The organism is Streptomyces sp. NPDC019396, from assembly GCF_040632375.1.
GTDB lineage: Bacteria > Actinomycetota > Actinomycetes > Streptomycetales > Streptomycetaceae > Streptomyces.
Genome location: NZ_JBEYBS010000004.1, coordinates 225,863 through 339,220, shown reverse-complemented (window position 1 = coordinate 339,220; position 113,358 = coordinate 225,863). Strand labels below are relative to the sequence as shown.

Annotated in this window: 99 protein-coding genes and 5 pseudogenes (1 of these 104 running past the window's edge); 60 read left to right on the top strand and 44 right to left on the bottom strand. The window is 70.0% G+C overall.

Features of this window, described 5'->3' with window-relative positions:
• The 3 genes from ABZ532_RS07000 to ABZ532_RS06990 form a co-directional block, all read left to right on the top strand.
• Positions 1 to 439 (top strand): IS630 family transposase (locus ABZ532_RS07000; protein ID WP_361280098.1); only part of this gene is annotated, 439 nt, incomplete at its 5' end.
• A gap of 341 nt (positions 440 to 780) precedes the next feature.
• Positions 781 to 1,368, top strand: a complete 588-nt coding sequence (locus ABZ532_RS06995; RefSeq protein ID WP_361280097.1) for a TetR/AcrR family transcriptional regulator — start codon at positions 781 to 783, stop codon at positions 1,366 to 1,368.
• Positions 1,365 to 1,745: a hypothetical protein gene (locus tag ABZ532_RS06990; RefSeq protein ID WP_361280096.1), complete on the top strand. Its 381-nt coding sequence runs from the start codon at positions 1,365 to 1,367 to the stop codon at positions 1,743 to 1,745. Before ABZ532_RS06995 ends, ABZ532_RS06990 begins: the two co-directional genes overlap by 4 nt.
• Before the next feature lie 566 nt (positions 1,746 to 2,311).
• On the opposite strand, the gene ABZ532_RS06985 is transcribed toward ABZ532_RS06990, so the two are convergent.
• The 3 genes from ABZ532_RS06985 to ABZ532_RS06975 all read right to left on the bottom strand — a co-directional run bounded on the left by ABZ532_RS06985 (position 2,312) and on the right by ABZ532_RS06975 (position 3,903).
• Entirely contained in the window at positions 2,312 to 2,512 is a 201-nt protein-coding gene (locus tag ABZ532_RS06985; protein ID WP_361280095.1) for a dehydrogenase, read from the bottom strand.
• A gap of 167 nt (positions 2,513 to 2,679) precedes the next feature.
• Positions 2,680 to 2,961, bottom strand: a complete 282-nt coding sequence (locus ABZ532_RS06980; protein ID WP_361280094.1) for a hypothetical protein — start codon at positions 2,959 to 2,961, stop codon at positions 2,680 to 2,682.
• Between the two features lie 693 nt (positions 2,962 to 3,654).
• Positions 3,655 to 3,903, bottom strand: a complete 249-nt coding sequence (locus ABZ532_RS06975) for an SCO4226 family nickel-binding protein (RefSeq protein ID WP_361280130.1) — start codon at positions 3,901 to 3,903, stop codon at positions 3,655 to 3,657.
• Between the two features lie 315 nt (positions 3,904 to 4,218).
• Between ABZ532_RS06975 and ABZ532_RS06970 the strand changes: the two genes are divergently transcribed.
• Complete coding sequence (locus ABZ532_RS06970) at positions 4,219 to 4,506, top strand: helix-turn-helix transcriptional regulator (RefSeq protein ID WP_361280093.1); 288 nt, start codon at positions 4,219 to 4,221, stop codon at positions 4,504 to 4,506.
• Here the strand turns inward: ABZ532_RS06970 and ABZ532_RS06965 are convergent.
• Positions 4,418 to 4,681 (bottom strand): annotated as a pseudogene (locus ABZ532_RS06965) (tyrosine-type recombinase/integrase); the annotation flags it as partial. The gene ABZ532_RS06970 and the pseudogene ABZ532_RS06965 overlap by 89 nt on opposite strands.
• A gap of 1,126 nt (positions 4,682 to 5,807) precedes the next feature.
• Complete coding sequence (locus tag ABZ532_RS06960; protein WP_361280092.1) at positions 5,808 to 6,785, bottom strand: WYL domain-containing protein; 978 nt, start codon at positions 6,783 to 6,785, stop codon at positions 5,808 to 5,810.
• 128 nt (positions 6,786 to 6,913) lie between these two features.
• Between ABZ532_RS06960 and ABZ532_RS06955 the strand changes: the two genes are divergently transcribed.
• On the top strand, positions 6,914 to 7,654 hold the full coding sequence (locus ABZ532_RS06955) for an NIPSNAP family protein (protein WP_361280090.1): 741 nt from the start codon (positions 6,914 to 6,916) through the stop codon (positions 7,652 to 7,654).
• A 107-nt stretch (positions 7,655 to 7,761) separates the two neighbouring features.
• Here ABZ532_RS06955 and ABZ532_RS06950 read toward each other — a convergent pair whose 3' ends face one another.
• Entirely contained in the window at positions 7,762 to 10,086 is a 2,325-nt protein-coding gene (locus ABZ532_RS06950; RefSeq protein WP_361280088.1) for an FG-GAP-like repeat-containing protein, read from the bottom strand.
• Positions 10,087 to 10,749: 663 nt separating this feature from the next.
• The gene (locus tag ABZ532_RS06945; protein ID WP_361280087.1) at positions 10,750 to 11,184 is read right to left on the bottom strand and encodes a hypothetical protein; all 435 of its coding nucleotides are present in this window, start codon (positions 11,182 to 11,184) and stop codon (positions 10,750 to 10,752) included.
• A 465-nt stretch (positions 11,185 to 11,649) separates the two neighbouring features.
• Between ABZ532_RS06945 and ABZ532_RS06940 the strand changes: the two genes are divergently transcribed.
• Positions 11,650 to 11,826 (top strand): hypothetical protein, encoded by a 177-nt coding sequence (locus ABZ532_RS06940; protein ID WP_361280086.1) that lies wholly within the window; start codon positions 11,650 to 11,652, stop codon positions 11,824 to 11,826.
• A gap of 1 nt (position 11,827) precedes the next feature.
• On the opposite strand, the gene cutA is transcribed toward ABZ532_RS06940, so the two are convergent.
• From cutA to ABZ532_RS06920, 4 genes are all read right to left on the bottom strand, one after another.
• Positions 11,828 to 12,157 (bottom strand): divalent-cation tolerance protein CutA, encoded by a 330-nt coding sequence (cutA, locus tag ABZ532_RS06935; RefSeq protein WP_361280085.1) that lies wholly within the window; start codon positions 12,155 to 12,157, stop codon positions 11,828 to 11,830.
• A gap of 321 nt (positions 12,158 to 12,478) precedes the next feature.
• Positions 12,479 to 14,224: a lysyl oxidase family protein gene (locus ABZ532_RS06930; protein ID WP_361280083.1), complete on the bottom strand. Its 1,746-nt coding sequence runs from the start codon at positions 14,222 to 14,224 to the stop codon at positions 12,479 to 12,481.
• A 513-nt stretch (positions 14,225 to 14,737) separates the two neighbouring features.
• Positions 14,738 to 17,173, bottom strand: coding sequence for a hypothetical protein (locus ABZ532_RS06925; protein ID WP_361280081.1), 2,436 nt, complete (start codon positions 17,171 to 17,173; stop codon positions 14,738 to 14,740).
• A gap of 175 nt (positions 17,174 to 17,348) precedes the next feature.
• Positions 17,349 to 18,074, bottom strand: coding sequence for a DUF6333 family protein (locus ABZ532_RS06920; RefSeq protein WP_361280080.1), 726 nt, complete (start codon positions 18,072 to 18,074; stop codon positions 17,349 to 17,351).
• Positions 18,075 to 18,303: 229 nt separating this feature from the next.
• Here ABZ532_RS06920 and ABZ532_RS06915 point away from each other — a divergent pair, with 229 nt between their 5' ends.
• From ABZ532_RS06915 to ABZ532_RS06905, 3 genes are all read left to right on the top strand, one after another.
• Positions 18,304 to 18,747: a hypothetical protein gene (locus ABZ532_RS06915; protein ID WP_361280079.1), complete on the top strand. Its 444-nt coding sequence runs from the start codon at positions 18,304 to 18,306 to the stop codon at positions 18,745 to 18,747.
• A gap of 115 nt (positions 18,748 to 18,862) precedes the next feature.
• Positions 18,863 to 19,069: a hypothetical protein gene (locus ABZ532_RS06910; protein ID WP_361280078.1), complete on the top strand. Its 207-nt coding sequence runs from the start codon at positions 18,863 to 18,865 to the stop codon at positions 19,067 to 19,069.
• Positions 19,070 to 19,367: 298 nt separating this feature from the next.
• Positions 19,368 to 20,978 (top strand): serine/threonine-protein kinase, encoded by a 1,611-nt coding sequence (locus ABZ532_RS06905; protein ID WP_361280076.1) that lies wholly within the window; start codon positions 19,368 to 19,370, stop codon positions 20,976 to 20,978.
• 39 nt (positions 20,979 to 21,017) lie between these two features.
• Here ABZ532_RS06905 and ABZ532_RS06900 read toward each other — a convergent pair whose 3' ends face one another.
• The gene (locus ABZ532_RS06900; protein ID WP_361280075.1) at positions 21,018 to 21,356 is read right to left on the bottom strand and encodes a DUF6191 domain-containing protein; all 339 of its coding nucleotides are present in this window, start codon (positions 21,354 to 21,356) and stop codon (positions 21,018 to 21,020) included.
• Positions 21,335 to 21,673 carry a hypothetical protein gene (locus ABZ532_RS06895; protein WP_361280074.1) on the bottom strand — a complete coding sequence of 113 codons (339 nt, stop codon included), beginning with the start codon at positions 21,671 to 21,673 and terminating at the stop codon, positions 21,335 to 21,337. The genes ABZ532_RS06900 and ABZ532_RS06895 overlap by 22 nt, the downstream gene beginning before the upstream one ends.
• A 328-nt stretch (positions 21,674 to 22,001) precedes the next feature.
• Between ABZ532_RS06895 and ABZ532_RS06890 the strand changes: the two genes are divergently transcribed.
• The 3 genes from ABZ532_RS06890 (at position 22,002) to ABZ532_RS06880 (ending at position 25,894) form a co-directional block, all read left to right on the top strand.
• A complete protein-coding gene (locus tag ABZ532_RS06890) occupies positions 22,002 to 22,865 on the top strand; it encodes a GNAT family N-acetyltransferase (RefSeq protein ID WP_361280072.1) in 864 nt (287 codons plus the stop codon).
• Between the two features lie 426 nt (positions 22,866 to 23,291).
• Positions 23,292 to 24,239: a hypothetical protein gene (locus ABZ532_RS06885; RefSeq protein ID WP_361280070.1), complete on the top strand. Its 948-nt coding sequence runs from the start codon at positions 23,292 to 23,294 to the stop codon at positions 24,237 to 24,239.
• A 125-nt stretch (positions 24,240 to 24,364) separates the two neighbouring features.
• Entirely contained in the window at positions 24,365 to 25,894 is a 1,530-nt protein-coding gene (locus ABZ532_RS06880; RefSeq protein ID WP_361280069.1) for an amino acid permease, read from the top strand.
• 78 nt (positions 25,895 to 25,972) lie between these two features.
• Here the strand turns inward: ABZ532_RS06880 and ABZ532_RS06875 are convergent, their stop codons facing one another.
• Positions 25,973 to 26,965: an AraC family transcriptional regulator gene (locus ABZ532_RS06875; RefSeq protein ID WP_361280068.1), complete on the bottom strand. Its 993-nt coding sequence runs from the start codon at positions 26,963 to 26,965 to the stop codon at positions 25,973 to 25,975.
• A gap of 120 nt (positions 26,966 to 27,085) precedes the next feature.
• Between ABZ532_RS06875 and ABZ532_RS06870 the strand changes: the two genes are divergently transcribed.
• The 10 genes from ABZ532_RS06870 to trpC all read left to right on the top strand — a co-directional run bounded on the left by ABZ532_RS06870 (position 27,086) and on the right by trpC (position 39,685).
• Positions 27,086 to 28,357, top strand: a complete 1,272-nt coding sequence (locus tag ABZ532_RS06870; RefSeq protein WP_361280067.1) for an FAD-dependent monooxygenase — start codon at positions 27,086 to 27,088, stop codon at positions 28,355 to 28,357.
• A gap of 97 nt (positions 28,358 to 28,454) precedes the next feature.
• Entirely contained in the window at positions 28,455 to 29,954 is a 1,500-nt protein-coding gene (locus tag ABZ532_RS06865) for a 4-hydroxyphenylacetate 3-hydroxylase N-terminal domain-containing protein (protein ID WP_361280066.1), read from the top strand.
• The gene (locus ABZ532_RS06860; RefSeq protein ID WP_361280065.1) at positions 29,941 to 31,380 is read left to right on the top strand and encodes an MFS transporter; all 1,440 of its coding nucleotides are present in this window, start codon (positions 29,941 to 29,943) and stop codon (positions 31,378 to 31,380) included. Before ABZ532_RS06865 ends, ABZ532_RS06860 begins: the two co-directional genes overlap by 14 nt.
• Before the next feature lie 129 nt (positions 31,381 to 31,509).
• Positions 31,510 to 32,430 (top strand): NmrA family NAD(P)-binding protein, encoded by a 921-nt coding sequence (locus tag ABZ532_RS06855; protein ID WP_361280063.1) that lies wholly within the window; start codon positions 31,510 to 31,512, stop codon positions 32,428 to 32,430.
• 85 nt (positions 32,431 to 32,515) lie between these two features.
• Positions 32,516 to 33,952 (top strand): polyketide synthase, encoded by a 1,437-nt coding sequence (locus ABZ532_RS06850; protein WP_361280062.1) that lies wholly within the window; start codon positions 32,516 to 32,518, stop codon positions 33,950 to 33,952.
• Between the two features lie 211 nt (positions 33,953 to 34,163).
• Positions 34,164 to 35,294, top strand: coding sequence for a monodechloroaminopyrrolnitrin synthase PrnB family protein (locus ABZ532_RS06845; protein WP_361280061.1), 1,131 nt, complete (start codon positions 34,164 to 34,166; stop codon positions 35,292 to 35,294).
• Positions 35,291 to 36,574, top strand: coding sequence for a flavin-dependent oxidoreductase (locus tag ABZ532_RS06840; protein ID WP_361280060.1), 1,284 nt, complete (start codon positions 35,291 to 35,293; stop codon positions 36,572 to 36,574). Before ABZ532_RS06845 ends, ABZ532_RS06840 begins: the two co-directional genes overlap by 4 nt.
• Positions 36,571 to 37,227: a DsbA family oxidoreductase gene (locus ABZ532_RS06835; protein ID WP_361280059.1), complete on the top strand. Its 657-nt coding sequence runs from the start codon at positions 36,571 to 36,573 to the stop codon at positions 37,225 to 37,227. The genes ABZ532_RS06840 and ABZ532_RS06835 overlap by 4 nt, the downstream gene beginning before the upstream one ends.
• Entirely contained in the window at positions 37,224 to 38,852 is a 1,629-nt protein-coding gene (locus ABZ532_RS06830; protein WP_361280058.1) for an FAD-dependent oxidoreductase, read from the top strand. The genes ABZ532_RS06835 and ABZ532_RS06830 overlap by 4 nt, the downstream gene beginning before the upstream one ends.
• On the top strand, positions 38,849 to 39,685 hold the full coding sequence (gene trpC, locus ABZ532_RS06825; protein ID WP_361280057.1) for an indole-3-glycerol phosphate synthase TrpC: 837 nt from the start codon (positions 38,849 to 38,851) through the stop codon (positions 39,683 to 39,685). The genes ABZ532_RS06830 and trpC overlap by 4 nt, the downstream gene beginning before the upstream one ends.
• 95 nt (positions 39,686 to 39,780) lie before the next feature.
• On the opposite strand, the gene trpD is transcribed toward trpC, so the two are convergent.
• Positions 39,781 to 40,836 carry an anthranilate phosphoribosyltransferase gene (gene trpD / locus ABZ532_RS06820; protein ID WP_361280056.1) on the bottom strand — a complete coding sequence of 352 codons (1,056 nt, stop codon included), beginning with the start codon at positions 40,834 to 40,836 and terminating at the stop codon, positions 39,781 to 39,783.
• Between the two features lie 122 nt (positions 40,837 to 40,958).
• Between trpD and ABZ532_RS06815 the strand changes: the two genes are divergently transcribed.
• Positions 40,959 to 42,353: a PLP-dependent aminotransferase family protein gene (locus tag ABZ532_RS06815; protein ID WP_361280055.1), complete on the top strand. Its 1,395-nt coding sequence runs from the start codon at positions 40,959 to 40,961 to the stop codon at positions 42,351 to 42,353.
• Here ABZ532_RS06815 and ABZ532_RS06810 read toward each other — a convergent pair.
• Positions 42,340 to 42,927, bottom strand: a complete 588-nt coding sequence (locus ABZ532_RS06810) for an aminodeoxychorismate/anthranilate synthase component II (protein ID WP_361280129.1) — start codon at positions 42,925 to 42,927, stop codon at positions 42,340 to 42,342. The genes ABZ532_RS06815 and ABZ532_RS06810 overlap by 14 nt on opposite strands.
• Positions 42,924 to 44,471, bottom strand: a complete 1,548-nt coding sequence (locus ABZ532_RS06805) for an anthranilate synthase component I family protein (RefSeq protein ID WP_361280054.1) — start codon at positions 44,469 to 44,471, stop codon at positions 42,924 to 42,926. The genes ABZ532_RS06810 and ABZ532_RS06805 overlap by 4 nt, the downstream gene beginning before the upstream one ends.
• A 226-nt stretch (positions 44,472 to 44,697) precedes the next feature.
• On the opposite strand from ABZ532_RS06805, the gene ABZ532_RS06800 reads away from it, so the two are divergent.
• Entirely contained in the window at positions 44,698 to 46,095 is a 1,398-nt protein-coding gene (locus tag ABZ532_RS06800) for a class II 3-deoxy-7-phosphoheptulonate synthase (protein WP_361280052.1), read from the top strand.
• Positions 46,096 to 46,198: 103 nt separating this feature from the next.
• Here the strand turns inward: ABZ532_RS06800 and ABZ532_RS06795 are convergent, their stop codons facing one another.
• The gene (locus ABZ532_RS06795; RefSeq protein WP_361280051.1) at positions 46,199 to 47,002 is read right to left on the bottom strand and encodes an adhesin; all 804 of its coding nucleotides are present in this window, start codon (positions 47,000 to 47,002) and stop codon (positions 46,199 to 46,201) included.
• Between the two features lie 233 nt (positions 47,003 to 47,235).
• On the opposite strand from ABZ532_RS06795, the gene ABZ532_RS06790 reads away from it, so the two are divergent.
• Positions 47,236 to 48,090, top strand: coding sequence for a MerR family transcriptional regulator (locus ABZ532_RS06790; protein WP_361280050.1), 855 nt, complete (start codon positions 47,236 to 47,238; stop codon positions 48,088 to 48,090).
• Between the two features lies 1 nt (position 48,091).
• Here ABZ532_RS06790 and ABZ532_RS06785 read toward each other — a convergent pair whose 3' ends face one another.
• Both ABZ532_RS06785 and ABZ532_RS06780 read right to left on the bottom strand, forming a co-directional pair.
• Positions 48,092 to 49,801 (bottom strand): MFS transporter, encoded by a 1,710-nt coding sequence (locus ABZ532_RS06785; protein WP_361280128.1) that lies wholly within the window; start codon positions 49,799 to 49,801, stop codon positions 48,092 to 48,094.
• A 180-nt stretch (positions 49,802 to 49,981) separates the two neighbouring features.
• The gene (locus tag ABZ532_RS06780; protein ID WP_361280049.1) at positions 49,982 to 52,414 is read right to left on the bottom strand and encodes a hypothetical protein; all 2,433 of its coding nucleotides are present in this window, start codon (positions 52,412 to 52,414) and stop codon (positions 49,982 to 49,984) included.
• A gap of 194 nt (positions 52,415 to 52,608) precedes the next feature.
• On the opposite strand from ABZ532_RS06780, the gene ABZ532_RS06775 reads away from it, so the two are divergent.
• From ABZ532_RS06775 to ABZ532_RS06765, 3 genes are all read left to right on the top strand, one after another.
• Positions 52,609 to 53,328 (top strand): GPP34 family phosphoprotein, encoded by a 720-nt coding sequence (locus ABZ532_RS06775; RefSeq protein WP_361280048.1) that lies wholly within the window; start codon positions 52,609 to 52,611, stop codon positions 53,326 to 53,328.
• Positions 53,329 to 53,616: 288 nt separating this feature from the next.
• Entirely contained in the window at positions 53,617 to 54,474 is an 858-nt protein-coding gene (locus tag ABZ532_RS06770; protein WP_361280047.1) for a helix-turn-helix transcriptional regulator, read from the top strand.
• A gap of 259 nt (positions 54,475 to 54,733) precedes the next feature.
• Entirely contained in the window at positions 54,734 to 54,934 is a 201-nt protein-coding gene (locus ABZ532_RS06765) for a DUF397 domain-containing protein (RefSeq protein WP_361280046.1), read from the top strand.
• An 82-nt stretch (positions 54,935 to 55,016) separates the two neighbouring features.
• On the opposite strand, the gene ABZ532_RS06760 is transcribed toward ABZ532_RS06765, so the two are convergent.
• Entirely contained in the window at positions 55,017 to 55,871 is an 855-nt protein-coding gene (locus tag ABZ532_RS06760) for a hypothetical protein (protein WP_361280045.1), read from the bottom strand.
• Between the two features lie 94 nt (positions 55,872 to 55,965).
• Here ABZ532_RS06760 and ABZ532_RS06755 point away from each other — a divergent pair, with 94 nt between their 5' ends.
• A complete protein-coding gene (locus ABZ532_RS06755) occupies positions 55,966 to 56,748 on the top strand; it encodes an SDR family oxidoreductase (RefSeq protein ID WP_361280044.1) in 783 nt (260 codons plus the stop codon).
• Positions 56,749 to 56,795: 47 nt separating this feature from the next.
• Here ABZ532_RS06755 and ABZ532_RS06750 read toward each other — a convergent pair whose 3' ends face one another.
• From ABZ532_RS06750 to sbnA, 7 genes are all read right to left on the bottom strand, one after another.
• Positions 56,796 to 57,908: an ADP-ribosylglycohydrolase family protein gene (locus ABZ532_RS06750; RefSeq protein ID WP_361280043.1), complete on the bottom strand. Its 1,113-nt coding sequence runs from the start codon at positions 57,906 to 57,908 to the stop codon at positions 56,796 to 56,798.
• Positions 57,909 to 58,131: 223 nt separating this feature from the next.
• Positions 58,132 to 60,744 carry a bifunctional FO biosynthesis protein CofGH gene (locus ABZ532_RS06745; RefSeq protein ID WP_361280042.1) on the bottom strand — a complete coding sequence of 871 codons (2,613 nt, stop codon included), beginning with the start codon at positions 60,742 to 60,744 and terminating at the stop codon, positions 58,132 to 58,134.
• A gap of 74 nt (positions 60,745 to 60,818) precedes the next feature.
• Positions 60,819 to 62,054: a benzoate/H(+) symporter BenE family transporter gene (locus tag ABZ532_RS06740; protein WP_361280127.1), complete on the bottom strand. Its 1,236-nt coding sequence runs from the start codon at positions 62,052 to 62,054 to the stop codon at positions 60,819 to 60,821.
• Positions 62,055 to 62,152: 98 nt separating this feature from the next.
• A complete protein-coding gene (locus ABZ532_RS06735; protein WP_361280041.1) occupies positions 62,153 to 63,379 on the bottom strand; it encodes a PLP-dependent aspartate aminotransferase family protein in 1,227 nt (408 codons plus the stop codon).
• Positions 63,376 to 65,262, bottom strand: coding sequence for an FAD/NAD(P)-binding protein (locus ABZ532_RS06730; protein ID WP_361280040.1), 1,887 nt, complete (start codon positions 65,260 to 65,262; stop codon positions 63,376 to 63,378). The genes ABZ532_RS06735 and ABZ532_RS06730 overlap by 4 nt, the downstream gene beginning before the upstream one ends.
• Positions 65,256 to 66,257, bottom strand: coding sequence for a 2,3-diaminopropionate biosynthesis protein SbnB (gene sbnB / locus ABZ532_RS06725; RefSeq protein ID WP_361280039.1), 1,002 nt, complete (start codon positions 66,255 to 66,257; stop codon positions 65,256 to 65,258). Before sbnB ends, ABZ532_RS06730 begins: the two co-directional genes overlap by 7 nt.
• Positions 66,258 to 66,308: 51 nt before the next feature.
• Positions 66,309 to 67,280 (bottom strand): 2,3-diaminopropionate biosynthesis protein SbnA, encoded by a 972-nt coding sequence (sbnA, locus tag ABZ532_RS06720; protein WP_361280038.1) that lies wholly within the window; start codon positions 67,278 to 67,280, stop codon positions 66,309 to 66,311.
• Positions 67,281 to 67,725: 445 nt separating this feature from the next.
• On the opposite strand from sbnA, the gene ABZ532_RS06715 reads away from it, so the two are divergent.
• From ABZ532_RS06715 to ABZ532_RS06675, 9 genes and pseudogenes are all read left to right on the top strand, one after another.
• Positions 67,726 to 68,133, top strand: coding sequence for a hypothetical protein (locus ABZ532_RS06715; RefSeq protein ID WP_361280037.1), 408 nt, complete (start codon positions 67,726 to 67,728; stop codon positions 68,131 to 68,133).
• Entirely contained in the window at positions 68,130 to 68,690 is a 561-nt protein-coding gene (locus ABZ532_RS06710) for a hypothetical protein (RefSeq protein ID WP_361280035.1), read from the top strand. Before ABZ532_RS06715 ends, ABZ532_RS06710 begins: the two co-directional genes overlap by 4 nt.
• On the top strand, positions 68,687 to 73,384 hold the full coding sequence (locus ABZ532_RS06705; protein WP_361280034.1) for a putative T7SS-secreted protein: 4,698 nt from the start codon (positions 68,687 to 68,689) through the stop codon (positions 73,382 to 73,384). Before ABZ532_RS06710 ends, ABZ532_RS06705 begins: the two co-directional genes overlap by 4 nt.
• A 38-nt stretch (positions 73,385 to 73,422) precedes the next feature.
• A complete protein-coding gene (locus tag ABZ532_RS06700; RefSeq protein WP_361280033.1) occupies positions 73,423 to 73,833 on the top strand; it encodes a hypothetical protein in 411 nt (136 codons plus the stop codon).
• A 162-nt stretch (positions 73,834 to 73,995) separates the two neighbouring features.
• Positions 73,996 to 74,354: pseudogene (locus tag ABZ532_RS06695) on the top strand (RHS repeat-associated core domain-containing protein); the annotation flags it as partial.
• 372 nt (positions 74,355 to 74,726) lie between these two features.
• Complete coding sequence (locus ABZ532_RS06690; protein ID WP_361280032.1) at positions 74,727 to 75,218, top strand: barstar family protein; 492 nt, start codon at positions 74,727 to 74,729, stop codon at positions 75,216 to 75,218.
• A 116-nt stretch (positions 75,219 to 75,334) separates the two neighbouring features.
• Positions 75,335 to 75,489: pseudogene (locus ABZ532_RS06685) on the top strand (IS5/IS1182 family transposase); the annotation flags it as partial.
• Between the two features lie 186 nt (positions 75,490 to 75,675).
• The gene (locus tag ABZ532_RS06680) at positions 75,676 to 76,107 is read left to right on the top strand and encodes a hypothetical protein (RefSeq protein WP_361280131.1); all 432 of its coding nucleotides are present in this window, start codon (positions 75,676 to 75,678) and stop codon (positions 76,105 to 76,107) included.
• A gap of 73 nt (positions 76,108 to 76,180) precedes the next feature.
• A pseudogene (locus tag ABZ532_RS06675) lies at positions 76,181 to 76,300 on the top strand (IS5/IS1182 family transposase); the annotation flags it as partial.
• Between the two features lie 18 nt (positions 76,301 to 76,318).
• Here ABZ532_RS06675 and ABZ532_RS06670 read toward each other — a convergent pair.
• The gene (locus tag ABZ532_RS06670) at positions 76,319 to 76,546 is read right to left on the bottom strand and encodes a hypothetical protein (RefSeq protein ID WP_361280031.1); all 228 of its coding nucleotides are present in this window, start codon (positions 76,544 to 76,546) and stop codon (positions 76,319 to 76,321) included.
• 174 nt (positions 76,547 to 76,720) lie between these two features.
• Between ABZ532_RS06670 and ABZ532_RS06665 the strand changes: the two genes are divergently transcribed.
• Entirely contained in the window at positions 76,721 to 77,845 is a 1,125-nt protein-coding gene (locus ABZ532_RS06665) for an NADAR family protein (RefSeq protein ID WP_361280030.1), read from the top strand.
• Here the strand turns inward: ABZ532_RS06665 and ABZ532_RS06660 are convergent.
• Positions 77,842 to 78,261 carry an ATP-binding protein gene (locus ABZ532_RS06660; RefSeq protein ID WP_361280029.1) on the bottom strand — a complete coding sequence of 140 codons (420 nt, stop codon included), beginning with the start codon at positions 78,259 to 78,261 and terminating at the stop codon, positions 77,842 to 77,844. The two genes, ABZ532_RS06665 and ABZ532_RS06660, sit on opposite strands and share 4 nt — an antisense overlap.
• Before the next feature lie 135 nt (positions 78,262 to 78,396).
• Here ABZ532_RS06660 and ABZ532_RS06655 point away from each other — a divergent pair, with 135 nt between their 5' ends.
• Together ABZ532_RS06655 and ABZ532_RS06650 are read left to right on the top strand one after the other, a co-directional pair.
• Positions 78,397 to 79,263: a helix-turn-helix transcriptional regulator gene (locus ABZ532_RS06655; RefSeq protein ID WP_361280028.1), complete on the top strand. Its 867-nt coding sequence runs from the start codon at positions 78,397 to 78,399 to the stop codon at positions 79,261 to 79,263.
• Positions 79,260 to 79,511: a DUF397 domain-containing protein gene (locus tag ABZ532_RS06650; RefSeq protein ID WP_361280027.1), complete on the top strand. Its 252-nt coding sequence runs from the start codon at positions 79,260 to 79,262 to the stop codon at positions 79,509 to 79,511. The genes ABZ532_RS06655 and ABZ532_RS06650 overlap by 4 nt, the downstream gene beginning before the upstream one ends.
• Positions 79,512 to 79,539: 28 nt before the next feature.
• Here the strand turns inward: ABZ532_RS06650 and bla are convergent, their stop codons facing one another.
• Entirely contained in the window at positions 79,540 to 80,457 is a 918-nt protein-coding gene (bla, locus tag ABZ532_RS06645) for a class A beta-lactamase (RefSeq protein ID WP_361280026.1), read from the bottom strand.
• Between the two features lie 110 nt (positions 80,458 to 80,567).
• On the opposite strand from bla, the gene ABZ532_RS06640 reads away from it, so the two are divergent.
• Together ABZ532_RS06640 and ABZ532_RS06635 are read left to right on the top strand one after the other, a co-directional pair.
• Positions 80,568 to 81,452: a LysR family transcriptional regulator gene (locus tag ABZ532_RS06640; RefSeq protein ID WP_361280025.1), complete on the top strand. Its 885-nt coding sequence runs from the start codon at positions 80,568 to 80,570 to the stop codon at positions 81,450 to 81,452.
• Positions 81,449 to 82,363: a serine hydrolase gene (locus ABZ532_RS06635; RefSeq protein WP_361280024.1), complete on the top strand. Its 915-nt coding sequence runs from the start codon at positions 81,449 to 81,451 to the stop codon at positions 82,361 to 82,363. The genes ABZ532_RS06640 and ABZ532_RS06635 overlap by 4 nt, the downstream gene beginning before the upstream one ends.
• Positions 82,364 to 82,466: 103 nt before the next feature.
• On the opposite strand, the gene ABZ532_RS06630 is transcribed toward ABZ532_RS06635, so the two are convergent.
• Positions 82,467 to 82,826 (bottom strand): RNHCP domain-containing protein, encoded by a 360-nt coding sequence (locus ABZ532_RS06630; RefSeq protein ID WP_361280126.1) that lies wholly within the window; start codon positions 82,824 to 82,826, stop codon positions 82,467 to 82,469.
• A gap of 738 nt (positions 82,827 to 83,564) precedes the next feature.
• Between ABZ532_RS06630 and ABZ532_RS06625 the strand changes: the two genes are divergently transcribed.
• Positions 83,565 to 83,954 carry a DUF6086 family protein gene (locus ABZ532_RS06625; protein ID WP_361280023.1) on the top strand — a complete coding sequence of 130 codons (390 nt, stop codon included), beginning with the start codon at positions 83,565 to 83,567 and terminating at the stop codon, positions 83,952 to 83,954.
• Positions 83,955 to 84,177: 223 nt separating this feature from the next.
• Positions 84,178 to 84,693 carry an excalibur calcium-binding domain-containing protein gene (locus tag ABZ532_RS06620; protein ID WP_361280022.1) on the top strand — a complete coding sequence of 172 codons (516 nt, stop codon included), beginning with the start codon at positions 84,178 to 84,180 and terminating at the stop codon, positions 84,691 to 84,693.
• A 141-nt stretch (positions 84,694 to 84,834) separates the two neighbouring features.
• On the opposite strand, the gene ABZ532_RS06615 is transcribed toward ABZ532_RS06620, so the two are convergent.
• The gene (locus ABZ532_RS06615) at positions 84,835 to 85,668 is read right to left on the bottom strand and encodes an LLM class F420-dependent oxidoreductase (protein ID WP_361280020.1); all 834 of its coding nucleotides are present in this window, start codon (positions 85,666 to 85,668) and stop codon (positions 84,835 to 84,837) included.
• A 172-nt stretch (positions 85,669 to 85,840) separates the two neighbouring features.
• Here ABZ532_RS06615 and ABZ532_RS06610 point away from each other — a divergent pair, with 172 nt between their 5' ends.
• Positions 85,841 to 87,361: a CehA/McbA family metallohydrolase gene (locus ABZ532_RS06610; RefSeq protein ID WP_361280019.1), complete on the top strand. Its 1,521-nt coding sequence runs from the start codon at positions 85,841 to 85,843 to the stop codon at positions 87,359 to 87,361.
• Between the two features lie 77 nt (positions 87,362 to 87,438).
• Here the strand turns inward: ABZ532_RS06610 and ABZ532_RS06605 are convergent, their stop codons facing one another.
• Both ABZ532_RS06605 and ABZ532_RS06600 read right to left on the bottom strand, forming a co-directional pair.
• On the bottom strand, positions 87,439 to 88,113 hold the full coding sequence (locus ABZ532_RS06605) for a hypothetical protein (RefSeq protein ID WP_361280018.1): 675 nt from the start codon (positions 88,111 to 88,113) through the stop codon (positions 87,439 to 87,441).
• 70 nt (positions 88,114 to 88,183) lie between these two features.
• Entirely contained in the window at positions 88,184 to 89,746 is a 1,563-nt protein-coding gene (locus tag ABZ532_RS06600) for a serine/threonine-protein kinase (protein WP_361280016.1), read from the bottom strand.
• Positions 89,747 to 89,952: 206 nt separating this feature from the next.
• Here ABZ532_RS06600 and ABZ532_RS06595 point away from each other — a divergent pair, with 206 nt between their 5' ends.
• From ABZ532_RS06595 to ABZ532_RS06580, 4 genes and pseudogenes are all read left to right on the top strand, one after another.
• Positions 89,953 to 90,693 (top strand): DUF6215 domain-containing protein, encoded by a 741-nt coding sequence (locus tag ABZ532_RS06595; protein WP_361280015.1) that lies wholly within the window; start codon positions 89,953 to 89,955, stop codon positions 90,691 to 90,693.
• 33 nt (positions 90,694 to 90,726) lie between these two features.
• The gene (locus ABZ532_RS06590) at positions 90,727 to 91,299 is read left to right on the top strand and encodes a Uma2 family endonuclease (protein WP_361280124.1); all 573 of its coding nucleotides are present in this window, start codon (positions 90,727 to 90,729) and stop codon (positions 91,297 to 91,299) included.
• Positions 91,300 to 91,447: 148 nt separating this feature from the next.
• Positions 91,448 to 91,654: pseudogene (locus ABZ532_RS06585) on the top strand (M4 family metallopeptidase); the annotation flags it as partial.
• 75 nt (positions 91,655 to 91,729) lie between these two features.
• The gene (locus tag ABZ532_RS06580; RefSeq protein WP_361280014.1) at positions 91,730 to 92,248 is read left to right on the top strand and encodes a DUF1990 domain-containing protein; all 519 of its coding nucleotides are present in this window, start codon (positions 91,730 to 91,732) and stop codon (positions 92,246 to 92,248) included.
• Positions 92,249 to 92,411: 163 nt separating this feature from the next.
• Here the strand turns inward: ABZ532_RS06580 and ABZ532_RS06575 are convergent, their stop codons facing one another.
• The 5 genes from ABZ532_RS06575 to ABZ532_RS06555 all read right to left on the bottom strand — a co-directional run bounded on the left by ABZ532_RS06575 (position 92,412) and on the right by ABZ532_RS06555 (position 98,722).
• Positions 92,412 to 93,893: an aldehyde dehydrogenase family protein gene (locus tag ABZ532_RS06575; RefSeq protein ID WP_361280013.1), complete on the bottom strand. Its 1,482-nt coding sequence runs from the start codon at positions 93,891 to 93,893 to the stop codon at positions 92,412 to 92,414.
• Positions 93,890 to 95,629 carry a D-aminoacylase gene (locus ABZ532_RS06570; protein WP_361280012.1) on the bottom strand — a complete coding sequence of 580 codons (1,740 nt, stop codon included), beginning with the start codon at positions 95,627 to 95,629 and terminating at the stop codon, positions 93,890 to 93,892. Before ABZ532_RS06570 ends, ABZ532_RS06575 begins: the two co-directional genes overlap by 4 nt.
• Positions 95,630 to 95,787: 158 nt before the next feature.
• The gene (locus ABZ532_RS06565) at positions 95,788 to 96,909 is read right to left on the bottom strand and encodes an LLM class flavin-dependent oxidoreductase (RefSeq protein WP_361280011.1); all 1,122 of its coding nucleotides are present in this window, start codon (positions 96,907 to 96,909) and stop codon (positions 95,788 to 95,790) included.
• A 117-nt stretch (positions 96,910 to 97,026) separates the two neighbouring features.
• On the bottom strand, positions 97,027 to 97,788 hold the full coding sequence (locus ABZ532_RS06560; RefSeq protein WP_361280010.1) for a glucose 1-dehydrogenase: 762 nt from the start codon (positions 97,786 to 97,788) through the stop codon (positions 97,027 to 97,029).
• Between the two features lie 10 nt (positions 97,789 to 97,798).
• A complete protein-coding gene (locus ABZ532_RS06555; RefSeq protein WP_361280123.1) occupies positions 97,799 to 98,722 on the bottom strand; it encodes an LLM class F420-dependent oxidoreductase in 924 nt (307 codons plus the stop codon).
• A 162-nt stretch (positions 98,723 to 98,884) separates the two neighbouring features.
• Here ABZ532_RS06555 and ABZ532_RS06550 point away from each other — a divergent pair, with 162 nt between their 5' ends.
• Positions 98,885 to 99,682: an inositol monophosphatase family protein gene (locus ABZ532_RS06550; RefSeq protein WP_361280009.1), complete on the top strand. Its 798-nt coding sequence runs from the start codon at positions 98,885 to 98,887 to the stop codon at positions 99,680 to 99,682.
• 175 nt (positions 99,683 to 99,857) lie between these two features.
• The gene (locus ABZ532_RS06545) at positions 99,858 to 100,637 is read left to right on the top strand and encodes a flavin reductase family protein (RefSeq protein ID WP_361280008.1); all 780 of its coding nucleotides are present in this window, start codon (positions 99,858 to 99,860) and stop codon (positions 100,635 to 100,637) included.
• Here ABZ532_RS06545 and ABZ532_RS06540 read toward each other — a convergent pair.
• A complete protein-coding gene (locus ABZ532_RS06540; protein ID WP_361280007.1) occupies positions 100,529 to 101,476 on the bottom strand; it encodes a MerR family transcriptional regulator in 948 nt (315 codons plus the stop codon). The two genes, ABZ532_RS06545 and ABZ532_RS06540, sit on opposite strands and share 109 nt — an antisense overlap.
• 99 nt (positions 101,477 to 101,575) lie before the next feature.
• Between ABZ532_RS06540 and ABZ532_RS06535 the strand changes: the two genes are divergently transcribed.
• From ABZ532_RS06535 to ABZ532_RS06515, 5 genes are all read left to right on the top strand, one after another.
• A complete protein-coding gene (locus ABZ532_RS06535) occupies positions 101,576 to 103,111 on the top strand; it encodes a dienelactone hydrolase family protein (protein WP_361280006.1) in 1,536 nt (511 codons plus the stop codon).
• 253 nt (positions 103,112 to 103,364) lie between these two features.
• A complete protein-coding gene (locus ABZ532_RS06530; RefSeq protein ID WP_361280005.1) occupies positions 103,365 to 103,766 on the top strand; it encodes a hypothetical protein in 402 nt (133 codons plus the stop codon).
• Between the two features lie 14 nt (positions 103,767 to 103,780).
• Positions 103,781 to 105,355 carry a peptidoglycan-binding protein gene (locus ABZ532_RS06525; RefSeq protein WP_361280004.1) on the top strand — a complete coding sequence of 525 codons (1,575 nt, stop codon included), beginning with the start codon at positions 103,781 to 103,783 and terminating at the stop codon, positions 105,353 to 105,355.
• 8 nt (positions 105,356 to 105,363) lie between these two features.
• Positions 105,364 to 105,795 (top strand): hypothetical protein, encoded by a 432-nt coding sequence (locus ABZ532_RS06520; RefSeq protein WP_361280002.1) that lies wholly within the window; start codon positions 105,364 to 105,366, stop codon positions 105,793 to 105,795.
• A gap of 23 nt (positions 105,796 to 105,818) precedes the next feature.
• Positions 105,819 to 106,229: a hypothetical protein gene (locus ABZ532_RS06515; protein WP_361280001.1), complete on the top strand. Its 411-nt coding sequence runs from the start codon at positions 105,819 to 105,821 to the stop codon at positions 106,227 to 106,229.
• A 58-nt stretch (positions 106,230 to 106,287) separates the two neighbouring features.
• Here the strand turns inward: ABZ532_RS06515 and ABZ532_RS06510 are convergent, their stop codons facing one another.
• Positions 106,288 to 106,701 carry a PaaI family thioesterase gene (locus ABZ532_RS06510; protein WP_361280000.1) on the bottom strand — a complete coding sequence of 138 codons (414 nt, stop codon included), beginning with the start codon at positions 106,699 to 106,701 and terminating at the stop codon, positions 106,288 to 106,290.
• A gap of 240 nt (positions 106,702 to 106,941) precedes the next feature.
• Between ABZ532_RS06510 and ABZ532_RS06505 the strand changes: the two genes are divergently transcribed.
• Entirely contained in the window at positions 106,942 to 107,586 is a 645-nt protein-coding gene (locus ABZ532_RS06505; RefSeq protein ID WP_361279999.1) for a hypothetical protein, read from the top strand.
• A gap of 155 nt (positions 107,587 to 107,741) precedes the next feature.
• On the opposite strand, the gene ABZ532_RS06500 is transcribed toward ABZ532_RS06505, so the two are convergent.
• A complete protein-coding gene (locus ABZ532_RS06500; protein WP_361279998.1) occupies positions 107,742 to 108,962 on the bottom strand; it encodes an amidohydrolase family protein in 1,221 nt (406 codons plus the stop codon).
• A 179-nt stretch (positions 108,963 to 109,141) separates the two neighbouring features.
• Between ABZ532_RS06500 and ABZ532_RS06495 the strand changes: the two genes are divergently transcribed.
• Together ABZ532_RS06495 and ABZ532_RS06490 are read left to right on the top strand one after the other, a co-directional pair.
• On the top strand, positions 109,142 to 112,183 hold the full coding sequence (locus ABZ532_RS06495) for a BTAD domain-containing putative transcriptional regulator (RefSeq protein ID WP_361279997.1): 3,042 nt from the start codon (positions 109,142 to 109,144) through the stop codon (positions 112,181 to 112,183).
• Between the two features lie 204 nt (positions 112,184 to 112,387).
• The gene (locus tag ABZ532_RS06490; protein ID WP_361279996.1) at positions 112,388 to 112,606 is read left to right on the top strand and encodes a hypothetical protein; all 219 of its coding nucleotides are present in this window, start codon (positions 112,388 to 112,390) and stop codon (positions 112,604 to 112,606) included.
• A gap of 148 nt (positions 112,607 to 112,754) precedes the next feature.
• Here the strand turns inward: ABZ532_RS06490 and ABZ532_RS06485 are convergent, their stop codons facing one another.
• On the bottom strand, positions 112,755 to 113,358 hold the 3' portion of the coding sequence (locus ABZ532_RS06485) for a FadD3 family acyl-CoA ligase (RefSeq protein WP_361279994.1). The gene runs 956 nt beyond the window's last position; only the last 604 of its 1,560 coding nucleotides appear in the window; its start codon lies off the right edge, out of view; its stop codon occupies positions 112,755 to 112,757.

Here is a 113,358-nt window from a genome sequence, read left to right as displayed (position 1 = left end):
GCGCTCGGGCAACCGGTTCTCGGTGAACGCGATGTCCGCGATCAGCACGAAGGGCCGGATGCACTTCATGGTGTTCACCGAGACCTTCGACGCCGACGTGATGTGCCGCTTCCTCGACCGGCTCGCAGGCCACTTCGACCACAAGGTCCACCTCGTCGTGGACGGCCACTCCGCGCACCGCTCCCGCAAGGTCCGTACCTGGCTCGCCGATCACCCGGACCGGATCGAGCTGCACTTCCTGCCGTCGTACTCGCCGGAGCTGAACCCCGACGAGCTGGTCAACGCCGACCTCAAACGGAGCCTGCCGATGCACAGCCGGGCCCGCGACCAAGCCCAACTCGCCGCCGAGACCCGCCGATTCTTCCACCGACGCCAACGCCAGCCACACATCGTCCGCGGCTACTACGGCGGCCCGCACGTCCGCTACATCCTCGAATAGAACCCTTTGAGTTTCGGATCAATACCTCCACGGGCAGGCCGAGACGGAGCCCGAGGCGGAGACGGTGCGCACCAAGCTCCTCCACCGGGTGAACGAGCAGCGTCACCCGAAGCAGCAGGTCACCATGGGGTTCCTCCTCGACCGCTGACTCAACGTGGCGCGTTCCGGGGGTGGTTGTCGTGCACCCCGAGGGCTCGCCTATGCCGTCGTTGACGGCTGCCAGGAGCTCTTCGGCCCGCCCGTCAGCTATCCGGCGGCCTGAAGGGCCGCCGCCGACTCCACTTCTGAAGGGCAGGCCACCCTCTTGATTACCTTACGGGTCGACCCGTAAGGTAAATGCCATGAGCTCCTCTCTGCCCTCCAGGGGGCGTCCCAGAGATCCCCGATCGCAAGAGGCGATCATCGGTGCGACGGCGGAGCTGGTGGTCGAGGTCGGCTACGCCGCGACATCGATCGGGGCGGTGGCCGCCCGGGCCGGTGTCGGCAAGGACACGATCTACCGGCGGTGGCCGGGCAAGCCGGAATTGGTCTTCGAGGCCGTCTTCACGACCACCAATGATGCTCCGCCCCCGGACACCGGAACGCTGGCCGGGGATCTGACCGTGCTGCTACAGGGCCTGGTCGACGAGTTCCGCGCGCCTGCCGCCGCGGCGGCCCTCCCGGGACTGCTCGCCGACTTCGCCGCCGATCCGAAACTGAAGGCGCGCATCCGCAGTGACTTCCTGGCCCCGTCGAAGGAGCGGCTGCTGATTGTCTTCGAACGCGCCGTGCTGCGCGGGGAGATCGCGGCCGAAGCGCCCGTGGAGCTGGTCCTGGACACGCTGGCAGGAGCCGTGTTCTTCCACATAGGGCTGGTCGGGGAGCGCCCCGACCCGCAACTGCCCGCACAGCTGGCCGCTGTCGTGGCCAAAGGAATCGAGGTCCGATGAACGGCTGGCTTCTCGCGGCAGGGACCACCGCACTCGGCGTGGCAGCAGTGCACATCGTCGCCGGGCACCGCGATGTGGTCCGCCCGCTGCTGTCCTGCGGTCTCGCGGAGGAACCCAAGCGGGTCCTGCACGCCGTGTGGCACATGGTGAGCGGAGACCTGTTGCTCTCCGGACTCGCCCTGCTGTACCTCTCCCTGACGGACGGTACGCCGGGTACCGGCCTGGTGGCGTGGTTCGTGGCCGCGCACTTCATCGCGTACGCGGCAGCCTTCTTGGTCGTCACGCTGACCGTCGGCTGGCCCAGACCGCTGCTCCGGCTACCGCAGTGGATTCTGCTCCTGCCGGTCGCAGTGCTGGCAGCGGCGGGCGCCGCGTAGCCACACGCTCGGAGAGTTCCCGCAGCCGCCGCGTCGAGCCGTTCGGACATGCCAATCGAGTCTGCATGCCGGCGCACCGCCATCAACGCTCTCTCCCGTCAGCCTTCGTAGACCAGCGGTTCACACAGCAACTGAATGGGGAGCAAAGAGCGACACCGAGGAAATTTCGAGATCGGCATCACTGCGGGGTTGACTGCTCAACTCCTCAGCGCGGTGAGGCCCAGAACGTTCCGTTACCGCAGCTTCGGTCGTTCGACCGAGGCGGCCTCACTGCCGCCAGCTAATGCCGTCGCATTCGAGCGGCGGCGGGAATCACCGCACCTTTGGCCGCCGCTGGCACCCTTGACCAGGGGAAATGGGTGCACGGGCGAGGCCTTGAGGCCTCCCCGGCAGCCGCTGGCTGACCTGATTCACCGACCTGTCGGGCACGGATCGGGCACAATCTGAGCACCGCTGTAGGAGTTCGATCTCGCCCCGGCCTGGATGAGGCCCATCCCGAGCGCGGGGGCCATACATGGCTGCCGGTTGTCACCGCTGTCCGTACTCGTTGATGTCAGCGTTGGATGTCAGCGGAACAGCCCCGGGACCGGGCAGGGCTCCAAAGGCCCATCCGGCCGGTCTGCCCAGCCCCACCAGACCTGCCGATCGGCGCACCTCCACAGCGTCCGGCAGGTCCGCCAGCCGTCGTCCTCCCGCTTGGAGAGCACAAAGCCTCCGGACTTCATGGGCTGGCTGCACTCGGGGCAGACCAGGGCGTCGTTGGTCACGCGACGCACCCTAGCGGCACGACCGCTTCGTCCCGAAGCAATGGGAGCGACTGAGTGACCTGCGGCAGGACCAGCGGTGACCTGCGCGGACCATCCGCGAGCGTCCGTGGTTGTGCGCCTCTGTGCGGGGTTGTTGTAGCGCAGTTAGACACTCAGCCCGCATCCCTCTACAGGCCGCGTAGCGCCTCATAGAGATCGTCGTAGGCTGTCCAACAGTCGATGCTGCCATCGTCATACAGGCTGCCCATGTACCAGTCGTCATCATCGACAGGCTTCACGATGCACAGGCTGTGGAATCCGAGAACGATCTCCGGGTGCAGGACCTCGTGAGGGTCGGAGGCAACCCACTTCGCTGCCCGGTTGGAGTCCAGGACGATGGCCCCTTGGTCGCCGGATACGTCGCGGATCCGCTGAAGCGTCCAACCTGGGGGTAGCTGTGCGTCTGCCATCCACGGATGATCTCACCCGCCATCGTGGATCACCTCTTTAGGAGTTCGAGCGGACGGCCCTCGGGGGCGTCTGACAGCCCGAGGCATGGCCGCTCACGATCGTTCAACGCCGGGTCTGTCTGCTGTCGTTGATGTCGCCTGGTGATGTCAGGGCTGAGCTGTTTACAGACGGTGACACAACGCAGTGGTGCGCCTGCCCGGCCGCTTCCGATGTGTGCTTACGAAGGCGGCCGGATCGCGGCGGCGATGCGATGTCGGCTCACCTCGCTCCCATGGAGTTGCCCCGCTGCGAGCATGGACGCTCTTCCCGGCGCCCCAGGCCACACAGCGGCGGGCTCGGCTCAGGGGGCAGCCCGCCACCGCTCTGAACCCCACCCCACAGCGCTACGTCAGCTCTCCACCGAGGCACCGGAAAGGGGCCGAAGGTGAAGGAGGGGGAGGGTCCGAGTCAAAGAGAGGGTGGGGGCTGGGGCGGTCGGCTCCGCGGCTCTAGCAGCCACCATGGGGCGATCCTCGAAGATCGGGGCCCACATCGGGCTATTGCGGGCAGGTGAGGAGCCAGCCCGATTCGCGTCCAGCGTACGGGCCCCGATCGCTCACCCCATGGCAGTCCCGCCCAAAGCCGCTACACCGCCTGATGCGGGTAAGCCCGAGCCCCCCGCCTGCGGTTCTCCGTGGGTGGGGTGGCTTTTTTCACACGGTCAGAGGGACCGGATGAATCTCGTCGGGCAGGTGACCAGTGCGTTCGTGGATGCGTTGGACTGCTTCGGCCGAGGGTGCCTCGGAGAGGCAGTAGACCGTTCCGGACTCCGGGTCCGCCCAGGCCTTCTTGAAGTGGACGCCTTCTTCCTTCTCGATGGCGAGGTCGGCCCTATGGGCCTCTTTCAGCTGGTCGGCCGTGATGCCATTCATCCCGTGGTGGACATCCATGAACTGGGGCATTGCGTCGCGCCTCCTTCCGGCTTGCGCGTCCCGGCGTTCAGGAGTGCCGAGTCCGCTTTCCAGCTCCGTCATCTCCATCCTGTGCCCATACGACCGAGATGGCGACCGTTCAGCTCCTGGCCAGTCGCCCCGTGCCCCATCCGTTACGGGCGGTCGGCACTTCACCGCCCCCGCCCGGCTTGCCAGCCGGGGGGGGCGGAGCGCGAGACCACGACTCAGGTGCTGTGATCGGCCGGCGCATCCGTGGTCTTGGGGATCACCTCTATCGGCGAGCGGATCGCGTCCTACCGTGAGCGTCGGGGGTACACACAGCCCATGCTCGCCGGGCACGTCGGGCATGTCGGGCACGTCGGGCACGTCGGGCACGTCGGGCACGTCGGGCACGTCGGGCACAGTACCGACTGGCTGTCGAAGATCGAGCGCGGCGTGCGGAAACCGCCGAGGATCGACAAGCTCGCTGAACTCGCCCGTGTACTGCGCGTCCCCTTGGGTGACTTGATGGGGCAGCCCGTCCTCATGGAGGGCGACGAGCAGCACATGGATGACGTGACGGCCGCTCGCGCTGCGTTTCCCGGACGACGTGGGTGTAGACGTCCATCGTGATGCTGATCTGCGAGTGCCCAAGGATCTCCATAACGACGCGAGGAGCGACCCCGGCCGCGGTGAGCAGCGTCACGCAGCCGTGCCGGGCATCGTGCGGCCGGATCACGCGGAGGCCGGCGAAGTCGGCGACGCGGGTGAAGGAGCGGTACACGCTGCGCGGCTCCACCCGGCGACCAGCGCGGGGGGGGTGAAGACGGTAGGCCTCTGTGTCCGTGGCGGGAGCGGTCATGCGCGAGGACGTCCGGCTGCTGGCTATCCGCCGAGCGGTACTCTGTGCCGTCCTCGGGCCCTACACGATCAACAGGTCCGCAGATCACAGAATGCGAGAACGCCGTGCGGGCACTGAGAAGGCTCTTCAGGACGCTCAAGAGCACCCATCACAGAGCCGACGATGAGACCTTTGCAAGGAACGCGGCCTGCGAGTGCTCACCGGGCTGGCCAGGGCTGGAGACCACGGCCAACGGCTACGTGATCCGTGCCGTGCCGTCGTCGCACTACAGCATCATGACGAACCCAGAGATCGGGACGTTCACCGCGCGATGCGCTGGGTGCCATGCCAGATACCCCGACCCGTGGGTACTGGACACCACTGAGCCGATGCCCTACGCCTGGGCGCGCGAGTCTGACGAGCCGACTTGCCGAGAGCGCCCGGATTCCTGACATCAGCGCCTGGCAGTACGAGTGCGGACAACCCAGGTCCACCATTGACCTGAGCGGCCGAGCTGCCGAGGTACGGCCCCGTTCCGCTCACGTCGGGCGGTCCCCGTGACCGACCTGGCAAGGATGAGGCAGACCGCACCGGATGCGCACCAGAACGGGCGGTCAGCCACGGTCAACAGCGAGCACGGGCAAGGCTTCCGCGGTCGACCCGACGGTGGTCTCGGCGCATGTCGGACTCCTAACTCACCATCACTGAACGGTGATTCCCAAGCTCACGTCATTGCCGTCTGCGGCCGAGACATGTGTCGACGCATGTCCGCAGCCCCACCCGCATGCCCCGAGTGCGCCCAGATGATGCGGGCCGGCGGCCTTGTCCTGTCTGGCCGGGAAGACGACGGCGCGCGCGCCTGCCGCACAGCGTGGCGGTGCCCCGCTCGGCATGTCTGGTGGAAGTGGGCAGACCGGTCGGACGACCCGCTGGAGCTCTGCCCGCACCCTCAGTTGTTCCGGTCCTGACATCTAGGCTGACATCAACGACGGCGCACAGCAGCATCCGTGAGCGACCGGCACGGCAGCCGGATGCCCCGGCGCACGCGTCGCGTAGCGTCCGTGATCGAACTCCTGAAGCGGGTGTTCTGGCGTCAGTGGACTTCGTAGGCCCTGGCGAGGACCCCTATGGTCTCTGCCATGGTCAGCCGCAGTTCCGCCGGTGCGATGACCTCGACGTCGACGCCGAGACGCAGCAGCTCGCCGCAGGCGTGCTCGGTGCTCTCGGTCGGGATGACCGCCTCGACCCATCCCTCGGCGCCGGCGGCGGTCGCCGTGGAGTCGACCGAGCGCACCACCGCCGGTGGGACGTTGTCGGGCAGGCGCCGGCGTCCTCGAGGGGACAGGCGGATGGTGGCTGTACCGGTGTAGCGGCGCGTCTGGAAGGCATCGAGGTAGGAGGTCCAGTACGTGCCCAGGTCGAAGTCGCCCGGCCGGTCGAACACCTCGTCGCTCAGTACCGCGTCGAGGACTTGGGAGACGCGGTAGGTCGCGACGCCCCTCTCCGTGGCGGCCACGACGTACCAGGTACCGGATTTGAGGACCAGACCGTAGGGGCGGAGGCGGCGGTTCACCTCCTGCGGGGCGCGCCAGCGGCGGTAGCGCGCGTCCACCGCACGCCGGGTGAGCACCGCGTCGACGAGGACGGGGAGATGCGGTGTCTGTTCGGGTTCCCGGTACCAGCCGGGAGCATCCAGGTGGAAGACCGCCGCGGTCCGAGCCGCCTCTTCACGTAGTCCTGTGGGCAGCGCGGCCAGCAGCTTCAGCCGGGCCGCAGTCACCTCGCCGGCGAGCCCCAGGTCGGCGGCGGGCCCGGGTAGCCCTGCGAAGAACAGTGCTCGTGCTTCGCCCTCGCTCATCCCGGTCAGCCGGGTGCGGTAGCCGTCGAGGAGTTGGTAGCCGCCCCCGCGGCCCGGCTCCGCGTAGACCGGAACCCCGGCAGCCTGCAGGCGCGTCAGGTCACGGTACGCAGTCCGCACCGACACCCCCAGCTCCCCGGCGATCGTCTGTGCGGACAGGCGGCCACGGGACTGGAGCAACAGCAGCACCGACAGCAGTCGACTGGCAGACATGGACGCATTCTCCTCGGAAACCCTGACAGCCTCTGTCACAAGGCTCCCCTACCGTCGGTCCGCGTCCCGGTTCAGTCCGAACGAGCCGCGATCGCGTACCCGAAGAAGCACTGAAGGGGAGTCCCGCTGTGCCACCGACCGACCTCACCGGCCTGCCTGCCGTGATCGAGCTCCGCCAGTACACCCTGCGTCCGGGGCGGCGCGACGAGCTCATAGTGCTGTTCGACCGGGAGTTCGTCGAGCCCCAGGAAGAGGTGGGGATGCTCGTGCTCGGCCAGTTCCGCGATCTCGACGACCCGGACCGCTTCGTCTGGTTGCGCGGATTCCGGGATATGACGGCCCGCCACCGCGGGCTCACGGACTTCTACGGTGGCCCCGTCTGGGCCAGACACGGTCCCCAGGCGAACGACACGATGATCGACTCCGACGATGTCCTCCTCCTGCGCCCGGTGCCGACCGGGAGCGGATTCGCCTACGCCCCCTCCAGGCGCCCCGCGGTCGGGGCTCCTGTGCCGGACCGGTTCGTGCACGTCACCCTGTGGTCCTTCCCTCCCGGACGACACGATGGCATCGCGCTGATCAGGGACGGACTCCTTCCCGTGGTCCTGGAGACGGGGCCTGCGCCGCTCGCCTTCCTGACCACCGAGCACGCGCACAACACGTTCCCCAGGCTGCCGGTCCGCTCCGGCGAGAACGTCGCCGTGATGCTCACCTCGTACCCCGACGAGAGTGCGCACCGTCGACACCTCACCGCCGTACAAGCCCACCCCCTGACAAGGGACGAGCTCCTGCCGGCCATCGAGCGAGAACAGACAGCGGCACCCCGGAGACTGCGGCTGACGCCCACGGGCCGCTCACTCATCGTCTGACCCGTGAGCTGACAACCCAGGAGAAGCGCACCGACCAAGACCGCTATGGAGCAAGACCGGTGCGGTCAGTTCTCGTGAACAAGCCGAGGGGAGACGCTGGAGCTGTTTCATGGGGCGGCTGCGTGCGGCCTGTGGGGCCGTCCCTTGTGGGGACGCCCGTGGTGAGGGCGGTGGCGTAGTTCGATGGTGACGGTCACCGGCTCGCTCGTGGTGGTGGCGCCGGTCGGATCGGTGGCGACGGCGACGAAGGTATGGATACCGCTGGCCTTGGCGACACGTCCGGAGCAGTTCCAGTTTCCGGATGCGTCCACGAGGGCAGTGCAGATGGTCCGGTCACCTTCCATGACGGTGATGGTCCTGCCCGTCTCGCCTGTGCCGGTGAAGCTCAGCAGGCAACCGCCGCGTCCTCTCCCATCGGTGCTCCGCGGACGGGGGCAGCTCCTGATCGTGTCACCGTCCCGGGGGCTGGTGATCACCAGGGCGGTGTCGATCGTGATGGTGATCGGTGTGCCGTCGGTGCTGCGGCCGAACTGGTCGGTGGCTCGCGGGAGGATGCTGTGCGGTCCGTCGCTCAGGGCAACGGCCGGGGTGCAACTCCAACTACCGTCCACCGCCACAACGGCGGAACACAGAACGGTGTCCCCTTCAAGCAGAGTGACCGTGGTCCCGGGCTCACCGGTCCCGGTGAACGTCGGCATGCTCTCGGTGAGTACAGCCCCGTTGAGCGGATTGGTGATCACCGGGGCGGTGGGCCCGGTGGCGTCGATCGTGATGGTGATCGGTGTGCCGTCGGTGCTGCGGCCGAACTGGTCGGTGGCTCGCGGGAGGATACTGTGCGGTCCGTCGCTCAGGGCGACGGCCGGGGTGCAACTCCAACTACCGTCCACCGCCACAACGGCGGAACACAGAACGGGGTCCCCTTCAAGCAGAGTGACCGTGGTCCCGGGCTCACCGGTCCCGGTGAACGTCGGCGTGCTGTCGGAGAGAACGGCCCCGTCCGCCGGGCTGGTGATCACCGGGGCGGTGGGTGCGGTCGTATCGATGGTGATGGTGATCGGTGTGCCGTCGGTGGCGTTGCCGATGCCGTTGGTGGCTCGGGGGAGGACGGTGTGCGGTCCGTCGCTCAGGGCAACGGCCGGGGTGCAACTCCAACTACCGTCCACCGCCACGACAACGGAACACAGAACGGTGTCCCCTTCAAGCAGAGTGACCGTGGTCCCGGCCTCGCCCGTCCCGGTGAACGTCGGCGTGCTGTCGGAGAGAACGGCCCCGTCCGCCGGGCTGGTGATCACCGGTGTAGCGGGATTGGTGGTGTTCAGCAGCACCGACACCGTGGCTGCGCCGAAGTTGGCAGTGACCAGGTCCTGGTCAGCGTCACCGTCCAGGTCCCCCGCAGCCAACGCGATCGGATCGGCCCCGACAGGGAAGGGGACCGGGGCCGCGAAGACACCGCTCCCGTTGTTCAACAACACCGACACCGTACTGGCTCCGTCGGCGGTAGCCAGGTCCTGGTCGCCGTCACCGTCCAGGTCCGCCGCGACCACCGCAGCCGGCGCGGTCCCGGTGGGGTAGGGGGTCGCTCCCGCGAACGTCCCTCCCCCGGCGTTCAAAAGCACCGAGACCTGATCGTCGCCGGCGTCGGCGGTGATCAGATCCTGTCTGCCGTCACCGTTCAGATCCGCCGCAGCCACCGAGACCGGAAAGGTCCCGACGCCATAGGGGACTGCGGTGGCGAAGGTACCGTCCCCGTTGTTCAACAACACCGACACCGTATTGCCGAGGGTGTCGGCTGTGGCCAGGTCCTGGTCGCCGTCACCGTCCAGATCCGCCGCGACCACGGTGAAGGGTACGAGCCCAACACCGTAGGTGGTACCAGGGCCGAAGGTACCGTCCCCTGCGTTCAACAAGACCGTCACCGTGTTGCCGAGGGCGTCGGCGGTAGCAAGGTCCTGGTCGCCGTCACCGTCGAAATCGGCTACGACGACCGAGTTCGGGTTGGCCCCGACGCCGTAGGTGACCTGGGGCGCGAAGGTACCGTCCCCGGCGTTCAACAGCACCGACACGTTGTTGTCGATGGAGTTGGCGACGGCCAGGTCCTGGTCGCCGTCACCGTCCAGATCCCCCACCGCCACCGAGGCAGGCGAAGCACCAACGCCGTAGGTGACCTGGGGCGCGAAGGTACCGTTCCCGGCGTTCAACAGCACCGACACGTTGTTGTCCGTCGAGTTGGCGACGGCCAGGTCCTGGTCACCGTCACCGTCCAGATCCCCCACCGCCACCGAGGCAGGCGAAGTACCAACACCGTAGTCGACTGCGGGGGCGAAGCTCACGGTGGCGGCCCACGCCGTGCCGGCGGTGGGGAACACCACCAGAGCCAGGGCCATCGGCAGAGCCATCAGCAGGGCCCGTACGTTCCGTGGCGCTTTGGGCACCGCTGCGTCCTCATCACACGCTCTGGACAATGCCGCCTCCCTTGTTCCTGCGGGCGACAAGGCCCGGGGCGAGTGCTAAACGATCTGCCGGAATCAGCCATTGCCAAGGGAGGCCGGCCCGGCGGCGCCTGTGCGCTGACCCCGGGTAACCCACTTCTCCGAGGAACGACACCATGCCGGCCAAGCCCACATCGGCTCAGTCGGCGTCATTCGCCCATGCGGAACCACACGCCCGGCACAGTCGCAGCAACCGGCACAGGACCCGCCTCACGGTGTCGAGACGAAGAACCGCATGCCGGGAACACCCTGCCCACAGCGCATTGCCGCACCCACTCGACACTCACCACGCCGCATCGAGAACACCCGATAAGCCCAAGGAAGTACGAGTGAGCCGATTTTCCCACGATATAGATCATCATGAGGACGAAATGCTTCTCACCTTGAGCGCAGCGAAAGAGGCACAGCCTCTGCAGCAGGTAGGAGAGTTGACGGGCCCTCTCCTGTGTGGAAAGGGACCGTCTTCGGTAGCGGTCCGGGTTTGGTGCTGGGGTTCGGGGTTGCTCGCCGTGTCGGGGTCTCTGGGTGCGGGGTCTGGTCGGGGGTGGTTTCTAGGCGAGTAGTGGGAGGTGGCCGGTGCGTAGGCCCGCCCCGGGGGGTGGTGGGTCAGCAGCAGGGGCCGTCGCAGCAGCAGGTCGGCGGGTTGCAGTCCGCGGCTGTGCCCCACAGGGATTCATCGACCACGAGTCCGGCCGCACGGATCCGGGCGGCGACGTCGACCATCAGGCCGGGTGTGCGGGTCTTGCTGTTCGGTGTGTGGTGGAGGTAGTAGCCGAACTGCTCCTGGCACCAGTGGGTGTACTCGGTGCTGTGGAGCATGAAGGTGTGCCAGCCGGGGTCCACCGTCGCGGACGGGGCCATGGTGTTACCGGACCGGGTGGTGCCCGTCACCCAGCACAGGGCGATGGCCTGGTCCTGGATCCGCTCGGCGACGCATCGTTCCAGGCCGTACTCCTGGGCACAGAAGTCGACGAGCCTGTCGAACAGGCCGGGGGCGACCGGGTCGCGTCCACGACGCAGTTCCACAGCGACAGCGGTCATGCCACACACCTTGGGCGTGTGCTCGGTGCGAGGCCAGCCCCCGCCCGGTCATGCACGTCCCGGGCCCCAAGGGCCCGGCCCCGTTCCGGCCGCTCCTGCCAGGGAAAACCGGCCGGCACGAAAGGTCTCCAACCCGCCCGCCCCCTACGGGCGACGGGCGGGAGTTTCAACGGCGCGGCCGGTCAGGGCACACGCGATGGAAGTGCACGGCTCCGCCGGCGGCCGACTCGGTATGGATGCCCTGCGTCTCGCGCGGCTCGTCCGGCCTGATCGCACCTCGCACAGATCACGATGATCCGCTCCTGCAGGTTCTCGTAGTGGTCGCACAGCGACAGCACCGACAACGCGACCTTCCGCGCATGCCGACTCCGGGCAGTACCCGTACTGGAGAACGCGCTTGCCACATACGACGACAGCCAGGCGCGGGACAAAGCGCTGTACCTCTCGTGGCTCGCCGACGCGTACATGACGGCGGGTGAAGTCGAGCAGGCGGCGAAGGTCGCGTGTCGTGCTCTGGACCTCACCAACGGCGTTGCGTCGGTCCGGCCGCGACGCAGGTTGAATCCGCTCCTCAAGCGCCTGTCGGGATACCGGGGCGTCAGCGATGTCGACGCCGCCCTGGGGAGAGCAGCACTGCTGTGACCTAGTCGGGTGGGGACTGCGTGTTCTCGGACACCCACCGCAGACATGCCTCCCCGCCCGCGACGATTGGCACTGCTGCCACCTCAGGGTTGTCCCAAGGGTGGTGCTTCAGCAGGTGCGCTTCGAGGGCGGGGTATCGCTCGACGCGGGTTTTCAGCAGTAGTTGCCACTCATCGCCGGTACCGAACTCGCCGAGATGCCAGAACACTGACGTGACGGGCCCCACGATCTGGGCACCTGCTGCCAGTCGCTCCTTCACAGCCGATTGCGCCAGCTCGATGGCCTGTTCCCGGGTCGGTGTAGCGGTCGACACCTGCACGAAATCAGTCATGACGGGAGCCTAGTGACGTAGCCGGACATAAGAAAGGTGCCCCTTGGCAGGCCCGAAGGCCGGACAGGAGGTGCGCTCACAATCCGGTTCGATCGTACTCCCCCCCGGTCAGGCGGCACCGGAGGGTCAATCCCGTGCTCCCGCGTCTGCGACGCCAGCCCCCGCCTCGTACGAGACAAACGCCCGCACCAGCGACCGGAGCCCTCGGCCGCAAAGCGAAAAGCGGGTGACACAGCGTCTCGCTGCGCCACCCGCTCTCTCGTCATTCCTGGCCACATGGCGAGCGTCCGGAGACTGTCGCCGGGGTTCAGGAGTGTGGGGTCAGTTCGCGTTCACCAGGTCGTGCGCGGGGACGGTCACGGTCCGCTTGCCGGGCTCGCCGCCGAGGACGACCTTCCGCAGGGCACTGTTGTTGTCGAGGTTGGTTTCCTTCAGCCGCTTGGCCGGGTTGGCCAGCACCTGGATGTAGTAGGTGCCGTTGGGCACGTCCGTGATGTCGAACGACTGTCCCGGCAGGTTCTGGGTGTAGGTGTCACCGGAGCCGACGTCCAGCACCTCGCGGACGGAGATGGAGTTCTCCTGGCCGCAGGCAGTGGACAGGTCGGTGTTGTACGGGTGCCAGTTGGCGTTCTTCACGGTGTAGTCGACGGCGTCGGTGTTGGCGAGGCAGAAGGCCTCCTTGCCGCTGCGCACCGCTTCCTTCTTGTCGGCCTTCAGCAGCCGGTAGCTGGCGAAGTCGGTGAAGTGCCAGTGCACGTGGCCGGGACGCGGGTCCCACTCCATGGTGCCGGTCGGGGTGTAGCCGACCTGCTTGCCCTTGGCGTCGTAGAAGTACTGGTAGGCGTCCATCTTGGCCTTCCCGGGCGAGCGGAAGCCGTCCACCACGAGCTGGGCCGGGCCGGCGTTCCACACGTTGGCGCTGAAGGCCAGGTAGTCCTTGCCGGGGATGTTCTGGTCGCCGTCGCTGATGGTGATGCCGTACGCCGGCAGCGACCGCAGGTCTGGCTTGGGGACGTCCGGGACGGAGGCCTTGCCGGTGGGCCGCTTGGACAGCGGCGTGAGGGCGGGCGCCTTGCGCGAGCCGTCGGTCTGCCCGGCGGTGTCGCCGGCGCGCATACCGGCGCGCGCGGCCTGCTGCTTCTTCAGCGCCCACGGCAGGGCCGGCGGCGCGGCCTTCAGCGGCCCGTGGCCCACGTTGTACGAGGGGCCCGCGCCGCTGGTCTCCGGCGCCCCGGCCTGGGCGGGCGCCGGAGCCGGCCCGTGCCCGGCGTGACCGGCCGGAGCCTGGTGGGAGGCGCCGTGCCCGGCGTGCTCCCCAGTGGTGGCCGACCGGGCGCCCGGGACTCCGGGGTTGTCCTCCCAGCTGCGCTCCTCGACGGTGACCTTCACCGTCGCGGGCTTGTCGGCGATTCCGAACAGGTCCCGGTACTTCTTGGCGACCTGGATCTTGGCCGTGTACGCGCCGGCGGCGAGCTTCACCGGCTGGGTGTAGGAACCGGCGTAGGTGTTGGAGGCCCACCCCTTCTCGACACCCCACACGGAACCGAGGGTGAAGGCGTTGGTGGGGCAGCTCTCCGGATACTTCGACTTGGAGGGCGCATCGGGTCGGACCCGTCCGCTGGCGTTGTTCGGACAGAAGCTCTCCGTCCGGCTGACGACCTTCTTGCCGGCCTTGTCGGTGATGGTGATCTCCGCAAAGCCGGGCAGCCCGGAGAAGTCCTTCACGGTGCCCTGGGGCAGCGTCTTGGCCTTGGCCTTGCCGCCCTCGTACACGGTCTGGGTGATGGTCACCGGGTCCTTGTAGGACTTCCGCGTCACCTTGAGCTCCAGCGGTCTCCCCTCCGCGGTCAGGTAGGTGCCCAGATCCAGGTAGACGCCCGGTTCCTCCTTCCAGGAGGTGAGCGTGACCGAGCCGGTGGCCGCGATGAGACTCAGTTTGGGCCCGGTCGCGGCCTCCGCCTTGTCCGGCATGGTGGCCATGAAGCCGGCGGTCACGGCCATGGCGGCGACGGCCGTGGTGCCGGCGAGCAGCGGACGCCGCAGCCGGGTGGTGCGCGTAGTGGTCATCGTTCCCTCATCCTCCGGATGCTGTGAGAAGGAAGCGGACAGCGGGCCACGCGGCCCGACGGGACAGGACAACCGTCCGGCCGGCGCGGTGAGAGGCACTCGCTGCGCTCGTGCGGTGAGAGGAGGGGTCCGGATGCCCGGTTGTCCGGAGAGTGGAAAACGTCGGGATGTTGGCCGAATAGCGCCGCTGTGGTGGAAACACGCCGTTGCCACCAACAGGACGTCCCCCGGGGGAAGATGGCCGGGAGGAGAGGGAGCGTCACTGGTGCAGCACCGCCGCCCATCGGGCCGCCTTGAGGTGATCCCGTCCCGGATGGGCGCGGGAGACGCGGGTCCGCCGCCACGGATCAGGCCCCGCCCTCGCCGGACCGCCGGACATGACGGACTACGGCGCACAAGAGAGTCCGGCCTCCCCGGCCGTCGCTGACGCTGACGCACGCAACGGCAAGTGCCCCACCCCCGGGCGGGGGGTGGGGCACTCTCGGGTCCAGCGTGCGAATCGACGCCGGTCGGCTAGCCGGTGGCGTCCTGCCGCCTGCGGCGCATCCACCACATCAGGGCCGCACCGGCGGCGGCGACCGCCGCGGCGATGCCGGAGATCAGCCCGATCGGGGTGTTGGAGCCGGTGTCGGCGAGGCCGCCGTCCGGATCCGGCCTGTTCGCCGGCGGGGTCGGCTTCCCGTCGTCGCCCGGGGTGGTCGGGGTCGCCGGGTCGGTCGGCTTCGGGGCGTCCGTCGGGGTCGGAGTGGGGTCCGGGCCCGGGTCCTCGCTGCCGGACTCGACGTTGCCGCTGCCGCCGAGGTAGAGGGTGTCGGTGTCCCGGTAGGACACGTCGTCCGACTGGAGAGACGTCTTCGTCGTGCTGTCCAGGGTGCGGTGTTCGGCGTTGAACCGGGTCTGGGTGATGTTCCGCTTCGGCTGCTTGGAGAAGTCCACACCCCCGACGCCCTGGTTGAAGACCTTGCCGCCGTACTCCAGCTCGAACCACTCGATGCCGTCGCGCAGCGACTTCATGTACTTCTGGTACACGTCCTCGCGGGTCCACTTGTCGTGTGGGGCACGCAGCGGCCACGCGGAGACGTCATTGGAGTTGATGATCTTGCGGAAGTCGGTCGGCGCCTTGGCATCCTGCTGGCGGATGTACTCGGCCGCGACACGCGAGGTGTAGACGGCGCGCAGATCGGCGTAGCGCTTGTCCTTGTTGACCCGCTCCTCCATGAGGGGAACGACATTGGCGCGGACGCTCGCTTCCATCGACTTCTTCTGCGCGTCGGTCAGACCCTTGCACTCAGTGCTGCCGGGCGCTTCCCACTCGATGTCGAGCCACTGGGTGGACACCTTCAGGGGCGCGTCCAGGATGTAGATTCCGCCGTCCTGCTCGCGGACCTGGGCGGTCTTGGGCTCCGCCCAGAACCGGACTCCGGGGAAGCACGGAAGGCCGTTCTGGCGGGGGGCGTTGTCCCAGTACCGCTTGCCGCCTGCGTGCTTCTTCGGGTTGAGGGCTTCGGCGAAGTCCTCCTTCATCAGGTAGTCGGCCTCGAGCAGGACCCTGCCGGCGTCGGTCTTGCCGAACTCGGCATCCATGATCTTGTCCGGCTGGTCCGGGTTGAGGTTGACCCAGAACTTCTCCGGAGTGAGCGCGAGCCAGGTGAACAGGGCGTCGGAGGAGAGCTGCATGCGCGCCTCGCCGCCGAAGCCGGGGTTCTCGTCGGGGTCGGGCATCTGGTCGGCACGCATGGAGTACTGCATGCCCTTGCCCTTGCCAAGACCGCCGACGTACCGCAGTTCCAGGGTGGTGAAGTCGACGCCGCCCGGGCCGCCGCGCGGGAGGGTGCCGCGGGGGTCGAGCCGGCGGGCGTCGGCCTGGATCTTCCTGGCTTCTTCCAGGGTCTTCCCGGAGCCGTTGATGCGGTCGTTCAGCGGGCCGCGCGTACCGCACGAGGATGCGGCAGCGAGCTGAATCCTGCCCTGGCCGCCCTGGCAGCCCGGGGCGAACCACCGCTGGTAGTCGGAGTATCCCCGGATGGGCTTGGTCCGCGGAACGGGGTTGTAGATCCGCTGGTTACCGCGCACCTGGTTCGTCTGACCGGGCCGTAGCCGGTTGACGTACCGGTTCAGGTTGTCGATCTTCTTGCGCTGGCCCTCGGTGAACGGCTTCGCTCCGGTGAACCGGAACTTGTGGTCCGGCATGAACCGGGCGATCTTCCGGTCCTTGCCGAGCTGCTTGTTCGTCAGCTCCGAGTTCGACTTGAACTCGTTGAACTCCTTGGTCTTCTGGTTGTAGGCGTCGTACCGGCGCGTTTCGACGACGTTGCCCTGCGCGTCGATGAGCTCGACGGTGACCTCGCAGAGCCAGTCCGGCCCGACCAGGCGGAAGTCACGGACGAGCTGACGCTCGAAAGCCGAGCCCTTGTGGTTGTTGGTCTGGTTGCGGATGAACCGGTGCTCGAACCAGTGGTCGAAGCTCAGACCCTCCGTGTTGTGGAAGTACCGGGCGTAGATCTCGAACTTGCGGTCCTCCGGGTCACCGGACTTGTCCGCGGTCTTCTGCCACGCCTTGTAGTTCTTCTCGGTGTCGTTCGAGACCTTCGACAGGGCCTTGGTCTTGTCGGCGGCCGTCGGCGGCTTCACCCCGTCGTAGGCCTTGCCGGGCAGGTCGTAGTTGAAGTTCCTCGGATTGCCCTTCCAGGCCGAGAAGTTGGAGCCGGTGGGGTCGTTGGGGAACCCCGAGTTCGTCGGCGTGCTCTGGTACTGCTTGCCGAGGTTCTTCGCGTCGCAGCGCTTCGCGCCGGGCTTGATCCTGGCCGCGACGGCGCGCGGCGCCGCGGTGGCGGTGTCGATCTCGATGCCGGGCAGACCGGTCACGGTGACCGCCGAGGCGATCCCGAACACGGCCAGAACACGGCCTGCCAGACGCCACCGCTCGGGTATGCGCAGTGCTCTGTTCAAGTGTGATCTTCCCTCACGTGTGGGGCCTTGAGGGGATACGGGGCGACGCGTGAGGCCCCCGTGACATGTACGCGTCGCCCGTTCACCCTAGACCGGTCCGCCGACAGGCAGGAAACGGGTGAGACCGCGTGTCGGCATGTCAATCTGGTTACGTGTAAGGGAAGTTGAAGTGCCGTCAGCCGTTGAAGTAGAGGGCTTCCATGTGGCTGGTGGCGTGCTCGCTGTGCCGCACCCGCAACGAGGAGGCGTCCAGGTCGGCCCTCCCCCACGGGTCCGCGCCGGCGAGGCAGGCCGTGGCGAGGGCGCCCCAGTCGTTCTGGTTCGGCTCGTCGTCCAGGTCGAAGTACACGTCGAGGTCTTCGAGGACTTCCGTGGTGATCCCGAGGGCGGACATCACCGCCTGCGGGTCGCCGGTCACGACGAACGGCTCGTCACCGGGCCAGCCGCAGGCATGGAACATGGCGCCGTCCGGCAGCCACACGAGGTCTTCGGTGTGCTCGGCTCCGCAGTGCACCTCGACCCGGCCAACGATCCGGGCGTCGGGGAAGCGCTCCCGCAGCCGAGTGGCCTCCGCCAGAAGCGGCATGCCGTTGCCGTCGTCCGCGAACGCCGGATCGGAGACCGACACGAGGTTTCCCCACGCCCCAGCCTGCACGAGGTCCAGATCGGTTCTCGTGGCCACCGTGATCGTGTCGCTCTGCTTACGGGGGCCGAGATCCTCGACCACGTCGTCGATCGTGCCCAGGGAGCGAGCGAACTCCGCGGCCCGCGCGGGGTCGTTGGGCGGAAGGTCTTCGACATCGACGGTGAACGGCGGGTGCAGGACCGTCAGTTCGTAGCGGACACCGCTGCCGTGGGTTACGCGATCGGGCGGGGAGGTCCAGAAGTCGGAGTCAGACATGCCCGTCACCGTAACGGGTTCCCCATCTGGTGGGTGGGCAGTCGGCTCGGAGATCTCGGCATGGGCACAGGACGCGGGAGGCTGATGTGAGCCGCCATGCCTGCGGGCTGCTTCACGCTGCGTCGGGCCGCAGGAACGAAGGTCAGCAGCCAGGCAGGGAAAGCGGATCGACGGCCCGGCGCTCCGCGGGCGAGGATGCAGGTCTGTCCTCACCCTGCCCGGAGGTCCCGTGGGATCCAGAGACGCCGACATCGACTTCACGTTCACGTACCCGACCACCGTGTGCGCCGTTGTGGACGCCCTGACCGGGGCGGGGTGGTCTGCGGTGGCAGTGCCAGGAGGCGTCTCGTACATGATCAACGACGCGGACGACATGTACGAGTGGTACGACAGCCCGCCCGACGGCATCGGCGAGGCGCTGGCACTGCTGGACGAGCCGGGAAACCTGCCGTACACGGTGGCTCTCAACGTCTACCACCCGGAGGCGGAGACAGGCGGCATGCTCATGTTCCTGCCCGGCCGCACGGACATCTCCTTCGTGCCCACCATGGACCGTCGGCACATCCCAGCGGCCCCGGAGTTCACCGACCTCGCCTGGTACCTGCACGCCCTCGTACCCGCCCTCGTCACGGCCGGTCTCGAAGGGTACGAAGCCAGGGAGATTCGGTACTGACGAGCCGGCACAGCCGCAAGCCCGGCAACAGATGCGGCGGGTCCCGGACCGTGAGTGGGAAACGCCGCAGCACCAAGATCAAAGCCCTTGCATGCATCGTCCAGGGTGCCAGGGCGTGGCCCGCGAGCTGCCACTGCGGTTCCTGCCGCTCGACGCCCACGTCGGCGCGCTCCGGGAGCGCTACGGTCCCGTCTACACGGCGGCCACCCTGCCGGCCGGGGTGTACGGGCTGACGGAGCCGGTGGGAACCTCGGGGTCGGCAACTACCTCCTGGCACGGGCCGACGTACCGCCGGGCGCCGTACGTGACCTGCTCCAGGTAGTGTCGACCGGTGGTGCGACCTGCTGCGGGAGGTGACGGCGGGGGCCCGGCTGGGGCCCGCGGTTCGCTATCTCCACGGGTGAGGCGCCGACCAACGACCCATCTGCCCACCCATCACGGCAAACACCGTTGCAGTAGTAAGGCCCGGTAGGACGGGGTGCTGCCGCCGAGCCGGCACCCGTGGACAACCCCGAGCGCACCGGTTCGGTGTATTGAGGCAGAATCTGGGAGATCGAAGGCCTGACGGCAGGTATCAGTCCCGGCATGGCCACGGAGCACAGCAGGCGTGGGGACGGGGAATGGCCGAACCGGAAGTCCGGGACTTGGCCGCGGGCCGCTATCAGCTGAACGAGTTGATCGGACGCGGCGCCATGGGGGCGGTGTGGGCGGCCCAGGACGTGAAGCTGGGGCGTGCGGTCGCGGTCAAGGAGATCTGGGCACGCGTCGATCTCGCCCCCGAGGAGTGGCGTCGGCGCGCGGAGCGTGCGCTGCGGGAGGCCAGGGCCGCGGCACTGGTCCAGCACCGGAACGTGGTCGAGATCCACGACGTCGTCATGGACGACGGCCGGCCGTGGATCATCATGGAGCTCGTGGCGGGACGTTCCCTCGCGGAGGAACTGGCAGTCGGTCGCGTGACGGTCGGCGATGCCGCGCGCATCGCCCGTGAGGCACTGGATGGGCTGATCGCGGCCCACGCGAACGGTGTGGTGCACCGCGATGTGAAGCCGTCCAACCTTCTGCTGGCCCGGTCCGACGGGCGTACGGTCCTGACCGACTTCGGCATCGCCGCGGTGACCGGCGCGGACACCCTGACCGTGCCGGGCGCGATGATCGGCACGCTCGACTACCTGTCGCCCGAACGCGTACAGGGGCTGAGAGCCGTGCCGGCATGTGATCTGTGGTCCCTGGGAGCGACCCTCTACGAAATGGTCGAAGGGCGTTCCCCTTTCCGCCGCAACAGCGAGTTCGCCACGCTCCAGGCCGTGCTCGACGGCGCGTACGACCCGCCCCGGAACGCCGGTCGCCTCAGCGAGGTCATCGGAGGCCTGCTCATCAAGGACCCGGCGCAACGGATCACGGCCTCGGTGGCCCGGTCCCTGCTGATCGCCGCCGAGCGCCCCGAAGTACCGGCCCAGGCCGCCGCATCCGCTCGTGTCCCCGGCGACCGCCGGCGATCCGGGTCCGTGACCGGCACGGCATCCGAGGAACGCCGGACCGTCGCCCGGGCCGACCGGCACAGACCCGTCCGGCCCGAGGACACAGACCCGGCGCAGGTCACCGGCCGCGCCTCCCGCCGCTGGATCGCCCGTGCGCTCATCGGCTCGGCGGTCATCGCCCTGGTCGCCGCAGGTATCTATACCGTGCCTCCTCTGCTGGCCCGGAAGTCTCCTGATCCTTCCAGCAGCCAAGCCGCAGCGCCGGTCTCACCGGCAGCCGCCCGCCCTGGATTCCGCGCGATCAGCGATCCGGCCGGATTCACGATGGAGATCGGCAAGGACTGGACCGGTCCATATGCGGACAAGAGCCGCATTTTCTACTACTCGGCAAGCAAGGCCTACGGTCTCGGGGTCCATCTGAATCCGGCTGACGGCAAGGGGGACCCTTATGCCGAGCTCTCGGCACAGGACAACGGCGGCACCGGCACTTCGGCGGTCGGTGACTACCCGAAATACCGGCGAGTTCGCCTGGAGCGGTTCGAGCACAACGGCGCATCCGCCGCCATCTGGGAGTTCACCTGGTACGACGCCGCCTCCGGCGCTCGCCGTCGCTCGATCGATCTGCGGTACACCGAGAACGGACGGACTTACGACTTCTGGGTCGCCGGACCTGACAGCGATGTCCCAGGCATCCGGAGGTACTTCGACGCGGCTCGGGAGAGTTTCTCCCCCACGCGGCTAGAACACGGATAGACACGGGGCGCCACGTGTGGAACGCGGAGCGCCCGGTGTTCACCGCGCCGACAGCCCGGGGACCGCGCCGGGTGGCATCCGGACAACCGCGGTCCCGCCGTCGAGATCCACCGTCGTTCGGTTCGGTGGCGCCCCGTCCTCCTCGTCGTCGCGCATCAGAAGGGCGGACTGGCGCTCCTTCAGCTCGGTCTGCTTGCCCGGCGAAAGGCTCGCGTGCAGCTGCTCGAACCCGGTCGCCGAGATCTGGCCCTGCCGGGCCGCGTTCCGCCACGGCAGACGGCCGGACCTGCCCGCACGCAGCAGAAGCTGGTCGACGAAGGCCAGCAAGGTCAGCAGGATGACCAGTCCGGGCAATGTCATGAAGACGAGGAAGGCCATGCCCCAAGTATCCCGGTCCGCCCGGGAACCGTCCGGTCCCCGGGTACACGGGCACCTGCACCGGGCGGTTTCGCCGCTCTCGCCCAGGTCCGCCGCACCACTTCCACGAGCGGTCCGTACAGCGCGGGGTCGCCGCCGGTCGGCTTGATCCCGTCGACGCCCTGGGCCCTTGCGGCGGTGGCCACTGCGATCAGCCGGTGGTCCGGATCGAGGTCGGTGCCCGACTCGGTGGCCACCGCTTCCCCGGAGGGGCGGCAGCAGTAACAGCTCCGCTCGCAGCGGGAGTTCACCGCCACCCGCACCTGAGGTAAGCGCATGTCACCCATTCATCGAAACATTCGGACATCGCTGACATTCACGGGCACGGCCTTTCGGTCCCTCACCATGGTGGGCAATACGGTGAAGTGGTTCCGATGTCAGGGTTTCCGGCGTCTGAGGTCAATCACCGACATGGCCGGTATACGAAGATCCAAGGGCCGGGGTCCGAGCAGGGGTTCGGCGGACGCGGTTCGCGGGCGCGGCCCCAGTCGCCGGTGGAGCCTGGAGCACCCGGCGCTCAGCGGCGTCGCCGAAAACCCTTCGACGCGCGTTCCTGAACGCGCTTTCCTACGGGGAAATCCGGGCCCTGGAAAAGGAGCACGCGGCATGAGCCCTGACGGCTGGCACACGAGCGAGGACCTCGACGGCTTCCTTGCCCGAGCGGGTGACTTCCTGCGCTCGCGCCCCGCCCCGCACACCGTCCCGCTGACGGTGACCGAAGGGCTGCGCACACGCGGGGCGCACGCCCACGGCGCCGGAACCCCCGTCTTCGGCTGGCTGGAAAGGGAGGGGTCGGTTCACGGGGCCTACCTACGGACTCCGCCGCACCCCATGCTGCTCACCCCCCTCGCCCCCGGAGACGCGGATACCCTCACGGCCCACCTGGCCGGGCTTTGCCACGCTCTGCCCGGCGTCACCGCCGACAGCGAGACCGCGGCCGCCTTCGCCGACGCCTGGTACCGGCGCACCGGCGCGGCACCGACGCTTCACGAGCGCCAGCGCCTGTACCGGCTCGGCAGGCTCACACCGCCGGATCCGCTGCCCGATGGCCGGGCCCGGGTCGCGGACGAGCGGGACCGCGAGCTGCTCATGGTCTGGTACGAGGAGTTCACCGAAGCCGTCGGAGATCCTGCGCCCACGAACCCCGGTTCCTGGGCCGACGCGCGTATCGCTTCCGGGGGAGCCACCCTCTGGGAATCCCCGGACGGCACCCCCGTGTCGATGGCGGGCCTGACCCCGATGGTCGCGGGCCAGATCCGGGTGGCCCCCGTCTACACCCCGGCCCGGCTGCGCGGCCGGGGTTACGCGGCTGCCGCGACGGCCGCGGTGAGCCGGGCCGCGCTGGCGGCGGGAGCGGACGAGGTGCTGCTGTTCACCGACCTGGCCAACCCCACCAGCAACGCCCTCTACCAGCGGATCGGATACCGGCCGGTGAGCGATTTCGCGGTGTGGCACTTCTCCGCGACGTAGGCGCGCGGACCACGCGGCTCGCATGGGCCGCGCGGTTCACGGGGGTTGCGCGGTTCACGGGGGTTGCGCGGTTCACGGGGGTTGCGCAAGCAAAAGGTAGTTGATCGCGTAACCACGCCAATCTCCCCACCTGGGCCCCGGACTGGCGGCCCGCAGCCCGCACGGATGTAACCAACATCACTCCGGTGATTCACTTGTGGCAGGTGTGAACCGAGAGTTTTTCCACCAGTCTGGTGACCCCCGTGACACGCTCCGTTAGCCGCGGGTCCGCAAGTGTCACATGTGCCGTTTGTTTCGTTTGTGTCGATGAACTCATCCACGGAGTCAAGGTGTCCTCGGCCCCATCTGCACGGCTGGCACAACCCCTGAGCCGCACGGCGGGTACGTCGGTCGCGGCCGCACCGGCCGCGCACGAGCGGGGCCGCCGTGAATAGCCGCGGAAAGGCGGCTCTCGACCGGCATCCGGCCCGCGATGACGCCCGGCTGCGGGCTGTGGTGGAGGACGCGACGATGGGGCGCTGGGAAGGCGCCCGGGAGTTGCTGGCCGCCACGGGCGCGGACTGGGACCGGCGCATCTTCCGCCTCCAGGTGCTCGCCCGCGTCGGTGCCCGGCTGACGTTCGCGGACACCTGGGCCCAGGCGGAGCCGCGGTCCGGACACGCCCTGGCGCTGCTGGCCAACGTACGCACCCTGCGGTCCATGGCCGACGGCCGGGGGCGCGGACGCGGCGAGGCCCTGGAGGAGGCGTGGGCAACCTGTGACGCCGCCGCGGACGCGATGCCGGACGACCCGGCGCCGTATGTCGTCATGCTCGCGCTGGCGCGCTTCCACTCACCGCCCCGGGACCGCGACTGGCGGGCGACGGTGGGGCAGTTGTGGACGCAGGTGAAGCAGCGCGACCCGTGGAACCGGGAAGCGCACCACGAGCTCCTCACCTATCTGTTCCCGTCCTGGCACGGCACGGGCGGCGACATGTTCCACTGGGTGCAGGAGGAGTGCACCAAGGCGCCCGCCGGACTGCCGTTGCACGTCCTGCCGCTGGTCGCCCTGGCGGAGTCACACCGTCAGCGGCTGGAAACGGAAGAGAACCGCTACGGGCTCGCCGTGCATCCCTGGACGGACAATCCGTCGACCTGGCACGCCTGGGAGAACTGGTGGGCCCGCCGGGCCCCGCACCGTCCGCACGCCGCCTTCCACGAGGACGCCAACTACCTCGCTCACGCCCTGTCGTTCGCCAGCCGGCGCCACGAGGCCGCCGAGGTCTTCGACGCCATCGGCCCGTACGCCACCGATGTGCCGTGGAGCTACTGCGGGGACGCCGTCACGCTGTTCCACCGCCACCGCGGCTGGGCCGCGGAAGCCGCCACGCCGTAACCGCGCCCGGCCGCGGAGCCCCACCCACCCCGCTCCCCCGCCCACCCGCACCCTCTTCCCCGCACGACCCGCTCGAGTTGTTTCCCACCGTCCCCACCGCTCACCTTGACGAAGAGGTCATTCGAATGCCCTTGGACATACCGAGCGTCACATCCTCGGAAGAAGAACGCCTCGCCCAACTCGGCATCACCCAGACCCTGGACCGCTCCATGTCCGGGCGCCAGAACTTCGCCGTCTCGTTCACCATCATCAGCATCCTGTCCGGCTGCCTGACCATGTACGGCTTCGGCATGAACTCCGGCGGCCCGGCGCTGATCATGTGGGGCTGGGTCATCGTCGGCCTGATGACCCTGTTCGTCGGGCTGGCCATGGCGGAGGTGTGCTCCAGCTACCCGACGAGCGCCGGACTCTACTTCTGGGCCCACAAGCTCGCTCCCGGCAAGTCCGCCCCGGCGTGGGCCTGGTTCACCGGCTGGTTCAACACCCTCGGGCAGGTCGCGGTCACCGCGGGCATCGACTTCGGAGCGGCCTCGTTCCTGAACGCCTACCTGAACCTCCAGTTCGGGTACGCCGCGACGGCGGAGCACACGATCCTGCTCTTCGGCATCATCCTGGTGCTGCACGCCCTGGTGAACACCTTCCGCGTGCGGATCGTGGGCTTCTTCAACACGGTGAGCGTCTGGTGGCACCTGATCGGCGTGGTGGTGATCGTCGGCGCGCTGCTGCTCATTCCGGACCACCACCAGTCCCCGTCCTTCGTGTTCACCGAGTTCGTCAACAACACCGGCTGGGGTTCCGCCGTCTACGTCGCCCTGATCGGCCTGCTGATGGCCCAGTACACCTTCACCGGCTACGACGCGTCCGCCCATATGACGGAGGAGACGAAGAACGCGTCCGTGGAGGGGCCGAAGGGGATCGTCCGCTCCATCGTCGTCTCCTGGGTGGCCGGGTTCGTCCTGCTGTTCGGGCTGACCTTCGCCATCCAGTCCTACAGCGGCGCCCTCGGGTCCGAGACCGGGGTACCGCCCGCCCAGATCTTCATGGACGCCCTCGGCGCGAGCACCGGCAAGCTGATGCTGCTGATCGTGATCGGCGCCCAGCTGTTCTGCGGGATGGCCTCGGTGACCGCCAACAGCCGGATGATCTACGCCTTCTCCCGTGATGGCGCGCTGCCGTTCTCGCAGGTGTGGCACAAGCTGCACCCGGGGACCCGCACCCCGACCAACGCGGTCTGGCTCGCCGCCGGTGGTGCCTTCGTCCTGGGCCTGCCCTATCTGGTCAACATCACCGCGTACGCCGCCGTGACGTCCATCGCGACGATCGGTCTCTACATCGCCTACGTCATCCCGACGCTGCTGCGACTGCGCCAGGGCGACTCCTTCCATCGCGGCCCGTGGCACCTGGGCCGCTGGTCCAGGCCCGTGGGCGTGATCGCGGTGGCCTGGGTCGCGTTCATCACCGTGCTGTTCATGCTGCCCCAGGTCGGCCCGGTGACCGCCGAGACCTTCAACTACGCGCCCGTCGCGGTCGGTGTGGTGCTCGCCTTCTCCGGCACATGGTGGCTCGTCTCCGCCAGGCGGTGGTTCCTGAACCCGGACCACCCGAAGCACGGCGCTCCTGCCGCGCCGCCCGTGTCGCGGGAAGCGGTGCGTTAGCAGGGCCCACGGGGAGGCGACTTCCCGCAGGTCCCCCAGGTCCCCCGGTCCCGCCGGCCTCACAGCGGGTCCGTGGCGTCATCGCCCTTGCCGCCCTGGTCGTTCACTCAGGGCGGCAAGGCCGTGCGCCCCCCGCCCGTCACGGGAGCCCCCTTGTGTCCGGTACTCGCCGGGAGTCATGTCGAACTCCTTTCGGAAGGCGAGATGGAAGCCGACCTGGCTGCGATAGCCGACGCGCTGCGCGATGTCCCGCTGCGCCACGTCGGTGTCCGTCAGGAGCCGCTTGCCCTCCAGGAGCCGACGCATCGTCAGGTATCGCATCGGCGTCTCACCCACCAGTTCCCGGAACATCTGCGAGAAGACCGAGCGGGACATGCCGGCCCTGCGGGACAGCGACTCGACCGTCCAGTGCTCGGCATAGGAGCCGTGGATCGCCATCAGGGCCTTGCTGATACCCGGGTGGTAGAGCGCACGCAGCGCGGGCGACTCCTCCGCCAGCTGCTCCATCGCGATACGCAGGGACAGGACGAACACGGTCTCGAACGCCCGCAGGGTCACGAGCCGCGCCCCGGGAGCGGTGCGCCCCATCTCGAAGGGCAGCGAATCGAGCGTTCGCAGCAACAGCGGCTCGCCATGGAGCATATGGCGCCGGAGCACGATGATCCGGGGCAGCGCGCTGTAGAGGCCTGGTTCGCCGATCGCGCTGTAACGCAGGCTCGCACAGAGCATCCGCGTGCGGTAGGGCTGCGTACCGACCCTGACGATGCCGGACTCTCCCGGTCGCAAGTCGGGCACCAGGGCGGACAGAGGTGTCGTCTGCACCCCGTGCGCCGCCGCGAAGCTGTGCGCGGTGCCGTGCGGAAAGACCGCCAGGTCGCCCCTGCGCAGCTCCACCGGCGTGGAGTCGCCGCCGAAGCCGATCACGCAGCCGCCCTCGATCATGTAGTGGACGATCGCGCAGCTGTCGTCGTGGCCCCTGACGCCCCAAGTGCCCCCGGCCTGCCACATGCTGTGGTAGACGTCGATCAGCCGCAGCGGACGCAGTAACTCACTCAGCACGTCTTCACTCACGGACGATCCTTAAATCACTTCGGCTCATGATTAATTGATCGTAACCAGCGCTCCCAGAACGATGAGAGGTGAAGCCGGGCTGTTTGTCCGGTCTACGGGGTGAGTTCGGGGGAACCGTCCATGAAGATCGTCATTGCCGGTGCCGGCATCGGTGGGCTGACCGCCGCGCTGAGTCTCCATAGCGCCGGGCTGCGCGACATTCAGGTCCTTGAGGCGGTGCCGGAGATCCGGCCCCTGGGCGCCGGTGTGAATCTGCTGCCGAACGCGGTGCGCGAACTGGACGCTCTGGGGCTGGCCGAAGGCCTCGAGAAGCTGGGCGCCGACGTGACCGGGCTCGGCTACTTCAACCATCTCGGACAGCGGATCTGGCGCGAGCCCCGTGGCCGGGCGAGCGGCAGCCGATGGCCCCAGCTGGCAGTGCACCGCGGCGCCCTTCAGACGGCCCTCGCCCACAGCGTCCGCGACCGCCTGGGAAGCACCGCGATCACCACCGACGCACGCGTCACCGGATGCGCCCCACTACCGGGCGGCGGAGTCGAGGTGGACCTCGGGCATCGCGCCGGCGACCGGCTCTCCAGCCGCTTACGGGCGGACGTGCTGATCGGCGCCGACGGGCTGCGGTCCGCCGTACGGCAGGCCCTGTACCCGCAGGAAGGAGCACCGCGGTCCCACGGGGCCGCCATCTGGCGCGGTGTGACCCGCAGCGCGCCCTTTCACGGCGGTCGTTCGATGGTCGTCATGGGGAACGGGCACTGGAAGGCAGTGGTCTACCCCCTCGCCGCCCACCCGGGCCCGGACGGCCTGGTACCGGTGAACTGGGCCGTCTCACGCACCACGCCCGAGGGCCCGGAGGCCACCGGCGCCGGGTCCGACGACGGCTTCCCCGCATCGGTGTCCGGCTGGCGGTGCGGCGACCTGCGGCTGGACGCCCTCACGGCGGAGGCGGACGCGGTCGCGCCCTTCCCGATGCTCGACCGGGATCCGCTGCCCCGCTGGTCGTTCGGCGCCGTGACCCTGCTCGGGGACGCGGCGCATGCCATGGCCCCGATGGGATCGAACGCGACGACGCAGGCGGTGCTGGACGCCCGCAGCCTCGCCCACGCCCTGGCCACCCATGACGATCCGGTCATCGCTCTCGCCGCGTACGACCGGGAGCGCCGCCCCCGGATGAACCGGCTTCAGCTGCTCAACCGCGCCAACGGACCCGAGGTCGTGATCGACCTGGTCCACAAGCATGCGCCGGAGGGCTTCGGACGGATAGCGGACGTGATACCCGCCGCCCGCCTGGCCCAGGTCGCCCGGGGCTACGCCCGCGCCGCCGGATTCGATGCCGCTTCCGTCAACGAGCCTTCTCCCTACGGGCAGCCACGTCTGCCGCACACCGCGGCGTAGAGGCCGCAGCGGCCGCCCCACAGATCCTCGCCGGAGCGGCTGGTCGCCCCGAAAGCTTCTCATCACCCACTCAACGCACCCTGTGTACAGGAGAGACATGACCCGCAGCGGCCAGGAATACCTCGAATCACTGCGCGACGGCCGTGCCGTATGGCTCGACGGTGAGCAGGTCAAGGACGTCACGGAGCACCCGGCCTTCCGCAACACCGCCCGCTCCATAGCCCACCTCTACGACATGGCACGGGACCCGGAGCTGCGGGATGTCCTGACGGTGCGCCCCGACGGGCAGGACCGTTCGGTACTGCGCGCCTACCACGTGCCCCGCACCCAGACCGAACTCATCGAGCGGCGCAAGGCGTTCAAGACGTGGTCCGAAGCCAGCTTCGGTTTCCTGGGCCGCTCACCCGACTACATGGCCGCGGGCATCGCGGGCTTCGTCTCGACGCCGGAGATCTTCAAGGGCGAGGAATTCGACGGACGGGACAACCTCGCCGCCTACCACCGGCGCATGGTGGAGGGCGACCTGTACCAGTCGTTCACGATCACCAACCCGCAGATCGACCGCACCAAGGCAGCCAGCGAGCAGGAGGAGGACGACCTGTACGTGCGGGTCGTCAAGGAGCGCGACGACGGCATCGTGGTGCGCGGCGCGAAGATGATCGGCACCGGGGCGGTGTTCGGCGACGAGATCATCGTCGGCACCATCGAGCCGCTGGCCCCCCAGGACGCCCAGTACGCGCTGTGCTTCTCCATCCCCCTCAGCACACCGGGGCTGAAATTCATCTCCCGGACCTCCTACGAGGCCCAGGCCCGCAGCGTCTTCGACAACCCGCTGTCCGCCCGCTTCGACGAGAACGACGCCCTGCTGGTGTGCGACGACGTCTTCGTGCCCTGGGAGCGGGTGCTGACGTACCGGGACGTCGACACCACCTTCCGGATGTGGTGGTTCACTCCGGCCTACAACAACTTCGTCCACCAGGCGGCCACACGCTTCTGGACCAAGCTCGAGTTCCTCACCGGTCTCGCGATCCTCATCACCCGGGCCAACAACACCTACGGCCTGCCACCCGTGCAGATGCAGATCGGCCGGCTCATCGGGTGGCTCAACATCGCCAAGTCGATGGTGCTGGCGGCCGAGACGACCTGCGAGCGGGTGGCAGGCGAGGGCAGCGCCGTGCACATCAACCGGCAGATCGCCTCGGCGCACCGGGCCATGGCCGGCGACCTGTACCCGAAGGTGCTCGCCGAGATCAAGATGCTCGCCGGCGGCGGACTCATCCAGCTTCCCGCGTCCGGCTACGACCTGAGGCATCCCGAACTCGGTCCGCTGGTGGCCAAGTACGTGCGCTCCCCCGGCACCCCGGCGGAACAGCGGATCAAGCTGCTGAAGCTCGCCTGGGACGCCCTGGGTTCGGAGTTCGCCGCACGGCACGAGCAGTACGAGCGCTTCTACCACGGCGCTCCGCACGTCTATCTGCCCGGCATCGTGCGCGACGGTGACCCGGATCTGCTCGCCGCCTTCACCCAGTCCTGCCTGGACGGCTATGAGCTGGACGAGTTCCCGGACCTCGGGGCGGGTACCGATGACGGCCGCTGACCGCCGGCGGGCCCTGGCGCTGCTGGCCTGCACTCAGTTCGTGCTGATCCTGGACACGTCCATCATCAATGTGGCCGCGCCTTCCATCGGCACCAGCCTGGACATCCCGCCGGCAGCACTGTCCTGGGTGGCCAACGCCTATCTCGTCTCCTTCGGGGGGCTGCTGCTGCTCAGCGGTCGCGCCGCCGATCTGCTGGGGCAGCGCAGGGTGTTCACGGCCGGTCTCGTTGTTCTCGCGGTGGCCTCGCTGCTGGGCGCTGTCGCCGGGGACGCCACCCTGCTGATCACCGCCCGCGCCGTGCAGGGGGTGGGTGCCGCGATGGCCGCCGCCGCGGCGTTCTCCCTGGTGCTCACGCTCTTTCCGGACGGTTCCGAACGGCACCGGGCGCTGGGGGTGTTCGCCGCCATGGCCGGTGCGGGAGGTGCGGCGGGCACGGTACTCGGCGGGGTGCTCACCAGCTGGATGGGGTGGGAGTCGACCTTCGCCCTGAACGTGGTCGCCGGTGTCGCGCTGATCCTGCCCGTGCCGCGGCTGCTGCCGGCCGGTGCCTCCGGCGGGGTCGGGCGAGGTTTCGACGTGCCCGGCGCGGTGGCGGCGACCGCCGGCCTCGCCTTGCTGGCGTATGCGGTGGTCAACGCCGGCGAGGCCGGCTGGAGCTCCACGCCGACACTGGTCACGGGGTGCTCAGCCGTGGTTCTGCTCGCCGTGTTCGTCCTGGTCGAACGCCGGGTGGCGCACCCGCTGGTGCCGCTCGCCGTGCTCGGACGGCCGGCGCTGCGCCTGGCCAACATCCTCGCGATGCTGTGGCAGATGTCGCTGTTTCCGATGTTCTTCCTGGTGAGTCTGTACTTGCAGGCGGTGCTCGGGTACGAACCCGTGCTGGGCGGCCTCGCGCTGCTCCCGCTGTGCCTGGTCGTGATCACGGTCGCTTCCCTGGCGCCCCGGCTCATCGGCCGGTTCGGCCTGCGCGCGGTGATGTGCGCCGGATTCGTGCTGGTGGCCGCCGGCATGGCGTGGCAGTCCCTGCTGTCGGTGGACGGCTCCTTCGCGTGGGATGTGCTGCCACCGAGTCTCCTCCTGGGAGTCGCCCTGCCGCTGGTCGCCATCACCACCAACATCGCGGCCACCGCCGACGCCCGAGAGGAGGAGGCCGGACTGGCCTCCGGCCTGGTCAACACCAGCCTCCAGTTCGGTTCCGTCCTCGGTCTCGCCGTCCTGTCGGGAATAGCCGCCGCCCGAACCGGCGCCTCGTCCGCGGCGCACGACGCGGCACTCACCGAGGGCTTCAGCACGGCCCTGCTGGCCGGCGCGGTACCCGCGCTGCTGGCACTGCCGCTCGTCCTCCGGCTGCGGTTGCCCGCGCCGGACGTCCGGACACCGCCACCGGCGGACCCCGCCATCGAGCACCGGCGCACGGTGCCCTGATCAGAACGGCCGGCCCGCACCCGTATCCGTACGGCCTGGGCCGGCCGGCACCACTCGCCCGCGTCCGCACCACTCCGGATCGGGCCGCGCGAGCCCGCTGATTCCGAACCACCCCAAGAAAGGCATGACATGACACCACAGTCCGGCAAGCGCGTCCTCGTGACCGGTGCCAACGGTTTCCAGGGCGGAGCGGTGGCCCGGCTGCTGGCCGCCCAGGGCCACGACGTGCGTGGTCTCGTCCGGGACGAGGCGAAGGCCGCGTCCGCCCTGCCCACCGGGGTCACCCCGGTACGCGGCGACCTGGGCAGCACTGACGAGCTGCGCGCCGCCTTCCAGGGGGTCACGCACGCCGTGGTCGTGATGCCGCTGGAGTACGACCCCGACACGGTGGCGGGCTACGCCGCCAACATCGCCGAGGCGGCCCACGAGGCGGGCGTACAGCGGCTGGTCTACAACACCAACACCCCGGTCCCGGACGAGACGACACCGTACGCCGGGTTCGAGACCCGTCGCCGGGCGGAGGAGCTGCTGCGGGGCGGCCCGGTCCCCGTGGTCGTGGTCAGGCCGCCGGTCTACCTCGAGAACCTCTTCAGCCCGTGGAACGGCCCCGCGATCGTCAACGACGGGGTGCTGGCCTACCCGCTGCCCGCCGAGCAGCGCGTGGCCTGGATGTGCCACGACGACCTCGCACGCGTCGCGGTCCGGGCCCTGGACGACGACGTGCCGGCCGGGCAGGTGCTCCACGTCGGCGGTGCCGACGTGCTCACCGGCCCGGAACTGGCCGCCGTGTTCGGCCAGGCCCTGGGACTCGATATCAGCTACGTCCCGCTGGACGTCGCGCAGTTCGAGCAGGGACTCACCCAGGTGCTGGGCGCGAAGGCCGCGGCAGGCGTGGCGGGGATCTACCACTACGCCGGCTCGGGCCGTGCGGGCGACCTGCTCGCCCCGTCCCCGGACACCGTGGAGAGCGCACTCGGCGTACGGCTCACTCCGGTGATCGAGTGGGTCAAGGCACAGCCCTGGGAGCACTGGGCCCGGCCCACCGGGTGACCCACGGCCGGCTGCCCACGCACGCACGCCCGTGCGCACACGTTCCGGCAGCCGGCCATCAGTCGAGCCACAAACGGGGGAAACAATGCACCACCACAGCGATCCGCTCGATCCCGGGCGGATACCCGCGGCTGTCGCCGTGATCGGCATGGGATGCCGGCTGCCAGGCGCCCACGGCCCGGGACAGTTATGGGACCTACTCGAGTCCGGCCGGGACGCGACCCGTGCAGCGCCCCTGGACCGGTTCCCGCCAGGCACGCTGCCGCCCGCGGGCGGCAGGCGCGGCGGTTTCGTGGACGGCGCCGACGCGTTCGATGCCGGGTTCTTCGGCATCCCGGACCACGAGGCCGCCATGATGGATCCGCAGCAGCGTCTGCTGCTGCTCACGGCGTGGGAGGCCCTGGAGGACGCGGGGAGGGACCCGCGGCGGCTGTCGGGCAGCCGTACCGCGGTGTTCGTCGGGCAGTCCCACGCCGACCACTGGGAGCGGCTGCGCGCCGCCCGGGGCGGAGCGCTCGATCTGGACTGCCTGGTCGGCGGCCAGCAGCGGGCGATGCTCGCCGGCCGGCTCTCCTTCCATCTCGGGCTGCACGGAGCCAGCGTCACCGTGGACTGCGCACAGGCCTCCTCGCTGGCAGCGGTGCATCTGGCCTGCCTCAGCCTTCGCGCGGGCGAGTCCGAACTCGCCCTGGCAGGCGGCGCGAACCTGCTGTTCGACACCGCGGCCACCCGTGTCTTCGACGAGGCCGGAGTACTGTCCGGTGAGGGGCACTGCCGCTTCGGTGACGCCGGCGCGGACGGATTCGTGCGGTCCGACGGCGTCGGTGTCGTCGTGCTCAAGACCCTCGACAGGGCCGTCGCGGACGGCGACCGGATCCGTGCGGTGATCCTGGGCAGCGCCATGAGCCACGACGGCGCCGCCGAGAAGCGCATCACCGACCCTTCCACCACCGGCCAGACACTGGCCATGCGCTGGGCCTACCAGGACGCGGGGACGGTGCCGGGCGACGTCGGATACGTCGAGGCGCACGGCACCGGAACACGTATCGACGCGGTCGAACTCAGCGCCCTCACCGAGGTGCTGGCCGAGGGACGACCGCCCGGACGGCCGTGCCTGGTCGGCTCCGTCAAGAGCAACATCGGGCACTGCGAGGCCGCCGCCGGCGTGGCGGGGCTCATCAAGGCCGTGCTGTGCCTGGAGCACGGGCAGGTGCCGCCCAGCCTGCACCACGACAACCCCTCGCCGCTCGTCGACTGGGACCGGCTGCCCCTGGTGGTCCCGACGTCCCCGCAGCCGCTGCCCGCCGCCCCCGACCGGCCCGCGATCGCGGCCGTCAACGGGCAGGGCATGTCCGGGACGAACGTGCACATGGTCCTCGCCCAGTGGTCCCTCCGCGCCGTCCAGCCCCGCCGGGACGGGCCGGAGAGCTCCCCGGGCGGACCGGTGACGCCTCCGCCCCACCGGTGGCGACTGCGCCCCTATCCCCCGGCGACGGCCGCACCGGACCGGCACCAGGTCTGACCGGGCTCAGCCGGCTTCGCCCCGGGGCGAGACCAGGTCCGGCCCATCTGTCCGTCCATCGGCCCCGGCACGTTCGCATCCTTCGTTCCGCCACGTCCCCTCACCCGCCGCAGCGCGGTGCCACCGCCGTCACCGAGCGGGATCCGGCGCGCCTGTCACAGCAGGGCGCGGCGGCCGACGTCCACGACTGACACCTGTCTGGAGACACACCTTGAACAGCACCAGCACGCTCGGTATCGATCTCGGAAGTTCCCTGCGCACGGCGGCGATCCGGGAGCTGGACCCGCTCGGCGCGGACCGACTCTGCTTCGACCTGCGCAGCCACAACGAGCGCGCCGACGTCCCCGCGCTCGTGTCCGCGCTGCGCGAGCTCGTGCCCGGCCCCGACGCCGTCGCCGCGTACTCCGCGGAGGCCTGCGTGGCGGCGATGCGGGACCTCGGCATGTTCCTGGGGTCGATCAAGCGCCACGGCCCCGAGCCGATCGCCCTGGTACCGGAAGTGGTGCCCGTCCTGCTGGAACTGGGCCGTCGCACCGACATGGTCCCCCGGGACACCGTGCACCACTACACCACCTGGAACCCCACGGGCGGACGCCAGCGCATGTACACCGGGGACATCCAGGAGGCCTACCTCCAGGAGTCCGTGCGGATGGTCTTCCCGCATCTGCGCGAGGGTCTGGAACTGGCCGAGCAGCTCAGCCACGCCGACATCGACGACCCCAAGTTCCCCGTGCTCACGGATGAGCTGACCACCCATATGGAGACCATGGTCTCGTCCATCGACATGGTCGTGGCCAACGTCAGCCCCGAGTTCTTCGCGCGGGGTCTGCGCGCCTACTTCGAGGAGATCACCGTCGACGGGCGCGTGCTGCTCGGACCGGCCGCCGCGCAGGTTCCGCTGTGGCTCATCGACCAGGCGATATGGGCCGCGGACAACAGCGCGCCCGAGTACGAGGAGTTCCTGCGCGACTCGGTGCCCTACAGCCTGCCGCGCTGGCGCGAGCTGTACGACGGCTGGACGGGCGTCCCGTCCGTGGTGACCCGGCTGGTGGACGCCTTCGGCTACGACCCGGACGGCGCCGAGCGCCGTATGCCGGGCCTGCGTCCGTCCGCCGAAGCGCTCGCCAGGCTGCTGCGGGTGATCATCGTCTTCCGCGGCCGCCACCTGGGCATCGCACGCAAGGCCTACGACGCCGACCTGCGCCTGTATCCGGTGGGCAGCGGCGGGGCGAGCGTCGACCTGCTGCGCCAGATCATCGACCTCACCCGTGCCACGTCCCAGCTCACCCAGCGCCCGTCCGCGCCCGCCGCGGCGGGTCGCGCGGAGCGGAGGTCCGCATGAGCACCGTGATCGCGGGCGGCGGCATCGGCGGCCTGACCACGGCACTGAGCCTGCACGCCGCGGGTGTCGGCGGCGTACGCGTCCTGGAGGCGGTGCCGGAGATCAGGCCGCTCGGTGTGGGGCTGAACATCCTGCCCAACGCCGTCCGGGAACTGGCCGAGCTGGATCTCCTGGACGAGTTGCTGGCGGTCTCCCTCCCCACCGGCAGCCTCGGTTTCCACAACCGCCATGGACAGCTCATCTGGCGGGAGCCCCGGGGGATGGCAGCCGGGTACCGCTGGCCGCAGCTGTCCATCCACCGCGGCAGGCTCCAGGCCGTGCTGGCCGACGCGGTGCGCCGCCGGCTGGGTCCTGACGTCATCGTCACCGACGCCCGGGTCGAGGGGTTCACCCCGCGCGAGGACGGCGGGGTCGACGTGCGGGTGCACCACCCGGCCGCCGGCCGGCACAGCGAGGTGGCGGCGGACGCGCTCATCGGGGCGGACGGCATTCACTCGAAGGTCCGCGCGTGTCTGTATCCCGACGAGGGGCCGCCGCCGTGGAACGGGCTGGTGGTGTGGCGCGGCACGACCATGGCCCCGCCCTTCCTGGACGGCAGGTCGATGATCATTGCCGGGGACGACCGGAGGCGTGCCGTCGTCTACCCGATGTCCGCCGCTGACGAGCCGGGTGGCCCGGTGCTGATGAACTGGGCCGTGGCGCGAACGGCCGACGCGGAGACGGTGTTCGAGGAGGCGGACTGGAACCGGGCCGTGGCACCCGAAACGTTCCTGCACCACTTCGCCGACCTGGACTTCGACTGGCTCGACGTGCCCGCTCTGATCCGCACGGCCCGTGAGGCGTACGTGTACCCGATGGTCGACCGCGACCCGCTGCCCCGCTGGACGCACGGACCGGTCACCCTGCTCGGGGACGCCGCCCACGCCATGTATCCGATGGGTTCCAACGGTGCCACCCAGTCGATCGTCGACGCCCGTGTGCTGGCCCGTGAGCTGGCCTGCCGGGAAAGCCCCGCGGCGGCTCTGGCGTCCTACGAGGCCGAGCGCCTTCCGGTGCTGACCGGTATCCAGGCCAGCGCCAGGCGCCGCGGCCCGGAAGTGGTCATCGACCTGGCCCATGAGCGTGCGCCGGGCGGGTTCGGGGACGTGGCCGGGATCTTCGGCGACGGTGAACTGGAGTCCATCTCGGCGGAGTTCGCCCGCCTGGGCGGTTTCGACCCGGAGACGGTCAACACCCGTCCGTCACTGGCCGCCGCGACCGGCGCGGGAGGCGCGCGATGAGGATCGACATCTGGTCCGACGTGTCCTGTCCCTGGTGCTACATCACCAAGCGGACCTTCGACCTGGCGCTGTCGGCGTCCGGACGGGACGACACCCACGTGGTGCTCCACCCCTACCAGATCGACGGCGAACAGCCCGCCGAACCCGTCCCCATGCTCGAGTGGCTGGCGGGAAAGTACGGCTCCGAACGCGCCACGCGGATGAACGACGAGGTCACCGCGGCGGGCCCGCGCCACGGTATCGCCTTCCGCAACGCCACGGGCTTCGCGGTCAACACCCTGGACGCGCACCGACTGCTGTGGTGGACGGAGCGCGCTCGGGGCCGGTCCGTGCAGAGCCGGCTCGAAGAGCTGCTGTTCGCGGCGTACTTCACACAGAGTGCCGATCTGTCCGACCACGACGTACTGCTGACGTGCGCCGAAGGCGCCGGCCTCGACCGCGACCGGGCCGCCCGGCTGCTCGCCTCCGACGAGGCGGTGGCCGAGGTGCGCGCGGAGGTCCGCCGCGCCCGTGAGCAGGGCATCACCGTCGTCCCCCGCTTCGTCTTCGCCGGCAGCCATGTGGTCGAGGGTCCGCAGGAGGACCCCGAGGTCTTCCTGAAGGCCCTGACCACCGGAAGCGCCGCCGCCCCGAACCCTGGAGTACACCAGTGAGCACCCTCACCCGCCGCGGATTCGTCGGGGCCACGGCCCTGGCCGGCGCGGCCGCCGTGACCCACCCCGCCGCCGCGGCAGCGGCCGCCGCCCCGGCACGCGCCGGGGCGGCGGAGGCCGCGACCGCCGTCCGCCCCGGTGGTCCCCAGTACGCCGACCTCGCCAGAGGCGTCAACCAGCGCTGGGTCGGCACCCCGGACCTGATCGCACTGCCGCGCACCACGGAACAGGTCGTGGGCGCTGTCCAGCACGCCCTCGACTCGGGCAAGCGGGTCGCCGTCCGTGGCGGCGGCCACTGCTTCGAGAACTTCGTCGGCAGCGAGGACATCCGCGTGGTGATCGACCTCTCGGCCATGAACGCCATCACCTACGACACCCGGCGCCGGGCCGTCTCGGTGGGAGCGGGCGCCCGCCTAGGCGATGTCAACGAGCAGTTGTTCAAGCGGTGGGGTGTGGCCCTGCCTGGAGGTTCCTGCCCCACGGTCGGAGTGGGCGGCCATGTCAGCGGAGGCGGCTACGGACCGCTGAACCGGACCCTCGGCCTCACCGTGGACCACCTGTACGCGGTGGAGGTGGTCGTCGCCGACTCCTCCGGCACCGCGCACGCCGTGGTGGCGTCGCGGGACGACAAGGGGGCTCTGCGCGAGCTGTGGTGGGCTCACACCGGTGGTGGCGGCGGGACCTTCGGGGTGGTCACACGGTTCTTCTTCCGCAGCTCCGGCGCGGAGGGCGGCTCCCCGGAACGAGCCCTGCCCGCCCCGCCGTCCGAGCTGCTCGTCGGCACGGTCGTATGGCCGTGGCAGGACCTGGACCAGGGCTCCTTCATCCGCCTGCTGAAGAACTACAGCTCCTGGCACGTCGCCCACAACACCCCGGGCGATCCGGAGGCCGATCTCTACAGTCACCTGGCGGTCTTCCACCGCTCCGGCGGGGCAGTGGCGCTCAACGTCCAGCTCTCCGCCCTGGCCGGAGACCCGGAACGACGGCTGGACGCCTTCCTCGCCGCCATGGGCCGCGGTGTAGGCGCCCAGGCGCGGACCACCGAACGCAAGCGGCTGCCCTGGCTGATGGCGACCCAGTGGTCCGGCTTCGCGGACCGTCCCACCGGCAAGCGGATCAAGGGCAAGTCCGCCTACCACCGCACCGCCTTCGACGACGCACAGGCCGCGGCCCTGCACCGCCACCTGACCCGGTCGGACTACGAACACCCCGGCAGCGGGCTGCTGATCGCCCCGTACGGCGGGCAGGTGAACGCCGTCACCCCGGACGCGACGGCTCTGGCCCACCGGGACAGCGCCCTGATGCTGATGTACGTGAGCGAGTGGACCGCCGCGGCCGACGACGACCGTCACACCGGGTTCCTGCGTGAGCTCTACGAGGACGTCTACGCGGCCACCGGAGGCGCCCCGGCCCCCGGCCGCAGTACGGCGGGGGCCTACGTCAACTACGCCGACACCGACCTCAAGGACCCCCGCCGCAACCGCTCGGGGGTCTCCTGGCAGGAGCTGTACTTCGGCTCAAACTACGCCAGGCTGTCCGGAGCGAAGGGGCGTTGGGACCCGCGCGACGTGTTCCGGCACGCCCTGTCGGTGGAACCGGCGAAGCCGCGGCGGAGCCCGCGATGACGGTGCTCGACGGAATCATCGAGGGCGTACGCGAGGACCTCGCCAGGCGACGCGGCGCAGTCCCGGCGGACGAGGTGCGGGCGCGTGCCCTGGCCGCGGGCCCCGCCCCGGACGCGGTGCCGATGCTGCGCTCCGTGTCGGGACTGCGGGTGATCGCCGAGGTCAAGCGGTCCAGCCCGGCACACGGCCCGCTCGCGGGGATCGAGGACCCGGGGGCGCTGGCCGTCTCCTACGCGGCGGGAGGCGCCGCGGCGATCAGTGTGCTGACGGAGGGCCGCCGGTTCGCCGGTTCGCTCAGTGACCTGGAGAGCGTGCGATCGGCGGTGCGACTGCCCGTGCTGCGCAAGGACTTCGTCGTCGACCCCTACCAGGTGTGGGAGGCCAGGGCGCACGGAGCGGACCTGGTGCTGCTGATCGTGGCCGCCCTCGACGGTTCCCGGCTCACCGACCTGCTGGCCGTGGTGCGGGAGGCGGGACTCACCGCGCTGGTCGAGGTGCACGACGAGCCGGAGACGGAGCGGGCCGTCGCCGCCGGGGCGCGTGTGATCGGTGTCAACGCCCGGGATCTGCGCGCGCTGCGGGTCGACTCCGGCGTGTTCGGGCGGCTCGCCCACCGCATTCCCGCCGATGTGGTGCGGATCGCCGAATCGGGCGTGCGGGGCCCGCGGGATGCGGCCCGCTACGCCGCGCTCGGCGCCGACGCGATCCTGGTCGGCACCTCCCTGGTCACCGGCGGCGATCCGGGCGCGGCGGTCGCCGCGCTGGTCGACGCCGGCCGTCGCGCACCGATGCCCGGCGCACCGGACCCCGGCACGGCGGGTACCCCCGCATGAGCTGCCATGCCGGAACCCCGGTGTCCGGAAGCCTCATCAGGCTCCCGGACACCGGGGCGTCGACCCGGATCCCGCCGGATCCGGGTCGACGCCGTTCACCGGTCGGCCCGTTTGCCGGTGATGGCCGCCCAGCGCTCCAGCACACCGGCGGCGGCGCCGGAGTCGACGGCCTCGCGGGCCCGCCGCACCCCGTCCGCGAGGCGCTCGGCCAGCGGTGCCGCCGAAGGCCGCAGTGCGGCGAGGCCGGCCGCGGCCGACAGGAGCACCGCGTCGCGCACCGGTCCGTGTGCTCCGCCGAGAACCTCGCGGACCACCCGGGCATTGTCCCCGCGGTCACCTCCCCGGAGGTCTTCCGGACGCGCCGTGCGCAGACCGAGGTCACCGGGGTGGAAGACCTCTTCCGTCATCCGGCCCTCGTGCACCGTCCACACCCGGGACGTCGTCGTGACCGTGAGCTCGTCCATGCCGTCGTCGCCGCGGAACACCAGGGCGGATGTGCCGCGTCGGGCCAGCACTCCGGCCACCAGCGGAAGAGCGTCCTCGTCGGCCACACCCACGGCCTGTGCCACGGGTGCGGCAGGATTACACAGGGGGCCGAGCAGGTTGAACACGGTGCGCACCCCCAACTCACGCCGCGCAGCGGCGGCATGACGCAGCGCCGGATGGAAGACGGGAGCGAAGCAGAAGGTGATACCGGCCTCCTCGGCGATCTCCGCCACGGCGCCGACCGGCACGTCGAGCGCCACGCCCAGCTCCTCCAGCACGTCCGCGGAGCCGCACTTGGACGATGCCGAACGATTGCCGTGCTTCACCACCCGCGCCCCGGCTCCCGCCGCGACGATCGCCGACATGGTGGAGATGTTGACGCTGTGCGACCCGTCGCCGCCTGTGCCCACGATGTCGAGAGTGGGGCCGGGCACCCGCAGGGGCAGCGCGTTCCGGAGCATCGCCCGGGTGAACCCCTCGACCTCGTCGACGGACTCGCCCTTGGCCCGCAGCGCGATCAGCAGGCCGGACAGTGCCGCGGCACCCACCTCGCCCGCCATGATCCGCTCCATGGCCCATTCCGTGTCCTCGGCCGTCAGGCTCCCGCCGTCCAGCAGCGTCTCCAGCAGAGCGGGCCATTCACGAACCCTCGGCCATGCGGTCACGGGAATTCCCCTCGTCGGCACCGGATGAATGTCGCCGACCAGTGTGTGCCCGCCGCGCCGGTTCCGACAGACCAATTCCCTTCCGGAAAAGCGGTCCAAGACAAGAGGAAACGGGGGAACGAATGGCCCTGCAGTTGGCAGTGAGCATCTCCCGCGATTCAGGGGAATCCCTCACCGCCCAGATACAGAAGTTCATCAGACAGGAAGTCCAGCAGGGAATCCTGCACCCCGGCACCCGGCTGCCGGCCACCCGGCGGCTCGCCGAGGACCTCGGTGTCTCGCGCAGCGTGGTCGTCGAGGCGTACGCACAACTGTCGGCGGAGGGCTACCTGGAGGCGGCACGCGGAGCGGGAACCAGGGTCACCGGCCATCTGTCCCGTGATGCCGTGGTGCCGGCCCTGCTTGACGAGGGCCCGGTGCCCGCCGTGCGCTGGGACCTGCGCCCTGGTGGCCACAACGCCCCCGGCGTACCGCACCGGGAATGGCTGACGGCCTACCAGCGCATCCTCCAGTCCCCGCAGCCCGTCGGCACGTCCTACCCGCCGCTGGCGGGCGAGCCGGAGCTGCGGGTCGAACTCGCCCGCCACCTCGGACGGCTCCGCGGGGTACGCGCGACCCCGAGCACCGTGCTGGTGGTGGCCGGATTCGCCCAGGCGCTGGCCCTGTTGTGCGCCGCGCTGCCCGCGGCGGGCATCACGGAGCTGGCCGTGGAGGATCCGTGCCATCCGGGCCAGCGCCGCTTCGTCCAGGACGGCGGCATGCGGGTGCTACCCGTACCGGTGGACGATGAGGGCATCGACGTCGACGCGCTGGCGGCGACCACGGCGCGCGCCGTACTCGTCACACCGGCCCATCAGTTCCCCACCGGAGCCGTCCTCTCCGCCCGCCGCCGCGAGGCCCTCATCCGCTGGGCACGTGCCGTCGACGGCTGGGTGATCGAGGACGACTACGACGGCGGGCTCTGGTACGACGACCGCTCCCCGCGGCCACTCGCCCTGCAACGGACGGGATCCGACCGTGTGATCTACGCCGGTACGGCCAGCAAGCTGCTCGGCCCCGGCCTGCGGCTGGGCTGGCTCACCGCCCCCGAGGAGATCCTGCACGAGCTGCTGCGGGTCCGCGCCCGGCACGACCTGGGCAGCGAGTCGTTCACCCAGCTCGCCCTGGCGGAACTGCTGCGCAGCGGAGTGTTCGACAGGCATGTGCGCCGGCTCACCCGGAGGTGCAGCGCCCGCAGCGACGCTCTGCGGGAGGCCGTGCGCACCCAGCTGCCCGGTGCGGTGGTGCTCGGGCCCGCCGCGGGCCTGCACGCCTGTGTGCGCCTCCCGCCGCACACGGACGAGGCGGCTCTGGTGGCCGGGGCCCTGCGCCGCCGGATCCTGGTACGCGGCGGCGCGGCGTTCGCCGCCGCGCCGCGCGGTGCCGCTCCCGCACTGGTCGTCGGGCACGCCCATCTGCCGCTGTCCGGGGTGGCCGAGGCCTTCCGGGAGCTGGGCCGTGTGTTCAGCGGGCAGTGACGGGCGCCGCCGCCGTCCCGAGGAAGTTCTCGAGGATGCGCAGCCCGCCCGTGGTCATGATGCTCTCCGGATGGAACTGCACCCCGGCCACCGGCAGCGACCGGTGGCCGAGTCCCATCACATAGCCGTGGTCGACGCAGATCGCCGTGGTCACCAGCGGCTCCGGCAAGGGCTCGGCCACGACGAGCGAGTGGTACCGGGTCGCCTCCAGCGTGTTGCCGAGGCCGTCGAACAGCCCGGCGCCGTCGTGGCGTACGACGCTGGTCCGGCCGTGCATGATCTGCTGTGCCACCTCGATCCGCCCGCCGTACGCCAGGGCGATCGCCTGGTGCCCCAGGCAGACACCGAGCACGGGAACCATGCCCGCGAACCGGTGCACGAGCTCGACGTGGCCCGAGTCCGCCGGGTGGCCGGGGCCGGGCCCGAGGACCACCGCGTCAGGGGCGAGGGCGGCCAGTTCGTCCGGTGTCCTCGTCCGCGACCGCACCACCTCCGTCTCGGCGCCCAACGTGCGCAGATACTGGTCGATGATGTGCACGAAACTGTCGTACGCGTCGATCAGCAGCACCTTCACGGCAGCAGCTCCCATCCGGTGAGCGCCCAGTAGGCGGCCCCCATCTTCGCCAGCGTCTCCCGCCACTCCGCCGCGGGTTCGGACTCCGCCACCAACCCGGCAGAGCTCTGTGTGGAGTACATGTCGCCGTCGTACTCGATGGTGCGGATGCACAGCGCCAGTTCGCTCCAGCCGCGTACGTCCAGCAGGCCGACGGCGCCCGCGTACGCTCCCCTTGGCTCGCGTTCCAGCTCGTCGATGATCTCCATGGCGCGGATCTTCGGCGCACCGGTCATGGTGCCCGCGGGGAAGGTCGCCCGCACCGCGTCCCACGCGGTGACCCCGTCCGCCAGCCGGCCCTTGACCGTGGACACCAGATGGAACACGTGGGAGTAGGCCTCCACGTCCATCAGCCGGTCCACCGGCAGGGTCCCGGCCCGGCAGACCCGGCCGATGTCGTTGCGGCAAAGGTCGACGAGCATGATGTGCTCGGCACGTTCCTTGGTGCTCTCGCTCATCTCCTTGACGCGCTGCTGGTTCTCCTCGTGGTCCGCGCCACGCGGGGTGGTGCCCGCGATGGGGCGCATGGTGATCTCGTCGCCCTCGACTCGGAAGAAGAGCTCGGGGCTCGCACCGACGAGCAGGGTGCCGCCACGCGGCACGAGGTACATGTACGGGGAGGGGTTGCGGGACCGGAGCCGGCGGTACACGGCCGGGGGTTCCAACTCGGTCCGGACGTCGATGCGATGACCGACCTGGATCTGGTAGATGTCCCCGACCCCGATGTGCTCCAGACAGCGGTCCGCCCAGCGGAGGAACGTCTCCCGGTCCAGGCTGTCCCGTACCCACAGCGGCCTCGGTGCCTCAGGGACGGGCGGCGCACCCTCCCGCAGGGCGGCGCGCTCCGCCAGCCGCCGCAGGCCCGGTTCCGGCCGCTCGGGGAACTCGGCGCATTCCGCGCGCAGTTCGCTGACCGTGCCGCCGGTGCGGTCGTACCACACCGTGTGCCGGAAGAGAGTCAGCGTGATGTCCGGTCCCCGCGACGGCTTGGTCCGCTCGCCGAGGTCCTCCATGTGCCAGGTCGACTCGTAGGCCAGGCTGGTCAGGAAGCCGAAGGAATAGCCGAGAGGGGACAGGTCCGTCTCCACCGCGAACAGACCGCTGCGGGCCGCTTCGAGGAACGCCCACAGCCGCTCCGGCTCCTCTGCGGTCAGCTCGGCGCGCGGTCTGCCGTCCCACCCCGGCGCGATGGCCTGGCCCGGCTCGGCGGCCCCGACCATCCCGAGCTCGCCGGCCTGCTCCACCAAGGCGTGGACCAGCGCTGGTTCGCCCTCCACGTGAACGGTCACCGCCCGGCCGGATCCGCTCAGGACCTGGATGTCCAGCAGGCGCCCGCAGCCCACGACCGCCCGGTCGGGGTCCCGCCCGCCGCCCGAGGCGTTCTCGAGGAGGAAGACATCGTCGACCGGACGGGTGCGGCGGAGCTCCTCGTAGAGATCGAGCGGGTCGTGCGTGGGCAGCCCGGACGCCGTGACGCAAACACGGATCGGTGCGCTGCGCGCCATTGTGTGCTTCCCCTCGGTTTTCGGGCCGTTCACCATCACCGCCACCCCGCCGATTTCCGTCCGGTTGGTCCGGCACGGGCGGGGAGGTACCGGCCAACAGCGAACCAGAGGGGATACAGGGCCAGCCAGACCAATTTCGGAGCAGACACACGGTCCAATTCCAAAATCACTTGACGGGAAAAGGGGCCAGGAATTGAAGTGAATCGCGTCGGCTGAGGGAGGACGTGTGGAACGCTCGTCAGGGAACCGGAACACCACCGAGGGAGCCGGCCCGCCGCCGGAACCCGCACTCGGTGCACAACCCGGCCAGACGGGCGGGAAGTCGGCGGCCGATCAGCAGCCCGTCTGGCCGGATCCGGTGCGGTTGCGCGGCGTCACCGAGCAACTCGCCCAGGCCGCACCGCTCGTGTTCGGCGCGGAGTGCGACGCGCTGCGCTCCCGGCTGGCAGCCGTCGCCAGAGGAGAGGCGCTGCTCCTTCAGGGCGGCGACTGCGCGGAGACCTTCGCCGGCGCCACCCGGGAGTCCGTCGAAGGAAAACTGCGCACGATGCTCCAGATGGCGGTGGTCCTGATGCACGGGGCCTCCATGCCCGTCGTCAAGGTGGGCCGCATGGCAGGCCAGTTCGCCAAGCCGCGCTCCCGGTCCTTCGAGCGGCGTGGGGACACGACGCTGCCGGTGTACCGGGGGGACGCGGTGAACGGCCCGGGATTCACCGCGCGGGAGCGCACCCCCGACCCTTCGCGCATGCTGCGCATGTACGAGGCGTCGGCGACCACCCTGAACCTGGTGCGCGCGCTGACCTCGGGTGGCTTCGCCGACCTGGCGCAAGTGCACGAGTGGAACAGGGCGTTCGTCGCCGCCTCACCGAGCGGGCAGCGGTACGAGCGGCTGGCCGGCGAGATCGAGCGGGCGCTGGCGTTCCTGCGCGCGTGCGGGGGCGACGGCAGCGGGCTGGCCACCGCCGACTTCCACGTCAGTCACGAGGGCCTGGTGCTCGACTACGAGCGGGCGCTCACCCGCACGGATCCCGTGACCGGGAGGAGGTACGCCACCAGCGGCCATCTGCTGTGGATCGGGGAGCGCACACGCCGGCCGGACGGACCTCATGTCGAGTACTTCGCCGGGATCAGCAATCCCATCGCGGTCAAGCTGGGACCGGGCGCGACGGCCGACACGGTGCTGCGGTACGTGGACCTCCTGGACCCCGAACGCGAGCCCGGCCGCCTCACGTTCGTGGTGCGGATGGGGGCGGAGCGGGTGCGCGACCTGCTGCCGCTGCTCGTGGAGAAGACCGCCTCCGAGGAAGCCCCCGTCTGCTGGGTGTCCGACCCCATGCACGGCAACACCTTCGTGAGCGCGAGCGGTCACAAGACCCGGCACTTCGATGCGATCGCCGACGAGCTGAAGGGCTTCGTGGACGTGCACCGCGCTTTGGGCACCCACCCCGGGGGCGTCCATCTCGAACTCACCGGCGACGACGTGACCGAGTGCCTGGGCGGGAGCAGCGCCGTCGACCAGGCGATGCTGCCTCGTCGGTACGAATCGGCCTGCGACCCCCGTCTCAACCACTCCCAGGCCCTCGACCTGGCCTTCCAGCTCGCCGAGTGGTTCCGGGACGGCTGAGCGGCGGCGCCTCGTCCGTCCCCCCGGCCTCCTGTGGCCCCTCAGCCGCCCGGGCCCGGGCCACTGGGGCCACCTGGGCCGGGGCGCGGACGGCTTGGGCCGCTCACGACGCGCACGTCAGCTTCATCTGCGCCGCCGCATGATGCGCACCCACCTTGGCCGCGCTGCCCCAGTCCCGGCCCCGGTCGAGGAGTTGCACGGCGAAGTCGGTGCCGCCCTTCACCTCGTAGCTGCCGACGGGCACCAGGCTGCCCCGGTGGACGGTCTGGCGTACGCCGAAGCCGGTGTAGCCGGAGCCGGTGTCACCGGGGTCGGCGAGCACGCGGTAGAACGTCGGGTCGCCGGCCACATCCGTGGCACGGGTGGTGCGGGGCACGTACACCGCCAGCGAGCAGCGCTCGTACTCCTGGTCGAGCTTCCAGCTCCACACCGCCGACGCGTTCTTGTCCTGGGTCGCGCTGCCGGACATGGGTACGGCCGAGAAGCTCCCGTCGCAGGAGTCGTCGCTCCGGCCTCCGGACTTCACGGTGTACCAGGCGGCTGTGCCGTTCTCGAAGCGGCCGGTCTCGCGGTAGCCGCCGGTGGTGCAGCCGGGTCCCGCCCATCGTTCGAAGCCCTCGCCGGCCGGGTCGGGGAGCGCCGTGGGACCGATGCGGGTCGGGACGCCACGGCCCACGATGTCGTCCTCACCGGCCTGGGATCCCCCGGCACCGCCCCCTTCGTCGTCGGAACCCGTGAACAGTGCCGCTGCCGCCGCGACGAAGCAGCCGACGACCACCACGATCCCCGCCGCGAGCAGGCCCTTGCGGAAACGTTTCACCACCGGCGGCACCGCGAATCCGCACTCAGGACACGTCGTACCGGGCAGCGCGTCGAACCGTTCGCTGCCACATCTTTCGCAGGCCATAGCAGCTCACTATGCATGAACCGGATGCGCCGCGACGGACAAATCACCACACCTGGAATCACCCCGTACTCGGAGAAAACGCGTGGTCACAGGCAGTAGAGAATTGATCTTGCCTCGGAGGTTTGACCTTGCCCCTGGGGCAGGGCCCACCGTCCTCGTACCGGGCGGACACCAAGGGCACCGCAGAACAACCAACCCGAGGACCCCGCCGCCCGGTGACGGAGGATGGGACCGTGCACGATGACGACCCGCTGCTGACGATCGGAGCCTTCGCGCTCCGCGCCCGGCTGTCACCCAAGGCGCTGCGTCTCTACGACAGGCTCGGGCTGCTCGCCCCGGCCCGGGTCGACGAGGCCACCGGCTACCGCTGGTACCGCGCCGACCAGGTGGAGCGTGCCCGGCTTGTCGCGCTGCTGCGGCAGATCGACATGCCGCTCGCGCGGATCGCCGACGTGGTCGGGCTGCCCGGGGCCGACGCCGCTCAGGCGGTGGCCGCGTACTGGGCGGAAGTCGACGAGCGCCGGGCCCGGCAGGCCGCCCTCGTGGCCCACCTCCGTGACCGACTGTCGGGCAGGAGGCCCACGATGTTCGAGATCAGGACGTGCGACGTACCGGAGCAGACCGTACTCGCCGAGCGCAGACACCTTCTCGCGGACGAGCTCCCGCGCTGGATCCCGTCGGCCCTGGACCGGCTGACCGGAGCGGCAACGGAGTGCGGAGGCATCGCGGGGACCCCGTTCGTGGCGTACCACGCCGAGGTGACCCCGGACAGCGACGGCCCGGCGGAGGCCTGCGTCCCCGTCACCGACGCGCGGGCGGCGGAGGAGTGGGCGGCGGCGAACGGTCGCGGCAGCGGCGCCGTGGTGCGGGTGGAGCCCGCGCAGCGGCTCGTCTACACCCGGATCACCAAGGCGCAGGTGGCGCACCCGCAGATCCTGTCCGCGTTCGACGCCGTCGAGGACCACATCGCCCGCGAGGGACTGACCATCGCCGGGCCGTGCCGCGAGGTGTACTTCGCCGAGGACTGGGACGCGGCGTCGGCCACGGACGAGGTGTGCGACATCGCCTTCCCCGTCGGCCGGAAGTGAGCTAGGGCCTGACCCTGGGGGTCAGCTCCTCCGGGCACGGTGTCCCGCGCGGTAGCTGATACGGCGCCGCGAGACGGTACACACCCGGCCGGGGGGCGATGAGTTCGGTCCACTCGTCGCCCTCCGCGTCCTCCTCCGCCCGCGCCAGGCAGCCCGCCACGTTGACGAAGGTGCCCGCCTCCGTCTCCCGTGGCGGCTCGACCCCGCGGCCCTGCTCGTCGACAAGACCGAGCCAGGGCGAGTACGGGACCCTGATCAGCACCCGGCCCGCCGACCGCACGTGGATCGTCAGTTCGCCCGCGGCGGCCCGGTCCACCGTCGCCGGCGGGTCGGCCAGCGGCTCCGGGTCCTGGACCGCGAAGAGGCGCCAGTTCTCATCGGACCAGACGGGCCGGAGGTAGGGCTGTCCGGCATGGACCAGCTCCGCCTCCTGGCTGCCGCCCCTGTCAGGCGTGTCCTTGGGCAGCACGACGAAGTGCACCGCCCAGCGGCCGAGCCACGCGCGGTAGCTGTCCGCGTCGAGTGTGTCGTCGTAGAAGAGCGGGTTGCGCTCCATGTCGGCCTGGCGGTTCCAGCCGCGGGCGAGATTGACGTACGGCGCGAGCGCGGACGCCTCCCGGTGGCTGCTGGCCGGGACCACCTCGACCCGCCCCTTGTCAGCGCCGGCCCGCTGGAGCTGGTTCACCAGCGGGGCGAGCTCACGCGTCCAGGATGCGGCCGGGGCCGTGCGCACGATGTCCACCACGCTGTTGGCGGCGATCCAGGCGTTGAACCCGGCGAAGGCCAGCAGCACCGCGTACCACCTGCGGGTACGACGGCCGCTCCGGTATGCGTACGGCAGCGCGGCGAGCAGCACCACGCCCGCGAACAGCATGGCGAACCGCGAGACGTTCGAACCGATCTGGGAGTCGACCAGGAAGGTGAGGAGCGTGCCGGCGGCGTACACCGCGGCGGCGGTGCGGACCGTACGCCACCGCTTCGGTACGAGCACCAGGACCAGCACCCCGAAGAGGAACGGCAGCGACGTGGACGCCACCGACATCGGCTGCGTACCCGAGAACGGGAACAGCCACGCCGAGAGCCCCACCACCAGCACCGGCGGGAGCCCCAGCGCATAGGCACCCGGGCGTCGTCCGTTGAGGAAGAGCGCGGCGGCGACCACCCCGAGGAACAGCCCCGCGACGGGGCTCGACGCGGTCGCGAGCCCCGCGAGCGGGGCGGCGACGGCGGCTTTTTCCCAGCGCCTGCGGCGCCAGCGGTGGGGCCAGCAGAACACCGCCGCGACGGCACCGAGCGCGAACAGCATGCCCAGCCCGAAGGTGACCCGCCCGGACAGCGCGTTGCACAGGAGGGCGATGACGGCGGCGAGCGAGCAGGACAGCGGATTGCGGACGGCCGGGACCCGGACGAGGATCAGCGCGGTCAGGGTGGCCGACAGGGTGCCGACCACCATCATCGTGGTCCGCACCCCGAGCAGGGACATCAGATACGGGGACACCACGCTGTAGGAGACGGGGTGCATTCCGCCGTACCAGGCGAGGTTGTACGCGGAGTCCGGGTGCCGCCCCACGAACTCCGCCCAGGCGTCCTGGGCGGCGAGGTCCCCGCCGCTGTTGGCGAGGACGAGGAACCACCCGATGTGCAGCACGGCGGCCGTGAGGGCCGCCGCCGCGACGGGGTGCCCGAGCAGCCGCCATGACCGCCGCCGCAGCCCCGCGGGGGCGTGCGGCGCGGACTCCTGCTGGTCTGCGGCGTACGACGGCGTCGGCGTCGGCGTCGGCGTCGGCGTCGGCGTCGGCTCAGTGGTGGTCACTTCGCTACTTCCCGTCGGTGCCAACGGCCCTGGTACGAGGTCGTCCTCCCGTACCAGGGCCGTGCGCACATCGTCGGCTCAGCTGACGCGGGTCAGCTTCTCCCCCGCACCAGGCTCCGCCAGATCCGACTGCAGGACGACCGGCACCTTCACCTGGCTCGCGCCCTCGCCGACGGCCAGCGTACCGACGGCCGTACCCGCCTTCGCCACGTGCGGCACCGTCTTGCCGCCGTCCGTCAGCTTCAGCTTCACGGTCAGGCCAGACCAGCCCACCGCCGTCACGTCCTTGGTCGCGACGACCGGGACCGAACCGCCGAGACCGTCCTCGACCGCCCCGACGACCTGGCCCTTCTTGACGATGGTCGCGTTCTTCAGCGCCTCCTGGGTGGCGAGCATGACCTCCTTGCTCGCGTTGATCGCCGTGCCGAGGATCGGGACGTCGTGCTGGGAGAGCACGGCACCGACGATGAACTGGTCCGTGTCGCCGACCATCTTGTGGGCGGCGAAGAGCAGATTGCCGCCCGCCTTGGTGGTGCTGCCGGTCTTGATGCCGAGCGCGCCGTCGTACGGGACCAGATCGTTGTAGTTCCGCCACTCCTTGCCGGTGTGGTCCTTCCACTTGGGCAGCTTGGTGATATCCATCAGGGCCGGGATCTCCACCAGCTTCAGGCCCAGCTTGACCTGGTCCTCGGCGGTGCTGACCGTCGTCGCCTGAAGACCGGAGGGGTCCGTGTACGTCGTGTTGGTCATGCCGAGTTCCCCGGCCGCGGCGTTCATCTTCTCGACGAACGCAGCCTCGGAGCCGGAGTCCCAGCGAGCGAGCTGACGCGCGATGTTGTTCGCGGACGGGATCATGATGGCCGACAGCGCGTCCCTCAGGCTGATCTTGTCGCCTTGCTTGACGGTGTTGAGCGTCGACTCGTTGTCCGTCTTGTCGAGCTGGCCCTCCTGCTCGCCCTTGGCGTCGATTTCGATCATCGGACCGTCCTCACCGCGCTTGAGCGGGTGCTTTTCGAGGATCACGTACGCCGTCATCGCCTTGGTCACGCTCGCGATGGGCACCGGCTTCTGCTCCCCGGACGTGCCGAGTGAGCCGAGCCCGGACGCGGTCACGGCCGCCTGCCCCCTCGCGGGCCAGGGGAGCTGCGGAGCCGAGCCCTCGAAGGTGTAGGACGACTTCGCGGTCAGCGCGAGCGTCGGGGTCGGAAGCGGGCGCACCATCTGCACGATCGCGAAGACGATCAGCAGCAGCACGACCAGCGGCGTCCAGATCCGGACCCGCCGCAGCGTGGTACGCAACGGGGTCTGCGGGGGCGGCGGGGTGTTCGTCAGCTCGGCGAGCAGGTCGAGCGGCGGCCTCGGCGGCAGGGGCTGCTGCTTGGTCCGCTCGGGCTCGGTGAGGGAGACGGGGGTCCGGGCAGGGGAGGCAGGAGGCGCGGTGGTGGACGCGGCCGGGGCGGCGGGCGCCGGCGGTCCCGGGGCCGGTGCTGATGGCCGTGCCGGGGCCGGTGCCGGCGGCGAGGCCGGCGAACCGTCACGGCGCAGCGGCACGAACCTGCTGGTGCGCTCGCTCTCCGGCTCGGGCTTCGACTCCGGCTTCGTGATCTTGAGCGCGGTCGTGGGCTGGTCCACGCGCCGCCGCGGAGGCACCTTGAACACGGCGGTCGCCTGGTCCACCGGCGCGTCGGGCCGGCTGCCCTTCGGGGCGGGGGCCGGGTCATCGTCGGCGGAACCGTCGCCCGACCCGGTGCTGTCCGCGGCTTCGGCGACCTCCGCGCCCTCGCCCGGTTCACCCGACTCATCCGACTCATCCGACTCGTCAGGCGCATCGGAGGCATCGGACTCATCCGCCTCGTCGGTCTCATCGTGCGCATCGGACTCGTCGTCCGTACCGGCGCCTTCGGCGGCCGCCTCGGCGTCCTCCGACTGCTCGGCGACGGGCTCGTCGTCCGCGGGAGTGCTCTCCTCCGCGTGCTCGGCGGCCGGCTCGTCGTCGGCCTCGGGCTCCTCCGCCTGCTCGGCGACGGGCCCGGCGTCCTTGGAGGTGCTCTCCTCCGCCGCCTCGGCGTCCTCCTCCGCCGCCGACACCCAGCTGGCCACGGCATTCCGCAGCCGGGCGTCGTCACCGTCGTCGGCGGTGTCCGCATCGGTGTCAGCGGGTCCGTCGGACTCCTCGGACCCCTGGGGGCCTTCCGGTTTCTCGCGCTCCTGCCGCTCCTCCGGCTCCCCGGGCTCTTCGGCGGAGGTCTGGGAACCGGATGCCGCCTTCGCGTCGTCCTCGCCCTCGGTCCCTGTCTCGTCGACCTCGGCGTCGACGGCGTTCTCAGGCCCGGCCTCGTTCCCGAGCGCCGGCGGAACCCTGAACACCGCCGTCGCCTGGTCGGCACGCCCCTCCGCTCGCGGCGGATCCCCCGCCGCACGGATCATGGCAAGCCTCGGATCACGCTCGCTCGAAGCCGTCTCCCCCGACGACTTCTGCTGCTCCGACTTGTCAGGGGACTCGCCCGCCACCGTGCCTCCTCCGTGCCTGTTCGCCGTACCGCGACGGCTGTCCGAACCATCTACCAGTGTCCCGTGTGAGCCCTTGGCCCCCCTGCTAGACGAGAACGACATACCTACTGGTTCCAGTACGAAGCACCCAGGCACTCTCGACAGACCAATGTGAGAGGCGTCACCCTGTCATTCATCCACGCGGGGAGGCATGGATGGGCAGGAGCCGCAGAACAATTCCGGAAGAGCTTCTGTTGCTCGCTCTGGACCCGACCACGGGTACCACAGCGCAGCCGCAGTCGCTCGACCTCGGCCTTGCCGGAGCACAGCTAGTGGAGCTGGCCCTGGCAGGACGGATAGCCCCAGACGGGGATCGTATCGCCGTGGTGATGCCACGGCCGACAGGAGATCCGACACTGGACTCCGCACTGGAGCTGCTGCGCAGACGTGGCAGCCCGGTTCGGGCTGTCCACTGGATCGGCGGACCCCGGCTGGGGCTCCGCCAGACGTACCTCTCGCATCTGGAGCGCTGCGGCATGGTGCATGCCGTGGAGGGCCAGATGTGCGGGGTGCTGCCGACGACTCGCTACCAGGCGACGGACACGGCCATCAGCCGGGAGATCAGGTCCCGGCTGGACAGCGCGATCCGCACCGGCGTACCGCCGGACCCGCGCACGGCCGCGCTCGCCGCACTGGCGCACGCGGTCGGCCTCGGCAAGCACCTCTACCCGGGGAACGAAGGGCGCTCATCGCGCTCTCGGCTCCGGGACCTGATCAGGCACGACCCGATGGGCGGACTGGTGGCGCACGCCGTCATGGACGTCCAGAACGGTGCGGCCGCACAGCCGCGCCGCAGTTCCGCCGGGGGCAGCCGCCAGCCGGCCGCCACCGTGCCGTCGCGCCGGGGAGGCATGGCCCGCGCCGCCGTGCACTGACCTCGGCCTCGACACCACCGCACGTCTGCACCACACCGCACCACAACACGCGCCACACACACCGAACCACGTCAACATCACGCAGCCAGGACCCGGTTCGGGAGCCGCAGTGAACGCGCGGGGAAGTCATGATGACTACCCCGCGCGTTCGCATGGCCCCACGCGTGTCGTCATTGTCGTCGTTCTCCAGCGCAGCTACCAGAACTGGTGGCAGTCTGCTGAGAGTTAGATACGCACAGCAACGCATGGCAACGTACAGCAGCATCAGCAGCCGGAGGTGCAGTTCTCGTGGCGTCCAATATCAACCCCACCGTCAGACGCCGCCGCTTGGGTCAAGAGCTGCGCAGGCTCCGCGAGCTCAGGGGAATGACCGCGGAGGAGGTGGCGGAGCGCCTGCTCGTGTCGCAGTCGAAGATCAGCCGCCTTGAGAACGGCCGCCGCTCCATCAGCCAGCGCGACGTCCGCGACCTCTGCGGGGTGTACGAAGTCGAGGACCAGCGGATGGTCGATTCGCTCATGCAGATGGCCAAGGACTCACGCCAGCAGGGCTGGTGGCATGCCTTCGGCGACATCCCCTACAGCGTCTACATCGGTCTGGAGACCGACGCGGCCTCGCTGCGCGTCTACGAGCCGCAGGTGGTGCCCGGGCTGCTCCAGAGCCGGCAGTACGCCGAGGCCCTGATCCGCGGGGCCCTGCCCGAGTCTCCGGTCAGCGACGTCGAGAAGCGGGTGCAGGTCAGGCTGCGCCGGCAGGAGCGCATCACGGCACCCGAGAGTCCCCTACGGCTGTGGGCCGTCGTGGACGAGTCGGCGCTGCGCCGGGTGGTGGGCAACGAGCAGGTGATGCGGGACCAGCTCGAGTACCTGGTGGAGCAGTCGCATCTGCCGCATGTCACGGTGCAGGTGCTGCCGTTCAGCATGGGCGCGCACCCGGGGATCACCGGCCACTACGCCGTGCTCGAATTCCCGGACGCCGCGGACTCCAGCGTGGTCTACATCGAGGGCGTCACCAGCGATCTGTACCTCGAAAAGGCGAATGACGTGCACAAGTACACGATGATGTACGAGCACTTGCGCGCCCAGGCGCTGAACGTCGAGCAGAGCCGGGACTTCATCTCGGACGCCGCCAAGAAGTACGCGAGATGACGGATGACCTCCGCAGGGAGACGTCGTCCGCTCGGAGGCACCATCAGGCTGGGAGCGTCTGTCCCGGCGGCGAGACCGCGGGGGCGGGCACGGTACACGGTGGAGGCCTTTTCCCGTAAGCGCATCCTTGAATATGCCATCCGGTCGGGTGAAGGGTCATTCTCAGCCTCTGAGCCCGCCAGTAGCGTCCTGATCACGCCGTCACGCAGCATCCGGAACCATCGACGGCGCCGACCGACCTGGAACCGGAGATACACACATGGCTATTCGCAAGGGCGCCCTGGACACCTGGACCAAGTCCTCCTACTCCGGAGGAAACGGCGCGTGCATCGAGGTCAAGTCCCCTGTGGTGGAGGCGATTGCGGTGCGGGACTCCAAGGTCCCCGCCGGCCCTTCCCTCACCTTCGTCCCGGACTCGTGGAACGCGTTCGTCCATGAGGTGAGCAAGGGAGCGCTCTAAGCTCCCGAAGCTGCCGAGAGACACAGAGACAGAGCCCCCTCGACTGGTCCGCCGTCCCGGCCGAGGGGGCTCGGCCTGTGCTCTAGCGCAGCTCGTCCACATAGCGGTCCGTGCCGGGTACCGTCGGAATGAACGGCGCCACCAGCTCGGTCCGCCCCAGCCTCCCCGACTCCCCTGCCCCTCCCGCATCGAGAGCAGCCGTACCGGCGAAGTGCTCGTCCCAGCACTCCCGCGGGTCCCGCTCCAGGAACCAGAGCAGTGTCAGCCTCGTGTCGACGCCCTCCACCTGCCTGACATAGGTCATCCGCTCCAGCGGCAGCGGTGTCGGCCGGAAGACCGTCACCATCGCCGCCGGAGAGCCCGCGAGCCGCCTGGGCAGTTCGCTGGTACGCAGCCACTCCAGCAGCTCGCTCCGCTGCCGCGGCCCCTCCGCGTCGATGACCTCGACCACCAGCCCCCTGTAGGGGTGGTCGAGCGCGTGGTGGTCGCGTGGACCGGCGGCCCCGTCCCGGTAGACGGTCGCCGCGTGGTCCTGGAAGGCCGTGAAGACATGGGTACGGGCCTGGTGGACCCGGCTGTCGCGGTTCAGCCGCTTGTTGATGGCGACGGTCCACTTCATGTGGTCGTCGTAGCGGCCCTCGGTGATCCAGTACGTGGAGATGTAGCAGCCCGTGGTCACCGGCTGGGCGACCGCCGACTTCTCCGGATATCTGAGCAGTTGCAGGTCACGGGTCGCCACCCAGCGCCTGCCGGCGAAGATCCAGGGCATCGCCATCGCGCCCGCGTAGTAGTGGTCGTCCTCGTACCAGCGGTTGTAGGCGTACTCATGGCCGGGGTGCGGCTCGACCATGGTGATCAGGGCGTGGCCGGGGTGGACTCCATAAGGGCCGACGGCCGCCAGTTCCGCGTAGACCCCGGGCCGGGTGTCCTCGCTCATGAGGCTCGCTCCCCTCCTCCCTCTTCCTTCCTGTGCCGGACGGACCTACTCTGACGCTCCGTCAGATGGATGACCAGAGCCGGGAGCCGTCGGAATGCTGCTTCAGGGGAAGACCGTCATCGTGTCCGGCGTCGGGGCCGGGCTCGGGCACCAGGTCGCCGCGACCGCCGTCAGGGACGGCGGGAACGCCGTACTGGGTGCGCGCACGGAGGCGAACCTCGCCAAGTCCGCCGCGCAGATCGACCCTTCGGGGACCCGCACCGCACACCGCCCCACCGACATCACCGACGAGGCGCAGTGCGATGCGCTGGCGGGGCTTGCCGTCGAGCGCTTCGGGGGAATCGACGCGGTGGTCCATGTGGCCGCCTGGGACAGCTACTTCGGGGGCCTGGAGGACGCCGACTTCTCGACCTGGCAGCAGGTCGTCGATGTGAATCTGCTGGGAACGCTGCGGATGACCCGGGCCTGCCTCCCCGCACTGAAGGAACGCGGTGGCTCCGTCGTCATCATCGGCACGCAGTCGGCGGTGGCCGCGCCTTCACAGGTGCGGCAGGCGGCGTACGCGGCGTCCAAGGGCGCGCTCACCTCGGCGATGTACTCGCTGGCCCAGGAGCTGGGCCCGTACCGGATCCGGGTCAACACCGTGCTGCCGGGCTGGATGTGGGGGCCGCCGGTGGAGGCGTACGTCAACTTCGCCGCGCACACCGAGGGGCTGCCGGAGTCCGAGGTGCTCGACCGGCTGAAGGCGCGGATGGCGCTGCCGGAGCTGGCCACGGACGGGGATGTCGCCGACGCGGTGGCATTCCTGGCCTCCGACCGGGCCAGGTCGATCACGGGACAGTCGCTGCTGGTGAACGCGGGTGAGCTGATGCGCTGAGGGCTCCCCGCGGCCGCGCCCGGGAGAACCCGCCCGTTCCCCTCCGGTCAGCCGCGCGGGTAGCGCAGCAGCCAGCCCTGGGAAGACACGGTCGGGCCGTGCAGGGCCGGGCCCTGGGTCATCTCCATCGCGAAGTCGTCGGCGAGCTCGAGCAGCGTCGACCTGCCCTCGAGCTCCGTGAGCCAGGCCGGGGGCAGCGCCGTCTCCCCGTGCATGACCCCGAGCAGGGCGCCGCAGAGCGCGCCCGTGATGTGCGAGGGGCCGTCGTGGTTCACGGCGAGACGCAGCCCATGGCGGACGTCCTCGCTGACGAGCGTGCAGTAGACGGCCACGGCGAGGGCGTCCTCGGCGTGCTCCGGGTTGCCGAGCGCGGCCACCCGGGCGTGGCTGGGGATGCCCTGGCGCACGGCACCCAGCGCCTCCTTGAGGGCATCGGTGACCGGCTGGTGGCCGGGGCGTGAGGCGAGCAGGGCCAGCGCGCGCTGGACGCAGGCGTCGACGGTCTCACCGCGTGCCAGCCCGTGCACGATCACGGCGAAGGCGCCGGCCGAGAGGTAGGCCGTGGGATGCCCGTGGGTCTGGGTCGCGCACTCCACGGCGAGCTGGCAGACGAGCTGCGGCTCCCAGCCCACCAGCAGTCCGAAGGGCGCCGAGCGGATGACCGCGCCCGCGTCGCGGGCCGTGGGGTTCCTGGGCTTGTCGAGGGTGCCGAGGACCTCGTCGGCCAGCCCGCTGAGGGTGGCCGCCTGGGGGTCGCGGCGGGTGTAGAGCCATTCCTCGCGGGCGAGCCAGCCGTTGTCCTTGCGGCGCTCGTCCGGGCCCCAGTCGCGCTGGGTGGCCGCCCAGCGCAGATACGCCCGGTGCACATCGGTGGGCGGGTGCCAGGCGCCCGTGTCCTTGCGCACCTGGGCCCGTATCAGCCCGTCGACGGTGAACAGGGTGAGCTGGGTGGCCGCGGTGACCGCGCCGCGCCGGCCGTACGCGGGCAGGAAGTCGCCCGCCCCGTCGGCTCCGTGTGCTTCGCGTATCTCGTCGACGGTCCGTGCGGCGATCCCGGCGCCGAGTGCGTCCCCGATGGCGCCGCCGAGCAGGCAGCCGCGTACCCGGGCACGGAAATCCTGCTGCTCGGCCCGGCCCCAGACGGCGGCTGCTGTGGTCACGCGGTGTTCCCTCCTCACTTGTGCGCAGCACTGTAATCGACCAGGAGAAATCACTACATGGGCGCAATCAAGCCGGAACCGTGCGTGACCGATCTTCGTCCGCATAGGTTCTGATCACGGGTTGCCTGCCCGTGTGACACATCCGCCCAGGCCGGACAACGGCCGGATACCGACTCCCGGCACCGGACACCGGCACCGCACACCGGCCCCCTGGCCGCCCGGCTCAGTCCGTCAGCACCGGAAGCAGCTCCGGCAGATGTCCGTCCGATGCCTCCGCCGCCGCGATCCGCTCCCCGGGCACCTCGCCGTACAGCGTGGTCCGCGGCCTGGCAGGACGTCCGGCGGCCTCGGCGATCGCGACCAGGTCCCTGACCGAGCGGTACGAACCGTAACCGGAGCCCGCCATCCGCGAGATGGTCTCCTCCATCAGGGTGCCGCCCAGGTCGTTAGCCCCGGAGCGGAGCATCTCCGCGGCACCCTCCGCACCCAGCTTGACCCAGCTTGTCTGGATGTTCGGGATATGCGGGTGGAGCAGCAGCCGGGCCATCGCCGTCACGGCCCGGTTGTCCCGGGTGGTCGGACCCGGCCTGGCGATTCCGGCGAGATAGACCGGTGCGTTGGTGTGGATGAACGGCAGAGTGACGAACTCGGTGAAACCACCCGTTTCCTGCTGGATACGGGCGAGGGTGCGGAAGTGCCCGAGCCAGTGCCTGGGCTGGTCGACGTGTCCGTACATCATCGTGGAGCTGGAGCGGATGCCCAGCTCGTGCGCGGTGCTGACGACCTCGATCCAGGTGGCCGTGGGCAGCTTGCCCTTGGTCAGCACCCAGCGCACCTCGTCGTCGAGGATCTCCGCCGCCGTGCCCGGGATCGAGTCGAGCCCGGCGTCCTTCGCGGCCGCCAGCCACTCACGGATCGGCATCCCTGTCCTGGTGGCGCCGTTGACCACCTCCATCGGTGAGAAGGCGTGCACATGCATCCCGGGGACGCGTTCCTTCACGGCACGCGCGATGTCGAAGTAGGCGGTACCCGGCAGGTCGGGGTGGATCCCGCCCTGCATGCAGACCTCGACCGCGCCGACGTCCCAGGCCTGCTGCGCGCGGTCCGCGACCTGGCTCAGCGACAGCGTGTAGGCGTCGGCGTCCGTGCGGCGCTGGGCGAAGGCACAGAAACGGCAGCCGGTGTAGCAGACATTGGTGAAGTTGATGTTGCGCGTGACGATGTACGTGACGTCGTCGCCGACGGCCGCCCTGCGGACGTCGTCCGCGATACGGGTCAGCGCGTCCAGCGCCGGGCCGTCCGCGTGCAGCAGCGCCAGCGCCTCGGCGTCGGTCAGCCTGGTGGGGTCGTCCGCGGCCGTCGCGAGGGCGGAGCGCACGTCGGTGTCGATCCGGGACGGCACCATGCCGGGCGCGGCGGCCTCGCGCAGCGCCTCCCAGTCCCCGTACACCGCGTCGAAGTCGTCCCTCCGGTCGCCGGTGCGCCCTTCGGTGTCGATGGTGCGGTGCAGATCGGTGCGGCCGGACTGGGTGAACGCCTCCTCGGGCTCCTGCCAGGGCAGCCCGGCCGGCATCGCACGCTCGTCGGCCAGTCCCGTCTCCGGGTCGGCCAGCGCCCGCACATGCGGCAGCAGCCGCGGGTCGAGCCAGGGCTCGCCGCGCTGGACGAACTCCGGGTACACCGCGAGCCGTTCCCTCAGCCGGAAGCCGGCAGCGGCCGAACGCCCGGCGAGGGTGTCGATCTCCGGCCAGGGCCGCTCCGGGTTGACGTGGTCGGGTGTCAGCGGCGACACCCCGCCCCAGTCGTCGATCCCCGCCGCGATCAGCCGCCCGAACTCGTCGTCCACCAGGTTCGGCGGCGCCTGGAGACAGCCCGACGGGCCCATGATGTGCCGGGCCACCGCGATCGTCGCGACCAGGTCGTCCAGCTCGGCGTCCGGCATCCCGCGCATCGCCGTGTCCGGCTTGGCGCGGAAGTTCTGGATGATCAGCTCCTGGATGCCGTGGTACGCCCGCGCCACGCGGCGCAGCGCGAACAGCGAGTCCGCGCGCTCCTCGTAGGTCTCGCCGATCCCGATCAGCAGCCCGCTGGTGAACGGCACCGAGCTGCGCCCGGCGTCCTCCAGCACCCGCAGCCGCACGGCGGGTTCCTTGTCGGGCGAGCCGTAGTGCGGACCACCGGGCTCGCTCCACAGCCGCTCCGCCGTGGTCTCCAGCATCATCCCCATCGACGGCGCGACCGGCTTGAGCCGCTGGAAGTCGGTCCAGCTCATCACCCCGGGGTTGAGGTGGGGCAGCAGCCCGGTCTCCTCCAGGATGCGGATCGCCATGGCGCGTACGTACGCGATGGTGTCGTCGTACCCCTCGGCCTCCAGCCACTCCCGCGCCTCGGGCCAGCGGTCCTCGGGCTTGTCCCCGAGGGTGATCAGCGCTTCCTTGCAGCCCAGCGCGGCGCCCCGGCGGGCGATGTCCAGCACCTCGTCCGGCGACATGAACGCCCCCAGGCTCCGCCTGGGAGGTGCCCCCTCCGTCGCCCGCGCCCGGCGCAGCTTCCCCGGCACGGTCGCGAAGGTGCAGTAGTGGCACCTGTCGCGGCAGAGCCGGGTCAGCGGGATGAACACGCTCTTCGAGTAGGTGAGCACCCCCGGGCGGCCCGCCGCGGCCAGCCCGGCGTCCCGCACGCGTGCGGCGGAAGCGCACAGGTCGTCGAGATCCGCCCCGCGTGCCTGCAACAGCACGGCGGCCTCGGCGACATCGAGCGCGACGCCGTCGCGTGCTCGCTTGAGGGCGCGCCGCATCGCGTTCTCGGTGGGACGTCCGGGCTGGTGAGCAGTCATGGTCCGAGCATACGAGCGCGTACCGGCAGCTCGACCCGGGCGGCATCTGTCATACGTCTCATACGTCTCCTGTGTCAGCCGCCGGAACCAGCGGTGCTCTGCCGCCACCGGGTCAGCACGAGGTGGGCCGTCACACCGAACACCAGCCCCCAGAAGGCGGATCCGACACCGAAGAGGGTGACCCCCGAGGCGGTGGTCAGGAAGGTGATCAGCGCGGCCTCCCGGTCCTTCTCCTCGGCGACCGCACCGGTGAGCCCCCCGGCCAGCGCGCCGAAGAGGGCGACTCCCGCGATGGCGGCGACCAGTTCCTTCGGCAGCCCCGCGAAGAACACCACCAGGGTGGTGCCGAAGGCCCCGATCAGCAGGTAGAACGCCCCGCACGCGACACCGGCGACATAGCGGCGCCGGGGGTCGCGGTGGGACTCCGGTCCGGTGCAGATCGCCGCGGTGATGGCCGCGAGGTTGATGGCGTGGGAGCCGAACGGCGCGAGCGCCGTGGACACCAGGCCGGTCGAGCCGATCAGCAGCCGGTCCTTCGGCTGGTACCCGGAGGCGGTGAGCACCGCCATGCCCGGGGCGTTCTGTGAGGCCAGGGTGGCCAGGATCATCGGCACGGCGATCCCGATGAGCGAGGCCACCGAGAACTCGGGGGCGGTGAACACCGGCCGGGCCAGCTCGATCCCGTCCAGCCTGATGTGCAGCCGCGAGGTGGCCGCGCTGGACGCCACACCGGCCACGAGCGCGATGAGCACCGCGTACCGGGGCAGCCAGCGCTTGCCGAGCAGATAGGCCACGAGAACGGCCCCGGCGATCCACGGCGCGGTCTTCAGCGAGGTGAAGACCCCGGTACCGAAGTTGAAGAGGATGCCCGCGAGCATGGCGGCGACCACGGCGGTGGGCACCTGCCGCATCAGCCGTCCGAACACACCGGTCAGCCCGACCACGGTGATCACCACACCGGTGACGATGAACGCTCCGATGGCCTCCGCGTACGAGTACGCCCCCAGGCTGGTCACCAGCAGCGCGGCACCGGGCGTGGACCAGGCCGTGATCACCGGCATCCTCGTGCGCAGGCTGAGCCCGATACAGGTCAGACCGCTGCCGATGGATATCGCCCACACCCAGGAGCCGGTCTGCGCCTTGTCGAGGTGACCGGCCGCCGCGGCGGCGAGCACGATGACCAGGGGGCCCGAGTACGACACCACGACGGCGACGAACCCGGCGAGCACGGCGGACAGCGAGGCGTCACGGAACAGACGGGGGCGGCCTTCTGGTGGGTCCACCCGGTCCGCTCCGGCCGGCTGGCCCACCTGGTCCGCCTCGGTCGTGCCGGTGGCCTTGCCGGTCGTGCCGGTGGTGTCGCCGGGGCTGCTCGCCTCGCTCGTGGTGCTGGTGTTGCGGGTGTCGCTCACGCTATGTCCTTCGCAGCCCGTTCCAGTGCCTGCTCCAGGTCGGCCACGAGGTCGGCCGGGTCCTCGAGGCCGATGGACAGGCGGAGCATGTCCTTGGGTGAAGTGCTGTCCGGCCCCTCGAATGTGTACCGGTGTTCGATCAGGCTTTCCACCCCGCCCAGGGATGTGGCGCGAATGAACAGCTCGCAGTGCTCGGCCGCGCGCAGGGAGCGCTGCCAGTCCCCCGCGACGTGCAGCGACAGCATTCCGCTGTAGCCGCCCGACATCTGCCGGGAGGCGACCTTGTGCCCCGGGTCGGTCGGCAGGCCCGGGTATGCCACCCGGGTCACCAGCGGATGGCTGGAAAAGTGCTCGGCGACCGACATGGCGGATGCGGAGATCTGCCGCATCCGCGGGTAGAGCGTCCGTATGCCGCGCATCAGGAGATACGCCTCCCACGGCCCCAGGATGGGCCCGGTCAGCCGGCGGTGCAGACGCAGCCGCTCCCAGATGGCCTGGCGCTGCCCGGACATGGCGCCGTCGCGCTCGTCGGTGCCGTCGGGAGCGACCACGAGGAGACCCGCGACCACGTCGTTGTGTCCGTTGAGGTACTTCGTACCGGAGTGCATGACCAGGTCGGCGCCCAGCTCGAAGGGCCGGGTGTGGACCGGGGTGGGCACGGTGTTGTCCACACCGAACAGGGCACCGGCCCGGTGCGCGATCTCGGCGCAGGCCGCCAGGTCGGTCACCAGCCAGGTGGGGTTGGCCGGTGACTCCGCCCACAGCAGGGCGGTGGGAGCCGCGTTCACCGCCTCGCTCACGGCGTCCAGGTCGTCCATGGGGACGCGTACGAACTCGAGCCCGCGCTGCCCGCCGAACTCGAGCAGCCACTTGGTGAGCCCGAAGTACATGGTCTGCGGCACCACCACGCGGGAGCCCGCGGGCAGGACCTGGAACACGGCGGTGGCGGCGGCCATCCCGGAGGCGAAGACCAGTGCGTCGGAGCCGCCTTCGAGGCCGGCCACGACGTCCTCCACCTGCTCGTAGCCGGGCGTGCCCTGGTCGCGGAGGTAGGCGAGCCCGGCAGGCGTGCGGTACTGCTCGTCGCGGGCGAAGGTGGCGCCCATGCTGACGGGCGGCGGCACCGCTCCCGTGGTGGGGCAGCGCCAGCCGTCGCCCTGGGCGGCCCGGGTCTCGGCGCCGTACTCCTTGGTCCAGGGGGTGTAGGTCTTCCGGTTGCTCATGCTGTCCTCTGGTTCGTGGTGTGAAGGGCTGGCAGTGCGGTGCGCAGGGCCAGTTCGGCGTCCTGGAGCGCACGGGAAGGCGCACCGGGCGACGGCACGTAGTGGTTGTAGTAGCTGGACCCCTCGGTGTGCGGGCCGAGGAAGAACAGCGTGGGCTGCACGTCACCGGCGGGGCCGATGCCGCGCCCCTCGCGGGTCACCCGGAGTCCTGCGGCCCGTCTGCCCTGCCCCGTGAGCGTGGAGGCGCGGCCCGCCGCGACGAGTCGGCCGAGCAGCGAGGCGGGCAGCCGGTCCGCGCTGGGCTCGGCGAGATACGCGTGCACGACCCAGTCGGTCTCGGCGCTCTCCGGCCGTGCCAGGCATGTGGACTCCAGGCGCCAACGCCCCTGCCCGGACGGGGCGATGACCTTGGGGCGCGGTCCCGGTCCCAGCCGGAGCACCCCGGCGTCCAGCAGCGACAGCAGCTCGGCCGAACGCTCCAGCTGCGGACCGATCACCAGGCGGTTGACGGTGGCGGTGAACTCCCCGAAGAAGTAGTCCAGGGACGCCGCGTCGAGACCGGGATCGTCGACCACCGCCCGCAGTGCGTCGCGCTGGTCCCGCAGCACCTCCAGGGCTTCCTTGACCGGGCTGACGCCGAGCCCCTCCCGGGCCTGCGCCAGGTCCTCGCCCATCTGGGCCGTGAACCATGCGGCGTACTCGTCCTGGTCGCGCCACTGCCGGTCGGCGGGCTGCGCGGTCAGCAGCCCGTGCAGGGGATACGGCCCGTGCTGCTCGCGTGCGGTGGCCAGCGCCCGCTCCCAGCCCGATGTGCGCGACCGAAGGGCGAACTCGGCACCCGCGCCCTCCGGGTCGCCGGTCTCGCGGGCCAGCACGGCCCGGTGGTAGGCGAGTTCCATCTCGGCCTCGACCAACGGCAGCACGTCCGCGCGGAAGTCGAGCCTGCCGCCTTCGCGTCCGCGGCGCAGGTCCCGGATCCGCTCCGGTGTCAGGACGAGGGGCGCGAAGCGGATCCGTCCGGGGTTGAGCCGAGGACGGCTGCGCGACGGCACACCGGAGCGGGTGGCGAGGACGATCCGCGGCTCCCGGCCGCTCGGCACGTACCGCAGACCCCCGCCGTGGCCGCCGCCCTCGGGCAGCGGCTCATGGCGTCCCCCGCGCCCCAGGGTGAGGCCGGCGACGACGTCCATGGCGGTCAGTCCCATGCCCAGGACGGCGACCTCGTCGCCGGGGGCGATGCCGTCGAGAGCCCCGGGCAGCGGATACGGGCGGCTGATCGACCGCGACCCGTCCGCCTCCGTGTCAGGGTCGACCGGCAGATAGAGGGAGTGGTGCCCGACGGTGACGAACACCGCGTCCGCCGTCACGCAGGTCCCGTCGGCCAGGAGGACCCTCTCCCCGCCGTCCGGGCCCCGCTGGATGTCGGTGGCCGTCGTGTGGTGCCGTATCAGGGCGAAGCCGGCCGGAGCCGCGGCGATGACGCGTTCCGCGGCCCAGGCGAGGTACTCGCTGAGCAGCCGGCGCGGCAGGAAGTCGTTCGGCCGGATCTCCCGTCCGTCCTCCGCGCGGACGGTGTATCCGTCGGCCGCGACCCGCAGGTCCCGTTCCCGGCACCACTCGTAGAGGGACGGCCCCCGCACCTCGGCGGGCCCCTCCACCATCTCCTCGTCGGCGAACGCGGTGACCTGCCCGCACACCGTGTTCAGCAGGAGGTGGTCGGGCTGGTCCGCGCGGTGGAATCCGGGGCCGAGCGGCTGGGTGTCCACGAGGTGCACGGTGATCGGGAACGGGGCCGCGAGGCAGTGGCTGACGAGGCGCTCCACGATGCCGAGGCCGCGTGACCCGGCTCCCACGACGGCGATCACATGTTCGCGTGTCACCATCGGCTGGTCTCCCCGAAGAAGTTGGGGACCGTAATGGCCGACCCTTCGGCGCGCGCCTGCTCCAGTACGTACGCGCCGACGGCGAGGTCGAGCACTCCGAGGCCGAACGGGGAGAAGATCACGGGCCGCTCGCCGGTCAGGGTCACCTCGCCGTTCAGGACCCCGGCGAGGGTGCCGGTGACGAAGTCGCGCGAGCCGGTGAGTTGCTCGGCCAGGTGGGGCGAGGTGTTGGCCTTCAGGCAGTGGTCGACGTCATCGAGGATGTTGTCGGCCGCGAGCACCGTCTCGGGCGTGAGGTCGCGCAGGGACACGTTCAGCACGAGCTGCCCCGGCCTGAACCGCGTGCTGACGTAGGGTTCGAGCGCGGTGGTGGCGAAGACCACCGTCTCGGCCTCCAGCGCGTCGGCGAGATCGGGCGTGAACGACGCGGTCCGCCCATGGGTGCCACGCAGATGCCCGACGAGGGCCTCGCCGGACTCCTTGTGCAGGTCGTGTACGACATACGACTCCGGGGCGCAGCCGGCGGCCTCGAGGTAGTCGGAGATGTTGCGGGCGATGACGCCACCGCCGACGACCGCGATGCGGGTGCCGTCGAAGCCCGTGGGCCGCAGTGTGCGCGCCGCGAGTGCGGCGGACGCGGCGGTCCGGGCGGCGCTGATGTTCGCCGCCTCCAGGCAGGCGACCGGATAGCCGGTCTCGTAGTCGTTGAGCACCAGCACGGCGGAGGCACGGGGCCTGCCGGACGCGGTGTTCCTGGGGAAGCTGGCGATCCACTTGATGCCGGCGAGCTGTACGTCGTCGCCGAGGTACGCGGGCAGCGCGATGATGCGGGAGTCGGGCTTCTCGGGGAACCGGAGGAAGTAGCTGTCGGGGTTGACACTCCGGCCTGCTTCATGGGTGCGGTACGCCTCGCGCACGATATCGAGCACTTCGGACCGCTTGCCGCTCAGCACTTCGCGCACGGTCTCGCCCGCGACCACATGGAATTCGGGCATGGATAACATCGGCACACCTCTTGTTGATTGTTCAGGTGGGAAAGCGGTCTTTCAGGCCGGGATCTGCGGCGTGTCGATGACTTCCGGCCATCTGCCGGTCACCCAGGCATCGTCGTAGATGGTCTCCAGATAGCGCTCGCCCAGGTCGGCGGAGATGGCGACCACCACACTCCCGAAGGGAATGTCCTTGGCCTTCTCCTCAACTGCGGCGAGCACGGTGCCGGTTGATCCACCGAGTAACAGTCCGCGCTCCCCCGCGAATATCCGGCACATCTTCACGGCGTCCGCCTCGGGAATGATGACGACCTCGTCGACCTTGCTCTCGTCGAGGATTTCCGGGCGCCTGCTGGTCCCCAGCCCTGGAATGTGCCGACGTGCCGGAGTCCCTCCGAAGGAGACCGACCCCACGGAGTCGACGGCGACGATCCTGGTGGCCGGGCTGTGCTGTCTGAAGAACTCCGCGCAGCCCATCAGCGTGCCGGTGGTCCCGGCCCCGATGAACACGTAGTCGACATGCCCGATGGCATCCAGGACGGCGCGTGCCGTGCGCTCCCGGTGCGCCCTGGGCCCGGCCGGGTTCGCGTACTGGTTCAGCCAGTGGGTGCGGCCCGGTTCGGCGGCGAGGCGGTCGTGGATGTAGTCGATGCGGGATTGCAGATAGCCGCCGTTCGCGTCGCGGACGTCGATCACGACGACTTCCGCGCCCAGCGCCTTCATCATCCGCACCGACTGCGGGTTGGCGTTGGGGTCCGTGACACAGGTCAGCCGGTAGCCCTTGGCCGAGCAGACCATGGCGAGCGCGACACCGAGGTTGCCGGACGTGGATTCGATGAGGCGGGTACCCGGCAGGCGCAGTCCGGATTCCTCCGCCTGGGCCACCAGCGCGATGGCGGTCTTGAGTTTGACCGAGCCTGCCGGATTCAGGCCCTCGAGTTTGAGGAAGACATTGCTTCCCGGTACCAGATGGTCGGCCCGGATGAATAAGTCGTCCAGGACGAGATCGTAAACTTCTTCCGCTATCACTGAAGTCCCAATTTGATCGCGTACGGGCGCACTTACGCGCGGCGACGGCACATGACCGGAGCGCGAAAGTGTTGGATGTGATGGCTGCGCGGAGATATCGCGCACAGATGCAGAAGGTTGATTCCCCCGTTCGTCGCCTAGGTGCCCCCGAGACCTTGGCAATTTCATGATGGCACAACACCCGATGCTCGTCCAAGGACATCTCGGCAGGCGGGACGCCCGCCAGAACGTTGGGAATTGAACATTCCGAACGGTGTCCCGCATTCCACTTCGCAGAGGCACCGAACGGCGCTGGTGCGGGACGGGTATCTGCGGACGACGCCGTTCCGGTCCGTGAAAGCGCTGTGTTCTTCGCAACCATTCACGTCACTGACAGTGCGAACTGACGTACGGTGAGTGGGTAAGGGCCAGGCGCATACACCAACGCGAACGGGGCTGCACCAGCATGGAGTTGGCCGAGGAGATAGCCGCCGCGCGCGAGGGTCGCGGCGATCCGGGGCGGCTGCTGGGCGAGTTCCGCCGCGCCGCCGTGCTCGTACCGGTGGTCGACGGTGGACTGATGTCCGGCCGGCACGGCGGCATCCGCTGGATCCACGCCTTCACGGACGAGTCGGCCCTCGCCCGCTTCGCCCAGGCCCGGGACGGCGGCCCGCGAACCGGCGGCGGAACGGCGGAGTGGGAGTACCTGTCGATCCTCGGAGCCCGCCTGCTGGACGCCGTGATCCCCGCGCTCGACGGACCGACGGGTGTCGCCGTCAACACCGCGGACGAGGACGGCTCGATGCTGTTCCCGCCGGTGTCCGGGATCGTGCCGGACGCCGTCGCGGTCGACACGGCGGAGGCCGCCCGGTGAGCGGGGACAGGGACCTCGAGGTCGACCCGGCCGCGATCAAGAAGATCACGGAGGGACTGCGCGGCGCCATCGCCGAGCTGCGCGAGATCGGCGCGGCCGGCGATGCCTCGCGCGGCGCCGGATTCAGCGACCTGACCATGACCGGGCGGGAGTCGGGGCATCACGGACTCGCCACCGCCTTCGGGGACTTCAGCGAGGGCTGGGAGTGGGGAGTTCGGGCGCTGGTCCAGGACGTCAGCGCGCTGTGCGCGGTGACCGGCATCGCGGCCGGAACCCTCTGGGAGGAAGACCAGTACATGCAGGGCTCGTTCAAGGTCGCGGTGAACTCGGCCGTCGGCGATCCGCAGGCCGCCGAGGACGACATCGAGAAGAAGGCCTGGGGAGACGTCTTCTCGACCGACGCCTACAAGCCGGACTACAGCGCCGAGTCCCGCCAGAAAGCACTCCAGGACGTGCGGGAGACCTGGAGCAGGACGGGCGACCAGCTGACGGACGAGGGCCTCTACAAGTACTCCCGGGCACCCCTGGACGCCGCCGAGGAGATCGCTGACCGATGAGCTGGCGTGACTTCGTACCCGACTCCGTCGAGGACGCGGGCAAGGCGGTGAGCTCGGCGGCGGGCGAAGCCGTCGAATGGGTCGGCGACAAGTCCGCGGACCTGGTCGAGGAGGCGGGCTGGAACGGCGGCGCCGACTGGATCCGCGAGGAGAGCCGCGCCACCGCCAACTACCTTGGCGCGGACGTGGCCGAGCTGGAGCTGGGCCAGACCGAGGACCCCACGAAACTGGTCTACGGCAGCGTGGACAAGCTCCGTGACACCGCCACTCACCTGAAGAAGCTCCAGTCCTCGTTCGACAAGGTCGGCGAGGGCCTCAAGGGCGTGGGGGCCGACGGATTCCAGGGCGAGGCCGCGACGGCCTTCCGGAAGTCCTCCGCGCAGCAGCCCCCCAAGTGGTTCGCCGCCGCCGACACCTTCGAGACGGTGGCCGCCGCGCTGGACAGCTTCGCCGCGACGGTGGCGTGGGCGCAGGCCCAGGCGAAGGAGGCCGTCGAGGAGCACAAAGCGGCCCGCCGGCTGTCCGATGACGCCCGTACCGCGCACGACCAGCGCGTCACCGCATACGCCGCCGCGGTGGACGCGGGCAGGGAATCGCTCCCACCGCGCCCGGGGGACTTCCAGGAGCCCGAATCCGCCAAGGAGACGGCAAGGGCCGCCCAGGACAAGCTGGACAGTGCCCGCCGTCAGCGCGACGAGGCCGCCGAGTCCGTCACCGCGGTCCTCCGCACGGCACGTGAGGCGGCGCCACCCGAGCCCTCCTTCAAGGACCGGTTCAAGGACGGCCTGCTGTCCCACGCCGTCAACTACAACCACTTCTTCGGCGGCGTGATCAAGGGCACGGCGGGGATGCTGTCCTTCGCCCGCTCGGTCGACCCGTCGAACCCGTACAACCTCCTCCACCCGGCCGAGTACATGATGAACCTGAACTCGACCACCGCCGGGCTGCTGACATCGCTCAACAATCCCGTCGGCACGGCGTCGACCATGATCGACGACTTCATGAAGGACCCGGCGGAAGGCACCGGCAAGCTCGTCCCCGAACTCGCGGGCACCAAAGGCATCACAAGCCCCCTCAAGAGGTTCAAGGACTTCGCCGGCCTCGCCAAACGCGCTCCCGAAGCGAAGAAGCCGGGACCGGCACGGACTGAGCTGAACGAACCCGACGGCCAGCCCGACAAGTCACGCAACTCCAGGACCGACAAGGTGTGCGACGGCGACCCGGTCGACATGGCGACCGGCCGCGTGATCCTTCCGCAGACCGACGTGACGCTCCCGGGTTCACTGCCGCTGGTCTTCGCCCGCACCTACGAGTCCTCCTACCGGGCGGGCCGCTGGTTCGGCCCGTCGTGGTCCTGCACCGTCGACCAGCGGCTGGAGATCGACGCCGAGGGAGTCGTGTTCGTCCGCGAGGACGGCAGCCTGCTCGACTACCCGCACCCCGCGCCCGGCGTACCGGTGCTCCCGAGGCACGGCAACCGCTGGCCTCTGGCACGGCAGCCGGACGGCTACACCGTCACGGATCCGGTGACCGGCCACGTCCGGCACTTCGTGGACCGCCCGGACGGCGACACGGCCCTGCTGACGCAGATCGACGACCGCAACGGAGCCTGGGTCTCCTTCGAGTACACGGCGGACGGGACCCCGCTGTCCGCCTCCCACAGCGGCGGCCACGGACTGCGCTTCACGTCCGCGGAGGGGCGCGTCACCTCGCTCTCCCTCGCCGACGGCACCAGGATCCTCGACTACGGCTACACCGACGGACAGCTGACCGAGGTGGTCAACTCCTCCGGACGACCCCTGCGCTTCGGCTACGACGAGCACAGCCGTATCACCTCGTGGACCGACACCAACGGCAGCCACTACGACTACGTCTACGACGACCGCCACCGCTGCGTGGCGCAGTCCGGTGCCAACGGGCACCTGGGCTCGCGCTTCACCTACGACGACGGTGTCACGACGCTGACCGACGCCGCGGGGCACGAGCGCCGGTACGTGGTCAACGACCGGCTCCAGATCATCGCCGAGACCGACGCGACGGGCGCCACCACGCACTTCGAGCGGGACGCTTACAACCGGCTGCTGTCCCGCACCGATCCGCTGGGGCGCACCACCCGCATCACCTACGACGACGACGGCCGCGTGCTGTCCGTGGCCCGCCCGGACGGCAGGCGGAGCAAGGTCGAATACGGCGGCCCCGGGTTTCCGGTGAAGGTGACCGGCGCTGACGGCAGGGTGACCCGGCAGACCTTCGACGAACGCGGCAACCGCACCTCGGTGACCGACCCGTCCGGCACGACGGCCCGTTTCGCGTACGACGAGCGCGGCCATCTGGCGTCGGTGACCGATGCCCTGGGCCACACCAGCACGGTGCGCTGCGACCGGGCGGGCCTGCCGGTCGAGATCACCGACCCGCTGGGCGGGGTCACACGCTACGCACGGGACTCCTTCGGCCGCCCCGTCGCCGTCACCGATCCGCTCGGCGCCGTCACGCGCCTGGAGTGGACGGTCGAGGGCAAGCTGGCACGCCGCGTGGAGGCCGACGGCTCGGAGCAGTCGTGGGCGTACGACGGCGAGGGCAACTGCGTCCGGCACACCGACGCGATGGGCGGTGTCTCGACGTACGAGTACACGGACTTCGACCTGCTGACGGCCAGGACCGGTCCGGACGGCGTGCGGTACGAGTTCAGCCACGACATGGACCTCCGGCTGACCCGGGTCACCAACCCGCAGGGCCTGACCTGGGACTACACCTACGACCCGGCGGGCCGGCTCCTGTCGGAGACCGACTTCGACAACCGCACCCTGACCTACGCGTACGACGTCGCGGGCCGGCTCGCCGCCCGGACGAACGGTCTCGGCGAGACCGTCCGCTACGAGCACGACGAGCTCGACCGGATCATCCGCAAGGACGCCGGGGGCGCCGTCACCACGTACGAGTACGACGTCTTCGGCGAACTGGCGGTCGCGGCGGCCCCGGACGCCATGCTCACCCGGCTGCGGGACCGCTTCGGCCGCCTCAGGTCCGAGACGGTGGACGGCCGTGAGTTGTCCTTCTCCTACGACACCCTGGGCCGCCGCACCGGCCGCACGACACCGGGCGGCGCGGCGAGCACGTGGTCGTACGACGCGGCGGGCCGCCGCACCGAACTCACCACGTCCGGGCGCACCCTCACCTTCGAACACGACGCCGCAGGCCGGGAACTGGCCCGCCACATCGGTGACACGGTCACCCTGCGGCACGCCTTCGACCCGATGGGCCGCCTCACCGACCAGCACGTCGTCGGTGCGGACCGCTCGCTCCAGCGCCGCGGCTACACCTACCGCGCCGACGGCAACCTCACCGGCATCGACGACCAGCTCGGTGGCGCACGCACCTTCGACCTGGACGCGACGGGCCGGGTCACGGCCGTCCACGCCGCCGACTGGTCCGAGCGCTACGCCTACGACGCGGCGGGCAACCAGACCGAGGCGTCCTGGCCCACGGCCCACCCCGGCCAGGAGGCGGTGGGCGCGCGTACGTACACGGGCACCCGCATCACCCGCGCGGGCAACGTCCGCTACGAACACGACGCCCAGGGCCGTGTCACCCTCCGCCAGAAGACCCGCCTCTCACGCAAGCCCGACACCTGGCGCTACGCCTGGGACGCCGAAGACCGCCTCATATCGGTGACCACACCGGACGGCACGGTCTGGCGCTACCAGTACGACGCCCTGGGCCGCCGCACCGCGAAGCAACGCATCGGTGACGACGGCGAGACGGTCGTGGAGCAGGTGACGTTCACCTGGGACGGCACGACCCTGTGCGAACAGACCGCCGAGGGCCCGGGCCTCCCCCACCCGGTCGCGACGACCTGGGACCACCGCGGCCTGCACCCGCTCGCGCAGACGGAACGCCTGCTGTCGGCGGACACCCCGCAGGAGGCGATAGACGACCGCTTCTTCGCCATCGTCACGGACCTCGTGGGCACCCCGACGGAGCTCATCGACGAGTCGGGCGACCTCGCGTGGCACACGCGCAGCACACTGTGGGGGACCACGACGTGGGCGAAGTCCAGCACGGCGTACACGCCGTTGCGGTTCCCGGGCCAGTACTTCGACCCCGAAACGGGGCTGCACTACAACTACTTCCGGCACTACGACCCGGAGACGGCGCGGTACCTGAGCGCGGACCCACTCGGGCTGGCTCCTGCCGCCAATCCCACTGCGTACGTCGACAACCCTCACACGTGGTTTGACCCACTGGGACTCGCTGCGTGCCCCGCGCAGGGAACAAGGCCCCATGACGGAAAACCGATGGACTCCTTCACGGCTGCCGGAGCCACGGTTCGGCACACCGAGACGGCAACGGCAATCGGCGACGATGCCAACACCCTTCAAAATATTTTCCGTTCAAAAGGCACTGCGGGCCACGACGTCATCGTTCACGGAGACCCGAGTGGGGACTTCCTAGTCGACGGTATGATCACCCACCCACAGCAGATCGCCGACGCCATCCTCGAGAACCCCCACTACAGAGGAGGACCTATTCAGCTCGTCGTATGTTACGGGGCAGGCGGAGCAGCCCGGGAACTCGCCGAGATCTTGGGGGTGGAAGTCCGAAACGCCAGCCACCACATGGTGGACATCGACCCGCGGACAGGCCTAGTCCGCGAGTGGCCCCATGGAGCACTAGGTGATCCAATTGTGAAATAGGAACTTCACCAAGCAATGCCAACCAAGGAGAATAAGAAATGAAACCCGTCCGGCCGCTAGGAATCCTGAGCCACCTTGAAGGCCAGCAATTCTACGCGCACCGGAAAGCCGAAATGATTGACCAGGCGAATTCTCTGTCATCAGAGGAGCGTCATCTCATCGCTTCCTACATGAGAAAGGGGAGCGTCGTTCTGGCTATCATGGAGCATACGACCGATATCGTGGACTCTCGGTTCGAGAGGCCCGGCGGGAGCGGCATCTTCACCGACGGAGAGTTCTACTGGCGCGGTGACGCCGCTGACTACGTGGAAGCGTACGGTGTATCCCCCGGCCAGAATTTCATTCACCATGTCCACGAAAGGAACGGCGAGCCCCCTACCCTGACCCTGGACGAGATCATCGAAATCGACGACTACTTCGTCGCCATGCGTCGCAGCGGAGGAAAGTGATGAGAGTCAAAGGTTCCTCCTTTCACGGAATGTCACAGTTCTGCGTTGCACAATCAAAAATACAACGACCCTGATCGACCACCTCTGAAGGTAATCTGAACTGACCACAGGCGACCTGGGGCCGCGACTAACGTTCTCGCGCAGACGGAGTGCCTGCTGTCGGCGGACACCCCGCAGGAGGCGATAGACGACCGCTTCTTCGCCATCGTCACGGACCTCGTGGGCACCCCGACGGAGCTCATCGACGAGTCGGGCGACCTGGCATGGCACACGCGGAGCACGCTGTGGGGGACCACGACGTGGGCGAAGTCCAGCACGGCGTACACGCCGTTGCGGTTCCCGGGCCAGTACTTCGACCCCGAAACGGGGCTGCACTACAACTACTTCCGGCACTACGACCCGGAGACGGCGCGGTACCTGAGCGCGGACCCACTCGGACTCGCCCCTGCTCCCAACCCCGCGGGCTATATCCTCACACGTGGGTCGACCCCATGGGGTTGTCAGGCTGCCCAGAATTGAATGCGGGGACGACTCTAGGGGACACTAACAAGATCCACGGATGGATTCCCAAGTCCATCCCCGAAGAATCCATGCAAGTCCTTCGGGACATGGAGAATCACAACTTCGGCTGGTGGGGAGGACCGGGCTTCCACGGGCCAAAGTGGTGGACTGAGACATTTGAAAATAGCGGCAAAAAAGGCGGCTATCAACTCCCCATGCACGAACCGTCAGGCAAGCCGATCACATACCAAGAATACGGAAGATACCCGTCGCCAGACAATCCTAATCCCCGGCGGGGAGCGCTGGGTATTCGGCAGCGACGGGTCCGCCTACTACACACCGACCCACTACCAAACATACATTGTGGGCAGAAGTCCTAGATGGGTGGATTAATGAAAGAGGAAGCAAAGGAAATTCACATCTCACCTTGGATGCATATCACCGGGACAGGTGTCGGCTTGCATCCGGATGTAATTCTACCCACATCCGGCCACGTTTACGTGGCACGCCTCAATGGCTACGACATGCCCGACGAGTCATCAGCATTCCAGCAGTTTTGGGAAATTCTGAAGTTTCCTGAATATTTCGGATGGAACTGGCACGCCTTCTATGATTGCCTTAGCGACCTCCATTGGCTTTCATCGGACTATCACATCCTGATCATCAAATCCGCAGACCTTGCCCTTTCGAAGGATGTCGCAGCTCGCGATGAGTTCTTCAGATCCCTATGGCGTGCCGGACAGCGATGGTCTTACATCAAGCGGCCGGAAGGTGTGACGCTCAGCAAACTCTCTGTCATTTTGTCATGCGACAAGGAAGCCACATCCAGCCTCGCGGAACGCCTTAGCCTCGCGATTTCACGAAGTGGGCCGTCAATTGCTTGACCACCGGACACCCGCGCCGCCGCCATGACCGCGACGTGGACCAATTAAGGCTATCCGGAAATTTCGTCACCTGGCCCACGGTTTACCGGCGCTTCGACCAGTGGAGCCGGGACCGCGTCTGGGCCAGGCTCCACCGCGTCATCCTCGACCAACTCGTCACCCGGGGCGAGCTGGACTGGTCCAGATGCGCGATCGACTCCGTGAGCATGAGGGCGACAAAGGGGGCCGCTGACGGGACCGAATTCCGACCGATCGCGGCAAACGCGGATCATGGGAGAATTTCCTTGGAGACGGGCCCTACACCAATATCCAACCCCGAACAGGCCTACCAGATGCCGACCGTCTCGTATCGGCCGATGGACAACGGAGCATCAGACTTGGTAATCACGATGAACAGCAAACCCACAAAATTCCATTTCCACATGGAAACCTGGACCTTCCATTCACCAACAAACACGTGGATTGTGGACAATACAATGGTGCGGGTTCCATTGGGGTTGAAATAATGCAAATTAGAATCGAAGAAATTTTCAACCGGGAGCTCAAGACCGTAGGATTCGATGGGCCAGCAGGCAGGGCCTGGGGCCACTGGAGAGGAGATGGGGATCCCCAACTGGGCACCTACGACGTAGAGTTCGATATTCCAGATCCACTTGCCTCCTGGAGCGTCTCCGAGGCTGGAAAGCACATAACTGTAGGGAAGTATTCCACCAATACAGTTACAATCCGCGGAACAATCCAAGCCTTCGACGACGATCAAGTTGTGACGATTAGAGTTCTAGACGACATCATCCTCGTCGAAGTAGCAGCTACAATCACGCCACTCCCTATCGGAACTTCAGTTGAATTCACCACCTCAGACCTGCAAATTTACCCGTACTTCATGTGAGTCTCTAAATTTCACACATTAGGTTGGTCCGCAAGGGTATTCCTTATGGTCGCCAGAGGCGCTGGCAGAAGCGGTGTCCTGGCTAGCCGGCTGCCGTCGGCTCCACCGCCGCTACGAGCGCAAGGCCGAACACTTCCTCGCCTTCGTCGGCATAGCCGCCGCTCTCACCTGCCAACGCCGATTGAACATGTGAGGGCGGTTTGCTAGGAAGTCAGCTGACGCGCAGCGCACAGCCAACCAGGGCTTCCAACTGCGAGAGAAGCCCTGGCGTGAGATATTCAGGACCGCGGTCTTGGTCCGGCACCACGATCGCTGCCCCGGGCCCCACGCTGACCTCGCAAGTGCGTGCAGGCAGAAACTCCAGCAGCCAGAACGTGATCTTTGACGCCTGCTCTTCACTGAGCTCGACGGTGTCATCCTGCGCAACGAGTCGGATCATCCCGACACAGTAGAACGACGACGAAGCACACACCCGAGGGACAATTGTGCCCTCAGGCCCGAGGCTACTCGGGCCTCATCCCGCGCACGCTGCGCACCCTGCCATGCCTCCATCCAAACGAAACGGCGTCTTTAATACACGTGCCCGACCAGGGCGCACTGGCAGAATCGCCGGATGCTCGGAGACCGCATCATCCATCGCGTCGCGGACGGGGTCCGCATACCCGGTACCTGGCGGCACGCCTTCATCTGCAACGGCGGGCGCTACTTCCTCACCGACCTGGCCATCTACGCCGACGGGCTCATCGACTGCTGGGGCCTGGTCACGCTCGAGGGCTTCGAGGAGAAGCTGCGCAGCGGCTGGGTCGCGACCACGCTGCCGGACGGTGCCGAGGCCTCGGCGCATGACCTGGCCATGTGGAAGTTCAGCGAGCCGCAGGTCTGGATCGAGCCCGAGTGGCTGCTGGCCGAGGTGCGGGACACGATCGAGAGCCTGAACGGGCGCCCGGACTCGACGGAGCGGTGCATGGAGGCCGTTGAGGTGTTCCTCGCCGACCGGACCGAGGAGAACCGGGACACGGCCCGCGAGGCGTACCTCGCCATCCCGGTGTCGAAGCGCCTCTACGCGCTCGGCGACATGGACCACAAGGACTGGCCGCTCCAGGTGCTAGTGGCGGGGCCGGGTGGCACGTTGGAGAGCCGGCCGGACGAGACCATAAGCCAGAAGGCCTACGACTCCGCCCTCACCTACTTCGAGGAACGGGCCCAGAGCATCGCCGCGCACCGCTCCCGGGTGCCCGCCGACGGGCCGGTGACTTCGCACGCACCGGCGGTGCATCTGTACCAGGGCTTCCCCAGGAAGTCCGAGGACGACCCGGGTATGAAGGGGCTTCGCAACGACTACCCGGCCCCCCTCGACATCGACGGTGTCACATACACATCCGTCGCCCACGCCTACTGGGGCCTGTCCGTCGCCGACCCCGAGACACGGACGGCCATCGCCACCGCGGAGCATGCCTTCGCCGCGCGGCAGCTCGCGTCCGAGGCAGACCGCCGTGAGGGCTGGGAACAGGCACGCACCGCCGTCATGACCGGACTGCTGCGTATCAAGTACGCGCAGCACCCCGACCTGGCGGAGATCCTCCTGGCCACCGACGACGCGACCCTGGTCTACGACGAGCTGGACTCCGGCTACTGGGGCGACAACGGCGGACGGGGGCGCAACTGGACCGGCCGCCTTCTCGAACTCGTACGCTCCGAACTGCACGCAGGGCGAGCAGGGATCGGACTTCCGGGTTAGGACAGCGGCAGTTCGGCCCACACCGTCTTGCCGATGACGCGCTGCGTCGTGCCCCAGTCCGACGCGAGCGCGTCCACCAGCAGGAGCCCCCGTCCCGTCTCCGCGTCGGCGGCCGGCTGCCCGGCCATGGCCGGGGCGCGCTCGCCACGGGTGTCGGAGACCTCGATGCGCAGGACACCCGACCCGAGGAGCAGACTCAGCTCGAAGTCCCGGCCCACGACCCGGCCGTGAGTCACCGCGTTCGCGGCGAGCTCGGCCACGATCAGGGCAGCGGTTTCGGAGAGTTCACTGCCGTACGGGATGCCCCACGCGTCGATGCGGTGCACCGCCAGGTGGCGGGCCAGCCGGGCGCCTCGTCTGGTGGAGCTGAGGCGCTGCGTGAACTCATCCTTGAGGGTCGCGATTTCGGTCTTCATGTCACCGAGCGTGGCTGGTCGTGCGTACCCTTTCCAGTAGTGACGGCGCGACGGAGCGTAGCTGTACGGGTACAGCACCGGCTCTGTGCGAGGCGTCGACCGTGACCACTGCGGCGGGCAAGGGCGGTACGGGGTATGGGCAACGCGGAGCGTGAGGAGCGGCCGGCACGGCCCGTCGAGGTCGATGGCACGGCACTCCTGTTCAGTTCGCTGGGCAAGCAGATCAAGGCGCTGCGCGAGGCCGCCGGGCTCAGTCAGAAGGAGCTGGCCACGGCGACCCACTGCGGGGAGTCGCTGGTCTCCGCGATGGAACGGGCCGTCCGCACTCCCCAGCCGGAGTTCCTGGTGCGCGCGGAACCCGTGCTGGATGCGCGCGGAGTGCTGACGGCGGCGATTCCGGATGTCGAGAAGGCCTTGGCGAAGGCGCGGGTGCGGCATCCGGACTGGTTCCGGGACTTCGCCGAAGCGGAGGCGAACGCCGTCGCGTTGCACTACTACGCGAACCAGTCCATTCCCGGTCTGCTTCAGACCCCGGATTATGCGCGAGCGATCTTCGCCCGACGACGGCCGCTGCTGGACGAGGAGACCATCGACAAGCGCGTGGCCGACCGCCTGGCCCGGCAGGGGATCTTCGATCACTGGCCCGCACCGACCTTCAGCTTCGTATTGGAGGAAGTCGTGCTCCAGCGGTCGATCGGCGGACAGCCCGTTCTCAAATACCAGTTGCAGCGACTGCTGGAAGCAGGGCAGCGGAGAACGGTCCAGCTCCAGGTGTTGCCGACCACTTGTGAGGAACACCCGAGCATGGACGGCGCGTTCACCCTGTTGACTCCGAAGGGTCGTCAGCAGGTCGCGTACACCGAGAACTACGGTTACCCACGGCTGATCTCTGACCTGGAGGAAGTCCGCTACTTCAGCGAACGCTATGGGATCATGCGGGCACTGGCTCTCACTCCGCGGGAGTCGCTGGCCCTGATCGAGAAGTTGCTGGGAGAGCGATGAACACCACACAACTCGACTGGTTCAAGAGCAGCTACAGCGGTCAGGAAGGCGGTAACTGCATCGAAGTCGCCTGCGAGTGGCGCAAGTCCAGCTACAGCGGTGGCGAAGGCGGCGAGTGCCTCGAAGTCGCCGCCTGTCCCACCACCATCCACGTCCGGGACTCCAAGAACCCCACCGGCCCCCGGATCGACCTCGCCCCCGCCCCCTGGGCCGCCTTCGTCTCCTACGCCGCCCAGGCGCAGCCGTAGCCGCAGCCCTCGGGAGGCCTTGCCAGCCTCACCGGGACCGCGCCACCACCGATGCCGCGTCCGCGACGAGGGCGTCGTTCCACTCGGCGTCCTCGCGGTCGCGGGTCGACATGACGGCCATGACGATGGGCTTCGCGCCGCCGCCGGGCCACACCACGGCGATGTTGTTGCGTGTGGCGTAGCGACCGCCGCCGCTCTTGTCCGCGACGGTCCAGCCCTTGGGGACGCCTGCCTGGATCAGCTTGGAGCCGGTGGTGTTGGTGCGCATCCACTGGGTCAGCTGTGCCCGCTCTTCCTTCTTGAGTGCCTTGCCGAGCACGAAGGCGCGCAGGTCCCGGGCGAGTTGGCGCGGGGTGCTGGTGTCGCGGGGGTCGCCGGGGGTCGCCTCGTTGAGTTCCGTCTCGTAGCGGTCCATCTGGGTCACCTTGTCCCCGAGGTGCTTCTCGAGGATGGAGTCCAGTTGCTTGGGGCCGCCGAGTGCGTCGAACAGAAGGTTCGCGGCGGTGTTGTCGCTGTAGCGGAGGGCGGCGTCGCAGAGTTCGCGCAGCGTCATACCGGTGCCGGTGTGCTTCTCCGTGACGGGCGAGTGGTCGACCAGGTCGTCCTGCCCGTACCGGATCAGCTTGTCGAGCCGGCTGCCGTTGCCGTACGCACGGAGCACGGCACCGGCGATCAGGGCCTTGGATGTGGAGGCGTACGCGAAGCGTTCGTCCGGCCGGTAGGTGACCTCGCGGCCCGTGGCGGTGTCGATGGCGTACACGCCGAGTCGTGCGTCGTACTTCCGCTCAAGCCCCTTGAACGACTCGAACGGCTTGGCCGCCTCCGACGACGACACCGTCGACATGGAGGAGGTGTCGGCCGTCTGGCCGCAGGCGGTGAGCGGGACGAGGGCGAGCGTGACGAGCGCGCCGAGGGCGGCGCGGCGGGCGGGGGTCTGGTGGCGCATGGTGCGAACCTCCGTAGGTCTCGTGTGGGCTCACCCTCGCCCACCTGGACATATGCGGTCCAAGACGGGAATGCGTGGTTCCATGCCGTTTCGGCATAGGGTCGGAGGCCATGGATGTCGTCGCAGCGTGCCGCGCCTTCGTCAGCGTCAGCGAGCGCGGGAGCTTCACCGTGGGGGCGGCTGCCGCGCGGATGTCGCAGTCCGTCGCCAGCCGTAGGGTCGCCGCGCTGGAGAAGCACTTCGGGGAGCAGCTCTTCGAGCGGACGCCGAGGCGGGCGACGCTCACGCCGTTCGGGCGGGACATGCTCCCGGTGGCGCGGCGGCTCGTGACGACCGCCGACGCCCTGGAACGTGAGGCGGAGACCGCCAAGCGCAAGCCGGTGCGGCTCGCCGTGCCCGATCTCGGCTCGACCGGGGGCCTCGCCCGGCTGGTCGCCGATGCCCGCGAGGTGGACGTATCGCTGGAGCCGCATGTCGCGGAGCCGGTGGAGCGGGCCGCGCTCGCCCGCTCCGGTGAGGTCCGCGCGGCGCTCGTGGCCGTACCGTCGGACCAGGCCGTGTGGTCCGTACCGCTGGGACTCGCCGGGGCGCGGGCGTCGCGGGCGAGACGTACGTACCTGGACTCGCTGCGGGTCGGACGGACCGACTCCGGTCCCCCGCGCCGGGTCTGGATGCAGCCGGAGGACGCTGTGGCGCATGTCCGCGATCCGCTGACGCGGCAGTGCGACGCGCTCGGGCTGCGGCCCGCTCAGCTCGTCGTGGCACCGAGTCTGACCCTCGCGGTGGCGGAGGTGCTGCGCGGGGCGGATCTGCTGCTGTGCTCGGCGGCGCAGGCGGCGGAGCTCGCGCTGCACTGGCGGCCCATCGGGGAGACCAGCCTGGTGCGGGGGTACGCGGTCGCGGCGACGGCGGCCGGGGATCCGGAGCGTCTGCGTACGCGGCTCGGGGAGGCACTCGGGCGCTGCCTGGGCGCGGAAGGCAAGGAGGCTGCATGAACAGCGGTGGCGAGAGGCTGCTGGCGGACCTGCGCGACGAGCTGAACGACGGCGGGCTCGCCGGCTCGTTCCTCGTACGGGACCTGCGCACGGGCGATGAACTCGCCATCGACCCGGACATCGAGCGGCCGGTGGCCTCCCTCGTCAAGATCCCGCTCGCGCTGGCCACGCTGGAACGCATCCGGCGCGGCGAACTCGACGGATCGACCGCTCTCGACGTCGAGCCGGGCGGTGTCACCACCCCCGGGCCGACCGGGCTGAGCCGCTTCCGCCATCCGGCCCGGGTCGCGGTCGACGATCTGCTGTACCTCAGCACTTCGCTGAGCGACAGTACGGCGGCCGACGCGCTGTTCTCGCTCACCCCGCCCGAGCAGGTGGCGGGAATCCTCCGCGAACTGGGGCTGCATCGCGGCCTCACGGTCCGCCACCCCATGCGCGAGCTGACCGACACCCCCGCGGAGCGCCTGGACCCGGCGCACGGGCATCTCGCCCAGACACTGGCGATCGACGCGGGCACGGGCGGCGGCGGCCACCGGCTGCCGCAGCTCGATGTGACCCGGGCCAACACGGGCACGGCGCGTGCCTTCGCGGATCTGCTGCAAGCCCTGTGGACGACACCGTCGCCGGTCGACCCCGGCACGGCCGCACGGACCAGGACCCTCCTGGCTGACAACGTCCTGCGGCACCGGCTGGCACCGGACTTCAGCTCCGACGCCTCGACCTGGTCGTCCAAGACGGGCACGCTGCTGAACCTCCGCCACGAGGTGGGCGTGGTCGAACACGCCGACGGCCAGGCCTTCGCCGTGGCCGTGCTGACCGAGTCCCGTGTCCCGGCGAGCAGCCAGCCGGGGGCGGAGGCGCTGATGGCGCAGGTGGCACGGAGGCTGCGGGACGAACTGCGGCGGTGGTGAGGCACCCGTATCCCATCCCAGGGGGTGGTGCCGGGTGTTGGGCTTCGAGCTGTGGGCTGGATCGGAGAGCGGCTCCCGCCGGGGGGCGGGAGCCGCAGAGGCGTCAGATGTGTGTCCGGCGCCGGTTTGTGTGTCCGGCTTCGTGAAGGCCGAGCCGCATGAGGGCGAGGACACTGTCGAGGTCGTCGCCTTGGTGAGGGTCGTCGGCCATGCGGTTGCGACGGCGGGTGCCGCAGCCGGTGCACTGGTGGACGATCATGTAGCCCTTGGCGGAGTGGTGCTCGACGGCGACCGGGCGCATGAGCGCGCGGCAGTCGTTGGCACGGTCTCCGGGCGAGATGTCCACGTGCAGCGAGTGCAGGCAGTGCGGGCAGTGGTTGCGGTAGCTTCCGTTGACCACCGGCGCGACCGCCCTGCCGCAGTTTCCGCAGGTGAAGCCGGTGTTTTCGGTTGTTCTGCTGATGATGCCGCTCCTCAGCGAGTCGAAGGGGTCTTCAACTCGGAGGCGCAGGGTTCCGTTCGTTCTCCCCCTGCCGGAGCAGGGGTCGCAGGCTTGACTGGGGAGTGACGCGGTTCACCGCCGCTCAAGGCGGGCGATTACTTCCGGCTCCAGCTTCACCAGAGTGCGTTCGCAGCTCTGGATCCGGACCACGACTGGGTTTGTGTGTTTGTCCCAGCCACTGTCACGCGGGGGTACCACGTGCCGCCGGTAGGTGTCCGTCCAGTCTCACTGCCGTGGGCGCCGTCCCCCGTCAGGCAGCGTCAGCAGCGGCATGCTTCATCGTGATCACGCCACCTCCTTGGCTGTGGGTTCTCCGTGGCCTGTCCGTGTGGCCGCGGAGGCTCTTCCCATGCTAATCGTGAGCCGGCAGCAGTCTGGAAGAGCGCTGGTCAGGGCGCTGACGAAGCCGTGCGGGCAGCCGAGCGTCGACGGCCGGGCATCCCGGCGAGCAGCCGGCCGTGGCGGAGGCCCTGCATCCAGCCGAGTGACCTGACGGCCTCGGGGCCGGCCCGGCTTCCCGGACAGGGTTGGCGCGGCCCGACCGCTTCAATGTACGAAGTGGTCGTCCGGCGCTGCGCGGGTGTGCGAGCGGTTGAACGCCGTACGCGAGGCAGACGAGGACGACCTGTGCGTCCTCTGCGACGCCGAGCCTCCACGGGAGTGGAACATCAGCACACGCGTGGTGCGGGGAGAGACAGAATGAGCCAGTACTTCGACTTGGGTGACGAGACGCTGTGGAACCCGGCCACCGGGGTCGCCCGGGTGTTTCTTCGCCATGTGGCTCTCTTCGAGGACGAGTTGGGGATCGCGTCCGGTATCGGACCGATGGTCGCCGACGAGTGCCAGGTCGACCCGGTGGCCTACGGGGCCTTTGCGAACGCCCTGCTGGCATGGCACCGCGCGCACGGCCACACCGTGCTGGTGGCACTCTCCGAGGGCTTCGTGGCCACGGCCCTCGCCCTGGCCGAGCGTGCCCGGATCGAGGTGCGTTGGGACGCCCTCGATCACGCACTCCGGGAGGATCCCGCGACCTGGCAGGCGGAACTACGCGAGAAGGTGGCGGCCCTGATGCCTGCTGTATCGCCCTGACCGGCCGGATCCCGCGTTTCCGAAGTCAAGAGTTTCCATACTCTGCGTAGTCGAATGGTGCCCAACGATGGGGGTCCGCGCGGCGTCGCGCCCGCGATGACCCCACCCCTGCCACCCCGCCCGGGCCCTGCCTCCCCGCCGATCCGGCCAAACCCCTGACCCCGCATGCCCCTTCCGGCTACTGTGACCCACCTCACATAGAGACGTAGGTGGAGGGGGACCCATGCACCCGTACAACCCCAACCCCAACCCCAACCCCGGACCGATACCCCCCGGCTTTCCCCCGATGCCGCCCCAGGCCCGGTCGCGCCTGGTCTCCCGGCCCGCGTTCTGGGTCGCCATCGCCGCCACGGCTTTCCTGGCAGGGAGTTGCGGGATCGGTATCGCGGGCGCCGGGGAGGGTTCCGCAAGCGACAAGAAGGCCCTCGCGGCGGCGGACGCACGGCCCACGGCGACCGTGACGACCACCGCGACAGCCACCGTCACGGCCACTCCGCCCGCCGCGAAGGCGGTGCCGAAGGCGACCGTCACCAAGAACGTGCGGGTGGAGGTCACGGTGACGGAGAGCGTCGCCGAGCAGGACGGCGCCGGATCCGGAGACGGGGGTGACTCCGACGACAACGCCTACTACCGGAACTGCGATGCCGCCAGGGCCGCCGGTGCCGCGCCCGTTCGTGTCGGGGACCCGGGCTACGGCCGCCATCTCGACCGGGACGGCGACGGCGTCGCCTGCGAGTGAGGACGGCCGGGGACGGATCCGGAGGACGGCCACGTGGTCACCATGACCGCGTGGGCGCCCGGCCCTGACGGTGTGCGGTTCGGTCTCGGCGAGGTCACCGGGCGCGTGGTCCCGGCGCTCCGGCCTGATGCCACAGCGGCCTCAGCCGAGGTACCCCGCGTAGTCGTCCAGCACCCGCAGCACCTTGCCGTCCCCCGCCGAGGGCAGTTGGAGCACGACCTCCTCGCACCCCAGCTCCGCGTAGTACTCCAGCTTCCCCGCCGACGGCAGCACCGCGTACGGGACGATCTGGAGGGCGCCCGGGTCGCGGCCCGCCTTCTCCCAGGTCTCGCGGAGCACCGGGACCGTCTCCGAGAGCCCGCGACCGCCGATCGGCAGCCAGCCGTCCGCGTAGTCGGCGATGTGGGCGAACAGCTTCGGGCCGGCGCCGCCGCCCACGAGGGTGCGGGGGGCACCGCCGGAGTAGGGCTTGGGGTGGGCGTACGAGGCGTGGACCGAGGCGAAGTCGCCTTTGTATGCGACGGGTTCGTCGGACCACAACGCACGCATCAGGTGCATCCGGTCGCGGCCCAGCTCGCGCCGCGTGCGCCACTCGACGCCGTGGTCGGCCGCCTCCTCCTTGTTCCAGCCGAAGCCGACACCGAGGGTGAGACGGCCGGCGCTGAGGTGGTCCAGGGTCGCGATCTGCTTGGCGAGGGCGATCGGGTCGTGCTGGGCGACGAGGGTGACGCCCGTGCCGAGGCCGAGGGTCGTGGTGACGGCCGCGGCCTGGCCGAGAGCGACGAAGGGGTCGAGCGTGCGGCCGTATTCGGCCGGGAGTTCACCGCCCGCGGGATAGGGGGTGGTCCGTTCGGCGGGGATGTGGGTGTGCTCGGGCAGGTACAGCCCGGCGAAGCCGCGCTCCTCCAGCTCCCGGGCCAGGCGTACGGGCGTGATCGTCTCGTCCGTGAGGAAGATCGTGGTCGAGATCCGCATGTGCGTCCTCCGTCAGCTCTCAAGGCTCCGTCGGCACTTCGGTGGCAGCCCAAGGTATGCCGTACGGTGCCCGGTTTCGAGAGCGCCGCGATACCCCTTGCCGTCGCGTTCACGCATCGGTACCAGTGGTAGCGCACCACTCCTGTCCCTCTCACCACCGGGAGCCGACGGCATGTGCGACTCGAACCACTCGAACCACTCGATCAGCAGACGCGGACTGTTCGTGACGGGCGGCGCCGCCGCCCTTACCTTGGGCGGTGTGAGCTTCGCCGAGGCAGCGGGAGCAGCAGCGGACGGCACGGGCCCCACCACCAAGGTGGTGCGCGGCACCCTGCCGCCCGGGTCGCCGGACTACGTGTACCTGCCCGTGGAGGTCCCGCGCGGGGTGTGCGGGATCAAGGTCTCGTACGTGTACGAGAAGCCGCAGGTCCCGCCCGGCACCCAGGGAAACGCCCTGGACATCGGCATCTTCGACGAGCGGGGCACGGAGCTCGGCGGTGAGGGTTTCCGGGGCTGGTCGGGCGGAGCGCGCGGGGAGTTCTTCATCCGGGGGGACGAAGCGACACCGGGCTATGTCGCCGGGCCGGTACGCGCCGGGACCTGGCATGTCGCGCTCGGACCGTACACCGTCGCACCGCAGGGCCTCGCCTACGAAGTGACCGTCACGCTCACATACGGCCCCACGGCCAGGACCCCCAGGACGGTTCACCCGCCCGAGCGGGCCAGGGGGCGGGGGCGGGCCTGGTACCGCGGTGACTGCCATCTGCACTCCTGGCACTCGGACGGCAGGCGCACCCCCGCCGAGATCGCGGCGCTCGCCCGCGCCGCAGGGCTCGACTTCGTCAACAGCAGCGAGCACAACACCCATGCGGGACACGGCGCGTGGGCGGACGCCGCGGGTGACGACCTGCTCGTGCTGCTCGGTGAGGAGGTCACCACACGCAACGGGCATGTCGTCGCGATCGGCACCGACCCGGGCACCTTCGTCGACTGGCGCTACCGGGCGCGCGACAACCGGTTCGGCCACTTCGCCCGCGAGATCCGGCGCGCGGGCGGGCTGGTCGTCCCGGCCCATCCGCACTCCAACTGCATCGGCTGCGCATGGAAGTTCGGATTCGGCGAGGCGGACGCGATCGAGGTGTGGAACGGTCCCTACACCCCGGACGACGAGGTGTCGCTCATGGACTGGGACAGCACCCTCCGTACAGGTGGCAGAGCGCGCTGGACTCCCGCGATGGGCAGCAGCGACGCCCACCGCGACCCGGACGCGGTGGGCACCCCGCAGACGGTGGTGCTCGCGGACGACCTGACCCGTGAGGCGATCCTCGACGGCATCCGCGCGGGGCGCTCGTACGTCGCCGAGTCGTCGGCCGTTTCGCTGTCCTTCGGCGCGGTGGACGGCCGGGGCCGCCGCGCGGGCATCGGCGAACGCCTGCGGGTCGGTGCCGACGAACCCGTGACGGTCCGGCTGGAGGTCGCGGGCGCCCCCGGCCTCACGGCCCGCATCGTCACCGACCAGGGTGTGCTGCACACGGTGACGCTGCCGACGGACGGTCCGGGCGCGGTGGAGTGGCGGACAACGGCGGCGTACGCGGCGTATGTACGGGCCGAGGTGCGCCACCCGCCGGTGGTGCCGATCCCGGGCCTCCCGGGGCCCCTGGCGGCGTTCACCAATCCCGTGTTCCTTGGGTAGGGCCCTACTTCGGTCAGGGTCCGGAGCACTGCGGACCACATCACGTGCCGCGGTGGGCCCAGGTGTGCGGGCGCGCCTCAGCCGGCGTCGCCGACCAGGCGACGCATGATCGTCATGAGTTCGTCGGGCGGGGAGATGCTCATCGTCCCGCTCTCCTGGTCGAAGTGCGTGATCGATGTCAGGGTGCCGGCGCGCCACCAGAAGACCCGGGGGGAGAGGCGTCCGGGGCCGTCTTCGTAGGCGCCCTGCCCGAACTGTGCCAAGGCGTTGACGGCCTCGGGCACGTGTCTGTCGGTGAGCGGGTAGAAGGCGAGGTTGTGCCGGTTCGGGACGACCAGCAGCGCACCCTCGTCCGGTATCCCGGGGCCGCCGCCTGCCCGCACCGCCTCGTCGAAGACGAGCACCTTGCTGGCCGCGAACACCGACTCCGGGTGGCCGAGGATGTGGAGGACCGCGCCACCGGGGAGCTCGAAGTTGTCGTAGTCGACCGGCTCGCTGAGCAAGTTGGCACGCGCGGCGGCCGCGAGGGTGTCCCGCTCGACGAGGGCCACGTCGGCGTCGCTGAGGACGCGGACGTTGTCAGGGGTGTCGAGGACGAAACCCGCCAGGAGGTCCGTGGCCAGCGGTCGCAGGTAGCTGAACTGCCCTCGTGCCTCCTCGGGTATCGATTCCTCGGCGACCAGCCGCAGGTACACGCCGCGCAGGGGGTCCTGGGCACTGCTGTGGTCGGTGCGGGCTGACGGGTCGCTCATACGCGGTTCCTTGGGGTGTGCGGCCTCGGCGGGGCGCCGGGCACAGCTGGTGGGTGGTCCGTCGGACGGCTCACGACAAGGGCTCCTCTTCCTTGCTCTGCCGCATCCACCGCCCGATGACGCTCGGGACCACATAGATCAGGGCGAGCATGCCGAAGAGGACGGGAATGTTCAGGAGTCCGATCACGGCCCCTGCCGCGTTTTCAAGGAAGGTCGTCGTGCGGCCTTCCTTGAGATAGGCGGTGGTGGACACGTCATCGCTGAACCCGCTGGCCGAGAAGAAGCCCAGGACGGTGAAGAAACCCAGCGTCAGCCAGTAGGCCTGGTTCTGCGCGAACCACCTCGCCCGGTTCTGCCAGCTGCGCTCCGTCGTCAGCCAGACGGCCGCACCGACGAGACCGGACACCCCGAGCAGCCGCACCCAGGTCAGGAAGGTGGGCAGGGTCAGCGCGGCCAGGAAGGCGCTGAGCCCGAGGGGGACGAGCCAGGCCAGCCCGATGAGCGGCCGGCCGAGGATGCCTTCGTGGATCCAGGGGCCGGGTTCGGGCTGGGGGACCTTGCCCCGCCAGCCCTGTCCGCCCTGCGAACCCGCAGGGGTGGGTGGGCCGGTGTGCGGCGGAGGGGTGCGGGGCGAGGTCGACGGCGGCGGGGTGCGCGGTGGCGGAGGGCCTTGCGTAGGCCCCTGGGTGCGTGCGTCATGGAAGCCCGCGCGCTCGGCCTTCGGGTCCGCCTCGGTACGGGGCGGAGTCCCGTGGTGCGCCGACCGCGCATCGCGGTCGTCCCGTGCCTCCAGGTTGAGCAGTTCCTCGGAGGTCCGGGCGATGAGGAACGCCACCGGAGCGGGCAGCCAGGTGTCGGCCGTCGAGTCCTGCGCTCGTGTCCGGACGGCGAGTTGGGCGCCGGTTGGCCTGCGGTCGGGGTCCGGGTCGAGGCAGTGCTGGATCAGTGTGAGCAGCGCCCGGTCCACATCGGGGAGCTGCCCGACCAGCGTGCCCCGGTGCGGGACCTGCCCGCTGGCCGCGAAGGCCAGCGTCAGCCCGTAGCTGTAGATGTCGCTGGCGGCCGTGACCCGCTCGCCGTACGCCTGCTCGGGCGACATGTAGGCAGGGGTCCCGATACGGGCGCCGCTGACGGTCAGTGCCGTGTCCAGAGCCACGTGCACGATGCCGAAGTCGATGAGCCGGGGGCGCGCGGTCGCGAGCAGCACGTTGGAGGGCTTGAGATCGCGGTGGACGAGGCCCTTTCCGTGGACGTGCTCCAGGGTCTCGGCGAGATCGGCGGCGAACCGCCACAAGGCGTCGGCCGGCAACGGCCCGTAGCTGTCCACGGCGTGCTGGAGCGAGGGGCCCGGCACGTACTCCGACGCGTACCAGGGATGCAGCTCGTCCACCCCGGCGTCGACCACCGGCACCGTGCCCGCCCCGGCAGCGCTCCGCACGGCCTCCACCTCGCGCCGGAAGCGGTCACGGAAGCCGGGTACCGCCGCCATGTCGGTGTGGATCAGCTTGAGTGCGACGGACCGCCCACCCGCGTTGCGCGCGAAGTAGACCCGGCCCATGCCGCCTTCACCGAGCCGCCCCAGTACGCGGTAGCCACCCACCGCGCGCGGGTCCTGCGCGTCCAGCGCCTCCATCGACCGCCCCCGTCCGCGTCACACGAATCAACAGTCACCTAGGGCGACTTGGCATTCTCGCACGCGTGATCATCACAGGGGCAAGCCTGTGCGCGCGGGGCAGTCCGGGGCCCCGCCGCAATAGCGCCGATTTTCCCTTGTCCACAGGATGTCCACAGGCTAGGGTCACCCGGGCATTTATGGGGGGATCACGGCAGGTGGGGGACATGGCAGGGGAAAACGGCGTGCCCGGGCAAAGACCGGGCACGAAGGAAGCGACCGCGAACGGGTGGGGACAGGCCATAGCGGCCTTGGTCGTGGTGGGCGCGCTCACCGGCGCCCTGTTCCTGTCCCAGCAGGCGTCGTCCGCGGACAGCGCCCCCGCGCGGTCGCCCGGCACCTGCCTGCCCGAGAGGCCCGAGGAGCCCGAGAAGGCGTCTTCGCGTGTTTCCGGGGCGGAACTCTGCGAGACGCTGAACCGGCCCGATCTCGCCGCACTGCTGGGCACGCCGGGGGAATCCCCGACGAAGGCGAACGGGAGCGACAGCGCCGTCGGGAAGATCGCCATTCCCGAAGGCCAGGTCGAGTTCGCGACGTATTCCGTGAATCTGTCAGCCACCTACGACGGCGAGCCGGTGGCCGGGTCCAGTGACTTTCTGCGGAACGCCGCCCAGCACAGGACGTTTCTGGGCCGCCCGGCGGTCCTCTATTCGACCCAGACCATAAAAATCAGCTTCAATCTCGGCGGAAGTGGCGGAAGTGGCGGAAGCAGCGGAGGCGGCGGAAGTCCCAGTCTCCCCGCCCGCACTCTCACCGTCGCCCAGGACGCGAAGGACGGCGGCGGCTCCTTCGACGTCACCCTGTGGCGCACCGACGGCTCGGTGCCCGATGACGCGACACTCCTCCGCGTCGCCGAAACGGTGCTGCCGACGATCCCGGGCTGGGACGCGGAGGGGCCGCTACGCTGAGCCCGGGAGCCCCTGGAGGACGCGGTGAACGACATGACCCCCGACCAGATTCGGCGCATGCACGAGGTGGTCGAGCACCTCTCCGCATACGCCGAACAGCTTGAGAAGGGCTGGAAGGTCGAAACGACGGACGGGGAAGTCAAGCTCGTGATGATGAGCCCGAATCTGCCCCACACCACCAATGTGGACGCTTTTCGGGACCAGATCAGAGAGCAGACCCCGGGCATCTCCGCCGTCAACGACACCGATATGACCGATCCGGCCACCGGCCTGAAGAAGGTCCCCGATCTGATGGCGTTCCCGACGGAGGACATCGACCCGCAGGCCGAATCCGTCGACCCGCGCGCCGTGCTGCTCGTCATCGAGATCGTGTCGAAGAGCAACCCGAAGAACGACCTCGTCACCAAGCTGGAGGACTACCCCCGGATGGGTGTCCCCCTCTACGTCGTCGTGGACCCCCGGGACGGCACCCTCGCCGTCCACTCGGCGCCCAAGCAGGGTCCCGACGGGCTGAGATACCGCTCCTCCGTCCCGTATGTCTTCGGAGACACCGTGCCGGCCGGGCGCTGGACCTTCGACACCAGCGGTCTCGTCCGCTACCGCTGAACTTCCCCGCCGCTGACGGGCCGTGCGGGTCCGCGCGCCAGGGTCACGGGGCGGCGGCGAGCATCACGCACGCCTCGACCCCGTTGACTCGTCTCACTCCATGGACAAATGACTGCAACCCGCACCGTCAGCGCCACGCCGTAATCGGCCAACGGACGGCTCCACGGTCAGCGGCATCGGCCGGGACAAGGCCCTTCAGATCTGGTACAAGGCGCTGACGACGTACTTCACGTCGAGCACCAACCACAAGTCGGCCCGCACCGGCACCCTGTCGGCGGCGTCCACCCTGTACGGCTCCGGCAGCACGGAGTACAAGGCGGTGGCCGCGGCCTGGTCGGCGGTCAACGTCAGCTGACCGCCGTGCGGCAGCTGTGAACACGGCGATACCCGGGACCCAGGTGCCCCGGGTATCGCCCTACTCTTGTGACCCATGCCCCAGGCACTCTTCACCTACGAACCCGTCGGCGCGACTCGCGACGACCTGGCCTTCTGCCCACCCGGCTTCCACCCGATGTACGGACGCACCCGACTCGGCGAGGGCATGGAGGTGTTCCGCCTGGCGGCCGAAGCGGTGCTCACCTGGGAACTGCACCGCGCCATGGGCGTCGGCATAGACGCCACCGCCGACCGCGCGGCCCCCGGCGTGGATGTCACCGTCACTCTCGGCGGCCTGATCAAGGCTCCCTGCCGCGTCGTGTGGACGGTCGAGGAACCCCGCCGCGCCGGCTGGGCCTCCGGCACCCTCGCGGGCCACCCCGAGTGCGGCGAGGAGGCCTACATGGTCGACCGCACGGGCGACGGCACGGTCTGGCTGACCGTGGCCGCGTTCAGCCGCGCCCAGAAGTGGTACGCCCGCGCGGGCGGACTGGCGACGCGCGGGCTCCAGCACGCGTACGCACGCAGGTGCGGGTCCGTTCTGCGCAAGCTCTGCGAGTCGGCCGCGGAGTAGGCACCGTACGGGCGGTCTTCGCGGATCGGGCCGCAGCGCCGAATGCCCGGGGGCGCCGCACGCCGCAGCTGTCCTCGCGCTGCCCGGGACGATCGACCGGACAGGGCCTGTTCCCAGCCGCGGCAGGAGGAGCAGCGACGGCACGAGCGCGAGTGGGACCCCCTCAGCCGCCCGGCCAGACGATCGCCTGCGTCTCGCTGTACGCGTGCAGCGCGTACGAGCCCACGTCCCTGCCCACCCCGCTCATCTTGAAGCCGCCGAACGGCGCCTCCATGTTCCGCCCGATCGTGTTGATCCCGACGCCACCGGCCCGCAGCCGCCGGGCCACCCGGAAGGCGCGTGCCGCGTCGCCGGACCAGACGTAGTCGATCAGGCCGTAGTCGCTGTCGTTGGCCAGCGCGACACCCTCCTCCTCGTCGTCGAAGGGGACCACGACCACCACCGGGCCGAAGATCTCCTCGCGTACGATCCGCATCTCGCTGGTGCAGTCAGCGAACAGCGCCGGGGTCACGTAGAAGCCCTTGGCGAGGCCGGGGCGTTCGCCTCCCGCGACCAGACGGGCGCCTTCCTTCCTGCCGAGTTCGACGTAGGACTCGACCCGGTCGCGGTGGGCGGCGGAGATCAACGGGCCGACCACCGTGCCGGGGGCGGCCGGATCGCCGAGCTTCAGGTAGCCCATGTAGGCCGTGAGCTTCTCGATCAGACGGTCGTGGACGGCGCGCTGGGCGATCACCCGGGTCGGCGCGGTGCAGATCTGGCCGCTGTAGAACGAGAAGGTGGTGCCGATGCCCATGACCGCCGCGTCCAGGTCGGCGTCGTCGAAGACCAGCGCCGCACCCTTGCCGCCCAGTTCCATCAGCTGCCGCTTCATGCCGCGTCCGCACACCTCGCCGATGCGCCGGCCGACGGATGTGGAGCCGGTGAAGCTGACCATGTCGACGTCCGGCGAGTCGACGCCCGCCTCGCCGACCTCCGTCCGGGAGCCGCTCACCACGTTCACGACTCCGGGCGGGGCGCCCGCCTCCTCGAGGGCCTCGGCCAGGGCTTCCGCCATCCGGTAGACGGACAGCGGATCCTGCGGCGCCGGCTTCACCACGACCGTGTTGCCCATGGCCAGGGCGGGGGCGACCTTGCCCGCAGGGTTGGCCCAGGGGTTGTTGTACGAGGTGATGCAGGTGACCACACCGACCGGGCGGCGGGCGGCGAGTGCGCCGAAGATCCCCGCCCTGCCCATCGGGCCGGCCTCGTTGATCTGTGGGGGCAGGCCCTGTTCGACGGGTTCAAGAGCGCCCTTGGCGTACCGGCGGAAGCGGGACACCCCCACCGCGACCTGCATTCCGCGGGCCGTTCCGGTCGTGGCGCCGGTCTCGGCGCGGGCGAGTTCCGCGTAGGCGTCGAACTCGCGCTGGATCATGTCGGCGGCCCGGTCGAGGATCGCCGCACGCTGCTCGGGCGGTGTACGGGACCAGGGCTCGAAGGCCGCCCGGGCCGCTGCCGTCGCCTCGTACACCTGGTCGCGGCTCGCCTCGGGGGCGAGGCCGACGACCTCCTCGGTGGCCGGGTCGATCACCTCGTAGTGACCGCCGTCCGGCTCGGTCCACTCGCCGCCGACGTACAGCCGCTGGGCGTTGCCACGGGTGTTCACCGGGTGCTCACCGTCCTCGTGTCACGGCCCGAGCGCAGCACCTTGCCGGGGATCGCGCCGGTCACCCGGTCGTCGCGGATGGTCTCGACGCCGTTGACGCGTACGGACACGATGCCGACGGCCCGTGAGTCGAGGCGGGGGCTGTCGCCAGGCAGGTCGTGGACGAGGGTGGCGGGGCCGGCGTCGATCCGCTGCGGGTCGAAGAGCACCAGGTCGGCGTGGTGGCCTTCGGTGATCCGGCCGCGTTCACGCAGGCCGAAGAGCTGCGCTGGATCGTCGGTGAGCATCTTCACGGCCTGCTCCAGCGGGAGGAGTTTCCGCCCGCGCAGGCAGTCGCCGAGGAAGCGGGTGGTGTAGGGGGCTCCGCACATCCGGTCCAGGTGTGCGCCCGCGTCGGACCCGCCGAGCATGACGTCCTCGTGCTGCCAGGTCTCGGCGCGCAGCGCCCACGACGCCTGGTCGTTGTCGGACGGCATGGGCCACAGCACGGTGCGAAGTTCGTCGTTGGCGCAGATCTCGACCAGGCACTGGAAGGCGTCCTGGCCGCGCTCCGCGGCGATGTCGCGCACCACCCGGCCGGTGAGTCCCGCGTTCTCCGGGGAGTACGTGTCGCCGATGACGTAACGCTCGAAGTGGGCGAGGCGGCGGAAGACCCCGGCCTCCTTGGAGGAGGCGCGGCGCAGCATTTCCGCCCGTACGCCGGGGTCGCGGAGTTTCGCGATCCGCTCGGGTACGGGCAGGCCGAGGATCTCGCCCCAGCCGGGGATGAGGTTGAGGGCGCAGAAGGTGCCGAGCGACATGTTCATGGGCGTGAGGATCGGCATGGTGAGCGCGACGATCCGGCCGCCCGCCTTGCGTGCGCGTTCGCTCGGCAGGAGCTGGCGCGGCACCCGCTCGGGTACGGCGGCGTCGATGGTGAGCACGTTCCAGTTGAGCGGGCGGCCCGCGGCGGCGCTCATCTCCACGAACAGGTCGATCTCGTCGTCGTCGAACTGGTCGAGGCAGCCCGCCACGATCGCTTCGAGCTGGGTGCCCTCGTGGTCGGCGACGGCACGCGCGAGTGCGAGCAGCTCGGCGGGCCCGGCGTGGCGGGAGGCGACGGGGTGGCCGTCGCCGTCGGAGTGGGTGGACGACTGCGTGGTGGAGAGGCCCCAGGCGCCCGCGTCCATCGCCTCGTGGAAAAGCCGGAGCATGGCGCCGAGTTGGGCGGGGCTCGGCTGCCCGCCCGTCGCGTCCGGACCCATCACGTGGCGGCGCAGCGCGCAGTGGCCCACCATGAAGCCGGCGTTGACGGCGATGCGGCCTTCGAGCGCGTCGAGGTACTCACCGAAGGTGTGCCAGTTCCAGGGTGCGCCTTGTTCGAGCGCGACCAGGGACATGCCCTCGACCCTGGACATCATCCGGCGTGTGTAGTCGGCGTCTTCGGGGCGCTCGGGGTTGAGCGGGGCGAGGGTGAATCCGCAGTTGCCGCCCGCGACGGTGGTCACACCGTGGTTCATGGAGGGGGTGGCGTACGGGTCCCAGAAGAGCTGGGCGTCGTAGTGGGTGTGCGGGTCGACGAAGCCGGGGGTGAGGACGAGCCCGGTCGCGTCCTCGCTGGTCCCGGTCTCCTCGGTGAGGCTGCCCGGTTCGGCGATGACGGCGATGCGGCCGTCTCGTATGCCGACGTCCGCGGTGTAGGCGGGGGCGCCGGTCCCGTCGACGACGGTGGCTCCCCTGATCAGGTGGTCGAGCATGACCGCGTCCCTTCTGGCATGCCTCGTGGGGTCTTGTGGATGTGGCCCGGCCGGAGGGCGTCGCGGCCGGCCGCGACCGCGTTGCCCTCCGGCCGGGCCGGATGCGGGTGGCGGTCCGGGAAGCCACCGCCCGCGGTCTCCACAGGGAGTGCTCCCTGTCAGGCGGCTGCTTCGCGGAGGCGGGTCGTGCGGTGCACGGGGTCGGTGTCGATCTTCGGGATGACGTGCTCGCCGATCAGCTTGATCGACGTCATCGTGTCCTCGTAAGAGATGCCGATGGGCAGCCCGAACGACAGCTGGTCGGCTCCCGCCTGGTCCCAGCGCTTGCACTGGGCGAGCACCTCGTCCGGGTCGCCGCAGATCATCAGCTCCTCGGCGATGAGGAGTTCGATGATCTCGGCGCTGTACTCGGGCAGCAGCTCGGGCCACTCGGGGATGCCCTCGGGGCGCGGGAAGGTGTCGTGGTAGCGGAAGAGCAGGGACTGGAGGTAGTTGAGCCCGCCGCCGACCGCGATCTCGACCGCCTTGTCGTGGGTCTCCGCGCAGATCGCCGTGGAGGTCACCATGACGTTGTCGTTGACGAAACCGCCCACCGGACGGGCGTCCTTGACCGCCGTCTTGTACGACTCGACGACCCACTCCATGTCGGAGACCTTCTGCACGCTGAAGCCGAGCACCCCGAGGCCCTTCTGGCCCGCCATGGCGTACGAGGACGGCGACCCGGCCGCGTACCACATCGCGGGATGGGACTTTCCGTACGGCTTGGGGAGCACCTTGCGCGGCGGCAGGGACCAGTGTTTGCCCTGGAATCCGGGGTACTCGTCCCGGAGCCACATCTTGGGGAACTCGGCGATGGTCTCTTCCCAGATCTCCTTGGTGTGGTTCATGTCGGTGATGCCCGGCATGAAGCCGAGGATCTCGTGGGAACCAGCGCCACGACCGGAGCCGAACTCGAATCGGCCTTCGGAGAGATGGTCGAGCATGGCGACCTTCTCGGCGACCTTCACGGGGTGGTTGACGGGCGCGAGCGGGTTGAAGATCCCGGAGCCGAGGTGGATTCGCTCCGTGGCGTGGGCGAGGTAGCCGAGGAACACGTCGTTGGCGGAGAGGTGCGAGTACTCCTCCAGGAAGTGGTGCTCGGAGGCCCAGGCGTACTTGAAGCCGGACTTGTCGGCCTGGATGACGTACTCGGTCTCCTCCATCAGCGCCTTGTGCTCGGCGAGCGGGTCGGTCTCGGCGCGCTTGCCGAGGTATCCCTGTACGAACAGTCCGAACTCCATGGAACCCACCACCGTCCCGTGCCCGCGTGTCTGGGGCGTTGTTTCTGACACTCCGTCAGTTCTGGATGCCCCCGACTGTTCCACCGAGCCCCTGGCGCGTCAATACCTGACGATGCGTCAGAACAGGTTCACCCCGGCCAGCCAGCCCCCGTCGATGACGAACGGCTGCCCGGTGATGTACGAGGAGTCCTCGCTGGTCAGGAACAGCGCCAGCCTGGCCACCTCCTCGGGCTGCCCGACCCGCCCCAGCGGCACCAGCTTCCGGTACACCGCGTCGAGCGCCGCCGCGTCCGCGCCCCCCGGGTTGCTCATCGGGGTGTCCACCGCCCCAGGGCACACGGCGTTGACGCGGATCCGCTTGGCCGCGAGCTCCATCGCCGCGACCCGCGTCAGCCCGAGGATGGCGTGCTTGGTCGCCGCGTACGCCCCCACGCAGTGCATACCGGTGAGCGCGGTGTACGAGGCGGTGTTCACGATCGTGCCGCCACCGGCCGCCTCGATCTCGGGCGCTACGGACTTGATGCCGAGGAACGCGCCTATCTGGTTGACCTGGATGATCTGCTGGAACTCCTCCAGCGGTGTGCTCACCAGCTCGTTGAAACGCAGGATGCCCGCGTTGTTGACGAGGCCGTCGATCCGCCCGAAGGCCTCCCGGGCGGCGGCGACGGCGCCGGCCCAGTCGTCCTCCCGGCCGACGTCCAGACGCACATAGCGGGCGACGCTCTCACCGAGCTCCTTGGCGAGCGCCTCGCCCTGGTCGTCCAGGACGTCGGCGAGTACCACCTTCGCCCCCTCGGCGGCGAACAGCCGGGCCTCCTGCTCGCCCTGGCCGCGCGCGGCGCCGGTGATGAGCACGACGCGTCCGTCCAGCTTCCCCATACCCGTACTCCTATACATCGAGGTGTGGCGCCACTTCGGCGGAGAACGCCGCCATCTGGTCAATGAGTTCGCTGCGGCTCCGGCTGCGGAACCGCACCTGGATCTGGTCCACGCCCATCGCGCCGTACGCACGCAGCGACTCGGCGACGGCCTCCGGCTTCCCGGTCAGGGTGCGGCGCCCGACCTCCCAGGCCGCGTCGCCCACGTACAGCGGCTCGGTGATCGCGCCGATGACGATGGGCCGCCCGATCCCCGCCTCCGCGCGCAGCTCCCGGATCCTCGCGATCTGCGCGGGCAGCCGGTCACGCGGATCCCCCTGCGGCAGCCAGCCGTCTCCCTTGAGCGCGGCGCGGCGCACGGCGGCGGGCGACGAGCCGCCGACCCAGAGCGGTATCTCGGACTGGGCGGGCCGGGGCTGCTGCCCGAGCCCGTCGAAAGCGAGGTGTTCGCCCCTGAAGCTGGGGAACTCCTCGGGCCCGAGGGCGGCCCTGAGCGCACCGATCGTCTCGTCGAGCACGGCACCACGCCGCTCGAAATCGACGCCCAGCACCTCGAACTCCTCCCGCACGTGCCCCGCGCCGACCCCGAGGATCAGCCGCCCGGATGAGAGGTGGTCCAGCGTCGCGTACTGCTTGGCGGTCAGCAGCGGATGCCGCAGCCCGACGACGGCCACATGACTGAGCAGCCGCACCCGCTCGGTGGCGGCGGCGAGGAAGGAGAGCGTGGCGACCGGGTCGTACCAGACGGTGGACATGGCCCCGGCGAGCCTTCGCGGGATGGCGACGTGGTCGCAGCTCGCGATGTAGTCGAACCCGGCACGGTCAGCGGCACGGGCGATCGCGACGAGGTCGCCCGGGCTTGCGGAGACCTCCCAGGTCTCCGCGTAGATGGTGCTCTGCGACTGGACTGGGAGCTGCATCCCGTAGACCACCATGACCGGTCCCTTCGCCGCGGATGACGGAATCCTGAACTGACGCACCGTCATATTCGATGGGTCACCATGGTCTTGGCTGGCGCCCCGACGGGCAAGGGGGGTGTGCGCGATCGCGGAGCGGAAGGCAGACGGCCGCGGGTGCGCACGGATAGCGTGCACACCATGATCGATCCATACGGGGAACCTGACGACACCGCAGTGGCCGTGGCGGCCGTACGTGCCGGGGCGGACATGGTGCGTGCCATGTACGGCCGGCGGCTCGACCGCATCGACAAGGGCGCGGGGGACTTCGCCACCACCGCCGACGTGGCGGCGGAACGGGCGATCCTCGAGGTCATCCGTGCCGCCCGGCCCGGCGACGCGGTGCTCGGCGAGGAGGGCGGACAGCAGGGGGCCTCCGGTGCGGTGCGGCGGTGGCTGGTCGACCCGCTGTGCGGCACGCTGAACTACGCCGTCGGCAACATGCTGGTGGCCGTCAACGTGGCGCTGCGCGGCGGGGCGGCGGCGGTGGCGGACCCGTTCAGTGGAGAGGTCTTCTTCACCGACGGCGAGACCGCGTGGGTGCGCGGCGACGGCGGCGACACACGGCTCGCGCCCACGGCCGCGACCCGGTTGGTGGACGTGAACCTGGATCCGCCGTTCCCGAACGCGCCCGGATTCCGGGCCGTGGACATGCTGGCCGACGAGGAGTTCGTGGGGCGCTTCCGGCCCCGGGTCGTCTCGACGACGCTGGCGCTGGCCTGGGTCGCGGCCGGCAAGCGGGCCGCATACGTGACCGACGGCGGCGATCTGTCGGGGAGCGTGCACTTCGCCGCCGGTATCGCGCTGTGCCGGGCCGCGGGCTGCGTCGTCACCGGGGTCGACGGTGGCCCGATCGGGGCGACGGGACGCGGACTCGTGGTGGCCGCGGACGCGGACTCCCATGGGCGGTTGATGTCGGTCATCCGAGGCCGGCAGTAGGCCGGGGCCGGCTCCGTTCGGACACCCGGTACGTGACCGCTGATCGGCCGGCTCGGCCGAAGCGTCATGTCGCGTTCGTGCCAGCGCTGACGGTCCCGCTCCCAGGAGAGTGAGTGGTGGCTCGCATTCCTGATCGCGGGTCCGTCCGTCCGGCACTCGGCGAAAGGCGCAGCGCATGCATGTCGTCCCTGGGCTCAAAGTCCTCTACTTCGGGACCCCGGTGGTGCTGATCAGTTCACTCAACGAGGACGGCACGCCGAACCTGGCGCCGATGTCCTCCGCGTGGTGGTTGGGCCAGTCATGCATGCTCGGTCTCGGCGACAGCGCCCAGACCACGGCGAACCTGCTGCGGGAGCGCGAATGCGTGCTCAACCTGCCCTCGTCGGCCATGGTCGGTGCCGTTGACCGGATCGCACTCACCACCGGCAAGCCGGTGGTTCCGGACCACAAGGCGAAGCAGGGCTACCGGTACGAGCCCGACAAGTTCTCCGCCGCCCGGCTGACCGAGCAGGCAGCGGAGCTGGTCCGGGCGCCCAGGGTCGCGGAATGCCCGGTCCAGCTGGAGTGCCGGGTCGTCTCGGCCCATCCCTTCGGCAGTCCCGCTCCACATGCCACCGCCTTCCAGGTGGAGGTCCTCCGGGCCCATGTCGAGGAGGAACTGGTCATCCCCGGAACGTCCTACGTGGACCCGCACGGATGGGATCCGCTGATCATGAAGTTCTGCGAGTTCTTCGGCGGTGCGCAGCACATGCACTCGTCGAGGCTTGCCCAGGGGTGGGAGATGCCGCACCCGCGCCGGCCGGCGGCCGTCCGAGCCGTGACCTCAAGCCCGGACTACCCGGCGGTTCAGGCAGCCGCGGCGACCTCGGCGTCCAGCGCCGCGCGGAGCCAGTCGTCGGCGGCGCCGAAGGTCGGGTCGGCGGGGTCGGACAGTTCGGCGGCGAGGTTCCAGTAGCGGGCGATCACCGGGTCCGCGATCCGGTCCAGAAGGTGACTGAGCTGGCGACGGAACTCAGGAGTGTCGTGCATGCCGCGTGACGCGGCGTACGCGCAGACATAGGCGTCGAGCGCGTCGCCGGCGGCTGGGGGCCTCCCGGCCCGTACGTCCGCCACGACCAGGTCGTACGCCTCCCCCAGGCCCTCATAGAGCACGGCCGGGCGGCAGTTGCGGTCGGGCTGGCGCGGGACGGGGCGGCAGAAGTCGGTGACGGGGCGGGGGCCGGTGGCGAGGGCGTGCATCCGGGCGAAGGTCAGCACCTGGGACGGCGTCGGGTCGGACGGAAGCTGCGGGACGGCTCCGTCGAGGATGGCCGAGACCAGCCGGGCCGGGAGCCTGGGGGGCAGCACGCCACGCCAGAACCGCGCCAGCGCGGCCGTGGTGGGCGGCGCGGACACGGCGCCGACCAGGCGGAGCCGCTCGGCGCGCTCCTCGGCGGTGCAGTCCCGCAGGAGATGCAGGGCGGCCTCGCGCCAGCGCAGGGCGGCCAGCCGTGGGCCGATCTCCGCCAACTGGCCTGCAATGACGTCCTCCAGGGCGGCCTCATGCTCCAGGACCCGGCCCACCTCAGGGACCGGCAGGTCCAGGGTGCGCAGCGAGCGGATCAGACGGAGCCGGTCGAGGGCCCCCGGGCCGTAGCGGCGATGACCTCCGGTACTCCGGGCGGTCTCGGGCAGCAGGCCCCGGTCCGTGTAGAAGCGGACGGTCTTGACGGTGACGCCCGCGTGCTGGGCGAGCTCGCCGATGCTCCACATGCCGTCCGGCGCATCGGGGTTCACGGGGCGATCCGGTGCCATGGCTTGAACCTCCCTCAGGGGGAGTTCCTACGGTACCCGCGAGCGCGGCCGGCCACGGGGGTACGGCCGCGCCGGACCTGCGCGTATGAGGAGGCGTTCATGACGGGGTTCGTTCTGGTGCCGGAGATCCACACCGGCGGCTGGATCTGGCAGGACGTGGCCGAGCGGCTGGGGGCAGCAGGGGCGGGCGCGTATCCGGTGACGCTCACCGGGCTCGGAGAGCGGCGCGAATCGGCCGGGCCCGGCACAGACCTGGAGACACACATCGAGGATGTGCTGCGGATCGTCGACCGGGCGGAGGAAGCCGAGTTGGTGGTCGTCGGGCATGGCGGGGGTGTCGCCGCCGCGGTGGGCGCGGCGGCGCGGCGCCCCCGGCGGGTCGTGCGGGTCGTCTGTATCGACGCTCCCCCGGCCCGGCACGGTGAACCGGCCCTGGCGCTGCTGGCGGATCAGGCACTGCGGGAGAGCCTGTCGGGCAGGGGCGGGCCGGGTCCGGACGACTGGCGGGTCCGCCCGCCTGAGGCGGGCGAGTGGCACCGCCTGGGCAGTGTGGACGGGGTACCGGCGGACGTGTTGGCGCTGTTGCACGAGCGGGCGGCGCCACAGCCACGGGCGACCCTCACCCAGCCGCTCCTCCTGCCGGACGGGGACGGGTTCGGCGGCCTACCGACGACGGGAGTGCTGTGCACGGCCAACGGGCCGGGCATCGAGATGGTCGAGGCGATGGTGCGACTCGGGGACCCTCGCCTGAAGGGACTCGTCGACCAGCAGGTCACTCTCTTCGAACTCGGTACCGGGCATTGGCCGATGCTCTCGTGTCCCGCCGAACTGGCCCAGGTGCTCATGCGGTCCGCTGCCGGCGAGGGTCACCGGCTGTCGGACGCCGTGACGAGCGAGCAGCCCGCACATCTGAAGCCGTTCCTGATGGATGTGCCCGAGCGGCGACGCGAGCGCACGGGGCGCGTCGATCTGTACCTGCCCGACGACGGCACCGGAGCCGAAGGGCCGCGCCCCGCTGTTGTGTTCGTCCACGGCGGCCCGGTCCCCGCCGAGGCACGGCCCGCGCCCCGCGACTGGCCGGCCTTCACCGGCTACGGCCGGTACGTCGCGGGCTCGGGCGCGGTCGGTGCGACCGTGGAACACCGGTTGCACAGCCTCGGGGACTACGCGCGGGCTGCCGATGACGTCGCCGAGGCCGTCGCACTCGTACGCGACGATCCGCGGGTGGACGGCGACCGTGTCGCGTTGTGGTTCTTCTCGGCGGGCGGGCTGCTGGCGGCGGACTGGCTTGCGGCGCCGCCGCCGTGGTTGCGGTGCCTGGCCGCGACCTATCCGGCGCTCGCGCCGCTGCCCAACTGGGGGCTCGCCGACACGCGATTCAACCCAGCCCGCACCATCGCCGAGGCGCGACGGCCGTCGCCGCCGATCGTGCTCACCCGGGTGGGGCAGGACTGGCCGCAGCTCGCGTCGACGGTCGACGAGTTCCTGATCGCCGCCGGGGAGTGCGGGGCAGACGTCGAGATCATCGACGTGCCCCACGCGCATCACGCCTTCGAGACGATCGACCACACCTCCGAGGCACGCGAGGCGGTGGAGCGTGCGGTGCGGTCCGTGCTCGGGCGGCTGCGGGAGTGAGCGCGATCGGGTGTCATCGCGTAGTACCGCGGTTCACCGACGGCGGCGGAGTGCCGCAGCGCGCCTTCGGCTGTCGCTGTGGGCACGACACTCGACGCCGGGTGGCGCCCGCACGGGGGCCATGTGGAAGACCTGTGGTGCCAGGCATGTCCATGGCGGTCATCTGCTAACTTCCTGACGGTTGTGACCTGGGCGCGACTTCCCCGCGCGGGAATTGCGTTCGGTCAGACCGCAGGAGACGGGGGAAAGAGCCGTGGACGGCTACCAGGTCGGGCACAAGGGCATGTCAGGACAGGCCGGCGAACTGGACGGGTCCGGCGACGACGTGGGCAAGATCCGCAAGGCCATCACCAACGCCATGTGCTACCCGCAGGACACCCTGGGCGGCTGCGACACCGGACCCGCGTTCGAGGCGTTCTCGGCCGCCTGGGAAGCCGAGACCAAGGTCCTCGAAGCGGCCCTGCACGAACTCGCGGACAAGATCCGCCTCTCCAGCCAGGCGTACCGCGACCCCGACATCGACGTGCGCAGGGGAACCAGCTCCATCGCCGTCGACTCGGCGGGCGAGCGGGGCGACGCGGCCGGGAAGTCCGACGAGGGCATCAGCACCATGCCGGTCTACGCACAGCGCCCGTCGGCGCTGGGCAGCTACTGACGGGTCCTACGTCCATGACGGAATCCACCAACGACCGCAGGCAGAAGCTCAACGGCCTGCGCGGGCGCATCTCCTCGGCCGGCAGCAAGAACGATCTGATCGACGCGATCCAGGACGCCCTCGCCGTCTCGGCACCGGTCGGCGACCCGAAGGTGATCGAGTCCCTGGGCAAGCGCTACACCGGCCAGACCGACGAGGCCGACAAGGTGGGCGACCGGATCGACGGCGTCGCCCGCAAGGGACTGCCGCAGGTCTGGGTCGGCGACACGAGTGTGCTCGCCTCCGACGTGGTGAGCGCCGCCGCCGGCGACGCCCGCCAGATGATCGAGGCGTTCCAGTGCGGCGGCAAGGCCCTCATCGCGCTGTCCGACGCGCTGGAGACCGCGCAGACGAAGGACGGCAACGGCCGCAGCATGCTGCGTGACGCCCGCACTCTGCTGGGCGGCAGGGACGGCTTCTTCGACGACTGGCACGAGGACGACGGCGAGGAGGAGGTCCGGCTGCGGGCACGCTCGCTGGCCTCGGTCGGCGTCGACGCGCTGCACGAGGCAGCCGCCGAAGCCGACGAAGCCGCCCGCATCGCGTCCCGTGACCTGAACAAGATGGCCGCCGAGGCCCGCGCCGGCCAGATGGATACCGACGAGCTCACCGCCGCCGACCGCCTCGCACTGGCCGACACCAGCAACCCCGGCTACAGCGAAATGAACGAGATCCTCACCGCCAACGACCTCGAACGTGCGGGCCGCGCCATGGAGAAGCTCTCCACCGCCGACCAAACGCGGATGGAAATCCTCCTGGTGAGCGCATCCACCCCGCAGGAGAAGGCGTACCTCATGAAGGCCCTCGCCGCGGGCTACGGCATCGGCGAGGTCGAGGAGTTCGGCGGGAAGATCCACGGCAAGGACCCGGGGTGGCTCCAGCAGCACCTGACGCCGATCAGCACCGGCATGCCCCCGGGGCAGAAGGGGAAGGAGGAGCACAAGTACGGCGACAAGCTCTGGGACCAGGACGGTCCCACCTGCGTACCGTCCTCGACGGTCACTGCGCGGGCGCTGGTCGACCCGGTCTACGCCCTCGAACTCACCGGCGGCCCCGACGGCAAGGACGACGACCCCGATCGCTTCCTCGAGCGCCTGCGCGACGAGCAGCTCCGGATGTACGAGGAGGGCGACGGCGACTACGAAGGCTGGTGGTGGGACCGCCAGATGGCCGGCATGGACTCCGACGGGCAGGAGAAGATCTCGAACAACGAGATCGGCCCGCACACCGGCGACAAGTACGACACGCAGGACATGGACGGCGCCGACGACCGGCGCGATGTGCTGCCCGACATCGAGAAGTCCGTGGCCGAGGGCAAGCCCGTCCCCATCAACGTCTCCCGCAAGGACGAGGACGGCGACTGGGTCGGCCACAGCCTGGTGATCGTCGGGCAGGAGGACGGGATGCTCCAGGTCTACAACCCCTGGGGAACCACGGCGTGGGTGAGTGAGGACGACTTCATCAAGGGCGATCTGAGCGCGGCCACCAACGAGCGCTACTCCAAGGGCCACGGCGGCGATCTCGACACCGTCTACATCGAGCGGGACTGAGGATGTCGATGCGGTCTTCCCTGCGTACGGTGCCCGTGCTGGCCGTCCTGCTTCTCGCCCTCACCGGCTGCGGCGACGCCGAGTACGAGACCGACGAGCGGACCATCACGGTCGAGAGCGGTGAGAAGTTCTCGCTGGATGTCCCAGCCTGGGCGCCTCTCGGCCAGAACTGGTACCTGGCGGACCCGGCGCCGGACCCGGAGGTCCTGGAGTACCGGGGCAACCGCGAGCGCGACGTCTCCGACAGAGACGGATCCGAGCTCTTCGACTTCACCGCGCTCTCGCCCGGGAAGACGACGGTGAAGCTGCTGTTCTGCCCCTACGGCCGTTGCAGCAGCGCCGAGGAGGTCGCGGCATCGCCGGTCCCGACGGCCACCGGCACACCGACGGACTCGGACCACGACGCCGCCTACTACGTCTACACGATCACCGTCCGCTGAGCCGGACCGGAACGGAAACGACGATGAGCCACGACCCCTCCCCGCGCACCGACGACGAGATGCTCGCCGACACCGATATCGAGGTGCTGCTGCGCCACGGCCTCAGCCGCGACGCCTTCCGCACCATGCTCTTCGGAGACGGTGCGATCGCCGCCGCCGTCACCCTCGACCGGCTCGGCGTGCTGCCGCGCTCGGTGAGGTACGTCGCGAAGATCGTCCGGGCCGGGGGCCTCACGTACGCCGCCGGGCTGGCCGAACCCCTGCCGTCAGGGTCCGCGTCCGCATGCCTGCGGGACTGGCTGGAGGCCGCCGCGCAGGTCGGCGGGGCACCGGATGCCGAAGCCCGCGCGGCACGTTGGCTGGACACGGTGGCCGACCTCATCGGCCTGCGCCGCGGCAGCCGGGCCGTGCCGGCGGGGCCCGGTCCGGCCTGATCCAGGTGCCCGGTCCGGCCTGGTCCTGTCTGATCCGGACGACCGGTCCGGCCTCCGGTCAGCCGAGCAGCGCGTACACCGTCGACGCACGGGCGGCCGGCTCCTCCTCGCCCTCCGCCGTCATCGTGATCTCCACGAACGCCATCCGCTTCCCCAGCTTGGAGATACGGGCCTCGACCAGCACATCCGCGTCCGTCACCGCCCGCTGGAAGGTGGTCGACTGCTGGACCGTCGTCATCGGTACGAAGCCGCCACGCGCCGAGGACACGGCGATCACCGTCGCCGTGTCGGCCGCCGCCATCAGGGCCTGGCCGCTGAGCGCCCCGCCCTCCCGGGCGAGCCGGTCGGACCACGGCAGGCGCAGCACGGCATGGCGCTCCCCCGTCTCGGCCACGGAGAGACCGAGGTCGAGCACCCACGGGGCGAAGTTGTCGGACAGGACCTTGTCTGCTGCGGCGAGCGAGAGCGTCATACGCCGATGGTGCCGGGTCGGAGCGCCCATGGGTACGGGGCACCCGCGTGTCGCCCCACCGATACGGCACCCGGGCGCCGATGCGGCACCAAACCTGCCTGCAACGCACAAGCCGCCCTCATACAGGACACCGACGGGCCCCGAAGGGAGCGCGGTCTTCGCCTCGGGATACGGTCGGTCGCGCGGATTCGCATAACCGAATTTGCGCAACCAAGTCGTACTGCAAGGGAATTGAAAGTGATGAACGGGAAGTACAGGAAGAACCCATGGGTGCGCGCCGCCGCGCCCGTTGCCGTCCTGGCCCTGGCGCTGACCGCCTGCAACGGTGGTGACGACGCGGCCGGCACCGGCAAGGAGTCCGCCGGCCCGGGCAAGAGCAGTGCTCCCGCCAAGGGCAGCACGGGCGAGTTGGAGGACGGCGGGTCCGACGACCTCCAACTGGGCGCGGGCGAGAGCGCGAAGGCCGCCTTCAAGGAGGACGACGGCTCCATCACGTACTCCGTCGCCGCGCAGAAGGTGAACATCGGCACGGAGGAGGACACCAAGAAGCTCGTCTCGGACCCCGCGAAGGCCAAGGGCTTCGTGCCCGCCGTCGCGTACGTGAAGTACACGAACGAGGGCGGCGGCACGGTGGCCTCCTACCCCGATGTCGGCGACAACGTCGAGGTCTACGCCGACGGCAACCGCGGCAGCATCCTCATCGGTGCCTCGGAGGACGCGCCCGGCTGTGAGTCGGACAGTGACATCGAGAACTGGGGCAAGGGCCAGAGCCACGTCATCTGCCAGACGTACATGATCCCCAAGGGGTCGAAGGAAGTGGCCGTGCACTGGGCGTCCGACGAGGACAGCAACAAGCCGTACGTCTGGACGTTCAAGGCCTCCTGAGCCCGGACCGGTTCGCCCGTGAGGGATGACTGTCATGCCCCTGACATAGACTGACAGCAGCACCACACCACCCCCGCCGCCCCCCGCCGCCGCCCAGGACTCGCCCCTGAAGGGTCCCGGGACAGCAGCGGGGGCGGGCGCGGCTCCGCGCGGCGTCACGCGCCCGGCCACAGCCCCTCGGGGGTGAGCCCCAGCAGTTCGATCGCGTTGCCCCGTACGATCCGCTCCACCACATCCGCCGCCAGGTGCCCCATCTGCGCTTCGCCGACCTCCCGCGACTTGGGCCAGGTCGAGTCCGAGTGCGGGTAGTCCGTCTCGTACAGCACGTTGCCGGCGCCGATGGCGTCCAGATTCCGCAGCCCGAAGGCGTCGTCGAAGAAGCAGCCGTACACGTGCTCGGCGAACAGCTCCGACGGCGGCCGCAGCACCTTGCCGGCGACGCCGCCCCACCCGCGGTTCTCCTCCCACACCACGTCGGCGCGCTCCAGGACGTAGGGGATCCAGCCGATCTGGCCCTCCGCGTACATGATCCTGAGGTTCGGAAAGCGCTCGAACTTGCCGCTCATCAGCCAGTCGACCATCGAGAAGCAGCAGTTGGCGAAGGTGATGGTGGAGCCGACGGCGGGCGGGGCGTCGGCCGAGGTGGAGGGCATCCTCGATGAGGAGCCGATGTGCATCGCGATGACCGTGCCGGTCTCGTCGCAGGCGGCGAGGAAGGGGTCCCATTCGTCGGTGTGGACGGACGGCAGCCCCAGGTGCGGAGGTATCTCGGAGAACGCCACCGCGCGCACCCCGCGGGCCGCGTTGCGGCGGACCTCGGCCGCGGCGAGTCCGGCGTCCCAGAGCGGGATGAGGGTGAGCGGGATCAGCCGGCCGCAGGCGTCAGGACCGCACCACTCCTCCACCATCCAGTCGTTGTACGCCCGCACTCCGAGCAGCCCCAGCTCGCGGTCCCTGGCCTCGGTGAAGGTCTGGCCGCAGAATCGCGGGAAGGTGGGGAAGCAGAGCGCGGACTGGACATGGTTGACGTCCATGTCGGCCAGCCGGTCGGGCACGGAGAACGAACCGGGCCGCATCTGGTCGTAGGTGATGACCTCCAGCCTGATCTCGTCCCTGTCGTGGCCGACGGCGGTGTCGAGCCGGGTGAGCGGGCGGTGCAGGTCCTCGTACACCCACCAGTCACCGATCGGGCCGTCGTCCCCGGGAGCGCCCATGACCGGGGCGAACTTGCCGCCGAGGAAGGTCATTTCCTTCAGAGGGGCGCGGACGACGCGCGGACCGGCGTCCTGGTACTTCGACGGCAGCCGGTCCCGCCAGACATGTGGGGGCTCCACCGTGTGATCGTCGACCGAGATGATCTTCGGGAAGTTCTCCATACGGTTCACGGTAGCGTCTATCTGACGATGCGTCAGCACTCTTTTCCCTGCCGTGCACGCTGCGGGGTTTCGAGTCGGTACCGCTATTGCCACGGAACTGTGCGGCGGGTCACCCCTTGCTGACGAGGCGGCCCGCACAAGGCAGACTGTCTTGGGGCGACACCGGCGGGACCGGCGGCATGAACGGCATGAAGCGGTACGAGCAGGGAGCAGCTATGGACCGAGGGGACAGGTCCTCCGCGCAGCAGGCGGGTGTGCCAGAGCAGGACGTTCCGGAGCACGTTGCTCCGGTTCAAGCGGGCGGCGGCAGCGGCGGTGACAGCGGTCTGCGCTTCAGCGTGCTCGGACCCGTACGCGCCTGGGGCGAAGGCCAGGCCCTCCCCTCCGGTTCACCGCAGCAGCGTGCCGTGCTCGCCGCGCTGCTGATGCGCGAGGGGCGCATGGCCACGGCGGCCGAGCTGATCGACGCGATCTGGGGCGACGAGCCGCCCTCGCAGGCACTCGCGGCCGTACGCACCTACGCCTCCCGGCTGCGCAAGGCACTGGGACCCGGCGCGCTGGTCAGCGAGTCCGGCGGCTACGCCATCCGCACCCCACCCGAGGCGCTCGACCTCCATATCGCCCAGGAGCTGGTCGCCGAGGCCGAGAAGGCGCGCGAAGGCGGCGACCGCGCCCAGGCCCGGGCGCTGACCAGCAAGGTGCTGGGCATGTGGGACGGTGAGGCACTCGCCTCCGTGCCCGGGCCCTACGCCGAGTCCCAGCGGGTGCGCCTGGAGGAGTGGCGGCTGCAACTCCTCGAGGCACGGCTGGAGATGGATCTGGATGCCGGCCACCACGCGGAGGCGGTGTCCGAGCTGACCGCCCTGACGGCCGCGCACCCGCTGCGGGAGCGTCTGCGCGAGCTGCTGATGCTGGCGCTGTACCGCAGCGGACGGCAGGCGGAGGCGCTGGCGGTGTACGCGGACACCCGGCGACTGCTCGCCGATGAGCTGGGCGTCGATCCCCGACCCGAACTCTCCAGGCTCCAACAGCGGATCCTCCAGGCGGACGAGGACCTGGCCTGCCCCGCACAGGACTCACATCCGGGCACCACTGGATTCCTCAAGCCCGCCCAGCTGCCGGCGACCGTACCCGACTTCACCGGACGAGCCGCCCTCGTACGGGAACTGAGCGAGCAACTCGGCACCTCCGAAGGCTCGTTGCTGGCGGGGTCGGTGATGGCGGTGTCCGCGCTCGCGGGCATCGGCGGCGTCGGGAAGACCACGCTGGCCGTGCACGTGGCGCACGCCGCGCGACCCCAGTTCCCGGACGGTCAGCTCTACGTCGATCTCCAGGGCGCCGGGCACCGGTCCGCCGAACCGGAGGCGGTGCTCGGGGCGTTCCTGCGGGCGCTCGGCACGGCCGACACGGCGATCCCCGACACGCTGGACGAGCGGGCGGCGCTCTACCGCTCCACACTCGACGGCCGCCGCGTGCTCGTCCTGCTGGACAACGCCCGCGACGCGGCCCAGGTCCGCCCGCTGCTGCCGGGCACCGCGGGCTGCGCGGCCCTGGTGACCAGCCGCATCCGCATGGTCGACCTTGCGGGGGCACACCTGGTGGACCTGGATGTGATGTCGCCGGAGGAGGCACTCCAGCTCTTCACCCGGATCGTGGGTGAAGAGCGGGTCTGCGCCGAGCGCGAAGCGGCACTCGATGTGGTCGCCGCCTGCGGCTTCCTGCCGCTCGCGATCCGTATCGCCGCTTCCCGTCTCGCCGCCCGCCGCACCTGGACGGTCTCGGTGCTCGCGGCCAAGCTCGCCGACGAGCGCCGCCGCCTGGACGAACTCCAGGCGGGCGACCTCGCGGTCAAGGCCACCTTCGAACTCGGCTACGGCCAGCTCGAGCCCGCCCAGGCCCGCGCCTTCCGCCTGCTGGGCCTCGCCGACGGCCCGGACATCTCGCTCGCCGCCGCCGCCGCCGTCCTCGATCTGCCGCCGCACGAGTCGGAGGATCTGCTGGAGGCCCTTGTCGACACCTCGCTGGTGGAGTCGGCGGCGCCCGGGCGCTACCGCTTCCACGATCTGGTGCGGCTCTACGCGCGTGCGTGCGCGGAGCGGGACGAGCGGCCGGCGGAGGGACAGGAGGCGGCACTGTCGCGCCTGATGGACTTCTACCTGGCCACAGCGGCAGGGGTGTTCGCGCTTGAGCGGCCGGGCGAACGGCTGGTGGCGCATCTGGCGACGACGACGTACGAGGGCCTCTCGTTCACCGAACGGCAGGAAGCGCTGGACTGGTTGTACGCCGAGGCGAATTGCTTGCTGGCATGTGCACGCCAGTCGCTGGCGGGTGGGCGGCTGCGACGCGCGGTGGATCTGCTCTGGGCCACGAAGGACCTGGGCGAGTCCGGTGCCAACTCCAAGCAGTACGCCGCCATCGTGCTCGCCGCCCGCGACGCGGCCGGGACGGCGGGCGACCCCCACGCCGAGGGCCGCGCACGCACCGCCCTCACCAACGTCCACCTGGTCGCCGGGCGGTACGCCGAGGCCGACGAGGAAGCCCGCAGCGCAAGGGCACTGGCCGTGCGGACGGGGGACACCGCACCGGTGTACTGGGCGGACAACGACCGCGGGATCATCGCCCTGAACCAGGGCAGGCACGCGGAGGCGGAGGAGCACCTGATCCAGGCCATGGCGGGCTCCTCCGCCGACGGGAACCTGCCGGGCGAGGCAAGCGCCCTGTGCAACCTTTCGCGCCTGCACGAGATCACCGGCCGCACCAAGAGCGCGGTGGACTACGCCCGCCAGGGGATCGAGGTCTACGCCCGCATGGGAAGCACACTTCGGCTCGCCAACGGCCACTACGCCCTGGGGGTGGCCCTCACCGGAACCCAGCCCTCGGAAGCCCTCAAGGTGCTGGCAGAGGCCCTGCACACGTTCAAGCAGGACCGCCAGCGCCTGTGGGAGGGAACAACCCACTACCGCATCGCCTTGGCCCACCTTCAGGACAGGCGACCCGGACAAGCCGCGCAACACGCCGAACAAGCCCTGGCCACAGGATGTATCGGTGGTGAGAAGATGAGGGGCAACGTCCTGAAGGTACTGGGCAGCGCTCTCGACGCGCTCGGGCAGACGGACCGCGCCCGGGCATGCTGGCGCGAGTCACTCAGTCTGTACGAGCAACTGGGAGCCGCGGAGGCCGAGGACGTCCGGCGCCTGCTGACTCCCCTCGCAGCCGCCTGAGTCTGCTGCTGACAGGCGCGTTCAGCGTTTGTTTATGTCCATCCGACACTCTCAAGTGGGCGGTCCGGGTACACCGGGGGCGGGCGGACTGTCGGGGCTCATCGCTAAGGTGAGCGATTCAGGTCACGCCCGTTCGGCGACCCTCGGGGGAGTTGCTGAGCGGGCGTAACCGATTGACGCCAATTTTTCAGGGAGTTGACGAGTATGAGCGATGCGAGGGACGACAAGGTCACCACCACGGGAAGCAACCCGGCCTCGCCCGGCGACGGGAACCTGGGGCCGCAGAGCGACAACCACTCCCCGGTCCCGCCCAAGAAGCCCGGTCTGAAGCCGCAGAGCGACAACCACTCGCCGCTCCCGCCCGCGGACGGCGGCATCACCACCATGAGCGACAACCACTCGCCGCTTCCGCCCAAGAAGTAACCAGTAGCCACACACGACGGGGTACGGCCGCGGCGGCGCGGAGGGGGAGCCGCCGCGGCTGTGGCGTGTCAGCGCCGGGTTCGCAGCCGCTGGTTGCCGTCCCGGCCGGGAACGGGCGCAGTCCCGGAAGCGGAGGGCCGACGCCCCGCTACCGTCGCGCCCGCAGTTCCCCCTTCAGCACCTTTCCGCTCGCGTTCCTCGGCAGCTCCGCCACGAACTCCACCGACCTCGGCACCTTGTAGTTCGCCATCTCCCGCCGCGACCAGGCGATCACGTCGTCCGCCGTCAGCGTCGCGTCCGGCCGCCGGACCACATACGCCTTGCCGACCTCGCCGAGCCGGCCGTCGGGGACGCCGATCACGGCCACATCGGCGATATCGGGGTGCAGGCCGAGCAGTTGCTCTATCTCAGCCGGATAGGCGTTGAAACCACCCACGATGAACATGTCCTTGATCCGGTCGGTGATCCGCAGATTCCCGGCCTCGTCGAGTACGCCCACGTCGCCCGTGTGCAGCCACCCGTCCGCGTCGACCGCCGCCGCCGTGGCCTCGGGGTCCTCGAAGTAGCCGGTCATCACGTGGTGGCCGCGCACCAGGATCTCGCCGGGCTCGCCCGGAGCGGAGGACAGGACGCGGAGTTCCGTGTCCGGGATGGCACGGCCGGAGGTCGTCGCGATGGTTTCGGGGGTGTCGCCGCGGCGGCACATGGTGACGATGCCGGACGCCTCGGAAAGACCGTAGGCCGTGAGGACG

What these genes read in the sequence shown, in the direction of transcription:
- ABZ532_RS06995 (WP_361280097.1), top strand. Translation starts at nt 781, where the DNA reads ATGAGCTCCTCTCTGCCCTCCAGGGGGCGTCCCAGAGATCCCCGATCG.
- ABZ532_RS06990 (WP_361280096.1), top strand. Translation starts at nt 1,365, where the DNA reads ATGAACGGCTGGCTTCTCGCGGCAGGGACCACCGCACTCGGCGTGGCA.
- ABZ532_RS06980 (WP_361280094.1), bottom strand. Translation starts at nt 2,961, where the DNA reads ATGGCAGACGCACAGCTACCCCCAGGTTGGACGCTTCAGCGGATCCGC.
- ABZ532_RS06975 (WP_361280130.1), bottom strand. Translation starts at nt 3,903, where the DNA reads ATGCCCCAGTTCATGGATGTCCACCACGGGATGAATGGCATCACGGCC.
- ABZ532_RS06970 (WP_361280093.1), top strand. Translation starts at nt 4,219, where the DNA reads ATGCTCGCCGGGCACGTCGGGCATGTCGGGCACGTCGGGCACGTCGGG.
- ABZ532_RS06960 (WP_361280092.1), bottom strand. Translation starts at nt 6,785, where the DNA reads ATGTCTGCCAGTCGACTGCTGTCGGTGCTGCTGTTGCTCCAGTCCCGT.
- ABZ532_RS06945 (WP_361280087.1), bottom strand. Translation starts at nt 11,184, where the DNA reads ATGACCGCTGTCGCTGTGGAACTGCGTCGTGGACGCGACCCGGTCGCC.
- ABZ532_RS06940 (WP_361280086.1), top strand. Translation starts at nt 11,650, where the DNA reads ATGACGGCGGGTGAAGTCGAGCAGGCGGCGAAGGTCGCGTGTCGTGCT.
- cutA (WP_361280085.1), bottom strand. Translation starts at nt 12,157, where the DNA reads ATGACTGATTTCGTGCAGGTGTCGACCGCTACACCGACCCGGGAACAG.
- ABZ532_RS06930 (WP_361280083.1), bottom strand. Translation starts at nt 14,224, where the DNA reads ATGACCACTACGCGCACCACCCGGCTGCGGCGTCCGCTGCTCGCCGGC.
- ABZ532_RS06920 (WP_361280080.1), bottom strand. Translation starts at nt 18,074, where the DNA reads ATGTCTGACTCCGACTTCTGGACCTCCCCGCCCGATCGCGTAACCCAC.
- ABZ532_RS06905 (WP_361280076.1), top strand. Translation starts at nt 19,368, where the DNA reads ATGGCCGAACCGGAAGTCCGGGACTTGGCCGCGGGCCGCTATCAGCTG.
- ABZ532_RS06900 (WP_361280075.1), bottom strand. Translation starts at nt 21,356, where the DNA reads ATGGCCTTCCTCGTCTTCATGACATTGCCCGGACTGGTCATCCTGCTG.
- ABZ532_RS06895 (WP_361280074.1), bottom strand. Translation starts at nt 21,673, where the DNA reads ATGCGCTTACCTCAGGTGCGGGTGGCGGTGAACTCCCGCTGCGAGCGG.
- ABZ532_RS06890 (WP_361280072.1), top strand. Translation starts at nt 22,002, where the DNA reads ATGAGCCCTGACGGCTGGCACACGAGCGAGGACCTCGACGGCTTCCTT.
- ABZ532_RS06880 (WP_361280069.1), top strand. Translation starts at nt 24,365, where the DNA reads ATGCCCTTGGACATACCGAGCGTCACATCCTCGGAAGAAGAACGCCTC.
- ABZ532_RS06870 (WP_361280067.1), top strand. Translation starts at nt 27,086, where the DNA reads ATGAAGATCGTCATTGCCGGTGCCGGCATCGGTGGGCTGACCGCCGCG.
- ABZ532_RS06865 (WP_361280066.1), top strand. Translation starts at nt 28,455, where the DNA reads ATGACCCGCAGCGGCCAGGAATACCTCGAATCACTGCGCGACGGCCGT.
- ABZ532_RS06860 (WP_361280065.1), top strand. Translation starts at nt 29,941, where the DNA reads ATGACGGCCGCTGACCGCCGGCGGGCCCTGGCGCTGCTGGCCTGCACT.
- ABZ532_RS06855 (WP_361280063.1), top strand. Translation starts at nt 31,510, where the DNA reads ATGACACCACAGTCCGGCAAGCGCGTCCTCGTGACCGGTGCCAACGGT.
- ABZ532_RS06850 (WP_361280062.1), top strand. Translation starts at nt 32,516, where the DNA reads ATGCACCACCACAGCGATCCGCTCGATCCCGGGCGGATACCCGCGGCT.
- ABZ532_RS06840 (WP_361280060.1), top strand. Translation starts at nt 35,291, where the DNA reads ATGAGCACCGTGATCGCGGGCGGCGGCATCGGCGGCCTGACCACGGCA.
- ABZ532_RS06835 (WP_361280059.1), top strand. Translation starts at nt 36,571, where the DNA reads ATGAGGATCGACATCTGGTCCGACGTGTCCTGTCCCTGGTGCTACATC.
- trpC (WP_361280057.1), top strand. Translation starts at nt 38,849, where the DNA reads ATGACGGTGCTCGACGGAATCATCGAGGGCGTACGCGAGGACCTCGCC.
- ABZ532_RS06815 (WP_361280055.1), top strand. Translation starts at nt 40,959, where the DNA reads ATGGCCCTGCAGTTGGCAGTGAGCATCTCCCGCGATTCAGGGGAATCC.
- ABZ532_RS06805 (WP_361280054.1), bottom strand. Translation starts at nt 44,471, where the DNA reads ATGGCGCGCAGCGCACCGATCCGTGTTTGCGTCACGGCGTCCGGGCTG.
- ABZ532_RS06795 (WP_361280051.1), bottom strand. Translation starts at nt 47,002, where the DNA reads ATGGCCTGCGAAAGATGTGGCAGCGAACGGTTCGACGCGCTGCCCGGT.
- ABZ532_RS06775 (WP_361280048.1), top strand. Translation starts at nt 52,609, where the DNA reads ATGGGCAGGAGCCGCAGAACAATTCCGGAAGAGCTTCTGTTGCTCGCT.
- ABZ532_RS06765 (WP_361280046.1), top strand. Translation starts at nt 54,734, where the DNA reads ATGGCTATTCGCAAGGGCGCCCTGGACACCTGGACCAAGTCCTCCTAC.
- ABZ532_RS06760 (WP_361280045.1), bottom strand. Translation starts at nt 55,871, where the DNA reads ATGAGCGAGGACACCCGGCCCGGGGTCTACGCGGAACTGGCGGCCGTC.
- ABZ532_RS06755 (WP_361280044.1), top strand. Translation starts at nt 55,966, where the DNA reads ATGCTGCTTCAGGGGAAGACCGTCATCGTGTCCGGCGTCGGGGCCGGG.
- ABZ532_RS06745 (WP_361280042.1), bottom strand. Translation starts at nt 60,744, where the DNA reads ATGACTGCTCACCAGCCCGGACGTCCCACCGAGAACGCGATGCGGCGC.
- ABZ532_RS06735 (WP_361280041.1), bottom strand. Translation starts at nt 63,379, where the DNA reads ATGAGCAACCGGAAGACCTACACCCCCTGGACCAAGGAGTACGGCGCC.
- ABZ532_RS06730 (WP_361280040.1), bottom strand. Translation starts at nt 65,262, where the DNA reads ATGGTGACACGCGAACATGTGATCGCCGTCGTGGGAGCCGGGTCACGC.
- sbnB (WP_361280039.1), bottom strand. Translation starts at nt 66,257, where the DNA reads ATGCCCGAATTCCATGTGGTCGCGGGCGAGACCGTGCGCGAAGTGCTG.
- ABZ532_RS06715 (WP_361280037.1), top strand. Translation starts at nt 67,726, where the DNA reads ATGGAGTTGGCCGAGGAGATAGCCGCCGCGCGCGAGGGTCGCGGCGAT.
- ABZ532_RS06705 (WP_361280034.1), top strand. Translation starts at nt 68,687, where the DNA reads ATGAGCTGGCGTGACTTCGTACCCGACTCCGTCGAGGACGCGGGCAAG.
- ABZ532_RS06700 (WP_361280033.1), top strand. Translation starts at nt 73,423, where the DNA reads ATGAAACCCGTCCGGCCGCTAGGAATCCTGAGCCACCTTGAAGGCCAG.
- ABZ532_RS06690 (WP_361280032.1), top strand. Translation starts at nt 74,727, where the DNA reads ATGAAAGAGGAAGCAAAGGAAATTCACATCTCACCTTGGATGCATATC.
- ABZ532_RS06670 (WP_361280031.1), bottom strand. Translation starts at nt 76,546, where the DNA reads ATGATCCGACTCGTTGCGCAGGATGACACCGTCGAGCTCAGTGAAGAG.
- ABZ532_RS06665 (WP_361280030.1), top strand. Translation starts at nt 76,721, where the DNA reads ATGCTCGGAGACCGCATCATCCATCGCGTCGCGGACGGGGTCCGCATA.
- ABZ532_RS06660 (WP_361280029.1), bottom strand. Translation starts at nt 78,261, where the DNA reads ATGAAGACCGAAATCGCGACCCTCAAGGATGAGTTCACGCAGCGCCTC.
- ABZ532_RS06655 (WP_361280028.1), top strand. Translation starts at nt 78,397, where the DNA reads ATGGGCAACGCGGAGCGTGAGGAGCGGCCGGCACGGCCCGTCGAGGTC.
- ABZ532_RS06650 (WP_361280027.1), top strand. Translation starts at nt 79,260, where the DNA reads ATGAACACCACACAACTCGACTGGTTCAAGAGCAGCTACAGCGGTCAG.
- bla (WP_361280026.1), bottom strand. Translation starts at nt 80,457, where the DNA reads ATGCGCCACCAGACCCCCGCCCGCCGCGCCGCCCTCGGCGCGCTCGTC.
- ABZ532_RS06640 (WP_361280025.1), top strand. Translation starts at nt 80,568, where the DNA reads ATGGATGTCGTCGCAGCGTGCCGCGCCTTCGTCAGCGTCAGCGAGCGC.
- ABZ532_RS06635 (WP_361280024.1), top strand. Translation starts at nt 81,449, where the DNA reads ATGAACAGCGGTGGCGAGAGGCTGCTGGCGGACCTGCGCGACGAGCTG.
- ABZ532_RS06625 (WP_361280023.1), top strand. Translation starts at nt 83,565, where the DNA reads ATGAGCCAGTACTTCGACTTGGGTGACGAGACGCTGTGGAACCCGGCC.
- ABZ532_RS06620 (WP_361280022.1), top strand. Translation starts at nt 84,178, where the DNA reads ATGCACCCGTACAACCCCAACCCCAACCCCAACCCCGGACCGATACCC.
- ABZ532_RS06615 (WP_361280020.1), bottom strand. Translation starts at nt 85,668, where the DNA reads ATGCGGATCTCGACCACGATCTTCCTCACGGACGAGACGATCACGCCC.
- ABZ532_RS06610 (WP_361280019.1), top strand. Translation starts at nt 85,841, where the DNA reads ATGTGCGACTCGAACCACTCGAACCACTCGATCAGCAGACGCGGACTG.
- ABZ532_RS06605 (WP_361280018.1), bottom strand. Translation starts at nt 88,113, where the DNA reads ATGAGCGACCCGTCAGCCCGCACCGACCACAGCAGTGCCCAGGACCCC.
- ABZ532_RS06600 (WP_361280016.1), bottom strand. Translation starts at nt 89,746, where the DNA reads ATGGAGGCGCTGGACGCGCAGGACCCGCGCGCGGTGGGTGGCTACCGC.
- ABZ532_RS06595 (WP_361280015.1), top strand. Translation starts at nt 89,953, where the DNA reads ATGGCAGGGGAAAACGGCGTGCCCGGGCAAAGACCGGGCACGAAGGAA.
- ABZ532_RS06590 (WP_361280124.1), top strand. Translation starts at nt 90,727, where the DNA reads ATGACCCCCGACCAGATTCGGCGCATGCACGAGGTGGTCGAGCACCTC.
- ABZ532_RS06580 (WP_361280014.1), top strand. Translation starts at nt 91,730, where the DNA reads ATGCCCCAGGCACTCTTCACCTACGAACCCGTCGGCGCGACTCGCGAC.
- ABZ532_RS06570 (WP_361280012.1), bottom strand. Translation starts at nt 95,629, where the DNA reads ATGCTCGACCACCTGATCAGGGGAGCCACCGTCGTCGACGGGACCGGC.
- ABZ532_RS06565 (WP_361280011.1), bottom strand. Translation starts at nt 96,909, where the DNA reads ATGGAGTTCGGACTGTTCGTACAGGGATACCTCGGCAAGCGCGCCGAG.
- ABZ532_RS06560 (WP_361280010.1), bottom strand. Translation starts at nt 97,788, where the DNA reads ATGGGGAAGCTGGACGGACGCGTCGTGCTCATCACCGGCGCCGCGCGC.
- ABZ532_RS06555 (WP_361280123.1), bottom strand. Translation starts at nt 98,722, where the DNA reads ATGGTGGTCTACGGGATGCAGCTCCCAGTCCAGTCGCAGAGCACCATC.
- ABZ532_RS06550 (WP_361280009.1), top strand. Translation starts at nt 98,885, where the DNA reads ATGATCGATCCATACGGGGAACCTGACGACACCGCAGTGGCCGTGGCG.
- ABZ532_RS06545 (WP_361280008.1), top strand. Translation starts at nt 99,858, where the DNA reads ATGCATGTCGTCCCTGGGCTCAAAGTCCTCTACTTCGGGACCCCGGTG.
- ABZ532_RS06540 (WP_361280007.1), bottom strand. Translation starts at nt 101,476, where the DNA reads ATGGCACCGGATCGCCCCGTGAACCCCGATGCGCCGGACGGCATGTGG.
- ABZ532_RS06535 (WP_361280006.1), top strand. Translation starts at nt 101,576, where the DNA reads ATGACGGGGTTCGTTCTGGTGCCGGAGATCCACACCGGCGGCTGGATC.
- ABZ532_RS06525 (WP_361280004.1), top strand. Translation starts at nt 103,781, where the DNA reads ATGACGGAATCCACCAACGACCGCAGGCAGAAGCTCAACGGCCTGCGC.
- ABZ532_RS06520 (WP_361280002.1), top strand. Translation starts at nt 105,364, where the DNA reads ATGCGGTCTTCCCTGCGTACGGTGCCCGTGCTGGCCGTCCTGCTTCTC.
- ABZ532_RS06515 (WP_361280001.1), top strand. Translation starts at nt 105,819, where the DNA reads ATGAGCCACGACCCCTCCCCGCGCACCGACGACGAGATGCTCGCCGAC.
- ABZ532_RS06510 (WP_361280000.1), bottom strand. Translation starts at nt 106,701, where the DNA reads ATGACGCTCTCGCTCGCCGCAGCAGACAAGGTCCTGTCCGACAACTTC.
- ABZ532_RS06505 (WP_361279999.1), top strand. Translation starts at nt 106,942, where the DNA reads ATGAACGGGAAGTACAGGAAGAACCCATGGGTGCGCGCCGCCGCGCCC.
- ABZ532_RS06500 (WP_361279998.1), bottom strand. Translation starts at nt 108,962, where the DNA reads ATGGAGAACTTCCCGAAGATCATCTCGGTCGACGATCACACGGTGGAG.
- ABZ532_RS06495 (WP_361279997.1), top strand. Translation starts at nt 109,142, where the DNA reads ATGAACGGCATGAAGCGGTACGAGCAGGGAGCAGCTATGGACCGAGGG.
- ABZ532_RS06490 (WP_361279996.1), top strand. Translation starts at nt 112,388, where the DNA reads ATGAGCGATGCGAGGGACGACAAGGTCACCACCACGGGAAGCAACCCG.